At 43.5% G+C, this 115,343-nt stretch carries 106 protein-coding genes, 2 other RNA genes and 1 pseudogene (1 of these 109 running past the window's edge); 30 read left to right on the forward strand and 79 right to left on the reverse strand.

The window, feature by feature from the left end:
- Window positions 1-381 precede the first annotated feature (381 nt).
- Window positions 382-513 (forward strand): hypothetical protein, encoded by a 132-nt coding sequence (locus AB6D93_RS13975; protein WP_017059878.1) that lies wholly within the window; start codon window positions 382-384, stop codon window positions 511-513.
- A 61-nt stretch (window positions 514-574) separates the two neighbouring features.
- On the opposite strand, the gene tadA is transcribed toward AB6D93_RS13975, so the two are convergent.
- From tadA to AB6D93_RS14010, 7 genes are all read right to left on the reverse strand, one after another.
- On the reverse strand, window positions 575-1,180 hold the full coding sequence (gene tadA / locus AB6D93_RS13980; RefSeq protein ID WP_032545688.1) for a tRNA adenosine(34) deaminase TadA: 606 nt from the start codon (window positions 1,178-1,180) through the stop codon (window positions 575-577).
- 85 nt (window positions 1,181-1,265) lie between these two features.
- Complete coding sequence (locus AB6D93_RS13985) at window positions 1,266-2,546, reverse strand: hemolysin family protein (RefSeq protein WP_102333758.1); 1,281 nt, start codon at window positions 2,544-2,546, stop codon at window positions 1,266-1,268.
- 214 nt (window positions 2,547-2,760) lie between these two features.
- Window positions 2,761-4,323 carry an AbgT family transporter gene (locus tag AB6D93_RS13990; RefSeq protein ID WP_017059875.1) on the reverse strand — a complete coding sequence of 521 codons (1,563 nt, stop codon included), beginning with the start codon at window positions 4,321-4,323 and terminating at the stop codon, window positions 2,761-2,763.
- A gap of 298 nt (window positions 4,324-4,621) precedes the next feature.
- Window positions 4,622-5,071 carry a prepilin-type N-terminal cleavage/methylation domain-containing protein gene (locus AB6D93_RS13995; protein WP_017062783.1) on the reverse strand — a complete coding sequence of 150 codons (450 nt, stop codon included), beginning with the start codon at window positions 5,069-5,071 and terminating at the stop codon, window positions 4,622-4,624.
- Window positions 5,061-6,365 carry a hypothetical protein gene (locus tag AB6D93_RS14000; RefSeq protein ID WP_017062784.1) on the reverse strand — a complete coding sequence of 435 codons (1,305 nt, stop codon included), beginning with the start codon at window positions 6,363-6,365 and terminating at the stop codon, window positions 5,061-5,063. The genes AB6D93_RS13995 and AB6D93_RS14000 overlap by 11 nt, the downstream gene beginning before the upstream one ends.
- On the reverse strand, window positions 6,362-6,994 hold the full coding sequence (locus tag AB6D93_RS14005; protein WP_102333757.1) for a PilW family protein: 633 nt from the start codon (window positions 6,992-6,994) through the stop codon (window positions 6,362-6,364). Before AB6D93_RS14005 ends, AB6D93_RS14000 begins: the two co-directional genes overlap by 4 nt.
- Window positions 6,975-7,481: a GspH/FimT family pseudopilin gene (locus AB6D93_RS14010; RefSeq protein WP_102333756.1), complete on the reverse strand. Its 507-nt coding sequence runs from the start codon at window positions 7,479-7,481 to the stop codon at window positions 6,975-6,977. The genes AB6D93_RS14005 and AB6D93_RS14010 overlap by 20 nt, the downstream gene beginning before the upstream one ends.
- 102 nt (window positions 7,482-7,583) lie before the next feature.
- On the opposite strand from AB6D93_RS14010, the gene AB6D93_RS14015 reads away from it, so the two are divergent.
- Entirely contained in the window at window positions 7,584-8,015 is a 432-nt protein-coding gene (locus AB6D93_RS14015; RefSeq protein WP_102320238.1) for a type IV pilin protein, read from the forward strand.
- Window positions 8,016-8,201: 186 nt separating this feature from the next.
- Here AB6D93_RS14015 and dnaJ read toward each other — a convergent pair whose 3' ends face one another.
- The 5 genes from dnaJ to grpE form a co-directional block, all read right to left on the reverse strand.
- Complete coding sequence (gene dnaJ / locus AB6D93_RS14020; protein ID WP_102333755.1) at window positions 8,202-9,350, reverse strand: molecular chaperone DnaJ; 1,149 nt, start codon at window positions 9,348-9,350, stop codon at window positions 8,202-8,204.
- A gap of 284 nt (window positions 9,351-9,634) precedes the next feature.
- Window positions 9,635-11,548, reverse strand: a complete 1,914-nt coding sequence (gene dnaK, locus AB6D93_RS14025) for a molecular chaperone DnaK (protein ID WP_017067645.1) — start codon at window positions 11,546-11,548, stop codon at window positions 9,635-9,637.
- A gap of 386 nt (window positions 11,549-11,934) precedes the next feature.
- Window positions 11,935-12,972, reverse strand: coding sequence for a polysaccharide lyase family 7 protein (locus AB6D93_RS14030; protein WP_017059866.1), 1,038 nt, complete (start codon window positions 12,970-12,972; stop codon window positions 11,935-11,937).
- A gap of 256 nt (window positions 12,973-13,228) precedes the next feature.
- On the reverse strand, window positions 13,229-14,503 hold the full coding sequence (locus AB6D93_RS14035; RefSeq protein WP_102333754.1) for a dicarboxylate/amino acid:cation symporter: 1,275 nt from the start codon (window positions 14,501-14,503) through the stop codon (window positions 13,229-13,231).
- 388 nt (window positions 14,504-14,891) lie between these two features.
- Window positions 14,892-15,473: a nucleotide exchange factor GrpE gene (grpE, locus tag AB6D93_RS14040; RefSeq protein ID WP_017069543.1), complete on the reverse strand. Its 582-nt coding sequence runs from the start codon at window positions 15,471-15,473 to the stop codon at window positions 14,892-14,894.
- 143 nt (window positions 15,474-15,616) lie between these two features.
- Between grpE and nadK the strand changes: the two genes are divergently transcribed.
- From nadK to bamE, 3 genes are all read left to right on the forward strand, one after another.
- A complete protein-coding gene (gene nadK, locus AB6D93_RS14045; protein ID WP_017066747.1) occupies window positions 15,617-16,501 on the forward strand; it encodes an NAD(+) kinase in 885 nt (294 codons plus the stop codon).
- 292 nt (window positions 16,502-16,793) lie between these two features.
- Window positions 16,794-18,458, forward strand: coding sequence for a DNA repair protein RecN (gene recN / locus AB6D93_RS14050; RefSeq protein WP_102333753.1), 1,665 nt, complete (start codon window positions 16,794-16,796; stop codon window positions 18,456-18,458).
- Between the two features lie 167 nt (window positions 18,459-18,625).
- Entirely contained in the window at window positions 18,626-18,985 is a 360-nt protein-coding gene (gene bamE / locus AB6D93_RS14055; protein WP_010438918.1) for an outer membrane protein assembly factor BamE, read from the forward strand.
- Between the two features lie 200 nt (window positions 18,986-19,185).
- On the opposite strand, the gene AB6D93_RS14060 is transcribed toward bamE, so the two are convergent.
- Both AB6D93_RS14060 and AB6D93_RS14065 read right to left on the reverse strand, forming a co-directional pair.
- The gene (locus AB6D93_RS14060; RefSeq protein ID WP_010438916.1) at window positions 19,186-19,497 is read right to left on the reverse strand and encodes an RnfH family protein; all 312 of its coding nucleotides are present in this window, start codon (window positions 19,495-19,497) and stop codon (window positions 19,186-19,188) included.
- Window positions 19,498-19,500: 3 nt separating this feature from the next.
- Window positions 19,501-19,929, reverse strand: a complete 429-nt coding sequence (locus tag AB6D93_RS14065; protein WP_010438915.1) for an SRPBCC family protein — start codon at window positions 19,927-19,929, stop codon at window positions 19,501-19,503.
- Between the two features lie 119 nt (window positions 19,930-20,048).
- Between AB6D93_RS14065 and smpB the strand changes: the two genes are divergently transcribed.
- The 3 genes from smpB to ssrA (AB6D93_RS14080) all read left to right on the forward strand — a co-directional run bounded on the left by smpB (window position 20,049) and on the right by ssrA (AB6D93_RS14080) (window position 21,535).
- Entirely contained in the window at window positions 20,049-20,534 is a 486-nt protein-coding gene (gene smpB, locus AB6D93_RS14070) for an SsrA-binding protein SmpB (protein WP_004735156.1), read from the forward strand.
- Window positions 20,535-20,600: 66 nt separating this feature from the next.
- Window positions 20,601-20,957, forward strand: a transfer-messenger RNA (tmRNA) gene (gene ssrA, locus AB6D93_RS14075).
- A 211-nt stretch (window positions 20,958-21,168) separates the two neighbouring features.
- Window positions 21,169-21,535: a transfer-messenger RNA gene (gene ssrA, locus AB6D93_RS14080) on the forward strand.
- A 537-nt stretch (window positions 21,536-22,072) separates the two neighbouring features.
- Here the strand turns inward: ssrA (AB6D93_RS14080) and AB6D93_RS14085 are convergent.
- A complete protein-coding gene (locus AB6D93_RS14085; protein ID WP_004735155.1) occupies window positions 22,073-23,893 on the reverse strand; it encodes an ATP-binding protein in 1,821 nt (606 codons plus the stop codon).
- 633 nt (window positions 23,894-24,526) lie between these two features.
- Window positions 24,527-24,850, reverse strand: coding sequence for a hypothetical protein (locus AB6D93_RS14090; RefSeq protein WP_004735154.1), 324 nt, complete (start codon window positions 24,848-24,850; stop codon window positions 24,527-24,529).
- A gap of 1,366 nt (window positions 24,851-26,216) precedes the next feature.
- Here AB6D93_RS14090 and AB6D93_RS14095 point away from each other — a divergent pair.
- The gene (locus AB6D93_RS14095; protein WP_004735151.1) at window positions 26,217-27,347 is read left to right on the forward strand and encodes a hypothetical protein; all 1,131 of its coding nucleotides are present in this window, start codon (window positions 26,217-26,219) and stop codon (window positions 27,345-27,347) included.
- The gene (locus AB6D93_RS14100; RefSeq protein ID WP_102333752.1) at window positions 27,344-27,661 is read left to right on the forward strand and encodes a hypothetical protein; all 318 of its coding nucleotides are present in this window, start codon (window positions 27,344-27,346) and stop codon (window positions 27,659-27,661) included. The genes AB6D93_RS14095 and AB6D93_RS14100 overlap by 4 nt, the downstream gene beginning before the upstream one ends.
- Window positions 27,662-27,969: 308 nt before the next feature.
- Here AB6D93_RS14100 and AB6D93_RS14105 read toward each other — a convergent pair whose 3' ends face one another.
- The 7 genes from AB6D93_RS14105 to AB6D93_RS14135 form a co-directional block, all read right to left on the reverse strand.
- Window positions 27,970-28,875 (reverse strand): hypothetical protein, encoded by a 906-nt coding sequence (locus tag AB6D93_RS14105; RefSeq protein ID WP_102333751.1) that lies wholly within the window; start codon window positions 28,873-28,875, stop codon window positions 27,970-27,972.
- Between the two features lie 131 nt (window positions 28,876-29,006).
- On the reverse strand, window positions 29,007-29,807 hold the full coding sequence (locus AB6D93_RS14110; protein ID WP_102333750.1) for a hypothetical protein: 801 nt from the start codon (window positions 29,805-29,807) through the stop codon (window positions 29,007-29,009).
- Window positions 29,808-30,227: 420 nt separating this feature from the next.
- Window positions 30,228-31,415: an HNH endonuclease gene (locus tag AB6D93_RS14115; RefSeq protein ID WP_102333749.1), complete on the reverse strand. Its 1,188-nt coding sequence runs from the start codon at window positions 31,413-31,415 to the stop codon at window positions 30,228-30,230.
- Between the two features lie 484 nt (window positions 31,416-31,899).
- Window positions 31,900-32,343, reverse strand: a complete 444-nt coding sequence (locus tag AB6D93_RS14120; RefSeq protein WP_102333748.1) for a hypothetical protein — start codon at window positions 32,341-32,343, stop codon at window positions 31,900-31,902.
- The gene (locus tag AB6D93_RS14125; RefSeq protein WP_102333747.1) at window positions 32,340-34,334 is read right to left on the reverse strand and encodes an ABC transporter ATP-binding protein; all 1,995 of its coding nucleotides are present in this window, start codon (window positions 34,332-34,334) and stop codon (window positions 32,340-32,342) included. Before AB6D93_RS14125 ends, AB6D93_RS14120 begins: the two co-directional genes overlap by 4 nt.
- The gene (locus AB6D93_RS14130) at window positions 34,331-36,046 is read right to left on the reverse strand and encodes a hypothetical protein (protein WP_102333746.1); all 1,716 of its coding nucleotides are present in this window, start codon (window positions 36,044-36,046) and stop codon (window positions 34,331-34,333) included. The genes AB6D93_RS14125 and AB6D93_RS14130 overlap by 4 nt, the downstream gene beginning before the upstream one ends.
- On the reverse strand, window positions 36,046-37,308 hold the full coding sequence (locus AB6D93_RS14135; protein WP_102333745.1) for a tyrosine-type recombinase/integrase: 1,263 nt from the start codon (window positions 37,306-37,308) through the stop codon (window positions 36,046-36,048). Before AB6D93_RS14135 ends, AB6D93_RS14130 begins: the two co-directional genes overlap by 1 nt.
- Window positions 37,309-37,559: 251 nt before the next feature.
- Between AB6D93_RS14135 and AB6D93_RS14140 the strand changes: the two genes are divergently transcribed.
- The 3 genes from AB6D93_RS14140 to AB6D93_RS14150 all read left to right on the forward strand — a co-directional run bounded on the left by AB6D93_RS14140 (window position 37,560) and on the right by AB6D93_RS14150 (window position 41,415).
- On the forward strand, window positions 37,560-38,840 hold the full coding sequence (locus AB6D93_RS14140) for a site-specific integrase (RefSeq protein WP_102333744.1): 1,281 nt from the start codon (window positions 37,560-37,562) through the stop codon (window positions 38,838-38,840).
- A 177-nt stretch (window positions 38,841-39,017) separates the two neighbouring features.
- Window positions 39,018-40,256, forward strand: a complete 1,239-nt coding sequence (locus AB6D93_RS14145) for a site-specific integrase (RefSeq protein WP_102333743.1) — start codon at window positions 39,018-39,020, stop codon at window positions 40,254-40,256.
- A 106-nt stretch (window positions 40,257-40,362) separates the two neighbouring features.
- Window positions 40,363-41,415 (forward strand): helicase RepA family protein, encoded by a 1,053-nt coding sequence (locus tag AB6D93_RS14150; RefSeq protein WP_102333742.1) that lies wholly within the window; start codon window positions 40,363-40,365, stop codon window positions 41,413-41,415.
- Between the two features lie 250 nt (window positions 41,416-41,665).
- Here AB6D93_RS14150 and AB6D93_RS14155 read toward each other — a convergent pair whose 3' ends face one another.
- The 4 genes from AB6D93_RS14155 to AB6D93_RS14170 form a co-directional block, all read right to left on the reverse strand.
- A complete protein-coding gene (locus tag AB6D93_RS14155) occupies window positions 41,666-42,523 on the reverse strand; it encodes an HNH endonuclease (protein ID WP_102333784.1) in 858 nt (285 codons plus the stop codon).
- Between the two features lie 127 nt (window positions 42,524-42,650).
- Window positions 42,651-43,076: a hypothetical protein gene (locus tag AB6D93_RS14160; RefSeq protein ID WP_102333741.1), complete on the reverse strand. Its 426-nt coding sequence runs from the start codon at window positions 43,074-43,076 to the stop codon at window positions 42,651-42,653.
- A gap of 5 nt (window positions 43,077-43,081) precedes the next feature.
- Entirely contained in the window at window positions 43,082-44,044 is a 963-nt protein-coding gene (locus AB6D93_RS14165) for a PIN domain-containing protein (protein ID WP_102333740.1), read from the reverse strand.
- Between the two features lie 363 nt (window positions 44,045-44,407).
- Entirely contained in the window at window positions 44,408-44,752 is a 345-nt protein-coding gene (locus tag AB6D93_RS14170; protein ID WP_102333739.1) for a hypothetical protein, read from the reverse strand.
- A 213-nt stretch (window positions 44,753-44,965) separates the two neighbouring features.
- Between AB6D93_RS14170 and AB6D93_RS14175 the strand changes: the two genes are divergently transcribed.
- The gene (locus tag AB6D93_RS14175) at window positions 44,966-45,799 is read left to right on the forward strand and encodes a hypothetical protein (protein ID WP_102333738.1); all 834 of its coding nucleotides are present in this window, start codon (window positions 44,966-44,968) and stop codon (window positions 45,797-45,799) included.
- Between the two features lie 103 nt (window positions 45,800-45,902).
- Window positions 45,903-46,097, forward strand: coding sequence for a hypothetical protein (locus AB6D93_RS14180; RefSeq protein WP_102333737.1), 195 nt, complete (start codon window positions 45,903-45,905; stop codon window positions 46,095-46,097).
- Between the two features lie 264 nt (window positions 46,098-46,361).
- Here the strand turns inward: AB6D93_RS14180 and AB6D93_RS14185 are convergent, their stop codons facing one another.
- Window positions 46,362-46,625 (reverse strand): M48 family metallopeptidase, encoded by a 264-nt coding sequence (locus tag AB6D93_RS14185; RefSeq protein ID WP_229649987.1) that lies wholly within the window; start codon window positions 46,623-46,625, stop codon window positions 46,362-46,364.
- Between the two features lie 555 nt (window positions 46,626-47,180).
- On the opposite strand from AB6D93_RS14185, the gene AB6D93_RS14190 reads away from it, so the two are divergent.
- The 5 genes from AB6D93_RS14190 to AB6D93_RS14210 all read left to right on the forward strand — a co-directional run bounded on the left by AB6D93_RS14190 (window position 47,181) and on the right by AB6D93_RS14210 (window position 49,276).
- A complete protein-coding gene (locus AB6D93_RS14190; protein ID WP_102333736.1) occupies window positions 47,181-47,642 on the forward strand; it encodes a hypothetical protein in 462 nt (153 codons plus the stop codon).
- On the forward strand, window positions 47,632-47,964 hold the full coding sequence (locus AB6D93_RS14195; RefSeq protein ID WP_054542203.1) for a hypothetical protein: 333 nt from the start codon (window positions 47,632-47,634) through the stop codon (window positions 47,962-47,964). The genes AB6D93_RS14190 and AB6D93_RS14195 overlap by 11 nt, the downstream gene beginning before the upstream one ends.
- Window positions 47,965-48,046: 82 nt before the next feature.
- Window positions 48,047-48,637, forward strand: coding sequence for a hypothetical protein (locus tag AB6D93_RS14200; RefSeq protein WP_240799484.1), 591 nt, complete (start codon window positions 48,047-48,049; stop codon window positions 48,635-48,637).
- Between the two features lie 356 nt (window positions 48,638-48,993).
- Window positions 48,994-49,137 (forward strand): hypothetical protein, encoded by a 144-nt coding sequence (locus AB6D93_RS14205; protein ID WP_170964600.1) that lies wholly within the window; start codon window positions 48,994-48,996, stop codon window positions 49,135-49,137.
- Window position 49,138: 1 nt separating this feature from the next.
- Window positions 49,139-49,276, forward strand: coding sequence for a hypothetical protein (locus AB6D93_RS14210; protein WP_170967427.1), 138 nt, complete (start codon window positions 49,139-49,141; stop codon window positions 49,274-49,276).
- Between the two features lie 156 nt (window positions 49,277-49,432).
- Here the strand turns inward: AB6D93_RS14210 and AB6D93_RS14215 are convergent, their stop codons facing one another.
- The 4 genes from AB6D93_RS14215 to AB6D93_RS14230 all read right to left on the reverse strand — a co-directional run bounded on the left by AB6D93_RS14215 (window position 49,433) and on the right by AB6D93_RS14230 (window position 55,010).
- The gene (locus AB6D93_RS14215) at window positions 49,433-51,313 is read right to left on the reverse strand and encodes a RimK/LysX family protein (RefSeq protein WP_102333734.1); all 1,881 of its coding nucleotides are present in this window, start codon (window positions 51,311-51,313) and stop codon (window positions 49,433-49,435) included.
- A gap of 306 nt (window positions 51,314-51,619) precedes the next feature.
- Window positions 51,620-52,429, reverse strand: a complete 810-nt coding sequence (locus AB6D93_RS14220) for a M15 family metallopeptidase (RefSeq protein ID WP_102333733.1) — start codon at window positions 52,427-52,429, stop codon at window positions 51,620-51,622.
- An 81-nt stretch (window positions 52,430-52,510) separates the two neighbouring features.
- Window positions 52,511-53,239, reverse strand: coding sequence for a DUF429 domain-containing protein (locus AB6D93_RS14225; RefSeq protein ID WP_102333732.1), 729 nt, complete (start codon window positions 53,237-53,239; stop codon window positions 52,511-52,513).
- Between the two features lie 58 nt (window positions 53,240-53,297).
- Window positions 53,298-55,010, reverse strand: coding sequence for a bifunctional 2-polyprenyl-6-hydroxyphenol methylase/3-demethylubiquinol 3-O-methyltransferase UbiG (locus AB6D93_RS14230; protein ID WP_102333731.1), 1,713 nt, complete (start codon window positions 55,008-55,010; stop codon window positions 53,298-53,300).
- 270 nt (window positions 55,011-55,280) lie between these two features.
- Between AB6D93_RS14230 and AB6D93_RS14235 the strand changes: the two genes are divergently transcribed.
- The 4 genes from AB6D93_RS14235 (at window position 55,281) to AB6D93_RS14250 (ending at window position 60,720) form a co-directional block, all read left to right on the forward strand.
- Window positions 55,281-56,219 (forward strand): hypothetical protein, encoded by a 939-nt coding sequence (locus tag AB6D93_RS14235; protein WP_102333730.1) that lies wholly within the window; start codon window positions 55,281-55,283, stop codon window positions 56,217-56,219.
- 197 nt (window positions 56,220-56,416) lie between these two features.
- Window positions 56,417-57,184, forward strand: a complete 768-nt coding sequence (locus AB6D93_RS14240) for a 1-acylglycerol-3-phosphate O-acyltransferase (RefSeq protein ID WP_102333729.1) — start codon at window positions 56,417-56,419, stop codon at window positions 57,182-57,184.
- 147 nt (window positions 57,185-57,331) lie between these two features.
- Window positions 57,332-58,702, forward strand: coding sequence for an MBL fold metallo-hydrolase (locus AB6D93_RS14245; RefSeq protein WP_102333728.1), 1,371 nt, complete (start codon window positions 57,332-57,334; stop codon window positions 58,700-58,702).
- A gap of 470 nt (window positions 58,703-59,172) precedes the next feature.
- Window positions 59,173-60,720, forward strand: a complete 1,548-nt coding sequence (locus tag AB6D93_RS14250) for a sodium:alanine symporter family protein (RefSeq protein WP_102333727.1) — start codon at window positions 59,173-59,175, stop codon at window positions 60,718-60,720.
- 146 nt (window positions 60,721-60,866) lie between these two features.
- Here AB6D93_RS14250 and AB6D93_RS14255 read toward each other — a convergent pair whose 3' ends face one another.
- The 5 genes from AB6D93_RS14255 to guaB all read right to left on the reverse strand — a co-directional run bounded on the left by AB6D93_RS14255 (window position 60,867) and on the right by guaB (window position 69,204).
- A complete protein-coding gene (locus AB6D93_RS14255) occupies window positions 60,867-61,460 on the reverse strand; it encodes an acetate uptake transporter (protein ID WP_010440610.1) in 594 nt (197 codons plus the stop codon).
- A 499-nt stretch (window positions 61,461-61,959) separates the two neighbouring features.
- Window positions 61,960-63,510, reverse strand: a complete 1,551-nt coding sequence (locus tag AB6D93_RS14260; protein ID WP_102333726.1) for a Na+/H+ antiporter NhaC family protein — start codon at window positions 63,508-63,510, stop codon at window positions 61,960-61,962.
- A gap of 274 nt (window positions 63,511-63,784) precedes the next feature.
- Window positions 63,785-65,497, reverse strand: a complete 1,713-nt coding sequence (locus AB6D93_RS14265) for a chitinase (RefSeq protein ID WP_102333725.1) — start codon at window positions 65,495-65,497, stop codon at window positions 63,785-63,787.
- A 324-nt stretch (window positions 65,498-65,821) separates the two neighbouring features.
- Window positions 65,822-67,375 carry a glutamine-hydrolyzing GMP synthase gene (gene guaA, locus AB6D93_RS14270; protein WP_017066418.1) on the reverse strand — a complete coding sequence of 518 codons (1,554 nt, stop codon included), beginning with the start codon at window positions 67,373-67,375 and terminating at the stop codon, window positions 65,822-65,824.
- A gap of 365 nt (window positions 67,376-67,740) precedes the next feature.
- Window positions 67,741-69,204, reverse strand: coding sequence for an IMP dehydrogenase (guaB, locus tag AB6D93_RS14275; protein WP_102333724.1), 1,464 nt, complete (start codon window positions 69,202-69,204; stop codon window positions 67,741-67,743).
- A gap of 244 nt (window positions 69,205-69,448) precedes the next feature.
- On the opposite strand from guaB, the gene xseA reads away from it, so the two are divergent.
- A complete protein-coding gene (xseA, locus tag AB6D93_RS14280; RefSeq protein ID WP_065584650.1) occupies window positions 69,449-70,795 on the forward strand; it encodes an exodeoxyribonuclease VII large subunit in 1,347 nt (448 codons plus the stop codon).
- 93 nt (window positions 70,796-70,888) lie between these two features.
- Here the strand turns inward: xseA and ureG are convergent, their stop codons facing one another.
- The 34 genes from ureG to trmJ form a co-directional block, all read right to left on the reverse strand.
- Window positions 70,889-71,527 carry an urease accessory protein UreG gene (ureG, locus tag AB6D93_RS14285; RefSeq protein WP_017062498.1) on the reverse strand — a complete coding sequence of 213 codons (639 nt, stop codon included), beginning with the start codon at window positions 71,525-71,527 and terminating at the stop codon, window positions 70,889-70,891.
- Between the two features lie 46 nt (window positions 71,528-71,573).
- Window positions 71,574-72,254 carry an urease accessory protein UreF gene (locus AB6D93_RS14290; RefSeq protein WP_065584651.1) on the reverse strand — a complete coding sequence of 227 codons (681 nt, stop codon included), beginning with the start codon at window positions 72,252-72,254 and terminating at the stop codon, window positions 71,574-71,576.
- Window positions 72,255-72,296: 42 nt separating this feature from the next.
- Complete coding sequence (locus tag AB6D93_RS14295; RefSeq protein WP_017079882.1) at window positions 72,297-72,893, reverse strand: HupE/UreJ family protein; 597 nt, start codon at window positions 72,891-72,893, stop codon at window positions 72,297-72,299.
- 74 nt (window positions 72,894-72,967) lie between these two features.
- On the reverse strand, window positions 72,968-73,420 hold the full coding sequence (gene ureE, locus AB6D93_RS14300) for an urease accessory protein UreE (RefSeq protein ID WP_017062501.1): 453 nt from the start codon (window positions 73,418-73,420) through the stop codon (window positions 72,968-72,970).
- A gap of 130 nt (window positions 73,421-73,550) precedes the next feature.
- A complete protein-coding gene (ureC, locus tag AB6D93_RS14305; RefSeq protein ID WP_017084416.1) occupies window positions 73,551-75,254 on the reverse strand; it encodes an urease subunit alpha in 1,704 nt (567 codons plus the stop codon).
- Between the two features lie 39 nt (window positions 75,255-75,293).
- Window positions 75,294-75,629 (reverse strand): urease subunit beta, encoded by a 336-nt coding sequence (locus AB6D93_RS14310; RefSeq protein ID WP_102333723.1) that lies wholly within the window; start codon window positions 75,627-75,629, stop codon window positions 75,294-75,296.
- An 11-nt stretch (window positions 75,630-75,640) separates the two neighbouring features.
- Window positions 75,641-75,943 (reverse strand): urease subunit gamma, encoded by a 303-nt coding sequence (gene ureA / locus AB6D93_RS14315; RefSeq protein WP_004735119.1) that lies wholly within the window; start codon window positions 75,941-75,943, stop codon window positions 75,641-75,643.
- A gap of 133 nt (window positions 75,944-76,076) precedes the next feature.
- Window positions 76,077-77,024 carry an urease accessory protein UreD gene (locus AB6D93_RS14320; protein ID WP_017062825.1) on the reverse strand — a complete coding sequence of 316 codons (948 nt, stop codon included), beginning with the start codon at window positions 77,022-77,024 and terminating at the stop codon, window positions 76,077-76,079.
- A complete protein-coding gene (urtE, locus tag AB6D93_RS14325; RefSeq protein WP_017062505.1) occupies window positions 77,021-77,716 on the reverse strand; it encodes an urea ABC transporter ATP-binding subunit UrtE in 696 nt (231 codons plus the stop codon). The genes AB6D93_RS14320 and urtE overlap by 4 nt, the downstream gene beginning before the upstream one ends.
- A gap of 1 nt (window position 77,717) precedes the next feature.
- Window positions 77,718-78,560, reverse strand: coding sequence for an urea ABC transporter ATP-binding protein UrtD (gene urtD / locus AB6D93_RS14330; RefSeq protein ID WP_102333722.1), 843 nt, complete (start codon window positions 78,558-78,560; stop codon window positions 77,718-77,720).
- Window positions 78,557-79,738, reverse strand: coding sequence for an urea ABC transporter permease subunit UrtC (gene urtC / locus AB6D93_RS14335; RefSeq protein WP_102333721.1), 1,182 nt, complete (start codon window positions 79,736-79,738; stop codon window positions 78,557-78,559). The genes urtD and urtC overlap by 4 nt, the downstream gene beginning before the upstream one ends.
- Window positions 79,739-79,748: 10 nt before the next feature.
- Window positions 79,749-81,377, reverse strand: coding sequence for an urea ABC transporter permease subunit UrtB (urtB, locus tag AB6D93_RS14340; protein WP_017065607.1), 1,629 nt, complete (start codon window positions 81,375-81,377; stop codon window positions 79,749-79,751).
- A gap of 235 nt (window positions 81,378-81,612) precedes the next feature.
- A complete protein-coding gene (urtA, locus tag AB6D93_RS14345; protein ID WP_102333720.1) occupies window positions 81,613-82,899 on the reverse strand; it encodes an urea ABC transporter substrate-binding protein in 1,287 nt (428 codons plus the stop codon).
- 295 nt (window positions 82,900-83,194) lie between these two features.
- Entirely contained in the window at window positions 83,195-83,422 is a 228-nt protein-coding gene (locus AB6D93_RS14350) for a zinc ribbon domain-containing protein (RefSeq protein WP_010440564.1), read from the reverse strand.
- Between the two features lie 40 nt (window positions 83,423-83,462).
- On the reverse strand, window positions 83,463-84,467 hold the full coding sequence (locus AB6D93_RS14355; protein WP_065584656.1) for a sensor domain-containing diguanylate cyclase: 1,005 nt from the start codon (window positions 84,465-84,467) through the stop codon (window positions 83,463-83,465).
- 289 nt (window positions 84,468-84,756) lie between these two features.
- Window positions 84,757-85,659, reverse strand: coding sequence for a metal-dependent hydrolase (locus tag AB6D93_RS14360; RefSeq protein WP_102333719.1), 903 nt, complete (start codon window positions 85,657-85,659; stop codon window positions 84,757-84,759).
- 131 nt (window positions 85,660-85,790) lie between these two features.
- Entirely contained in the window at window positions 85,791-87,272 is a 1,482-nt protein-coding gene (der, locus tag AB6D93_RS14365) for a ribosome biogenesis GTPase Der (protein ID WP_017062511.1), read from the reverse strand.
- A 158-nt stretch (window positions 87,273-87,430) separates the two neighbouring features.
- Window positions 87,431-88,591, reverse strand: a complete 1,161-nt coding sequence (gene bamB / locus AB6D93_RS14370; protein WP_017062512.1) for an outer membrane protein assembly factor BamB — start codon at window positions 88,589-88,591, stop codon at window positions 87,431-87,433.
- Between the two features lie 10 nt (window positions 88,592-88,601).
- On the reverse strand, window positions 88,602-89,216 hold the full coding sequence (locus AB6D93_RS14375) for a YfgM family protein (RefSeq protein ID WP_017062513.1): 615 nt from the start codon (window positions 89,214-89,216) through the stop codon (window positions 88,602-88,604).
- Window positions 89,217-89,295: 79 nt separating this feature from the next.
- Window positions 89,296-90,564 carry a histidine--tRNA ligase gene (gene hisS, locus AB6D93_RS14380; RefSeq protein WP_004735105.1) on the reverse strand — a complete coding sequence of 423 codons (1,269 nt, stop codon included), beginning with the start codon at window positions 90,562-90,564 and terminating at the stop codon, window positions 89,296-89,298.
- 70 nt (window positions 90,565-90,634) lie between these two features.
- Window positions 90,635-91,756 carry a flavodoxin-dependent (E)-4-hydroxy-3-methylbut-2-enyl-diphosphate synthase gene (ispG, locus tag AB6D93_RS14385; protein WP_009848294.1) on the reverse strand — a complete coding sequence of 374 codons (1,122 nt, stop codon included), beginning with the start codon at window positions 91,754-91,756 and terminating at the stop codon, window positions 90,635-90,637.
- A gap of 7 nt (window positions 91,757-91,763) precedes the next feature.
- Entirely contained in the window at window positions 91,764-92,720 is a 957-nt protein-coding gene (rodZ, locus tag AB6D93_RS14390; protein WP_102333718.1) for a cytoskeleton protein RodZ, read from the reverse strand.
- 440 nt (window positions 92,721-93,160) lie between these two features.
- Entirely contained in the window at window positions 93,161-94,303 is a 1,143-nt protein-coding gene (locus AB6D93_RS14395) for a bifunctional tRNA (adenosine(37)-C2)-methyltransferase TrmG/ribosomal RNA large subunit methyltransferase RlmN (RefSeq protein ID WP_019822113.1), read from the reverse strand.
- 441 nt (window positions 94,304-94,744) lie between these two features.
- The gene (ndk, locus tag AB6D93_RS14400) at window positions 94,745-95,179 is read right to left on the reverse strand and encodes a nucleoside-diphosphate kinase (protein WP_016797173.1); all 435 of its coding nucleotides are present in this window, start codon (window positions 95,177-95,179) and stop codon (window positions 94,745-94,747) included.
- A gap of 106 nt (window positions 95,180-95,285) precedes the next feature.
- Complete coding sequence (gene pepB, locus AB6D93_RS14405; protein WP_102333717.1) at window positions 95,286-96,581, reverse strand: aminopeptidase PepB; 1,296 nt, start codon at window positions 96,579-96,581, stop codon at window positions 95,286-95,288.
- Window positions 96,582-96,787: 206 nt separating this feature from the next.
- Complete coding sequence (gene iscX / locus AB6D93_RS14410; protein WP_102333716.1) at window positions 96,788-96,988, reverse strand: Fe-S cluster assembly protein IscX; 201 nt, start codon at window positions 96,986-96,988, stop codon at window positions 96,788-96,790.
- A 117-nt stretch (window positions 96,989-97,105) separates the two neighbouring features.
- Complete coding sequence (gene fdx / locus AB6D93_RS14415) at window positions 97,106-97,444, reverse strand: ISC system 2Fe-2S type ferredoxin (RefSeq protein WP_010440525.1); 339 nt, start codon at window positions 97,442-97,444, stop codon at window positions 97,106-97,108.
- Between the two features lie 20 nt (window positions 97,445-97,464).
- Window positions 97,465-99,315 (reverse strand): Fe-S protein assembly chaperone HscA, encoded by a 1,851-nt coding sequence (hscA, locus tag AB6D93_RS14420; RefSeq protein WP_017062518.1) that lies wholly within the window; start codon window positions 99,313-99,315, stop codon window positions 97,465-97,467.
- A gap of 22 nt (window positions 99,316-99,337) precedes the next feature.
- Window positions 99,338-99,853, reverse strand: coding sequence for a co-chaperone HscB (hscB, locus tag AB6D93_RS14425; protein ID WP_010440522.1), 516 nt, complete (start codon window positions 99,851-99,853; stop codon window positions 99,338-99,340).
- 84 nt (window positions 99,854-99,937) lie between these two features.
- On the reverse strand, window positions 99,938-100,261 hold the full coding sequence (gene iscA / locus AB6D93_RS14430; RefSeq protein ID WP_010440519.1) for an iron-sulfur cluster assembly protein IscA: 324 nt from the start codon (window positions 100,259-100,261) through the stop codon (window positions 99,938-99,940).
- A 98-nt stretch (window positions 100,262-100,359) separates the two neighbouring features.
- The gene (gene iscU, locus AB6D93_RS14435) at window positions 100,360-100,737 is read right to left on the reverse strand and encodes a Fe-S cluster assembly scaffold IscU (RefSeq protein ID WP_004735094.1); all 378 of its coding nucleotides are present in this window, start codon (window positions 100,735-100,737) and stop codon (window positions 100,360-100,362) included.
- Between the two features lie 33 nt (window positions 100,738-100,770).
- Window positions 100,771-101,985 carry an IscS subfamily cysteine desulfurase gene (locus AB6D93_RS14440; RefSeq protein ID WP_010440514.1) on the reverse strand — a complete coding sequence of 405 codons (1,215 nt, stop codon included), beginning with the start codon at window positions 101,983-101,985 and terminating at the stop codon, window positions 100,771-100,773.
- A gap of 27 nt (window positions 101,986-102,012) precedes the next feature.
- The gene (gene iscR, locus AB6D93_RS14445; RefSeq protein WP_010440512.1) at window positions 102,013-102,534 is read right to left on the reverse strand and encodes a Fe-S cluster assembly transcriptional regulator IscR; all 522 of its coding nucleotides are present in this window, start codon (window positions 102,532-102,534) and stop codon (window positions 102,013-102,015) included.
- 116 nt (window positions 102,535-102,650) lie between these two features.
- On the reverse strand, window positions 102,651-103,379 hold the full coding sequence (trmJ, locus tag AB6D93_RS14450; RefSeq protein ID WP_102333715.1) for a tRNA (cytosine(32)/uridine(32)-2'-O)-methyltransferase TrmJ: 729 nt from the start codon (window positions 103,377-103,379) through the stop codon (window positions 102,651-102,653).
- Window positions 103,380-103,560: 181 nt separating this feature from the next.
- On the opposite strand from trmJ, the gene suhB reads away from it, so the two are divergent.
- On the forward strand, window positions 103,561-104,364 hold the full coding sequence (suhB, locus tag AB6D93_RS14455) for an inositol-1-monophosphatase (protein ID WP_017062836.1): 804 nt from the start codon (window positions 103,561-103,563) through the stop codon (window positions 104,362-104,364).
- A 274-nt stretch (window positions 104,365-104,638) separates the two neighbouring features.
- Here the strand turns inward: suhB and secF are convergent, their stop codons facing one another.
- From secF to queA, 5 genes are all read right to left on the reverse strand, one after another.
- Window positions 104,639-105,586 (reverse strand): protein translocase subunit SecF, encoded by a 948-nt coding sequence (secF, locus tag AB6D93_RS14460; protein ID WP_102333714.1) that lies wholly within the window; start codon window positions 105,584-105,586, stop codon window positions 104,639-104,641.
- 14 nt (window positions 105,587-105,600) lie between these two features.
- Window positions 105,601-107,457: a protein translocase subunit SecD gene (gene secD, locus AB6D93_RS14465; protein ID WP_004735088.1), complete on the reverse strand. Its 1,857-nt coding sequence runs from the start codon at window positions 107,455-107,457 to the stop codon at window positions 105,601-105,603.
- 20 nt (window positions 107,458-107,477) lie between these two features.
- On the reverse strand, window positions 107,478-107,807 hold the full coding sequence (yajC, locus tag AB6D93_RS14470; RefSeq protein WP_004735087.1) for a preprotein translocase subunit YajC: 330 nt from the start codon (window positions 107,805-107,807) through the stop codon (window positions 107,478-107,480).
- Window positions 107,808-107,918: 111 nt separating this feature from the next.
- Window positions 107,919-109,055, reverse strand: coding sequence for a tRNA guanosine(34) transglycosylase Tgt (tgt, locus tag AB6D93_RS14475; protein ID WP_102333713.1), 1,137 nt, complete (start codon window positions 109,053-109,055; stop codon window positions 107,919-107,921).
- A 195-nt stretch (window positions 109,056-109,250) separates the two neighbouring features.
- Window positions 109,251-110,303, reverse strand: coding sequence for a tRNA preQ1(34) S-adenosylmethionine ribosyltransferase-isomerase QueA (gene queA, locus AB6D93_RS14480; protein WP_017062523.1), 1,053 nt, complete (start codon window positions 110,301-110,303; stop codon window positions 109,251-109,253).
- Between the two features lie 334 nt (window positions 110,304-110,637).
- Here queA and AB6D93_RS14485 point away from each other — a divergent pair, with 334 nt between their 5' ends.
- Window positions 110,638-111,084 carry a CBS domain-containing protein gene (locus tag AB6D93_RS14485; protein ID WP_017062524.1) on the forward strand — a complete coding sequence of 149 codons (447 nt, stop codon included), beginning with the start codon at window positions 110,638-110,640 and terminating at the stop codon, window positions 111,082-111,084.
- A 69-nt stretch (window positions 111,085-111,153) separates the two neighbouring features.
- On the opposite strand, the gene AB6D93_RS14490 is transcribed toward AB6D93_RS14485, so the two are convergent.
- Window positions 111,154-112,059 carry a hydrogen peroxide-inducible genes activator gene (locus AB6D93_RS14490; RefSeq protein WP_017062525.1) on the reverse strand — a complete coding sequence of 302 codons (906 nt, stop codon included), beginning with the start codon at window positions 112,057-112,059 and terminating at the stop codon, window positions 111,154-111,156.
- Between the two features lie 210 nt (window positions 112,060-112,269).
- Between AB6D93_RS14490 and AB6D93_RS14495 the strand changes: the two genes are divergently transcribed.
- The 3 genes and pseudogenes from AB6D93_RS14495 to AB6D93_RS14505 form a co-directional block, all read left to right on the forward strand.
- Window positions 112,270-112,878 (forward strand): peroxiredoxin C, encoded by a 609-nt coding sequence (locus AB6D93_RS14495; protein WP_004740353.1) that lies wholly within the window; start codon window positions 112,270-112,272, stop codon window positions 112,876-112,878.
- Window positions 112,879-113,189: 311 nt separating this feature from the next.
- Window positions 113,190-113,933, forward strand: coding sequence for a copper homeostasis protein CutC (locus AB6D93_RS14500; RefSeq protein ID WP_017062527.1), 744 nt, complete (start codon window positions 113,190-113,192; stop codon window positions 113,931-113,933).
- Between the two features lie 146 nt (window positions 113,934-114,079).
- Window positions 114,080-114,343, forward strand: a pseudogene (locus AB6D93_RS14505) (hypothetical protein); the annotation flags it as partial.
- Window positions 114,344-114,352: 9 nt separating this feature from the next.
- Here AB6D93_RS14505 and phoU read toward each other — a convergent pair.
- Entirely contained in the window at window positions 114,353-115,051 is a 699-nt protein-coding gene (phoU, locus tag AB6D93_RS14510; RefSeq protein WP_009848270.1) for a phosphate signaling complex protein PhoU, read from the reverse strand.
- Between the two features lie 74 nt (window positions 115,052-115,125).
- Window positions 115,126-115,343 carry the 3' end of a phosphate ABC transporter ATP-binding protein PstB gene (gene pstB / locus AB6D93_RS14515; RefSeq protein ID WP_009848269.1) on the reverse strand. It continues 601 nt past the right edge of the window, so the window shows 218 of its 819 coding nt (coding positions 602-819); the start codon falls outside the window, past its right edge; it ends in the stop codon at window positions 115,126-115,128.

Consider the following 115,343-nt stretch of genomic DNA (forward strand, 5'->3'; position numbering starts at 1 on the left):
CAGGTGCTGAATCGAGTATCAGCGCAGCTCAGTCGACAGTAAGCAGTTCTGAGCCTTCACAGTAAAACCCAAAAGAGCAATGCCATCTAGCATTGCTCTTTTTTATTGTCTTTTTTCGACTCTTCTTTCGTCACTACGGGGTAAGGGAAGCAGGCAAGAAAATGATGATGAGATCTAGAGTGTCATATTGCAGTAACAATCGAACCTTATAACGGCACACCACAATCAAGATTATGCTCTGTTGCACTGCAATGCTGGCTTTAGACTAGAACTGCTCTTCTATTTAAGCCAAGCGTGCGACAGGCCAAGCAAACGAATAACACTATAATTAAATCGTTAGTCCAAACTAAAAAGTCAGACGACAAATAGGAAATCATTGAAATGATGAAGAAACTGAAATCGAAACGCCTTGATAAGACCGTTGCTGCAAACCGTCGTAAGCGTATGCTTTCAAATAATAAGAAGAAGATCATTTGGCGCAATCGCGCTTTCATGCAGATGATTGCTGAGTAAATGTAGTTACTCAGTCAGTTTGCTTGGCACTCTTGCGATAGAGAGTGCCGAAAGTACGCTGCTATTTCTTATTGCCAGCCTTCATCTCTGCTTCTAAACGCTGCTCTTCCAACAGACGTTCTTGCTTTCGCTTCTCTTTTATCTCTTTTCTACGACGCTTGAAAAACGCTTGTAATTGCTCACGGCACTCTTCCTCTAACAAACCATGTTCAACGTCGGCATAGTGGTATGAGGCCTGGCTTTCAAACAAATTCAACACTGTACCTGCAGCGCCTGCTTTTAAGTCTGGAGCACCAAACACAATGCGCTTTACTCGGCTGTGTAGCAAGGCACCTGCGCACATTGGGCAAGGCTCTAGCGTGACATATAAAGTGGTATCGAGTAGCCGATAGTTTTCTAAGGTTTGACCGGCTTTACGCAAGGTTTCAATTTCTGCGTGTGCCGTTGCATCGTGGCTGCCAATCGAACGGTTCCATCCTTCAGAGATAATCTGCCCATCTTTCACTAATACCGCACCCACTGGAACCTCTCCCTCGCTCTCTGCTTGCTTAGCTACCTCAATGGCGCGTCGCATGAAGATTTCATCTTGAGGGGTGAATTGATGGTCTGACAAAGGGAACTCCAGAAAACAAAGGATAAAAACGAAAATAGGTATGCGGTGAAGCATACCTAATCTTCGTGATAATGAACAATAAAGAGGTTAAGACAACAAGAGACAATGAACCATTGCCGCTTGCTGGTTGGTCGAACTGTTAGCTATTAGCGTCTTCTATGTCATCGGCTATTGGCGTCGCTTTGATGCTCACAATACGGTTATTCTCAACAGAGATAATTTCAAACTGCCACTGCTGGTATTGAACAACTTCGCCTGCATCCGGTAAGCGCCCTATTAACCAAGTCACAAGGCCATTCAACGTTTGGAAGCTCTCGCTTTCGCCCTCAAAATCCGATAGCTCTAAACGGTTCTTCAGTTCACTGATAGGAATCAATCCATCCACCAACAAACCGTCTTCCACTTGCTCGGTCCAAAGATCGTTCGGATTATTCGATAGCTCGCCAGCAATCGCCTCAAGAATATCGTAATGAGTCACAAGACCTTGAACATCGCCATACTCGTCGACAATGAATGCCATCTCGGTGCCCGACTCTTTAAAGTAGCCAAGTAGACGCAGAGCTTTCATCGATTCTGGAACATAGATCGGCGAGCGAGACAGCCCCATGATCACTTGAATGCTTAGATTGCCCGCCTGATTCAGCAAGGCTTTGGCTGACACTGTACCCACCACTTTATTGAGGTGATCTTGGCACAATGGAAACACACTGTGTTTTGATGAACGCAGTTTCTTTAATATCTGCTCAACGGGTTGGTCGACATCCAGAAAGTCGATGTCTCGACGCGGAGTCATCAATGAGCTCACAAGACGATCATCAAGCTGCAAGATATTACGAATCATCTCTTGTTCGCCGCGTTCAATCACACCCGATTCTGAGCCCTCTTTCACAAGTGCATGGATATCATCTTCGGTAACGCTATCTTCTTCACCGCCTCGGCCCATCAACTTAAGAATACCTTCCGTTGAAGCCGACAACGCAAACACAAACGGCGTCGCGATTTTAGATAACCAGAAGATTGGCAGCGCGACTAACACAGCAATGTTTTCAGCTTGAGACTGAGCAAAACGCTTTGGTACCAACTCACCGACAACGATAGCGAAATAAGTAATACCTACCACCACAACCGCAGTAGACAAGATGTTCGCTTGTGTTGGGTCTAGTCCCCACAGTTCAAGTTGAACGGCTAGTGGAGCCGATACACCCACAATCCCGCTGAGTAGGCCGATTACCGTGATACCGATTTGGATTGTAGAGAGGAAGCGGGTTGGGTTTTCTTTGAGATCAAGAGCAACCTGAGCGGAGCGGTGTTTTTCGGCTAAGCGTTTCAGCCGACTATTTTTTGCTGCTACCAATGCAATCTCAGACATGGCAAACAGACCATTTAAAACAATTAACCCTACTAAAAGCAGAATTTTCATGTGGCTTGGATTTCCTAAATTTACCGGCCAACAATTAGCCGTAATCCGGAGTATAAGCTGAGTGCCTTTATTTTGAATATAAAAAGCTTTGGATATAGAAAGTTTTGGATATAAAAACCTTGGATATAAAAAACGGAAAAAATAGCGAAAAAAAGCCCGCACATTTCGGTGCGGGCTTAGCAATGAATAAAGCTTAGTTTTGCTTAGTTCAATCTTACATTGTGTAAGTGTAAGGTGCTTGGATACCTAGTGGGATACCAAGAGCCCAGTAAGCTAGCAAGAAGATAGACCAACCGATTAACATCGCAATCGAGAATGGCATCATTAGAGAAGCTAGAGTACCGATACCTGTCGACTTAACGTAGCGCTGACAGTAAACAACAACCAGTGGGAAGAACACCATTAGTGGAGAGATGATGTTAGACACTGAGTCACCTACACGGTAAGCCGCTTGAGATAGCTCAGGAGAGATACCCACAACCATTAGCATTGGAACTAGGATAGGACCAATCAGTGCCCACTTAGCTGAAGCAGAACCAACAAGAAGGTTAACTGCAGCCGTTAGTAGAATCATACCAACAACCGTTGCTTCACCTGGAAGGTCCATCGCTTTCAAGCCTTCAGCACCGTAAAGTGCCAACATAGTACCGATGTTTGATTGAGCGAATGCAGATAGGAACTGAGCACAGAAGAACGACATTACAATGTATGCGCCCATCGTTGCCATCGTCTCAGACATTGCTTTGATAACATCATTACTATTCTTGAATGTACCCGCTACACGGCCGTAGACGATACCCGGAATAATAAACAGGATGAAGATCAGAGGAACAATAGACTTCATCACTGGTGCTGAGAACGCCGTTAATTCGCCTTCAGGTGAACGAAGTGCTGAGTTTTCAGGCATTAGAGCCGCGATAAGCAGACCAATACCGGCAACCATTGCCCAACCAGCGAATTTGAATGCTTTAGATTCAATGGCTGTGAACGTACCTAGATCAGGTGCTTGTTCTGCATCTTCATCTACAGGCGTATTAGCAAGACGAGGCTCGATAATTTTCTCTGTAACGTACCAACCAATTGCCACAATTAGAATTGAAGACAAACCAGTAAAGAAGATGTTCGCTAGAGGGTTGATCACATATGCAGGGTCAAGAACGTTTGCCGCTGTTTGAGTGAAACCAGCTAGTAGCGGATCAATACCTGAAGGGATAAAGTTCGCTGAGAAACCACCTGATACACCAGCAAACGCTGCTGCAATACCCGCTAGAGGGTGACGACCCGCAGCGTGGAAGATGATACCGCCAAGAGGGATTACTAGAACGTAACCTGCATCAGCTGCTGTGTGAGACACGATAGCAACCAAGATTAGCATCGGCGTTAGTAGCTTAGCTGGCGTGAAGTTAAGCATCTTCTTAAGGCCAGTCGTAATGAAGCCTGAAGAGTCTGCAACGCCAACACCTAGCATAGCAACAAGTACGATGCCTAGAGGTGCGAAGCCTGTGAACGTGGTAACCATATTCGCTAGGAAGCTAGCAAGCGCTTCACCAGTTAGTAGGTTGTTTACTTCAAGAGCAGCACCCGTTTGAGGGTTGATTAAGTCGAATGAAAGATTCGATAAAAGTGCAGATGCTACCCATACAATAACTAGAGCCCAGAAGAACAGGATTGCTGGATCTGGAATTTTGTTGCCGGCGCGTTCAATGAAGTTTAGAAAGCGGTCCATACCACTGATCTTCTCAGTCGATGGTGCTTTTTTTACGGCTTGGTTACTCATTGTAACTCCATATGTGATGTTGTTTTGTTTAGGCCTAATATAAGTTTTGACCACGGCCTATTGGTACAGCACATATTCTATTAAAGTCGCTGTTAAAAAGCACAAGGTTCCACATCATTTTCCATAAATGGAGACATATTTTGCAAAAATACTGTACAACAGCAACAATATAAAAACACAAAAAACACCATTCCATATACAGAGTTTTAACTGGCACGTAAACAATGTCCGAGGAGTGAAAACTATCAGTAAAGGGGATGCGTAGGCCTTGGCATGCAGTAAACGTTTGCTTAATAGATCAATCAAATTCACTGTATTTGGAGAGCATAGTTTCGAGGTAAATACTTTGTGCGTGGTTCATACGATCTTGCCATGCAATTGTGACAGTAATGCTTTTTAATGCGCTAGACAGAGCACCGTTTGCATTAGTCACTTCACAAGTCATGGCATAGGCAGACCCCGACAAACCGGATAAAGGATCTGAACTTGCTGTGTTGAGACAATGACTCGCCTGATTTAGTTCTGAAAAAGGAATTAAACCTACCGCCCCACTCGCATTAGACGCCCGAGTTCGATAATACTCCATCTGCCTTTCAGCAAAATGCAGCGCCTCTACGCTGTGGAGCGCAAAATCCGATTTTTGTTCAGCGTAGACCTGTAATTTAACCAGCCCTAGTGAGGCAACGCCAATCAACAGAAAAGAGATAAGAACCTCTATCAAGCTAAAACCTGAGTTCTTAGAAATCATTCCATGATCCTCGCTTCCACTTCGCTTTTAAAGGAGTGCTATGAGGGTTGTATTCACCGGTATAATCCAAATTGATTGAACCCTGAATTGTCGATAACCCACCAACGGAATCAAAGAACATCCCTCCTTTAGGGAAAAAAGAAGCAAATCCAATATAAACCGAATTACTCTGTACTAAATCAGTAATAGGAATTGTATCTGGAACTTTAGCCCACAAACCACTCAGTAGGTCGGTATCAGTATCGGGAGAGTTAGTGTTATCGAATACGGTCATATCATTTAGATGATAAAAAGCCCCGTCAAATACGCTCGCGTTACCATTCGCAACGATGCCGTCCTGAATCACTAAAGAGCGAGGCGTAATAACCCCTGGGATAGGTTCAACTACATTAATCGCAGGTGAATAAACGACGCAATCACCTATAACCCATACCTTATTCTCCCCACTTGAAAAGGCATCATTAATGGCTTTGCTACACTTATTTCCTTCATATTCACCATCAACCAAGTCAATATGCTTAGGGGGGACAACTGTCCGATCAATAAGGTCTATAACATGATAATCAAGCTTAATTTGGTCAATGTTCTCTGACGTCTTTGGCACGCCAAAATAATTAGAGAACGTATCGATATCCGGATCGAATTTGAAATCTGATTGAAAAGAGTTTGAAGGCAGCGCCCCAACGGAGTCGATGGTTGCATCATTGCTAATATTGGTGGTTTGTTGGCAAGACTCAAACGTAGAAAAAGGAGGTGACTCTGGAGTAATGGTCTTCAAACGTCCTCCTCCCTTTTGCTTATAGATAACACTATCTAAAAATCGAACCGATACACACTCGTTAATACCATCAACAGCAGTAAGAGCAATATCAGGATTAATATCGATATTGTGATCAGAAATAAATTCTAAACTCGAATTGGTTTGCATTACTCCTAATCCCGAAGCGTCTACAAAACTAATCTCTTTGTTCAGCGATAAAGACTCAGAACTCGACACCAATATATTTGGCGTGAGTGCTTCTGATCCCAACGTAACGACTTTCGACTGCTGACAATAATCCATTAAATCATTGGGAATAGCTGTCAGATCATTTTCAGCGATGTAAGTGAAGCCACACTCCAAGCCTCCTTCCGATCGCCAGTGTTCTTGTCTGCCCTGCACTTCATTCTGTGCGACTTTAATTTGATGGAATACACTGCGATACGTGCCTAATGTCACCACTAAAGCACCAATTAAAAGCACTGACGTAATCAATAACGTCACCACACCACGCTGCTTTTTAAATATCATCATTGCCAGTTCCTCTGCTTAACGGAAACCGAAACAGATTTGGAAACACCTGCGGTTGGGATTGACGCTGTAATACTGATATCAGTGAGCGTGCTCTTGATAGAATTCTGCTCCAATACTTGGGAATTAATGCTGAACTCATCAACATCAATGAGGTTGTCATCGAACAGTGAGTAACATCCAGTAACCTCATGAAATGTAGGAATTGCCTCCGATACAGTGGTGCCCTTCTCACATATTTGCAGTTTGGTTCCATTTTTTCTGTAAACGATATTTCGATGTTCTTTACTTGCGCTTGAGCCCTCTCGGAAGTAAACAAAACCCACCGCCACACCGCCACTCACTTGGATGGTGTTACTCGCGCCAGACAACTTGATTGAGTAACCGTTTGAACCATCGTAACCCGCTCGTTGGATATCCTCTTTCATGACCTGCATGGTGCTGGTTAGATTTTGTAGCAGCAATAATTCAATGCCTTTGTCTTTGGCAATTCTCTGCCCTGTTATAAAGACACTGCCAATAATCGAAATCGCAAACACACCAATCACAGACGCCACCATTAACTCAATTAATGATGTGCCTTGCTGTTTAGTAGGCGCTACCACAATCGGTCTAACACGCATCATAGCCATATTGCGCACTCGACTCACCGCACACCTTAATTCGCCCAGGAGGGCTGGATAATTTAACCAACAATCTGTCTGTGGACGCTGTGTTTGGAGAAAGATAAATCGTCCCTCTGGCTGGCCTTCCCCTTACACTCTCAAAACTGATTCTTGCACCTGTGTAATTATGGGAAAACGAGACATCTCGAAACGGTTCGCCTGACAACATCAGTAACGTTTCACCAGAAAGGTCTTCAGTAGGCTTTAACCTTACAGTCCACTCTCCGGTTGATTGCACCTCATTTTTATCCATAGAGAAATGTACCCACAGATCTTGATTCCTTTTGACCGATTCAGACTTGGCCTGAATGAGAAAACCATTCAACTCTCCGGCGAGTCGCTGCATCTTGACGGTTTCAGTAACCGAACTAAAACTCGGGGCAGCCGTCGCTATCAGTATCGACAGTACCGATACCGTTACTAACAGCTCTAATAAAGTAAACCCGCGAGTCATTTCCCAAATTCCTATGTAACTCAATGCGCAACTGCATTTAATCTTGCACCGATGCTACCACCAGAGAAAAATGGGCAGAGATATGAAAGGAAACTACTCGCGATGATTCGAAGAAATATATGCAACAACAACAACTTAAGCATTAGAGGAATGACATTGATCGAATTATTGATCGCTGTCGCCATCGTGGGGATACTCGGCGCCATTGCGTATCCAAGTTATACCAACCATGTTATCAAGGCACATCGAGTTACAGCGATGGCCGACTTAACCAAGATGCAACTGGAGATAGAAACTCTATACACAGGGAACTATGCGTCGGCAGCGGAGAATATTATTTCAGGAGGGACATGCTTGTTTTGCGATACCGATACTAGCCGATACACGCTAGCGATCTCTGCGAGTAGCACCACCTATTCAATTCAAGCGGAACCGCTTTCGCAGCAAGTAAATGATGAATGTTTTGACTCGAATACCGATAAGTTGGAATTGCACCACTCGGGCATTTCGGAGCCAGAAACGTGTTGGAAGTAACAAGAGCAACCACCAAAGGGCTCTAGAATTTATCTGATAAATCTCGACTCTTTCTTCTCGAGCTTCTTTTCCCCTGATCTACAGATACAAAAAAGCCTGCTAAACGAGCAGGCTTTTCCAACTTTATCAATAACTTAAATCATTAAAAACTCAAGGCATCAATAACCTAAGACATCAATAAATTGATTACTTAGTTAGGTCATCGAAGAAGTTTTTAACACCGCTGAAGAAACCTTCAGATTTTGGCTTATGTTTGCTTGCTGCTTCGCCACAGCATGTTTCTTCGAACTCACGCAGTAGTTCTTTTTGACGAGAGCTTAGCTTAACCGGTGTTTCAACCACTAGCTTAACGATTAGATCACCCACACCGCCGCCACGAACGCCTTTAACGCCTTTGCCACGCATACGGAACATACGGCCCGTTTGTGTCTCTTCTGGCACCTTAAGGTTTACACGGCCATCCAATGTCGGAACTTCAACTTCACCACCTAATGCTGCCATGGTGAAACTAACTGGTACTTCGCAGTAAAGGTTGTTGCCGTCACGCTCAAAGATGTTGTGCTCTTTTACGTGAACTTGTACGTACAAGTCGCCAGCTGGAGCGCCCTGCTCTCCCGCTTCACCTTCGCCAGATAGACGAATACGGTCGCCAGTATCAACACCAGCAGGGATCTTAACGTTAAGCGTTTTAGTCTTCTGTTTGCGACCTTGACCATGACATGAGTTACATGGGTCTTTGATGATCTTGCCTTTACCGTTACAAGTAGGACAAGTCTGTTGAACCGCAAAGAAACCTTGGCGCATTTGTACCTGGCCGTGGCCATGACAAGTGCCACACGTTTGTGCAGAAGAACCCGCTTTCGCGCCGCTGCCGTCACACGTATCACACTCTACAAGTGTTGGTACTTCGATTTCTTTAGAAACACCACGAACCGCTTCTTCTAGAGAAAGTTCCATGTTGTAACGTAGATCTGAACCACGTTGTGCACGCTGTTGACCGCCACCACGACGACCGCCGCCGAAGATGTCGCCAAATACGTCACCGAAGATATCGCCGAAGTCACCTTGGCCACCGCCGCCGAAACCACCGCCGCCGCCCATGCCACCTTGTTCAAAGGCTGCATGACCGTATTGGTCGTAAGCTGCTTTCTTTTGAGAATCGGTTAGGATCTCGTACGCTACTTTTACTTCTTTAAACTTATCTGCTGCGGTCTCATCACCCTGGTTACGGTCCGGGTGGAATTTCATCGCTAAGCGTTTGTACGCTTTTTTAATATCGCGCTCTGATGCATCGCGGCTTACGCCTAATACTTCGTAAAAATCACGTTTTGACATGTTCTAGGTCACCAAAATAATTGCTACTACCGAATGATCACTTCAGTAGTCTGTGTATCAATCTAGATAAAAGTTCTGCCGGCTGAAATGCCGAATAAAGCTATTATCTAGATCGACAAGTCTAAATACAAATTTACGGGCGTGAGAGTTACCTCTGACGCCCGCAATAATAAGTCTTTGAGACAAATTTCTAAGCAGATAGCTTGAGTCCTAAGTGGAAGCGCGGAGCCTACGTTAGTAGGTGGACACTTCCGATAACGAAATCAGGCTACTCTGCGACGAAATTATTTTTTGTCTTCTTTAACTTCTTCAAACTCAGCGTCTACAACATCGTCGTCTTGCTTAGGTTGTTCACCAGCGTCAGCACCAGCTTGTTCAGCTTGAGCTTTCTGTTGAGCAATTTCCATTAGCTTTTGAGCTGCTTGCATAAGTTCTTGAACTTTAGCGTCGATAGCTTCTTTATCGTTACCAGACTTAACTTCTTCTAGTGCAGTGATAGCCGCTTCGATTTTAGCTTTCTCGTCTGCAGGTAAAGCTTCACCAGCTTCTTCTACTTGCTTCTTAGTGCCGTGAATCATTTGGTCAGCTTGGTTACGTGCAGTTACTAGCTCTTCGAACTTTTTGTCCGCTTCTTTGTTAGCTTCTGCTTCTTGTACCATTGCTTCGATCTCTTCCTCAGACAGGCCGCCTGATGCTTGGATAGTGATCTTCTGCTCTTTACCTGTTGCTTTATCTTTAGCAGATACGTTCAGGATACCATCAGCATCTAGGTCGAATGTTACTTCGATTTGTGGCATGCCACGTGGTGCTGGTTGGATACCTTCTAGGTTGAACTGACCAAGAGACTTGTTGTAAGTCGCTTGCTTACGCTCACCTTGAAGAACGTGGATAGTTACTGCGTTTTGGTTGTCTTCAGCTGTAGAGAACACTTGATCCGCTTTAGTAGGGATAGTTGTGTTTTTCTCGATAAGCTTAGTCATCACGCCGCCCATCGTTTCGATACCGAAAGATAGAGGAGTAACGTCTAGTAGTAGAACGTCTTTAACGTCACCCGCTAGTACACCACCTTGAACAGCAGCACCCATTGCAACAGCTTCGTCAGGGTTCACGTCTTTACGTGGCTCTTTACCGAAGAATTCAGTTACTTTAGCTTGAACCATAGGCATACGAGTTTGACCACCAACTAGGATAACGTCAGTGATTTCGCCTACAGATAGGTCAGCATCCGCTAGAGCAACTTTTAGTGGCTCAAGAGAACGTTGAACTAGGTCTTCAACTAGAGACTCAAGCTTCGCACGAGTCACTTTGATGTTCATGTGCTTAGGACCAGTCGCATCAGCAGTAACGTAAGGTAGGTTTACGTCAGTTTGAGTAGTAGAAGAAAGCTCGATTTTCGCTTTTTCTGCTGCTTCTTTAACACGCTGCATTGCTAGTGGATCAGCTTTAAGGTCGATACCTTGCTCTTTCTTGAACTCATCTACTAGGTAGTTGATCATGCGGTTATCGAAATCTTCACCACCAAGGTGAGTGTCACCGTTAGTTGAAAGAACTTCGAAAGTCTTCTCGCCTTCTACTTCATCGATTTCGATGATAGAGATATCGAATGTACCACCACCAAGGTCGTATACAGCGATAGTGCGATCACCACCTTGCTTGTCTAGGCCGTAAGCTAGAGCAGCAGCAGTTGGTTCGTTGATGATACGTTTAACATCTAGACCAGCGATACGGCCAGCATCTTTCGTTGCTTGACGTTGAGCATCGTTGAAGTAAGCAGGAACAGTTACTACTGCGCCAGTTACTTCTTCGCCTAGGAAGTCTTCAGCTGTTTTCTTCATTTTCTTAAGAACTTCAGCAGATACTTGAGGAGCAGCCATTTTTTGGCCTTGCGCTTCAACCCATGCATCACCGTTGTCAGCCTTAACAATGTTGAAAGGCATGATTTCGATATCGCGTTGAACTTCTTCATCTTCAAAACGACGACCGATTAGACGCTTGATAGCGAACAGTGTGTTTTGAGGGTTAGTAACAGCTTGACGTTTTGCAGGTTGACCAACTAGCGTTTCGCCTTCTGTGTATGCGATTACTGATGCTGTTGTGCGTTCGCCTTCAGCATTTTCAATTACGCGTGGTTTGTCGCCGTCAAGAACAGCAACACAAGAGTTAGTAGTACCTAAATCAATACCAATGATTTTACCCATCAGGCCATCTCCGAAATATTTTCTATTAAGTTTTTGCTATACCCACATATGTGGGGGTGGTAATCAGGGAATCAACCCTAATACACAAAATTAAAGTGCAAATGTAATTTGCTTTCGTATGCACCATAGATAAGGGCTGCAAACTGGTTTTCAAGGGAATAAGTAAAAAAAATCTATTTTTTCCCGTATCTTTTTACATAAAGGTAAAAAGTGACCGATCCCTTGCCAATTAAGGCTCCAATGTTGAGAAACTCTCGCATTTGTCGCCACATTGAAACCTCAACCCTATTCCAGATGCCATAAAAAAAGACCTTCATGTGGAAGGTCTTTTTCAAATAGATATTAATCAGTTAAATATTGTTCAAATGGTGACTGATTCAGCCATATTATTGGTTGAGCACTAACTGGTAGAAGCTCGCTTGAGTGTAATCACCCGCTTCCATACCACGCCATTCACAGGCTGAGCTCGACTTCTTAGTGTTGCATTGATTGTATGCGCCCGCCTTGAAGTACATCCAGTCCTGTCCATAACCAAGGTCGATATCATGCCCCTGATACTTACCCTTAGCCAAATCAACATCATACGTCTTCACAATAGGATCGGCTGAGTTTGGATTCTTAGTAAAGGTTAAGTGCATGATGTTATCTTTGATATTCACATCGTATGAGAACACTTCACCTAGCTTGATGCCATCAGCAGGGTCCGAGCTGCCTTTTTTCAGATTGTATTGACCAAATACATCATGGCGAATGTCTTTACGAAGTTTCTTTCCGTTTTCATCCTTCGCGTTTTTCATCTCTGTCGGCGGGTTTAACTCATAGTTCCACGTTAACGAACCATGCTCATGTTCTGGCAACTTGCGGTAAACAATTTTCAGAGGTTCATTATCCGACCCATGGATTTGACCAATAACCACAGAGAATGCACCGGTTTTCTTATAGTTACCGCTGGTGCTCACCTGATCAACAGAAAGTGTTGCCGTCATCTGGCCACCGATAGAGCCAAACTCTTCCGCGTTCTTATGGCTTGAAATCGCGAAGTTGTTGCTCGGCGCAGAGTAGCTATCCGCTAGCATCGCTCTTAGCTCACTACGCGTGTTTTTACTGTTTGGCGTCGTTGGAGCTGTATTCGGAGCCACAAACACCATCGCACCAGACTCGGCATCCGTGTAGAACCATTTAGGGTGAACGTAAGGCGTGTCTACATTCGACAGTTCCTTTTTACCAATCTCCAGCGTTTTACCTTTTCTAGACCCTTCAGTCGTCAGCTCCGGTAAGTTAATTTTCCATTTAGATAAATCGAAGTTTTGTGCTGGTGCTTTTGCAGGGTCAAGATTGAACTGTTGACCAATATCGTGATTAGAAGCAAGAGCGGGAGCGGCTAAAAGGCTGGCAGTCAGTAGGCTAAGGTAAGACAGCTTCATTATTGGGTTTCCTTTATGTCGTCATAATGTAGGTTGTCAGAACAATAAAATAATATTGTATTATTATATGTGATCTATATTAAAGATTGAAAACTGATGGCCAATTCGGCACGAGTAAAAAGAAAAAATGAGACTTAACACCAATCAAAGATCTTTTTAGCTAAGTTATCAGATAGCCCAAAGCACTTATCATCAGAAACAAAAAAGCCCCGCTCTCATTGAGCGGGGCTTCTAATTATCGAATCTTAATTAAGAATTATGCTTCTGCTTTCTTTAGCTCAGCTTCTTCGTTAGCTTCAACGCCGATTTCGTTTTCAGATTTCGCTACGATAGTGTTAACCGCAGTATCACCAACAACGTTAGAAGAAGTACAGAACATGTCACAGATACGGTCAACAGCAGCAACAATCGCTAGACCTTCTGGTGGCAAACCTAGTTGGTGCAATAGAACACCGACCATAACCACACCACCACCAGGAACACCACCAGCACCGATAGAAAGTAGCAAGATAGTTAGACCTAGAGTAAAGATATCAGCAGTGTTGATTGGCTGACCGAATGCGTTTGCTACGAACATAGTTGCTAGTGCGATGTAGATAGATACACCAGACATGTTCATTGTTGCACCTAGTGGTACACCGAAACCTGCCACTGACTTAGATACGTTTAGTTTGTCCGTCAGAGTACGCATTGTTACTGGAATCGTCGCGTTCGAGCTTGCAGTCGATAGTGAGAAAAGGATTTGCTCACGAGTTGCACGTAGGAACTGCTTTGGAGAAATACCAGTGAATGAACCAACCATCATTGGGTAGAAGAAGAAGATCCAGAACACAAGCATCGCTACAACAAGCGCTACATAGCCAGCAACTGACATTAACGTGTTTGCATCAAGTGTTGCACCTAGTTGAATCATCAGAGCAAATACACCGTATGGCGCAAGGCTCATTACTAGGCCGATAAGCTTCATCATGATCTCGTTAGCCATCTTGAATGTCTTGATAGCTGGGCCACCACGAGAATCAAGCGCTTGAATAGCAAGACCTGTCAAAATTGCCATGAAGATGATTTGTAGCATGTCTCCACTTGCAAATGCTTCTACAGGGTTGCTAGGAACGATATTAACAACAAGAGAGAAGATATCTGGCGTTTCAGTTGTTGTAAGCGCAATTGTCTCAGAAACTGTACCCGCTAGATTCGCACCAGCACCCGGTTGGAAAATAAGACCAATCGTTAGCGCTGCAGAAATCGCGATGATGGTGTTAATAATGTAAAGACCAAAGGTTTTACCACCAAGACGACCAAATGAACGAATATCTTTTAGCTCAACGATACCGCAAACAATAGATACGTAAACAAGAGGAACTACAAGCAATTTGATAAGTGATACGAACATACCACCAGCACCTTCGGCAGCGCCAAGTAGATACGTATCAAAAATAGCAATACCGCTGAATAGGTACTGAATAGCAGTACCAATAAGTAGACCGGCGAACAAGCCTACAAAAATTTTACTTGAGAGCGATTTATCCATCGTTCTTCTCCAGTTTGTTGTGTTTGAAATTTGTACTTTTATAGTTATATATGCGACCAAAATCGCCATATGGCAGTGGATTTTACATACAAAGATAACAATTAAAAGTATTTATTTACAAAAACATCACAAATGTGACATCAAAACATTTACTCAATCACAACAAGTTTCATAACACAAAACTCTAAATCGCTGATCTGAATGAAATAAAAAGAACGACATTCTTAATGCGGTTTTGATGCTTATTTACGTGGACTCTCAAGTTATAGGCACAAAAAAAGAGAGGCCTATACCTCTCTTTTTATTTTACGCAAACCAGTGATTTATTTTGTCGCTGCGACTAACTCAGTCAATGCACCAGTCAATCACTTGGCAACGTAATTCGTCATTACTTAGCAACCATAACCATCGCTGGGCGAACCACACGACCGTTTAGTTCGTAGCCTTTTTGCATCACAAACATAACCGTGTTCGATTCGTGATCTGGGCTTTCTTGAATAGACATCGCTTGGTGGAATTCAGGGTTGAACGCTTCACCTTCAGGGTTGATCTCTTTAAGACCAAACTTAGCAACTGTGTCTACGAACGTTTTGTGCGTTAGCTCAACACCTTCATACAGTGGCTTAACCACTTCGTTTTCAGCGTCTGCTGCTTGCATTGCACGCTCTAGGTTGTCGATTACAGGAAGCAGACCTTCAGCAAACTTGTTCAAAGCGAATTTACGCGCTTTATCAATTTCTTGTTCGCTACGGCGACGCATGTTTTCAACTTCAGCTTTCGCGCGAAGAACAGAATCTTGCTGCTCTTTCACTTTAGATTCACTAGAAAGCAGTGCAGCTTCCAGTTGAGCGATTTTTGCTTCCTGCTCATCAGCAGCGTCTTCATTCAGTTCAGCTTCTTCAACTTTCTCAGCTTCAGCGATGATCTGATCTAGCTCTGCTTCGGTTACTTTGTTTTCTTCGTTGCTCATGATATCTCCAGAATTCGTTTTCAATGCAAGTGACAGGCGTGTTTGCGCCCCAAATTGATATAAAACACTCGCATAGACGTTCAACTTGCCTTTATTATGGGGATGAAGAATTTTGATTCAAGCCTAATTCGTTTGGAAACGTTATGAAAAAGCCATTTGAAGTCATCGCCATTATCGGAAAACCTCGAGATCAGCAAGCAATTCAGACTCATAGAGAGCTCTATCAGTGGTTAAGTGCTGAGGGTTATCAAGTGTTTGTTGATGACAGACTCGCCACTATTTTGGACGACATCCCAAAAGAACATTTTTCTAGCCTGATTGAATTAGGTAAACGCGCCGATCTCGCTATTGTGGTCGGTGGTGACGGAAATATGCTCGGTGCCGCTAGAATCTTGTCACGTTTCGACATTTCAGTGATTGGTGTTAACCGAGGCAATCTTGGTTTCCTAACCGATCTCAACCCTGAAAACTTCCAGAGCGCGTTGACTGATGTACTCAAAGGCGAGTTCATGGAAGAAGAGCGCTTCTTACTTGAAACGGAAATTCATCGTCACGGCCAGATAAAAAGCCACAATGCAGCCCTTAATGAGGCTGTACTGCACCCCGGCCAAGTTGCTCACATGATCGAGTTCGAAGTATATATCGATGACAGCTTCGCCTTCTCACAGCGCTCTGATGGCTTAATCGTCTCAACACCGACAGGTTCTACCGCCTACTCGCTTTCTGGCGGCGGCCCTATCCTGTCATCAAGCCTAAATGCTATCTCACTCGTGCCAATGTTCCCGCACACCCTTTCAAGCCGCCCACTTGTGGTGGATGGCAAGCGTCGTATTAAGCTTATCGTATCGCCTGATAACCGTGGAACTCAGGAAGTGAGCTGCGATGGTCAAATCTCGCTACCGGTTTCTCCTGGCGATGAGATCCACATTTACCAAAGCCCGAATGTACTTAAGTTGATCCATCCTAAAGACTACAACTACTACCATGTTCTACGTAACAAACTAGGTTGGTCGAGTAAGCTGTTCTAAAAGAATAAACGCTCCAGTGGTAACCGAAAATTTGAAAGGCTGACGACATTCGTCAGCCTTTTTATTGCCAGTAAAAGCCCGTCGGCTCTAGCTTCTCTGCAGTTCCTTATACCTCCACTCCCAAGAGGGAGGAACGACTGAGTTGGGAATCTATAGCGGTTTCAGTGATCTACGAACAACCTCAATTCTGATAACGGTCGCAAAAAATTTTCACCTGTCGACTTTACTGTATAAAGAAACAGTATATACTGAACTTATATACAGTATTGTTCAGTTATACAGGTAAATAAAAATGCTGGCTCATTTAAGTGTTAATAATTTCGCTATTGTTAAGTCTTTACAGCTAGAACTATCTAAAGGCATGACAACAATCACCGGGGAAACTGGTGCGGGTAAATCTATCGCTATCGATGCTTTAGGCTTATGTCTTGGGGGAAGATCCGATGCAGGAATGGTTCGACAAGGTGAAGAAAAAACCGAAGTCAGTGCCGCTTTTTTACTTGAGAACAATCTGCATGCAACCCGCTGGTTAGAAGACAACGAATTGCTTGATGGCAGTGAGTGCATCCTGCGCAGAACCATCTCAAAAGAAGGTCGTTCTCGTGCATTCATCAACGGTAGCCCTGTCCCTCTTTCGCAATTGAAATCACTTGGACAACTGTTGATCAACATCCATGGTCAACACGCGCATCACCAGTTGATGAAAAGCGATTATCAAATGGCCATGCTTGATCAATACGCAGGCCACTTGAACCTATTGAAATCGACACGTAATGCTTACCAAGCATGGCGACAAGCGGATAACCACTTAAAAGAGTTACGTGAGAATAGCCAGCAAAACCAAGCTCAAAAACAACTTCTTGAATACCAAATCAAAGAGTTAAATGAACTGTCTATTGGGGAGGAAGAATATGAAGACCTCGAACAAGAGCATAAGCGCCTCTCCAATAGCGGAGAACTGGCCGCAACCTGTCAGCAAGCTATCGAGCTTATTTATGAAGGTGAAGAAGTTAATGCGCTTGGTATTCTGCAATCGGCCAATAACTCCTTAATTCAGTTAGCTGAGCTAGATGAAAGATTGGCCGAGTTACCGAACTTGCTTTCTGAAGCCATTATTCAGATCGAAGAGACCAACAACGAGTTAAGAACCTACCTAGACAGCATTGATGTTGATCCCGGTCGTATGGCTTACGTTGAGGAGCGTTTCTCTAAAGTGATGTCGATGTCTCGTAAACACCACGTGTTACCTGAAGAGCTGTATAAGCACCATCAAGACTTACTACAACAAGTTGAAGCGCTTGATTGCTCTGATGAAAAATTGGAAGAACTGGCCAACGAGGTAGAAAACCAATACCAATCGTTCGTTGCTAAATCAGAGAAGCTTCATAAATCTCGAACTCGTTACGCAAAAGAGCTCAACAAGCTGATCACGCAAAGCATGCACGAACTGAGCATGGAAAAAGCGCAGTTTGCCATTGAAGTGAACAACACCAACACACACCCTTCTCCATTGGGTATGGATAACGTGACCTTCATTGTTTCGACCAACCCAGGCCAACCAATGCAGCCGATTGCGAAAGTGGCCTCTGGTGGTGAGTTATCACGAATCTCACTGGCGATTCAGGTGATCACAGCGCAAAAAGTGGATACACCAAGCCTGATTTTCGATGAAGTCGATGTGGGTATCAGTGGACCAACCGCTGCGGTTGTCGGAAAAATGCTACGTAAGCTGGGCGAATCGACACAAGTTATGTGCGTGACTCACTTACCTCAAGTTGCCGGTTGCGGTCACCAACAACTTTTTGTAGCGAAGAACACGAAATCAGGTAAAACCGAGACTCAAATGCACACGCTTGATGAGCAACAACGCGTTTCAGAGCTTGCTCGACTGCTTGGTGGCAGCCAGATTACCGAATCGACGCTTGCCAATGCAAAAGAGTTATTAATCGCAGCATAGGTTACATATTCAGCAACTTTCTGATAATTTACCGAAAATTCTTGGCAATTTTGCAACTTAATTCAAAATTGCCAGTCATAACAAGCTCAAAGCGCAAGGAGCTTTTTACTTCTTGCTGGAGCTTGTTTATTATCAGGCAGTATTTTAGCGAAGAAAGATCTCAAACTATGCGAATTAAAAAGTGGTTAGTTGCAGTTCCACTTGCACTAACAATGTTGACCGGTTGCTCTCTATTAGAGAAGTTGGTTTATCGAATTGACATCAATCAGGGTAACTATGTTGAACAGGAAGCTGTCGATCAGCTCAAGTTTGGCATGACAAAAACACAAGTTCGTTACGTTATGGGCTCACCTATGCTTATCGAAAATGGCTACCCAGATACGTGGTACTACATTTACCACCACACAAAAGGCCATGAAGACTCGATTCAAAAAAATCTTGTTGTTAACTTTGATGCAACGGGCACCTTAGTGACGATCAATGGTGATTTTGAAGCCAGTGATGAATTCTTCGAAAGCCTTCGCTAGCTTTCCAGTCAACAAAGCTCTCGGCCGATAAAGCTATCAGTCGACAAAACTATCCGTCGACAAAGCAAGAATCGCAAAAGCCTGCTCACATGAGCAGGCTTTTTAATATCTGCTAACAAATTAGCTGCGTTGTCTAACCAACAGGCACAAAAAAGCTCGCCAATATAGCGAGCTCTCTTCTTAGTCAAACTTGTTTAGCATTACGATTTAGCTGCGGCCGCTTTTGCTTGTTCAGCACGCTTACGGCGAATTTCTTTTGGATCGGCTAACAGTGCTCGATAAATTTCGATACGATCTTTATCTCGAACGGTTGCATCTAACTTAACGTTGCGGCTGTATACGCCAACTTTATTTTTCGCCAAGTCGATTTCTGGATACAACTCTAAAACACCAGACTGCGCAATAATCTCTTCAACGGTCGCGTTCTTATTTACCACTAAGGTAAATACACGCTGCTCATGTGGAAGCGCAAACACAACTTCTACGTGGATCATATCTGATTCAATAGTCATGGCTTAGTAAACCTGTTTCGCTCGTTGAGTAAAAGCACTGACCATATTGCTTGTCAGTTCATTGAAAATCTTGCCAAATGCCATTTCAATCATTCGACTAGAAAATTCAAACTCTAGTTTAAGTTCAACCTTACATGCTTGGTCGTCTAGAGGAGTGAAATACCAGCCCCCCTCCAGCTTCTTAAACGGGCCATCTACCAGCTCCATTAAAATTTCAGCACCATCCGCCATTCGATTCGACGTAGTGAATGTTTTACTGATACCAGCTTTAGAGACATCAACCGAAGCCACCATCGCGGAATCTGAAGATTCGATCACACGAGAACCAGAACATCCTGGCAAAAACTCAGGATAACGAGCAACATCATTGACCAAGCTGAACATCTGGTCGGCACTAAAAGACACTAATGCTGAACGAGTAACCTTTGGCATATAGACTCCTGTTAAAGACAGCGTTACATTAACACAAACTGCAATTTTAATTGTATTGGGCCAGAGCGCAAATAAAAAGGATTCCCCATCTAGGGCGCATTCCGTATAATGAGGCCATTATGGCAAAGAATAAATCAAAATCAAAAGCCGGTAGTAATACCATTGCGCTTAATAAGAAAGCTCGCCACGAATATTTCATCGATGATGAGATAGAAGCGGGGCTTGAGCTACAAGGCTGGGAAGTAAAATCCCTACGTGAAGGCAAAACCAATATCGCAGAAAGCTACGTATACATCCGAGATGGCGAAGCATTCATCAGTGGTATGACGATTACTCCGCTAACTCAAGCGAGTACTCATATCGTGGCGAACCCAACACGTATCCGTAAACTATTAATGTCGAGAAAAGAACTCGACAACCTTATCGGTCGTATTAACCGTGAAGGCATGACGCTTGTCGCAACCGCACTTTACTGGTCTCGCTCTTGGGCGAAGATTAAAGTTGGCGTAGCGAAAGGTAAAAAGCTGCACGATAAACGTACTGATATGAAAGAAAAAGATTGGGCGAGAGATAAAGCACGAATTATGAAGAGTAATTTGCGTTAATTTTAAGCACTTAAACGCACAGTGCTAGACAGGGTAAGCTTTTCTGGTACTATGCAAATAACACTTGGGGCTGATTTAGGATTCGACAGGAATTTTGAAGTCTGAGGTGCATGCCGTGGGGCGGTTGGCCACGTTAAAAGCCGCAAAAAAATAGTCGCAAACGACGAAAACTACGCACTAGCAGCTTAATAACCTGCTCAGAGCTCTCTTACCCTAGCTTCCGCTCGTAAGACGGGGACCAATAAGAGATCAAACCCAAACTAGCTAGCGTGGCTTCTCCCACCTGAGAGGAAAAGCGCGAATTATAATTCAGGTTAGCCTTTAACTAGCGTGTCGGTTCGCAGGTTGCTGGTGAAATTAAAGATCGACTAAGCATGTAGTACCAATGATGAATGATTTTTGGACGCGGGTTCAACTCTACCATCAAGTCTTAATTTTAGTGTCTTTTTATGAAAAGCCTTACTGAGTAAGGGGTCAACGACAGTTTATCTGGTAATCGTATTTTTCATAAAACATTGCATAAATTCTTGGTTATGATTATATTATTCATAACTTTAGTAAGCGAATAAGTCGTTTTATGAACCTCAGATTCATAAAATGCACCGTATAAATTGCGAATCGATTTATACACAACGGGGGTGATTTAGGATTCGACAGGAATTTTGAAGTCTGAGGTGCATGCCGTGGGGCGGTTGGCCACGTTAAAAGCCGCAAAAAAATAGTCGCAAACGACGAAAACTACGCACTAGCAGCTTAATAACCTGCTGAGAGCCTCTTTGCCCTAGCTTCCGCTTGTAAGACGGGGAACAACAAAGAGTCAAACCCAAACGAGCTAGATCGGATTCTCCCGCCTGAGAGATGAAGTTCGAAATATAATTCAGGATAGTCATTTACTAGCGTGTCGGTTCGCAGGTACTTGGTGAATTTAAAGATCGACTAAGCATGTAGTACCAATGATGAATGATTTTTGGACGGGGGTTCAACTCCCCCCACCTCCACATTCGAGAAGCCGTATATTCAGTGAATATACGGCTTTTCTTTTATCTAGAACTTTAGTTTTCTAAACCTTTAGTCGCTTATTGAATCGACCAAGATTTCTTACACACTTTTTCAGTTCTCTTCCAATACTTGCATTAAAAATGTATGAAGAATCGATGACGATAACTATCGGCTGAAAATCTAGCTACAACACAATGGCGCACTTCTATGTTAGAAAGTGCCACGGTAAAAAATTCAATCTGAGAAGCCTCTGGACAGAAATCATTTAGGGTCGATGGTCTAAATAACCCTCAATTCATTACTTTATGTATTCTGAACCAGCCAAGCCCACACTACATGTGAAAATCAGTAATGAATAAATACTAATAGGCAAGGTTCTATGTTTTGCCTTATTCTATTTAAGCTGCATCCCCCCTTCAGACAACAGTTCCGATATTTCCCCTCTACAGACGACGTAAAAAATAGCGCATTCTAGAATTGAGGCTATCTCTTTTACTCAAAGAATCAACTCCTTGATTCAATATGAGTCGGACTGACATCTATTCCAACACGACATGATGATCACGACTCGCATTACAAGCCAGCGTTACGCTGCGTGCTATTAACTCCCCTAAAGAGTCTAATTGTAAGGGCTTTGTTATTACTCCATTGGCACCAGCGTCCACGAATGCTATGGCTGTATCTTTGGTAACATCAGCGGTACATCCAAGAATAATACCCTGAAAAGCATGCTCATTTCGTATTAATTTTGTCGCTTCTATGCCCCCCATTTGTGGCATTTGATGATCCATCAAGATTACGTCAAAAGAACATTCGCGCACCCTTTTAACAGCTTCTATACCATTAGATGCAATATAGGTAGTAAACCCTAACTTTTGACACAATCGTTGAGCAACAAGCTGATTAACACGGTTATCCTCAACGATAAGGACTGACTTACCGGAAAAGTCTTTTTCGCCTGAGAGCGTTCTTTGATCTCGGAGGGTGGTTACTCTTGGGCTTATCACCTTTGCCACAAAGCAGCTTCCTGAACCTAACTCACTTGTAACAGTAATATCCCCCCCCATTGATAAGCATATTTTTTTCACGATGGATAAACCTAACCCTGTACCTCCAAAATCGTGCATCGTTCTAACATCTGCTTGTTCGAACGCATTAAAAATGCCTTTTAAACGATGGGATGGTATGCCAATTCCGGTATCAGATACCTGAATACAAAGCTCATTTTTATCACTTTCATATTTTAAAACAACCTTAACCTGTCCATCAGAGGTGAACTTGATGGCATTACCCACTAAATTGTAAATAACTTGACGTATACGAGTTTTATCACCGACTAAAATTAGATCTTCAGGCAAGCTATTGGTGTCGAATATAAGCTGAAGTTTTTTTTCAGAAGCCTGTGGTTGAAAAGAATTTTTTATAGGGACCAATAGTTTGCTTAGCTCAAATTCTTCCTGAACAAAAACTAAACTTCCTTGTTCTAGATTTGAAAAATCAAGAATTTCGTTTATCACCACCATTAGGTGTTCACCTGACTCCAATAGCGTATCTAAGTGCGTCTGAATACTTGGATCTTTATTATCCGATATGAGTAACTGTGTCATTCCTATAACACCATTCATTGGAGTTCTTATCTCATGACTCATTGTTGCTAAAAACATAGACTTAGCTAAGTTGGCTTCCTCTGCCTTATTTACAGCTACCTGTAATGCTAGCTTGGTCTTCTTCAACTCTATAATGTAATGATTGAGATAAAGAAAAACGGCAGAGAATATTAAAATAATGAATAGTATTAAAGTATAGACGGCTGCTTTACTGGTTAAGAAGATGTTATCCATCAAACGTTCATGAACATGTTCCGCTGCTTCATCCATCTCTTCTGAAAACACCTGCCTCTCTAATTCGATTAATGAAACCTCTGGTACTATCTGTTGTTTTGCTTTAAGCATTTTATCAAGCAATACCAACTGTTTATCCGCAGTTTTTACGTACTCCTCAACTACAGAAGGGAGGGGATTTCCTACCCAAATCATTTGAGGAAATCTAACGTTAATGTCGTTGCTAGCTTCTTTTAAAGTGTTTAACTCAGAGGTTAGCTTTTGTATTTCAGAAAGTAGTTTATTTATCTTGTGGTCACCATCTTCTCTCTGAGTTAAATGTATATAGCTTCTCATGTGGACAAGGCTTGCAGAATGAGCAACGATTGAGCTTTCAGTGGCCTCTAGAAGGGAGTTTTGAGTTTTAAATGAAAAGAAAAAACTGAGAGTTATGCCTATTGCTAGCGCAATTAAAGCTTCCATAACATTGAACTTTTGTGAGTATTTATAATTCACTTGAGTCCTCCAGATGAAATTCATGGATAACAGGTATAAAGCTTTCTTTTTCAATATAATAAAAAAAGCAAGCAACCATCAATAACCAAACAATTAATGTTACCCATACCAATACGTTTGTTTTATTCACCTTCCAGCACCTCTTTTTCTCATATGCATAAAGTTTAGAAGAGGATAGCTTTAGTGGCTACTCAAGTTTCGTGACATAAGTCACCGGAGATAAAATGCTATATATGAGATACTTAGTTTTAAAAAGGGTAAAAAACCTAAAAGAGGTACAGCGAAAAGTTGAAGTTTAAAAATTGCTCCAACTACGTAGTAACACATCTCGGAGCACAAATGTTTAAAATAGTTGGAGTAATTCGCTTTTTCCCGAAGCGACCTTACCGATATAGAAAATCATTTTTGCTGCATGAGTCTTGTTGTCGGTACATGAGCATGATTTGGGTAAATTCCGGTTGTCTACGAACGTGAATGTCATAACCGAAAGTGATAATGGGGCAGATCTGCGTTACGTTGATCTACACATTACGTTGATCTACACCGCCAGCACGAAGCTGGACAAAAGCACGTTAGAGTATTGGTCCTAACATGCGAGATTGGGATTAGACAAAGTATCTTGAACCCTTAAACGTTTGTTTGCTGCAAACTCTACAGTTAAAGGTCAAACTCTATATTGTAGAGTTTGAACACATTAACCAATGGCTCTTCCCACCCAAGACTCTCTTTCAAAGACTCTACAATTGGCCTCACTTGTTCTGTTGAGACGTTGATTTCAATTTTAAGTAACTTGTAGTTTTCGACCTTACCTTTAGAACCAAATACTGGATTTGAGCCCTCTAATGCTCGATGAGATCCTGTGACCGAACCAATCGCCCAGCAATGGTCGTAATTGCCAATTTTATCGACTCCAGATTCATGTAGTACATTTTGTACTAACATCTGCTGATCTGGATTACAGAATATTTCTAGTTTATACATTTTCGATAATACTCGTTATATACTGATTGCAGCTAACGCTTTCTATACGGCGATTGTCCGTATTCCATGGCGAAATAATGCCTTCTTTCTTTTTAATCTTCAACGATAAATCAATAAGATAGCAACCATTAAAAGGGTTGGGGCACACAGCACCGTTTAGTTTTGACAATTACTAGTTTCAGATAACTTTTAGTAGGGGAAACGCATATCTCTAGATTCTGTAAAGCACTTGAGCTAAGTTGTTTCGGGGCAAAGGTGAGACAGTATGGAACTGGTAGAAGTGCCTTACTCAACTTTCAGTATAAAGCTCGACAGTGTTTTCTAAAATTTCTTTATTGGTATGCTCAACATGCACAAACTCAATACGATCAAATGGTGTTGAGTACAGACCGGATTCTCCTGTTGTCGCAAGGATTAACATCATGGGTATCTGCGAGATTACATGCCAACGTGATAGAGCGTCTTCGAATGATATATAGCACTGTTGGTCTTTACGGAGTGATAAAGTGATCTACTAAATGGCACCTGAAGGTGTTTGAGAGCCCAAAAACACAATCAAATCAAACTGAATATTCACGAGATAAGGACTCCTAGCCAATATCTGTTCAACATTGTCAGTTTGAAAAATCGAGCAGATCTCATCTTTCGTGTAAATAAATTGTCCTGTGCGGCGGTAACGCATTTCAAGGAGCATTCTCATGCACCCCCCCCCTATCGCTAATGATCTATCATATTTTACATGTGAATTTCGGTATTAAAGAACACCTAAACCTGTACTTTTTTTCTTCCAATAGTGCAACTCAGTGAAAATGTATTGAATCAGTCCAAACAAAAGAAGAGGTAGGAACAACTGAGTGCAGCTGTGAGGTGAGGTTGCAAAATAGATAAGTTGTAATCAGCCTAATCCAACTAATATCCATTCCAAGATTAGTCAAAGGATGGAACATTCTTGGGGAGGAGTTTAGGAAGCCTAGATTTGTCAATTAGGCTAGCTTTGTGAGCCATATAGAAGGCCTCCCTTCGTGACTATAAAAATAGTTTATATACAGAACTACTCATTGCCAAAGGTACCACTGATTTCGAGAAACACCTTCAGTGAGCTGATGCTTGGTTGCTCATCTAGCTTTGTCACAACATAAAAATTTTCATTTTATACTTATAAAGACAGAATATGCTTTTTCGGCTGCACAACTTTGCTTTTTCCCGTTTAGTGTCTAACATTGATTTTGGATGACATACACGGGACTGCTGGCGGTTCCACCTAGGTCGTAAAATTCACAATCTAATACTTGATAATTCATTAGTTGAAATGACCAATGCGCTTTAGTTCGCCAGCCGAAAGCGTTAAGTCTTCAGGAAATGAGTTATGTATTTAAATAGAACTTCTTTTAAAATTATCCTCGATTCATTCTCTAAAGCATTAGAGAATGAAGTTAAGACATCTTATCTTGAACTACCTCCATGTAAAAAAGGTCCTCAAGAACTCAGGTTTGGCAATCGAAAAAATTTAGCTTGCTGTGTTTTTTTTGGTCAAACAAGATCTGAGATAGAACAGTTTTTTCAAAAAAATCCCAATGGTTTCATTGGTGTGAATTTTGATGTACTTGAAGATGGCAGTCTATGCATCTTAAATAGAGCTTTTCAACAGCTCCGTCATGTACAGCTAGATAGTCACTCATACCTTGGAAAGGAAGTACTAGTTCCTTTAGATCCTTGTCAGATTCAAAGCATAATTTATCAGACACTATGCCCGATAATTACTAAACTAGACCCTTTTTTTGCTTTGGTTGAGTTCGAGTCTAGATTAGGTTCCAAGATAAAGGTTTATGGATTCGGAAAGTGGTTTGCCGATGGGGATAGAATAAAAAACAAAAATGCACGTTCTTCTGGGCTCAGAATTGAAAACAAAAATTTAGCTTACACAGGTCACTACACACCCGTTTCATCCCATCATTGCTTATACCAGCTCTCATTTTTCACACCAGCAACTCACAATCTATTACGTGAAATTTTACATATGCTGATCTCAGAAGCACAGTCCAATCCCATTCCACTGGAACGCAAACTTAATCAAGCAGAACTCGCTGAGATGTCATGTAGGTTTGTTGTATCCAAGCTAGGGTTCCTAAAAGACGAGTTTATTGACCAGATCAAAGACCGTTTCTCAGAGTGTATAGATCCCCCTTATTATTCAGTAGAAGCAGAAGCTCTTAGTTATTTCGAAAGCATCAGTATTCCGATGGGAATAACGCTACTCGACGAGTGTTCGCTTAGCTCAACAGCTGAGTGGATCCTAAGCAATTTGGCACAGACACGCATGCCTGAATATACCTTTCCAGCGTGCAGCACCTTTGGACACAACTTTTGCACTAACATAAAACAATATTTAGATGATAGTTATGACGACGACGCTAGATGTAGTCTCGATTCCATCATGAACTACTTTGAAATTTCTTTCGATCACGAAATTTTAAAAACTGAAGAGGAATTCTCATGAGATACCATAAGCCCGATATCGGTTGGATTACATTGCGTGTTAGTTCGGATGAACATGGCACACACTATAGAATATTCGGGTTGTGGAGCAATGGGGAGTGGCGTTTGAGTAGTGGCGCAGACAGCGTTGAAACCATTGAGCAGATAACTGAAAGGTCTATCTATTGGCCACAAAGCTCTTCAATCTACGAACTAGATTTAAACCTAGAAGGGAATATTCCAGTTAGTGATAAGGTGTTCCTAGATAAGATCATCTCTTCTGCTCCTCCACACTTCTGTGTGGAAGTGGTTACGCTGCAAGAGCTTGAGATGTAGAGCCTCCAGTCAAAACTAGAAGAAAAAACGGGGGACATAATCATCGGGTAACCCGTTTGGTTAAGAAGTGGTAAATGATTTACCACTTCTTGCCCAAAATCATTCTGAGCTTTCAAGAAACATTAAAATAGTTAGTAGTTTAGTCACTAACATCACTAACATCAAATCAGAATAGCCGAGAGTGGCGAATCTGTCTTTTTGTGAAGGTGTTGGACATAAATGTTTCAATGACTTTGCTAAATTAGTAAATCATGAATTAGTTCACGTATCGAAAATGCAGAGCGTTAGCTGGCAGCTTCATCGATTTGTTAGCAACAACTTTCACCACAGCTACAACACTCACCTGTTTCTATGCTAATTACGTTACCTTTGCATTCTTGACTGACGCAGTCTTTTCGTTCAATTGGGTGAAGATCATCACAGACAAAACAATATAGATGTTCTGATTCAGGAGTGTTTGGGCTTAATACCGCATAGACAGGCTCAATAGTTGTATATTTTTGGCATTCGTAATAACACTCTGGGCATACATATACACGTTGTTTTTTATCGACACCAAAAAATTTCTTAACTTCAGCCCGTTTGAGAATGGAAAAAACAATAAAAAACTCCCATGCTATCCGCCCATTTACATCGTCAGATGAAAAGATATGTGCTCCTGGTGATTCGTGCAGGAAGTCTCTACGCGTAGTCACCCATTTTTCATCTGGAATTAAATGTCTGTGCATTTCCAAAAGCGTAGTAACAACTTCAATAACTGTTACTTTTAAACGATGATCAACGGTGTGCATTACACGGTTTCTCAACTTTCTTAACTCATTATATTGCTTAATAAATTCATCGCTTAAAGGAGCGTCAGAGAACGTATTGAATACTTTAACTAAATCTTGAGCGTCTATTGTTCGTAGCTCTGAAAAACTAATTTGAGGTTTTTTAGGCCAATCAGATGGAGAACCTGCTATCAAAAGGTACGGACTAATACTAGCAATTTTCCCTTTGATAATCAGCTCAACTCCTTGCTGAACTATAGCCAAAGCTGTCAGTATTCTTTGTTTTGCAGCCTCCCAGTACTCTTCCTCAACTTCATCATCTTCCACATATGTAGCGAACTCATCAAATTGAGTTAGAAATGACATTACTATGTCCCATGCAAAGTCAAACTGCGCCTTACCTGCATTTGCAAAGTCGATTTCTTCTGGTATATCAACTACCATGTATTACCTTTTGTTGTTACTAATGCGACGTTAAGGTAGACAACGCCACCACCTGACCTAACCCATTGTGCCGTAAATACTAAACCAGACGCAAAAATTCCGCTCGCTGTATAATAATGTTGAATTGAATGTTATGGCCGATTTAAACCCTTACCTTTTAGCTCATTCCCTCTAGCTAACACGCCAGCACTAAGAAGCAGGTCATTTTTATCTATGTTTTGGATCGAGCAAACAAGTACGCCACTTGGACTTATTACCTTGTTTTCATTAATAAAGAAATCATTACATTTGTGTAGCCAAAATCGCCACTCAAACCCACCAAAGAAGAAAGTAATATATTCAATGCCCAGAGGCTTGCTCGCTGTCTTTTTCGGGTTAAATATCGTTGATTTGCTCAGTTTTAATTCAGAAAATGACGCATTCTCATTAGGAGTATCAATAAAAATACGATCCATGAAGCAAGGGAGTATATGTGGCTCAAGAGGAGATAGCTCATTCAAGTTTTTTCTTAACAACTCGACTATTATCGGATCTAATTCGACGTACTTGTAAAAATCGAGCGAACTAATCGCCGCACGCCATAGCAACGACATCTGAAACAGCTTTAGTTTCCGATAATCGATATTGCTAAAAGTAATCTGCTTAACACCTCTTGAGCTTGAAGCACCAACTTTCTTGGGATTTCTCAACACTAATTCAATAACATAAGACTCAAATTCATTGGAGAATTTTTGTTCACATGCGCGACATAGTAATGGTTCGGCGTAACTTTCTTGGGCAAATTTGTTTCCAGACTGTGACACCTCAATATACTTACCAATCTCACTCTTATCGCCATTATTCTCTTTGCCTTTAACAAAGCGAAAAAACGCGTCAGGAATGATATGTGACTCTTGGATATCTTCTTTTTCTAGACACAATTTACACTTCATTGAACTGAATCCTTTCTGTTAAAGGTTTTAACGGCACTTAAGTACGTAAAGCTTCACTAATGCCGACAATAGAGTATTGATAGATACGATGATGGTTAACATTCTAACACTACTATATGCAACCTGTAATACACTTTGCATTACTCTCTATTTCAATAAGAATTTCTTATGCTAGAGGGGAGCGTTGTAACGCGTTTTGGGGCACTTTCGAGCTAGAAAGTGCCACGGGTAAAAATTCAACCTGAGAAATTCTTGAACAGGAGCGATTTAGAGTCCGAAACCTATATTTTGAACTCTAGATAAGCCAAGTTTGGGGGGGAGACTGTCAGAGCTGTTCTGGATCAGCACACTTTAAAACATAGCCTTGCGAATTGTACAATAAATGTTTCTAGCCAATATCGGATAGGGCAGAGGTGCATTTCAATTATTGCATTCGTTAGTTAAGCCTCTCTGGCGAAGCTTTTCACCGATAAGTCTCTTGACTTCAGCTTCAACACCTGTTTTGGATAAATCTCCTGAAACGAGCTTTTCAGCTACCTCTTTTTGAACTTCACCAAGAATGATGTCCTTATATTTTTTTTTCTTTTCTATTTTTTCTGACCGCTCCATTAAACACACCTTATTTAGATGTTCATTCCGTTTCTTATTCCAAGATTCACTGTAGCTAGGCATTTTAGTATTGATCCAGTCCATCATTTTTTTGTTCGAAGCAATAGACATATTTAGATAATGACTTAAATCCAACTCAAGGAGGCTAAAGTCTAGAGTGAGATCTATTTCACTTCCGTTTACTGGATCAATGCTGTAAGTCTTGGTGAAACAGTCTCCATCATGTTTACCTGATATATCAAAGATGTACTTAAAGAGACCGTATAATTCGACGTAACCAGTTATTCTTCCCTTTCTTCCACATACTGAGACAACATGTATGGGAGTGGTTTCAGGCCGGTTGGTAACTAAATCTGTATCATAGTATGGAACAAAAGGCAGAGCCTCAACCTGACTCGAAAGGTACTCAAACACATTCTTTAAATCGGCCTGTTTAACACCAACATCTAGAGCGTGCAAGTAAATCATCTTTGAAACCGCACGACCGACCTCTGGTCCAGCAAGGTCTATACTGTTGCTTATATTCAATGAATCTTCATCATCAACAATGATTTCTCTATGTTCAAATGTTGCGTAGTCTGCTACTAGATTCCTTTTCTTACAGTAGCTTTTTATAATATCCCTTGCGGTTTTTTCGTTGCTAGAACGGATGGATATAACAGACTTCTGACTGTCTATGTCTATTTCTTGGAAGGTCGGCTTGCGGGGCTGTATTTTTCCATCAGTAGAAAGGACGCTTTGTTCGCCATTTTCTCTATCGGTGATATTGACAAACCTATCATCGCCTCTCTCTTTGGTAATTCCAAACAGAACATTTAGAAGTTTGAACTGATTACAAAGTAAGGCGTCCCACCTGCGACCAGATTCATTATTACAATGATTACAAATTAAATTGTCGTTAGTCTTTCTTCCACCAATACCATTGGGAATTATATGTTCCTTGCTACCAACCCCGCCAGTACAACCCTCGAAGATTCCATTTAATGCACAAGTGCTCATGGCAAGTTTCCTTGGTAATCGTTACTACAGTTTTTATAAATTGGAATGCTAAAAGACCTTTCAAGCAGGAATTTTAAATCACACTCTAAAAATAGGAGCACATTCATCTCAGCGCTTTGTTTAAAGGATGAACAGGCTTTGCTGCTATGTTATTGTATATGAAACTATTTTTACAAACTTCAGGTAAAACACATACCCCACCACGCTAACATTTAGTTATTAATAATCACTAGCAAGAAAGCCTTGCCATTCACCTATGTATTAGCTTTAGTATGGCTGTCACTGATAATGGGATATTAAACGTAGACTCATACTAACTCGTTTTGGGGCAGATTTGAGCTAGCTGGCACGTGCCATGAGTAAAGCTTCAATGAATGAGTAAAAAATCTAGCTTACAATTGAACAGAAGTGAGCTAGAGATTTTTCCCTCAAAAAAATCCATCTTTTAAAAATAAGTAAAAGATGGATTAGTTAAAGGCCACAATCACTTCAATAAAGACCTTATGTTATCCGAAATGTTAACCTTTGTTACTGAACCAACTACACTTTCCAAATCGATATCTCGTCTGTTCTTATGTGCTACCGCATTCAACAAGGTAAATAACTCGGCATTTGTTCTAATTAACGCACTATTGGCTTTACGTAGCTTGGATAGTTCCGCCTTCTTTTCAACTAACTCTTTCTTTATCTTATCAATATCTTCTGCTTTTTCTGGTCTGGTATTTGAACTTAAAGGCTCCCGCTTTTGAGCTTTTATTACATCTAGAGCTTCTTTATGTAAATCAGGGTAATGTCTTATTAAACTGCGACCAACTCCTGCCTCATCTTCTATAGAAGAAAGCGATATTCTCTTACCTGGGCTTACATGAACCGGCTTCCCCTCTTTCAACCTTGCTAAAGCTGCTCTTAACTTTTGTTCGCCACTCATGCTTGTACCTCAGGTTCTAAGTTAAATGCCTTCATGATTCGTAACGCTACAACATTCTGACTTTTCATCATACCTTCATTCCCTGCAAAACCTTCCAAACTCTCAAGACTGAGTAACTTGATATTTCTGTCGTATAGTTTTTTCCAGTTAATAGCATTCTTTAGTGTGATTATCGTTGTATCACAAGTTTCTCCACAAACTGACGGATCGATGGTATCCGTTTTTTCACACTTATGCGCTTTTGTGCAATAGCCAAAAGGAGTTTTAGTTATATCCCACTCTCCAGTCTCTATCAAAACCCTAATTTCATCATCAGTTAACTGAATGGCGGATTCTCTCATTGCCTCGATCTCTTTACCCTTAACACCTTCTAAGTGGCAATCTGAGTAGTATAAATCTCTGTATATGTTAGTTTTAACCAAGATGTGCTCATTAGCGATATCTTCCATGATAGACCAATCTCTTAGCAACCTTTGAGTAAATGCTAACTCTGACCCTTTCCCGTAATACTCCGTCATATACTGGTACATATGCTTTACCTGCTGTTTTACCGCTGGAGCAGAAGCAAGATCATGAGTAAGAAAGTTAACTATTAGAGTTCTTCTGAATTGATGTGTATTCAACTTCCACAAGCTTCCAACCATTATGTGTTCACGCCCTCGATTCATCGCTTTGCTTTGTTCTAAAGCAGGCTCAGTGACTATGAGTCCGATGTGTTTAGCTAAGTCTTGCAACGACTTTGTCACTGGGTTTAGGGCTGCGAATGTTGGGAGAATGCTGACATTTGCACTGATCAACAGAAAGTCATTCCCCTTCAAGGATGGTACTAATTTTTTGGCAGGTCTATGTATCAACTTTATGAGATCAATAGCTTTTTTAACTTCAGGAATGGTAATGTAATCTACATCAGCCCCTCCTGATATTTTCGTCTCATATGCCCGGACATAATAATACTTATCTTCATCATCAGGAGTGCACCGAAAACAATCATCTTTTAATGATGTAATTTCATCAAACCGCATTCCTGTATAAGATGAAATGATTACATAGCAAGCAGCAAACACACGGCTTATATATCCATGGTAAACCCTAGTATTCTTGTCTTTTGAGGCAAGATGACCTAAGCCTTCATCTATCAAGAGCTGCTTTAAGCTTTTGAACTTTCCTTTCTTTTCTTGAGATACTCGATGCCTTTCGGCTTGGTATGTAACATCTATAGGATACTTTGATTGTGCAACTATTCTGGATTTTCTAACTTGCTTGAACTTTTTCTCTAAAACTCGATTAATTTTCGTTATCACATCTGGTGCATCATTAATGATCTCTAACGATTCAGATAATAGCTTTGAGTGAAGCTCTAGTGGTATGTACAAGGTTTGCCTAACATGAGAACTCTCTGCCACGTAAGGAGCAGTTAGCTGCTTTAGCGAAGCCCAACTGTCGTTTAGTACATTTCTGCTTAGTGGAAGGCTAATATTCAAGCCATTTAAATTTAGACGGGAAGCAGAGTTAAGCCTCCCAAACCTGCCTTCTAGTGTTGAATGAGAGTACTTTCCTTTGACAGATTCTAAGTATTTAATCATGCCTATACTACTGTTTAGCTTAGTCACTGACATTAGATTGCATTCCTGTAGCTCATTAAAGAGCGGTCGTAATCTTCTCATGGTTTCCGTGGCAACCGCTGCACGGCCACTGGATTTGTACTCTGATTTGAAGATAGCTAAAACAATGACTCTCAGCTCTAAAAGTAAGCTTGCCGACATCTTATCGGTTGGAAAATAGACTTTATACGTTGATTTCGAACTGTTCTTCCTAAGGTCTCGATATGCACTGAAATCCCATACCGGATCATTAAACCTAGAAACAACTTCGCCTTTTAAATCATAAGCAACAGCAGGGTTTTGAGTTATTAACTCAAAAGTACTCATATCTGATAGATTATTACAAGGCTCTTTAACAGAGGCTGCTGATGTAACTGAATAATTACTCATAGATCATACATCCATAATGGTGAAATGCCTTGTTCTCTCATCATATCTTTAGCTATCTTAACTAGCTTTTTATCTAGATTATGTTCAGCTAGGTATTTTATATTATTGATAGTGTTCTCTATTACTTTTCTACTTCCAAAAAGACCTCCAGCTTCGCATTCGTATCGACTGTTGATTAATACTTGTCGTAGCGACAACAGTTGATAAACGTGGCTTTCGGATTTTACAAACAGATGATTTGGGCAGGTAATACATGATAAAAAACTTGTACAATAAATAACCTCCCCCTCTTTACGTAAGCCAGACTTCTTGATTTTTCGTGTGTTTCGGTCAGCCTCTTTAGATGAAACTGCATTGATACACACCCCACCTGAAGGCGTTTTGGTTGAGTTTTCATTATCATAAAGTACAGCTTTCGAGGCTGCTTCATCGATCACTTTTACTTGAAACAGGTCTTGATATGCAGCCATACCTTTTTTCAGAGCTTTATTATTTTCTTCGACAGAGCCTTGGTTATAGTACTTCTCAGAAACAACTACCGAGTTGTTAAGCACTTCTGCTCTTTGTTGAATGTCATTGAAGAATAGCCCATAGGAATGTCGTAACTTTCGAGTATCTAGTTTTAAACTCTCGGCTCCCAGTGATAGATTTAAAGGGCTTAGAGTGTTACGTAGTAGACCTCTGTACGCATGGGACTGTATAGAGCTAACGCTACCATCGAGGTTAACAAAAGGAAAAAGGAATCCTCCTTCTGGATCGACTCTTTTTGAATGATCAATAATTTTCTCAAGCAACGTTTTAAAATGCTTCTTTACTAATAGTATTTTTTCCGCATCTTTTTTCTTCTTTCTTTTGTCTGTTATCGAGATCTTTATCATGCCATCTATGATTTCTGATTCTGATATAGAACTTCTCTTCAGTCTGAAAGCAGGAGACTGATTGATACCAGTTATAGCAACAAACACCGAAGAGTAAAACATCGAAGCTAGGTTCGAGATATACCCCTTAGTATTGATAACACCTGCTACTCTGTGCTTGATGATATAGGTTATACCTCCAATATCATGCTTGAATTGAGTGTCGTTTAGGCTCTCAATTGGAGCGTTTTGAACACTCAAAGTATGATAAAAATCAGCGGCATTAATTAAGAATTTAAGGAGGGCTTTGTACCCTTCTTTACTGTAGCCTTTTGAGTTATCTTTCCCATTAATAGTCGCGCCAAATAGTACTCCTGTTCGCTTACCTAAAGATGGAAAATACTTATCAAAGTCAAGTTTACCGATACCAAAGCAGTCATACATAACTTGCTTGAGAATTTTTCTTTTTTTTTCAAAAGTAGCTTTTGATATCTCCTCAAGGTTATATTTTCTGTGCAGTACTCCTTGATAACTTTCAATACTTTCTTTGGCTGCAATTGACCGAACAGTGTCATACGATCTTAAGTGCCGTACATACAGTCTAAAATCTCGAATTTTTGTCAGTTTCGTTTCTGAAGCGAATGAACTATTTACAATATACTTAACAAATAAAGATAACTCCTGCCTAATATCCTTTGTATCTAGCTCGGTCTCTTGTATCCAACTCAACACACTTTCCGAATATTCGTTTCCAAACTCTTTATCGAATTTAATGCAGTATCCGATATCGTTAGCCCTAGTTTCCCTCGAATAAGAACTCTTCGATACTTCAATCTTTCTTGATTTCTTTACCATTAAGCCGTCTCACTAAAGATTAAGCTTAATAACTCTTCATTTAGCTTTGATTGTTCTACCAAAGCTTTAGACTTCTGAAAGTAAGAGAGATACTGCAACGTATCTGTAATATTCTTATGCCTCATTTGACTCTTTGTGAATCTCAGAGCTTCACTATCGCTAAGAGTCTCTACGTTTAGAGCTGCATTCATTACATCAACTCCAAACGTGACTCTTAAATCATGAAAGTCATGTGAGAAGTCTGGATATTCAGGGTATATATGTTTATGTACAAACTGATTAAAAAGTGTCGATATTGTGTGTTGGGAATAAGCTCCGCCTCTTTGTGTAATAAAGACGTTAGCTCTTTCACCACCATTATTTATGAACTTATTTAGTCGATTTACATAGCGACTGCTGATGTGATAACGCTTTAACAGCTTAACGGCAGAGCCAGCAATCGTAACTGGAAGCTCACTGTTCTGCTTCGTTTTGTGTTGTACTTTTGCGCCGAGTTCTAACTCAAAATGTGGGTCATCATCTTTGTAGATCGCAAACATGTCTGTCCGAAGGTCTGCAATTTCGCTTGCTCTAAGCCCTGATAAGATAGCAAGCACACAAATCAGCAAAAACTCTTCCGAACCATGCTCTTTCAGCTTCGTAAAAAACATCTCTTGCTCTTGTATAGTAAACGGCTTTAAAGACCCTTCCTGACTTCGAGCTGATACATCCAATTTTTCTGTAGATACTCGCCTAACTATGCTTCTTCCTGCTATATGTGCAAATGGGTCATTATCAAACTGTCTTATTTCTATTTCCTCATATTCCATAGGAATAGAGGTAAATGGAGTATTAATATCCAAATGAAATATATAGAAATTAGCGACAACGCTAAAGTATGACCGAGCGGTGCTACCAGCAATGTTGCCCTCTTCGTACTGTTCTTTTAACCACCACTTAAATCCAGTAAAAGGTCTATCCACAGGCTCTAGTGCCCCTACATTCCAAGAGAGGTTGTGCTGATGCAGAAAGTCAAAATATAGCCGTAACGCTTTAGCTTGTGTTGCTGATGAAGTTTTTGAATGATTTCTATAGTGGGATACTATAAATGATAATACAGGCGGTACTACTACACCTGTTTCACTCTCTATAACAACGTATAAATTATCACAAGTTTTCTTATCTGACTCAGCATAGAGTACTCCCTCTTTCAAGGATAAATTTTTCTGTTCATAAAAATCGGATAGAAGATTTAGACTTTTGATCTTGTGAGTCATATACATACGAAGGCAACTTAGTAGCTAGCAATAGAATCAGATTCGTTCATAAAAAAAGCCAAGTCAAGACTTTAGGGTTGTTCATATTACAAAGAATGAAAGAGTTGAGGGTTGGTTCATAATTTAAGACTTGACGATACAACTCCCGCCAGCTCCACCAAACGTTTGGAAAGGGTGACAAGTCTTTGATTTGTCACCCTTTTTGTATATTTAACACTTGGATTTAGGCTGTTTGTACTAACATTTGGTACTAAAACATGCGCTATCTAAACATCTCAAAGTCAGGAACTTGGCAATTTCGTTACCAAGTTCCTCCGCACCATCGTCACCTATTTGGTGAACGTCGTGAGATTAAACGCTCACTCAAAACATCAGACAAAGCGGAAGCAACGATAAAAGCCCTAGAGCTTGAAGTTGAACTCCGTAAAACGATGATGACACCAACATCAGCAGTTTCAATTGAGAAACAGCTAATCTCACCTATCTCGACTGCAAAAGCAGCACCAATCAAAGCAATATCACCTTATAAGGCACTAGAACGCTTTTGTAAGTACAAGACTGAGCATATCTCCTCCAAAGCTGTAAAGATGCTAGAAGCTAAGTGCAAGATTGTTCTCGACCTCGTTGGAAAACCATACTTAAAAGCCATTCGGCGTTCTGACGCTGAAGAGGTCGCCTCTCTCCTACGCAACTATCCAACCAATCTAAAAAAACATAAACAATTTAACGGACTATCGGGGCATGACGCGATCAAGCTAAATAAAGATCTGGGGCTACCGACATTAAGTGATGAATCCGTCAAAGACTACTGCCAAAAAATGTCAGGCTTCTTTGAGTGGTGCCACTTGAACGAATTCACTGACATCAACCCATTTAAAGCGATTCGCTTTCGTAAACAACGTAAAGATAGCGAAGCCAAGTGTGCTTACACTGACACGGATCTTGAGAAAATTTTCAGTGCCATCGTTAGCACTAAACACCAGCACAAACACCCTTATTATTTTTGGTTACCACTGCTGGCATACTTCACTGGAGCAAGACTTAACGAACTTTGCCAGCTTTATAGAGCCGACATTTTTCAAGTTGAGGGCATCTGGGTCATTCAAATCGATGACAAGTTTGAGGGACAAAAACTAAAGAACTTAACAAGCCGCCGTATAGTACCAATCCACGCTCAACTGCTTACCCTTGGCTTTATTGAATTTGTGCAATCAGTGCAGCATGAGCGAGTATTTCCGGAACTAAAAGAGTCTAGAGATGGCTTTGGCTCCGCTGCATCAAAGTGGTTCGGACGCTTCAAAACCAAGTTAGGATTCGACAAAGGACACGATTTCCATTCATTCAGGCACACTGTTGCTACCCAATTCAAGCGCCATCAGGTATCACATATCGTCGCTGGCGAGTTGCTTGGACACGCCCAGAATAACATCACATATGCACGATATGGAAAGGGGTTAGATGTGAATCAACTTCAAGAGATCATCAACATGATTGATACCACTCCTGTGTCAAAAGCACTAAAAAGTCAGCGTGAATAGACTAGTTCGTGCATTTTTCGAAAAAAAACCAAAAAAAATAAATCATTTAAAAACATAGCATTACCATCAAATTTAGCAAGAAATGACAGAAAAAACGGGCGTGAGAAACTATACAACAAATCGGTGTTCACCTTACATTAGTTCTATCGAAACACGTTAGAAACAAACGAGGTATTAATGTCTCTTAAAACTATGAATCCTGTTAGTAACACTGCTAATCAAATTATTAATGCACATAATTTGATTACAAATTCGGGTTCAACTCCACTTTCATTTGAGCGCCCAACGCCAAAGAGCCACAAGACTGTCAAGCCTAAAACATGCTTTGAACTTCTTGCTGAATACACGAAATGCAGCATCAAACTGTGTAAAAAACCAAGTCAGCTAAAAAATGTTCATCAAACATGTCAGATCCTTACTCGGATTCTCCACTTTATGGGCTTCCTTGACCTCTCTGAACTCGATCGGGAAGGTGCTGAGCAAATCGCCAATGCATATTGCTACCGACCAAAGAACCCAGATAAATACCCTGAGCTGAAAGGATTTCAAGGATTTGAATTAATCGCAAAAAATGAATCCTTAAAACACCCGAAGCAGTACATCACATTGGCGACTGCATTAGGGCATTTAGAGAAAATGTCTACTTTTCTTAATTGGGCTAAGTCGCGTGGGTACGTGGCTGATAACGTGTTCTATAGGCTATCTCTAAAGAACGGTACCAAAGGTAAGTCGGTATTTCCTTTTAATAGCAAGCAACTGTTTGCCATTTTTTCAATGCCTGATTATATGAGCCATAAATACCTACATCCTTATTATTATTGGTTGCCAATTCTATTGCGTTACACAGGGGCAAGAATGAACGAACTATGCCAACTCAGAAAAGCAGATGTTGTTCTTGCTGATGGCATTTATTGCATTTGGATTCGCGAAGGGGCTGATGACCAAACAGTTAAGACAGGGAAGATGAGATTGATACCTCTGCATGATGAAATACTAGCAAAGGGCTTTATTGAATTTGTAAATTCAAGGACTGATGTTCGCCTTTTTCCAGAGCTACCGCTGGTGAATGGCTACTATTCTCATAATGCATCAAAATGGTTTGCTCGCCGCCGAGAAAAGCTTGGGGTGGACTTCGATCGTGGCGTCAATGGGCATTCTTTTCGACGTAGTTTTATCAATGAACTAAAGCAGAAACTGGTCACCAAGAGCCTTGTTGAAAATATAGTCGGGCATGAACATGCCGAAAAGATTACCAAGCACCCCAATGAGCTTGTGAGTAGCATCATTGGACAAAAGCACAACTCTGAATCATTTGATACGTATGGTGAGCAATACAGCCCACGTATTTTGGCACCTATCATCAACATGATCGATGCAAGCCATACCTCACATATTCGCCCCTATAATTTAGCGTGACAGCTATTTAAGCGGCACCACCACAGTCCTAGACACGATTTTATTAACCCAAATGTTTGGGTGAACGATTTCGCTCACCCTAAATTTACCCATTGATATATATAAAATGACATATACAAAAATTAAAGAAAATGTCTCTACATATGGCAGCTTAGAATTCACACGCGGTTCAATTGGCTTCGATAATATTCAACCATGGCTACTAACTGACTTCATTCCAAAAGAGTCAGTTGGGGTTATCTACGGAAAACCTGGCTCTCGTAAATCATTTATCGCTATTGATATCAGTTGTGCCATCGCAACTGGTTCATCGTGGCATAATCACCGCACACTCAAAAGTGCCGTTGTTTATGTTGCTGCGGAAGGTCAAATTGGCATATCAAAACGTATTAAAGCATGGGAAATTGCAACTGGTCAGCAAGTGGAACAGCTATATACCTTAGGGCAAGCAGTTGTGATGTCAGACACAACGGCACAGAGTAATCTAATTCAAGCTATTCACGAGCTTGAAAAATATAATGATATAAAAGTGGGACTAATCGTCCTTGATACTCTCGCTCGAAACTTCGGTGGCGATGAAAATAGTGGAGATGCGATGGGAAAATTTATTCGTGGCTGTGATTTGGTTAAAATGTCGACGGGTGCTTCTGTAGTTGCTATACACCACAGTGGCAAAGATGTATCGAAAGGTGGTCGTGGGCACTCCTCTCTCAATGCTGCAATTGATTGTGAGTTTCAAGTAAGCCACGACTCAAAGACCGGATTGACAACACTCAGCAACACAAAAATGAAAGATGCTGAGGAAGCACCTGACTTAGTCTTTGATTTTAAGCCGATCGATTTAGGTATTACGTGCGAAGAAGGCGAGCCAATCTCTTCACTCGCATTGTTGACGCCAGCAACGATCAAAAACAACAAAAGCGATACCAACGACGATAATAACCCTATTCTGAAAGCACTTCGTGACGTTTTTGGAGGGAGCTGTACACGAGATGATTTGCGTAAGCACTGCTTCCCGCCCAAAGAAGGTGTAGCTGCAAACACGACAAATCAAAAATTCAAACGTGTTCTTACAGCACTGCTAGATAAGAATCTTGTTTTTGTTCACCAACAGGGAGAAACAGCTAACAGAAGCGACATCATCACCGCCGTGGAGTAGTTAGTGTTTTTCTGACCTGCGTTTGATTAGATAGTAAGAGAGGGTGACAGGTGACGTACATGTACATGTACATGTACATGTACGTCACCTGTCACCTGTCACCTGTCACCCTCTCTTATTGCATCAAACCCGTTTCGTTAGAAAGTGCTCGTTGTGAAGGTTCTGGACAAAAGTAAGTTAGGCTAATAACCCTATCGGTCTCTATTTAGATAAGAAAAAGTATCGCTAAGCTTAAGGTATTTGTAGAGATTTACTTTCCGAATGTCACTTTAATAACGTTCTCTTCTTGAACGTCATACCTTTGCTCTAGCCTCCATTTAGGATTTTGTTGCCATTGAATACCTGTTTGAATACAGAAACCAACACCACAGCGCACCATGACACTAGATGAGACATTCGTCCCCAAAACGTGTGAGCCAGAGTTAGAGAAATCGATATTGGTACCACCGATACTAAAATTGATTTCTACGACAGTTATAGGAAAACAAAAGTCGCTTGTATCAGAAATCGCATATCTAGACTGTAATTGCTCATCAGTTAACACTTCTAAAAAACGAAGATACAGAAAGTCACCGTTATGATAGTTAACTTCAAGTTCTTTACCTTGAGGAGGAGACCTCAGATCTACTGGATGACCGATATTTTCCCATGAATTTTCATCTATAATAAGCCTTTCTTCAGGTAGAAGACTAAGCATGTTTACACTTAACCTTTGAAAACCATCGGAGTCTCGGTGAAATGCGACGAGGTTATGACCATCAATTTGTACAGGAATTGGCGTTTCATAGTAAAGATTACCTCCAACAACCGACAACATATCACGTCGTAACCACTCTAAATCTCCTTTTACACTCTTTGAACGAACTCGGTTCTTTTTAAACTCATGTAATTGTTCATTTGTGTAAGCATGTCCATCAGCTTTTTTATGATGTTGAGCACAAAGGGCAATCATACCTCTTGGGTCATTATGTGGCTTTATATGAACAGGTGGATCAAAGTGATGATATTCCAAGTATGGATTACCACAATCCCGAACTGGACAACCAAAGCCGACTTCCTTTCTTAGGGCTTCTTTTACTTTTGGAGGAATCGATGTTCTCTTAGCCACAATCTCACCTAATTTAATGTTCTCTCTATCCTGCATCGACAATGAAGTAGATAATCTTGTTGTGCGATAGCATTAATTGATCACCAGCGCAGCTCAATAAAACTCTGTGTTATTGATATGAAGATAGCTAGACTTCAAGTTTAGCAAGCCCCTCAGGCACTGGTCCTCCCATAAAGAACCCTTCTTCAGAAACACCTAAACCGACACCAAAACCTGACACTGTAGAACCAGAGATAGTACTGGTTCCAATTCGAGTGCCATTTCTACCTAGTTCACATTCAGGCAAATTTCCTTTTAGATCCCTGAGAAGTTTCCTTGATGGAGAGTAAAAATAACTCTTTTCCCCTTTATCAAAAATCACCATACCATCCTCTTTTTCTGAGAACTCGATTCCAACCCATGCTTCATCAGCCATCACTTCGAGCCTTGCTGCCGAGCCACTTAGATCGATAATTGATAGTTTGCCATCACTGTGAGATAGAACTGCCCTTTTACCCCAGAGTAAAGGAATATATACATTATAAAAATCAACCGTACCAATTTTGAACTTCATGTAATTCAACCTCCTATAGCTCTGCGTAGCTCCATTAAACTTCTTTCCTTGGTGTTTGCTCTTTCAAGTTGTTCCATGCCATTTAATTCAGAAACGATACCATTATACTCAACGACAATAGACTCTAGATCGCTAACTAAGGTTAGAGTTTTTGGTTTGTCTGACTGATAAATAAGTCTGCCGTCCCAACTCACTTCTTTGTCATGTTTCAATGAAAGAGTGAATTTATTTTCCTTTTGGTTTAAATCGAGATTAGTCATGCGGATATCACTAACCATATCTATATCTTCCCTCGTTAGCGGTACACCACGCTCGGCCAGTTGAGGTGAGAACAGAAGGATATTCTCTATCAAATTTTTGATATGAGGAGGAATGCTTTCTAAATGTTGGTTTAGCTCATCTTCCCCTTGAAGAATGAATAAACTAGCATCTCGCCCCTCCTCACTCTTAGTACCATTCTCAAAAATTTTATCATCTGAAACTATATATATGGGGAGTTCAATGTTCTTTGAGAGGCTCAACAATTGACACCAAATAACTCGATCTCTCATCTCTTCGCTTTCAGGCTTATTCTTAGGGTAAGGGGGATTCCGATATGAGGCTCTTGTCTCTGCTTCTAAGTAGTCATTCTCTGTAGGTTCTAATAAATGAACCTGATCAAATTTACTTTTGATTACATTCCATACGTCGACATACTTTACTTCACTCGGTAGTTCATCAAGTACTTTAAATCCATTATTGACTAGCAATTCATAAGCTTGCTTTAACGCTTGATGCTTATTGTCAGCAATCTTCTTCAAATGAGCGTTAAACTCTATCTGAACAGTCCTTGGTATGGCTACCATGTCACCACGGCCAATAGCTTTTTCTATCTGGCCATATAACTTTTCGGGTATGCGATTATTGAAGTAATCATCCGTTTTGATTCCTCGGAGATAGTTTGTGTCAAATACGATGTAGGATGGCATTCTGTAATTAACTCCCTCGAACCTTACCTCTAGTCTGAGCTATGAGTATTAAAAAGTCTTAATAGGCTGCATCTATATTAATTAGATAGCATATCATGAATAAACACCATATGAGTATATTGTGTGGATGAGAAAAAATAAGTTGAATTTCTGGTCAGTGAAACTAGTAATGAAGAAACCTAAACACACAATGGGGCATAAGCGTGATAGAGCAATCTGTAAGATCGGTTACATCATTATGTCAGCTCTGACAGATTCAGTTCAGACTAACCCACTTGTACATTAATCCGGTTAAACACTGAACTAAATTTTGAGGAATATAAAAGAGCACCAATTTAGGTGCTCTAAAGGAACGCAATCACATCAATTCTTGTATGCTGGCGAAGCATCCAAAATATACTTAGCAAGCAGCTCTAGAACATCGCTCACTCGCTTATCTCTACGCTCAACAAGTTGTTTAAAGTTATCAATCGAAACCCCAAGCGGCTCTCCTTCTGCCACATCTTCCAACTTGAAAGCATCTTCAGCATGTTTAGTCATTTTCTTTATCCATGCAAGCTTAGAGAGATTGTCAGCAGATTCAGCATTAGTAATAAAGCCAGCTTGCTTTGCTTTTTTTATCACCTGTTGCTCAAGTGTCGTCTTTTCATATTTCTCAAGTTCGTAGCAATACCAAAAAAGTTTTTTGGTTGGAATATGTTCAGCCATAACGTTTATTTAAAGAGTAATAATTATAATTGTTAGCTGCAAATATACTCGAAACCTATTAGGGGGAGTTGAGAGGGGCGCTCCCATCTCACCAGTGGATAACGAGCAGCGCAGCGGTTGTCCTATCTGGAACCACCTATCGACATCAACGGATAATTCGAGGTTGTTTGAATCTGCAAAAATAATTTTCTATGTTTATAGAAAACATATCTCATGATTAAAAACTGGACTGTTACCACTCAACCTGTGCGACATGCATCAGACGGTGTCATGATGCGCGAGCGCTATCTACTAAATAAAACACACGCAAACCACAAGCACAGTGAAACTCTCATCTCTATTTTTGGTTGCGCAGAAACCTCCAACCGCATTGCACTTGCTGGTGAGCAATTCAGACTCAACCAGCACCTCTATAACCGCAAAGGCGGTCGCCCACTATCAAGCTATGCGATGGAGTATTGTCTTACGTTACCAAAGGGCTACAGACCTACCACTGCCCAATGGCAGTCCATCGTAAAAGATTGCTGTTTCGCGCTGACGAAGCTCTGCAAACTAAATAAATCTGAGTTCGCTCAATACAGACAACAAATTCGAGCCGTACTGCATCAACAAGCTCAGACGGACACCAAAGGCAGTGGCGATCATGTGCATTTAATTATTGGTAAGGTTGTGGGTAATCGAGTGTTGAAAGAACTTCAACAAAAGAAAGCGACCAAAATTATCAAACTGGCTTTTAATCAATCCGTTCTTAAACATGTTGGTATTGATTGCCGAAGCTATGATCCAATTGAAAGAGAGAAAGGACGTCGGCTATCAACTTGGCAATATCAACATCAAAAAGCGACCGAAGCATTAGAGATTGAAAAACTAATTGAGAAGATGCAAACACAGTTTGATAAGTGGTTAAAAGCAAAAGAAGCGCGTGATGAAAGGCAATTGAAGCGACAGGAAAATAGGTTACTGAAAGCATATGAGGAACTAAAAACCAAAAGTACCTCACCCGCACAAAAAGAAAATATAAATAAAATTAAAACCGAAATTATTTAAATATGCCTTACTACAACGGAAAGTGGCACTTACATTCAGAAGCGGAAAGACGCGAATACGGTCGCCAACAGCGTGAACACCTTAGCCAAATGTGGCACAAAACATGGATTTCGAAAACTGGATTAAAGCAACTGACTCAATGATAAAGCTCTTCCTTGATGGTAAAGCCGAAAACTCAGGGAAAATACCCGCTTATCGACGCACCTTGATTGAAAGGATCGAGAAAACGGAAAAGTTTCAACTTATGATGGCAGCACGTGTTGCCAAGCAACAAAAGAAAAAGATGGCTCTAATGTAAAACTCAAACCTCGGTTCAACTCCCAAATGAGGAACTGAACCGAGGTAGCTTGAAGCCATGCAAAAATGGTACTAAGATAAGGTACTAATTGAATTTCATTGATAAACACAAGCAACCTAAATCAATTAAATCAACGACTTGCAAGGCGAGAGGGTTAGACTCCCGCCAGCTCCACCAAACGTTTGGAAAGGGCCAACTCGAAAGAGTTGGCCCTTTTTTTATGTCTCATTTGAGGATGTCTTTTTACATTAGTGAACGTACGCACTATATGATTAGATTTTGTGCATTTCCTCTAAGCCACTCTTTATGCTCTTTATAGTCGGGCATGACTCGTTCAACTTCTTTCCAGAACTGTGGCGAATGGTCATGGTGGATTAGATGACAAAGCTCATGCACCACTACGTAATCAACAACCCTGTTGGGAGCCATGACAATCACCCAGTTAAATTCTAAATCACCGTAAGGGGTACAACTGCCCCATCTACTCTTAAACTCTTTAGTACGAACAACTCCCGTTTCAACGCCCACCAACGATTCGTAACGCCTTACCTTCTCTCGAATCTTCTTATCAGCATGGCTGCTTATACCAATTCGTTAAAGCTCGGAGAATATAGTGCGTTTGTGTGGATGGGTCGGAAACGGTGACCGTAATACGTCCATTAAGTAGTTTTGTAGGCTTTAAGTCGCCTTTAAGCACTTTTAAGCACTTTTAAGCACTTTTAAGCACTTTTAAGCGATAATTCCGCCCTAAGTATGGCAATGACTCACCTGACACATACTCTCGCATTGTCGTAGGGCTGGTGGGGCAATGAAAGAGTGCAAACACAACAAATCATCGATGCAATCCATGATTTGCATAACATTTCATATTAATATCTATTTTTTATGCAATTAAACACCCGTGATGTATGTAAAATATCTATTACGTAAACAAATCATGAGCAGAGCACTATCAACAACGATACCCCGAAGCCCAAATTGGCTACGCCCTCTTTAAAACACTATTTACAGCAGGTTGATTGGACATTAAGTCGCTTGCTAGGATTTATTTTAAAAGCGTTAATTTACATTTTCCTCGTCAGTATGAGTATTGCAGTCATCAGTTTTGAATTACTCAATATTTTTGAATATCAAGATGGGTTCTCTGATGTATCAACCATCGAGATTATCTTTTTTATCTCATTTCTTGTGTTGTTAAAACGCTATTGGGTATATACAAAACAAACCTCACTTCGCTGGTGGCATATCATTAGCACCCCGTTTTTATGGCACGGAAAATTCATTACGGCTGCGTTACTTTGTGCCAGTACGATTGTTTTTATTGACCTATTCGAAGGTACCGAGCACTTTAAAAACCTGTTATTGCTAGAGCAAAGTTACGACCAAATCTTTTCTTTCAGCATTATATTACTGTGCTTGTATATTGCAGTTCCAAGCCAGGATCTGATTCTAAACCCAGGCTCAGACACCCCATTAGAAACCCCAAATAACGACAACGATACTAAACAAGCACAAACGGACGCTGAGGTAACAAATGCTCAATAAAAAACACGCCATGCTTGCTATTGCACTAGCGATCTTACCAATGGTTTCCAATGCTAAAAAACTCTCTCTGGTCGATAGCTGTGTTGAACTTATCAATATTTATGACTCCAAAAGTTCGAAACGATTGTTAGCGGCACAAACCACATCGCTATCAGAAAGTTTACGTGCAGGATACTGCTTGGGAGTGATTGACCAATATGAAAAGTCCGAATATGGCTGCCGTTCAGATTGGTATGAGCGAGCACAGTTTATTGCACGCGAGTCATTAAAAGATAAGCCGTTGCCAGAGCGAAAACTATTGGAGCTATCGTGTGAAATCTAACGATAGCTACATCTCAACGCCTGATGCAATTAAGAAGCTATTTAACATAAAGTTAGCCGAACATAAATCATTCAAAGATTTGGTGTACCCACTAGTAAGAAGCAAAGGTTTCTTTGAGGTTAAAAAAGAGCCTATGGCGCTGGGCTCAACAAAGAACAACTTGCTCATTGCAAGTAATAGCCTAACCAAACTCCATAATGCCGTTTTGCTACAAGGGTTCTTTGCTGATAGTAAACGAGTCAAAGAGATCTTTTCTCATTCTAAAAAACGCATAGAAGCGGCGGACTTTTTAGAAACAGTCGTCATGGGTAGACAATCTATTCTCGCAGTTGGCATTCAAACGACTACGCTGTCAGAGCTGATCGTAAAATTAAAATCAGAACACATCGACCTGAGTAAGGAAAAGTTACCAAAACCTTTTCAAGAGTTACCGCAACTTTCTCTTAATGGCGTAACCAGTGTAATGCAGGCTCTATTGGCTCAAAGCGCCTTGCTGACACAAGGTGAATCAATGATCATGCACTTTTTCAATCAGGATATAGAAAAAGCCTACCTTGCAGCATGCTCTCTAGGAAATACAACTCCTGCGCTGGCTCAATACCAAACCCTTATCAAGCAGAAATACCTCGAAGCCGTCGAGTTCGATGACCTATTAAATAATTTATTAAATTAGTTGTTGCGAGTGCAGTGCACTCAATCATTCTTGCTATCAGTTCATCAGGGAGAGCAAGAATGACTTCAACTAAACAGCTTATTGATACATTCCAATCTCAACTCCCTCCATGCTATGCAGAGCGAGCTTTCAGTATTGAAGCCCAACTCCGAGCTGGAGCTTTATACCCAAATTTAGGGGGTAAGAAGATCCGCTCTTGTCCGACCTATATTAGGTTTAAGTTGGGTAGAGGGTTCCGGTTTGTTTGGCGTGTTGCTCCTGATGGGCTTTATCCCAAAGCAATCACAACTAGGCAAGGATTTGAGCGAATCATTAAACAAATCCGCAAGGCTAGTTATTAAACAAGGAAATTGACAATGGCTAAGAAAATCACACCAGCAGACAATGCAGCAAACATCCCTAATGCCAACAAGGGAACAAGCGGCACTAACCGTCAGCATGATCAGAACAAAGGCAACCGCGGTAAACAACTAAACCCTAATCAACAAGGGAAGAAATAATATGCCAAATTCAAGTGATATGTCTCAAGACGAGCTCGATGTATGGTCAGATATCAACAACCCAAACAACGATACTGATATGGATGATTGGTCTGATGCACATAACCCAAATAATGATGATTATTTAGGTGATGACTAAGTAATAAGCGGCTCTCTAAGGAGCCGTTTTTTTTAACTTGTTCACAAGGCATTGATGGTTAGCCGTTTAGGCTCTCAATAAAAAGCCACACATCCCATTAATGAAATGTGTGGCTGTTTAGATCTGTTCTGCTACGAACTTAGATAAGTTTAGGGGTTACTCCATATCACCTAACAAGTAATCTTCATCGCTGCTCACTACTGCGCCGTGCTTCAAGAAGTTCTTACCTAGGATCATGCTGTATTCGAAGCGAGAACGGTCTTGAAGGTTTACCCTCACCTCTTTCTCTAGGTCTCCGAGCTTAACCTTCATTTCTACCACAGGGCGAATGTTCACCTTCTCGCCTTTCTTGGCTTTAATGCGCATTACATCAATCACTGGCTTGGTGAAATCTTGCTTATCGCCTTGGTTGTTTTGATAGGTAAAGCTCACCATGTCTTGGCCATCTTTCTTAAATCGTTTGATGTTGACTGCGTTCATTGAGCTTACATCGGCACCTGTGTCGAGCTTGGCCGGGAACTTCATGCCGTTCACTTCTACTACTTCAATATGCCCAACTTTAAACAGTGGTTCGGCTTTCAGAAGGTAATCAGAACGCGTATTAACGTAAACGCCTTCTTTTGCCATCTTCTTACCTAAAATAAAGTACGCTTCTTTCTCATTTGTATTAAGCACATCGATGGCAAACTCTTGCGTACGCACTTTTCCAGACACCGCAAACTCACCACTTACAACCGGACGAGTATCATCACCGACTTTAAGCTTCTTAATAATTGGCTTGGTCACCTTCTGCTTCTCACCATTTACATCCGTAAGATAAAATTCAACGGAAGCATCTTTGCCTTTACCTGTCATTTCAAAACTGTCGACCTTCAGCAAAGGTGTATTGACAGTGAAAGAAGCCACGGCCTTAAGCGGGAAGTTATCAATCGTAATGTCCTCTTCCGGAGAGATAATCATAGGCTCACCAGACTCAGCCACATCACTAAAGTTCTCTGAACCTTCGGATAAAATATTCTCAGCACTGGTATCAATCATGAAGAGTTCGCTGGCTGTGTTGGTTCCAAATCTCAACTGCGATTCACTACTCGAGCGCTCACGTAGGTACACCAGAACGTCTTTAGTCGTGTTTTCATCGAGTTGAACAGGCACATACACCAAAGGTCTCTTCTTACCGCTCACGCTTAACATACGAACCAACGGCAATGTCATCTCTTTTTGCTTGCCGTCGTTATCGAACATATCAAACGTCACTTCACTGTTCTTCTTATCTATATCGATGTCTTTTGCATGAAGGATGCTGTAGCGATTTTTTAATGAGAAGGTCGCGTTCATCGCCATTCCAGAGATAGACACCACCTCTTTTCGGCCAACAACGGTCGCGTTCTCTTGCTCTTGTAAATAGTCATAACCTGCAAACACCAGCGCGTTATCCGCAAGGAAGGTTTTACCAATCAGCACTGGCGCAGAGAAGTGGCTTCTGTCGGTCAGGTTAACGTCGGTTTTTAGCTCTTGGTCTGCAATGGTGAGCGACATTTTTACGGTAGGGCGATGCAAAGGCGTGCTGCTGGTGCGGCTGCGTATCATGCTGACACGCTCTAAAGGCGCTTCGATTAATACCATGTCTCCCGTCCGCGGGTTTTGAACCTTAAAAGACACCACAGCCTCATATTTCGCAAAGGTAGTGCCATCCCAATCATTGTAATCAACATCGGAATTGTTCAACAGGTCTTCGGTTAACGCCGCCATCAACTCTTGGTCTTTGAGATTTTGGTAATCGGGATTAGAGCTCTTCACATGAATGTCTTCAGCATGCATAGAAGTGGTTTCCGCACCGGTATCAATTTTACCAATGAAAGGAACGTCTTTTAGCCCTTGAACGCTAGATAGGTACACGTTCTCAGTGCGGCCTAATACTGCTTTACCATCGAGTTCGTAAGTGGGATTTTGAGTGGTAGGTGAAGTGTCAGTAGCCAAAGTGTATTGTGAAAAAAGTAGAGTGCTTAAAAGAGTTAGAGCCAAAGGTATCTTTTTCATTAGTTGGTCCGTTGTGATCAGTTCACTAATAATACTGGCGTTTCCGCGAAGAGTTCCCCCACCAGCAATGGTTCTCACATAACGTTAACGCTATGAGTTTTTCAATGACAAACCGATGACTTTGCGCTGCATTCGCTTATCGATTATTGACTAATGGATACCCAATAACCTTTTTCAATACTCGGTGTTCTATTGAAGAAATGAATACAAAAAAGGCCAACGACGAGCGCTGACCTTAGCGATTCAAAACACACCTGAAGCGAGTTTAACTTGCTAAAACACAAACGGTTCTAGATAAACATAGCACTAAAAAGTCCCGACTGTTTTCTTTGCACAGATAGCTCGAGCTTTTTCTGCGTCCTCACCTTTATTTTTGAGATAGCACTGTCGATAAGATTCGACGTAGCGCTCAAATAACACCTCGGCTTCAGGTTGTGGTTTAGAGAGCAGTTGGTTAACAAACTTTCTTGAGCCGACCTCAAAATGCTGAGTATCAATTGGGGAATTCCAATCCCCTCCCCAGATCATAAATCCGTGATGGGCAAACAGCTCCACAACATCTTCTGCCATGCCGCTGCGTTCTATTTCATTACGCGCACGAAAACGAGTACGGTTCACATAACTTGTCGCAGATTGTGAAGGCTTTACCGTGATTCTTCCGTTGCTATCAAACTCTAAGAAAGGGTTTTGAACTGGGTTGATGTCGATTGCCACACCATAGGCATGTTTCGACCAACCTCCTCCGCCTGTAATAGGACGAGCGTTAAAGGCGCTGCTGTTGTTCGCATCCATTGAGGCGCTATCATCACCTCTGAATTCACGCATTAGGCGAGCGGAATGAAGAGGAAAATTGCGCTGTTTGAGCTCTGAAAAGATTTGTTCAACAGCAGGCGCAATAACATCAAGCACGATCATATTGCCCTGTTGCGTTTCCCCTTTGAAACTAATGAAATCGAAATCCACTTTGGATAGTCGCTCACAACCAACGGGCGCACCACTACTCAAGACATTGTTCTTTTTCATCATGTCGCATTGCCATTGAGATATAGGAGCGACTTGGGCATAACTCACTGCACTGAGCACAGTGGCCAGCAAGCCGACAATAAAACGTTTCATATCAAAGACTCAAAAATAGTAAGAGTGAAAAGTAGCAGAGTTGGAAAATAACATATTAAGCCAAGTTGAGCGCCCGCTTTGTTAGCGCGTTTTATCCCAATAGACAATCTCTCGAATTCGTCCATTCTGGTCGACATCCGCTTCTCCACCAACATCAGAAGGCTCAGGTAAGGTCGATAATTGCGGAGCGTAATAGGCAACCAACATAAGTACGAACGCATCGTAAATATCGTCTATCGCGGCGTCTTTACGTTTGGTATTTGAAATGGCCAACGACAAGCGGTCACACCATTGAGGGGATAGCTGCTGAATAATAGAAAGCCGTTCCTCTTTGCCTTCTTGCGTTCGTTTTGAAAACGTCAGCGGTTCGTCTTTCAATGCTGCAAACACCACTTCAGGATGTGATTCCCTGATAGAAAGATTGGGATGAGTTTCAATGAGCTCATCAAGCTCGCGAATCTTGGGCACAATTCCCCAAGTCTGTTTAGAAAACTTCTTATCAAGCTGCTCCACATTGGCACTGCACGCCGCAATGTAATCGGTTTGGTAAACCGCCTCACGACACGGAACCGGAAACACCGAAGAACCACGTTTGCTGGTTAGAAAACGCCTTGCTGCTTTGTCACACAAGCGATCTGGAGTTTGTGCATCACTAAAACCAATAGGCATATCGATAAGCGCCGTTGAACCGATAAGATCACTCGCTAGCTCATCGAGGGTGTTTACCACTTTAAACGCAGGTATCTCATTGTCAGAGACAATCCAAGCGATCCAACCCGACTTGCAGCCATCAATTCCGATGTATTTCATTATGTTCTCGATGATTAGTTTGTTGAGGGTTATTTGGGATAACTAGCCCACTTAATGATCAGTGCCACTCACTAATCAGCAGTCTGCTTTTTACACCACGTACCTGCAAGCCCATTGCATCGAACACCTCTTCAAAGTCTCGACACTGCGCAGGGATGTTAGGTAACGAAAGCGCGGCTTCTGAAAAGAATTGTTGTTCAAAATGAGCCGAATCGTTCCAAGCGAGTTGCCACCACTCTAGAATCCTCGACTTAGACGAGCGCAGCTTTTCAGCCGTAGGAACTTTATCACTTTTACTTAAGTTCTCTTTGCTTGTAGTAGGAAAGAGGTTCCACTTATCGTTGTTTGGCCAGTAAGCGAAAGGCAAACAGTGATCAACGTGATACTCATTTTTTAATGATTTTCCACTCCACACGCTGACAATGTCGGCACGATCAGATCTAAGTTGCTCGACACGTTTACGCACATCGCGAGTATCATGGTTTTGATCGATCCATACCAAGCAGTCGTGATAAGTCTGTAGTGAAATGCTTCGCTGTCGGTTCAACTCGAAACGCTGCATCTCCATGACCCATTGATTCACCACCAGCGGTTCAATCCACGAGTGGTAGATTCTAAAGCACTCCCACAGGCTTTCATCGAGAGTAAAATAACCAAAACTTTCTAAGAACTCACTATCAATGACCAGTGATTCTCGGCTCTTCCGTCGTTTGTGAGGTGGGTATATATCGAATAGTCGGTTGTCTTTCGAGCCTTGATAAATGAAAGTCACAGGTCCTGATTTAATGGTACTGATCGTTTGTGAAAATAGCTTTTGTAGAGCCTTGGCTTCATCGCCGAGAAACATAGCGCCTATCGCTAGATCATCAGCTCTTAAGTGTTTGAGTTTATTCCAACCATCCTCTTTTACAAACCCAAGTCCCTTCGTTGTGTTGCTATTTTGCTGAATCCCAGCGCCTTCTATGTCGATATCAATCAGTCGCTTAAACTGCCTAACCCAATACAGAGCAACCAAGCCCACTGGTAGAGAAATTTTCCCATCAGTTCGATCAATCACAGCGCCTGAATGCGCATCAGCAATTCTCAGTAGAGTTCTCAACAAAGCCAACTTGTATGTGGCCGACTTGTTGTCATTCACAATAATGTGGCGCACCTTGTTCAAGTCACCGGAGCCATCGTCTGGTAGTGTCATCACCACGGTTTGCCACCACACCTCACTGCGGTTCAATGTATCTTGGCTATCATCAACATGACGAACCAACAAGGCGCTGTTTTTTGATAAACGCTCGAGCTCTTCAACCGAGACTTCATAGCCTTGTCGACTGTCTTGAAACTCCCCATGACGCAGAGTGATCACCAACTTGCCATTTGGAGCTAGCAAGTTAGACAACTTTCTAAATGCGCGCTCTCGATGAGACGGAGCGAGATGCATCCAAACCGCACTGACCAATATCAAGTCAAAACGCATTCCGAGGTTTTCAGTGCGGCTAAGCGAGGGAAGTGAATCATCAATCCAGGTAACACTTGGACCTGTATATTTCGAGCCTTGTTCGCGTAATGAAGCACTTGGTTCTATCGCAATAACATCAGATCCGGCCTTGTGCATCCATAGCGCATCACGACCGCATCCAGCACCGACATCGAGTACTTTATCGCCCACTAAAGGCCAATAAGCTTGCCAGCTTTTATGCACCGTCTCGAAGGTCACTGAGTTGTACTGCTGGCAAAGTGTGTGAGCATTTTTATCGTAAAAAGGAATCGATGAGGACATATGCGCTATTGGAGTAAGGAGTCTATCTCAATAGTAATGGGGAGCTTAGGCGATTGCTAGCAGCTCATGTAAGTTCAGCCACACCAATCAGCATTTATCGTTAGTGACTGTTTTATATCAATATCCACCTAATGAGTTCATCAGGCGAGTCACACCTCGAATTGATCTCGTCAGAAAAACAAAAACAAACAAGGTGCAAGCTGACGTGCGAACAGAGATAATTGTTTGAAGATGATTAACTCGCCTCAAGCACCTAGCCGATAAAGACTAATGAACACATACTCACACATAGACACCCCGTTCAACCTGCGCCACACCTGTTGGTTTTGTGGTGAGCCTTCCAGTAACCTTGTTGAATTTCCTAAGACAGCGCAGGCAGTTGCCAAGATTGGCCATTCACCGATAGCACTGCCGGCTTGTAATGAGTGTGCGAGAATTAACTATTCAAAGAATCTGACCTCAATTTGGTCTGTGCGCGATCAGATAAAACACACTCTGATAGACAAGTACGCTAAGCACCTTGGCATCGGTGAGAACTGGACGGAGCAAGAGCTTATTGATTCTGATTTCTCGGGTTCGACGCTCGGTGGGTTTGGGCGCAGCGCTTGGAAGATGTATCAAATCGCCAAGCAACGCGTCGATTATAAAGGCTGGCCTTTGTCGGTTGATGACATCCCACTTGAGGTATACGACGAAACCAGTGGCTTTGAGTTTGACGGTACTCGTTATGCCTCAATCAATTCATGTATCGACTATTTCACCAAGGCAGCAGGCGTAGACAAAGAGCTGTTGTCGCAGCTTGTCGACATCGTTTCATCAGAAAGGTTTAGCTACGCACTGCGAATCGCCAAGCTGAACAAGAATGTCTCTAATACCAAGCGCTCGGAGATCGTCGAAGAGGTGCTGCAACAGGAGTCTGAACAAGAAGAGATACTGCTTGAGCAAGCTAATTCAATGTTTAACCCAAACGTCGAAGAGGTGAATATTTCAGGCTCAATAGCGCCTGTGTTTGCTATTCAGTGGGCCCTGGCTAACAAGGTTAAAGATTTAGCCCACCTTTGTGCTCTCGAAGATGAGTATTTTGACTATTTCGAGCACCTCGGCGGCCCTGCCGCTTTCATGTCTTATAACGGCCTACAACTCTACTTAGAATCGCGTCAAGATCCGGAATGGGTAGAAAAATCGGATCCAAATAAACAGTATTGGTGATCATGAGCCATTACTGGTGAACACGTGTAAACTCGATAACTGTGTCAAACATCCATTGTTAGTCCTTGTTTTATATAAAGATCTAAAAATAGCCCCCTATCACAGTTAATTGTTGCAATTCGGTTAAATAGAGTGAAGACTTCAAGCATCTAAAACTATTTAATCACTGCCATCTTGCGGTGAGTAAGGAGTGAATTGTGCTTGCTGTTCTTCGTATTATTTTGGCTACGGTGTTTATTATTTTCACCACTCTATGTGCTTTTGTTTACTGCTTGTTTAGCCCCAAGAACCCCAAGCATGTGTACGTTTTCTGTCGTTGGTTCAACCAACTCCAAAAGATCATCGGTGTAAAACTGGTGCAGCGCGGCCTAGACAATGCCCCAACACCAGAAAACAGCGTCTACATCTCTAACCACCAAAGCATATTGGACTTTGTGACCGATCCAGGAATGCTAAGACCGCGCACCGTTTCATTGGGCAAGCGCGATTTGTTGTACGTGCCTTTCTTTGGCCTGCTGTATTGGATCACCGGTAACATCATGATTAACCGCGAAGATAAGTCCAAAGCACGCGATACCATCAAACAAGTGGCGGAAGCGATTCATCAGAGAGATCTGTCTGTTTGGGTTTACCCGGAAGGAACCCGTAGTAAAGGACGTGGACTATTGCCATTCAAAACGGGCGCTTTCCGAATGGCAATCGAAGCTGGTGTGCCTATCACCCCGATGTGTACCAGCACCACGCACAATAAGATCGACTTGAATCGAGCCAATAATGGCATTGTGATCACCGAGATGCTGGAACCTATCGATGTATCCGGATACAAGCTTAGCGACGCAAGAGAGCTGGCCAATCGCTGTCACGCACTCATGGCAGAGAAAATAGCAGAGCTTGATGCCGAAGTGGCTCGTTTAGAGGCGCAGCAAAAAACAGAGTTGGATTCAGATCGTTCTTCTACGAACTAACTCGCAACGAAACCACTGAGTCATCGCTCAGTTACTTAAAAAGACACTCAACGATCGCAACTCTCATTGTTCTTGTTTTACTTGCTGGCGCTTATCCGCAAAATAAAAACAGGCGTTATCTGCCTTATAGAGCAATGGGAGTAAACGATGGAAGTGATTCACCATGGTGGCAAACATACTGTCACAGGATCTTGTCACGAATTAAGAGATTCAGGCCAAGCGGTGCTCATCGATTGTGGCCTTTTTCAAGGTTTAGATCTTCAAGGTAAAAAGCTTCAAGGTGCGGACACTCGCCCTCTTGATATTGAATTTGAAACATCCCACCTCAACGCTCTGCTGCTGACCCATACTCACATTGATCATATTGGCCGATTACCTTGGTTACTCGCCAGTGGGTTTAACCAACCGATTTATTGCACGCAAGCCACCGCTGAACTTGCCCCTTTAATGATTGAGGATGGCTTAAAGCTGCAAGGACTCAGCAATAAACAGTCGAAGCTGATACTCAAAAAGATTCATTCGTTAATTGCTCCCAAGCCTTACGGGGAATGGTTTCCAATCACGTCTAAACAGCAAAACAACGGAAAGGATCATGATAGGCCAAATACTCTGTATGCTCGCTTTCAACCTGCGGGGCACATCTTAGGTTCTGCCTATATCGAGATTAAGTTACCCAACCAAGAGGTGGTAGTCTTCTCTGGCGATTTGGGCCCAAGTAACACACCACTACTGCCCGATCCTAAGCCACCACGACAAGCCGACTATCTGTTTATCGAATCCACTTATGGCACCAGTACTCATGATGATATCGCTACGCGAGCTGAGCGCCTCAAAGCAATCATTGATCGTTCACTGCTCGACGGTGGCGTTATTCTAATTCCGGCCTTCAGTATCGGCAGAACTCAGGAACTGCTGTTTGATATCGAGCACCTGATCTTTGAGCATCAACTCAGTAGCGATATTCCTATTATTCTCGATTCTCCGATGGCTCAGAAAGTGACACGTTCATACCGACGCTTTAAAGAGTTGTGGGGACAAGAAGCAAAGCAGCGTCTTGAACTGGAACGCCACCCACTCGCTTTTGAGCAGTGCATTACCGTCGATGGACATAGAATGCACAAGAAAATCGTGAATCGCCTCAAGTCGACAGGTGAACCTGCGATTGTGGTCGCAGCTTCTGGGATGTGTCAGGGTGGCAGGATAATGAACTACTTATCTGCCTTGCTTCCCGATAAACGAACCGATGTAATTTTAGCGAGCTATCAAGCGCACGGGACGCTCGGACGAGAGCTGCAACAAGGCGAAATGCAGGTTTCTATTGATAACAAAGACGTTGAGGTTAATGCTCAAATTCATGGCATGTCTGGCTATTCTGCCCATGCTGATAAAGAGGATCTTTACCAATTTATAGACGGCATCGCGACTCCACCGAAAGAGGTGCATTTGATTCACGGCGAGCCAAATACTCAGTCTGAGTTCGCTCAAGCTTTGGTTGGAAAAGGATTTACAGTCGTTTAAAACAGGCGATTAATTCACGATTTCTGATTGCGGTAATCCTTACGGAAAGTTCTAAAAATCACTACTGATATTTTAAATAATACCTCCCCTTAAACCTGCCTAATTTCACTATATCGGTGATATATTCTTGCATCTTTACCGTCGTAATGTGTTAACAGTCATTAGTACTGAACAACGTTTCCTCTCATTTTTCTTCTATTTTCCCTTCTGACACATATTGTGAGTTTCGAAAATTTGTATTAATCACTATTTATTCACTTTACAAACCGACACTAAAAACAACTAATTGCATATCAATTTTAATGGAACGATTATCAAATTAGCACTAATCGTTAACAAACACCCCCTGTAACATGCTTTATGTCACAGTAATCCTAATAGGCAGTTAAATAATTTAACACTCGGGTTACAAGTGAAGTATTGTGTTGTTCGAAAAACAATCATAAGCAAAACTAACAGGGAAAATACTCATGCAGTCATTCGTTGATTTTTTGAATGGAATAATCTGGAGTCCAGTACTTATCTACCTATGTTTAGGTGCAGGTTTGTTCTACTCCATCATGACTCGATTTGTTCAAATCCGTCACTTCTTTGAAATGTGGCGCTTGCTACTATCGGGTAAAAGCTCATCAAAAGGCATCTCGTCTTTCCAAGCTCTAGCCGTTTCGCTATCTGGCCGTGTCGGTACAGGTAACATTGCTGGTGTTGCTGCCGCTATCGGTTTCGGTGGCCCAGGTGCCGTATTCTGGATGTGGGTTGTAGCCTTCTTTGGCGCCGCAACTGCTTACGCAGAATCTACGCTAGCTCAAATCTACAAAGAAGAAGACGAAGGCCAGTTCCGTGGTGGTCCGGCTTACTACATTGAAAAAGCAATGGGTCAGAAGTGGTACGCATGGATCTTCGCTATCGCGACTATTTTTGCATGTGGTATTTTGCTTCCAGGTGTTCAGTCAAACAGTATCGGTAATGCTGTAGAAGCTGCATTTGGCTCAGGTGACATGATTGAAACAGCTGTCGGTACATTCAGTTTCGCTAAAATTTTCACCGGTACTGTTGTTGCTATCATTCTTGCTTTCATCATCTTTGGTGGTGTTAAACGTATTGCGAACTTCACACAGATCGTTGTTCCTTTCATGGCATTGGCTTACATCATCATCGCGTTCGTTATCATCCTGCTAAACATCAGCCAAGTGCCAACTGTTTTCGCAATGATTGTTGGTGATGCATTCACACCTATGGCAGGCTTCGGTGCTGCAATTGGTTGGGGTGTTAAGCGTGGTGTTTACTCAAACGAAGCGGGTCAAGGTACTGGTCCTCACGCGGCAGCGGCTGCAAGTGTTGATCACCCAGCTCAGCAAGGTTTGGTACAAGCGTTCTCTATCTACATCGATACTCTTCTAGTATGTTCTGCTACAGCGTTCATGATCATCATCACTGGTGCTTACAACGTTCATGGCGGCGCTGAGGGTGTGTTCCTTGTTCAGAACCTAGCAGCAAACATTGGCGCGAATGGTCCTGTATTTACACAGCTTGCTATTGAAAGTGCACTACCAGGCATTGGTAAGCCATTCATCGCATTTGCTCTGTTCTTCTTTGCATTTACAACGATTCTTGCTTACTACTACATCGCAGAAACGAATATTGCTTACCTACGTCGTACCATCAAGGTCCCTGGCATGATGTTCGTACTTAAGCTTGTTCTTATCACTGCAGTTTTCTATGGCACAGTTAAAACAGCGAACCTTGCATGGGCAATGGGTGATGTTGGTGTTGGCTTGATGGCATGGTTAAACATCGTTGGTATTCTGATCATCTTCTTCATGTCTAAGCCTGCGCTTAAAGCTCTAGCTGACTACGAAGAACAGCAGAAACAAGGCGTAACTGAGTACACGTTCAACCCTGTAAAACTAGGCATTAAAGGTGCTACTTACTGGGAAGAGAAGTACAAGCGTAAGACAGGCAAGTCTCCTGAAGCAGAAGCTGCAGACACTAAACCTGTAGAGCAACCTTCAGCTTAAGCTTTCCTTAGCAAATAGGTCGCTTTAAAAAAATAGCGCTATTATTAACGCATAAAAAAGGGGTTAGCCATTTCGGCTAACCCCTTTTGTTTTATTCATAACCAATAAATGGCTTATAACAAACTAACTGTTCCCGAGTTAGAGTATTAAGCAGCGATTTCTTGTGTTGCCATTTGAGGTGCTTTCTTCTCACCGATAGGCAGTACTGTGCGGCCGTATTCGTTGTTGATTACTTGTGCCATTGCAAAGTAAATAGCTGAAGCGCCACAGAAGATACCTTCAAAACCAGCGATAGTGCCGATTAGTTCGCTGCCAGTGAAATCACGAGCTGCAAGTAGGAAGAACAAGATAGTTAATGAACCGAATACTACTTGTTTCGCCACTGGGTAGCATAGAGAACCGATGAACATGAAGCCTGTGAAGATGCCCCATAGTAGTAGGTACCAACCCATGAATGCTGCAGGGCTTGCAGGTAGGCCCATGTAAGGCATCACGATTAAACCAACCAAAGACAACCAGAATAGGCCGTAAGAAGTAAACGCAGTTGTACCGAACGTGTCACCACGTTTGAAACACATTGTGCCCACGATAACTTGGCTCAAACCACCGTAAAAAATACCCATAGCAAGAATCATTGAATCGATTGGAAAGAAACCTGCGTTGTGGATATTAAGAAGAATAGTGGTCATACCGAAACCCATTAAGCCTAGTGGCGCTGGGTTAGCTAGTTTGGTCGACATTGCGAATTTACCTTATTAAAGTGGTTGATTAAAAAAAAACGATAAAAGTTGTCAGAAAATTTTAATCTATAAACCGTACAACTAGGTAATCCAGTTATCGAAAACTAAGATTGTGTAAATGATCTTATGGAAAATTAGTTTCATAACAACGCTAATTAATTCATAGAACCTATAAATGAACAAATTCCCTGTCGCGCTATGAAAAAGATGCGAGTAACGAGATGCGAAAAGAGTCTTTAGATTCGAGTAAGCGGGATAAGAGGAGCAGGTCTCGATTGAAGCGTCATTCCAGAATCGAGGGACGAGATATCTGGAATCTCCTCTTCGATATAAGCACGTTTGGCGCACTAAAGAGATTCCCTATCACGTTCGTTCCTCACTGTAGGGAATGACGGAAGTTTGCTTAGATGCGAGTAAGTGAAATGAAGAACAAGAGAGCGAGCTTTTCGTTACTCGTTTACTCGCATCCCGTATCTAGTCTCTCATTTGTAATCTTAAATTACGCTTGTTGTGGTTTAGATTCAGGCACTTGAGATTGAACTTCTGAAGAAGCGTTTTTACTCGCATCGCGCTTGGCTAACAACGTCACGACAATCAACTGAGCAACAAGAGCACCTAATACAACCAATGCACTTCCCGTAAAGCCTGCGACTACAAAACTAATCAGAGCAATAGAGCCGTTCATCAATGCGTAAGGTAGCTGCGTCTTAAAGTGTTCAAACTGATCACACCCTGCCCCGGTTGAAGAAAGAATCGTGGTTTCAGAGATCGGTGAGCAGTGATCACCAAACAAGCCACCAGACAACACAGCACCAATTGCGACGAGTAGTGGAGCATCTATCGCAATCGCAGTTGGAATAACCAATGGCATCATTATCGCGAAGGTTCCCCACGATGAGCCCGTTGCGAATGAGATAATAGCCGACAGTAAAAAGGCTACAGCAGGAACTAACCAGTAAGGGAAACCGCTCTGCGCTTGCTCAGCAATATAAGCCGCTGCACCCAACTCTTTACCAACGGTGCTTAATGCCCAAGCCAGTACCAAGATGATCGCGACTGGCATCATGTTTCCCATACCTTTTAAGTACACAGAAACACCATCTGAAAGCTTTCTTACACCGTAGTAAGCCATTAGCGAGATTAAGGTAATCGCCGCAAAGAAATAAGCCGATGATAACGCCGCTCTAAATGATGAACCTGCGACCTTTTGGAACGGGAAGCCTTGTGGAACCAACATGGCACACAACACCACCAGCATCACTAACAATGGTGCCCAGACAAAAGATGCCTTTGCATTTTTATGCGAGAACGGATTTAGTGATTCGTTATTCACGCCAGAGTTAATTCCCGCCTGGCAATCACGCTCGGCTTTTGCCATTGGCCCAAAGTCTAAACCTTTAACGGACACAAGCGGAACGATGAAAATCGCAAGAAATGCGTAGAACTGAAAAGGAATCGCACCGATGAAGGCATCCCAATCGGACATGTTGACATTCAACGCCGTGAACTCTTTCTGAATAAGGCTCATGATGTAAACACCCCATCCAATGAAAGGGATAAGAATAGCAACGGGCGACGAGGTTGAATCAATGATGAATGCTAGCTTCTGTCTAGAAAGTTTCAGTTTATCGAAAAGGGGACGAAAAACAGGGCCAACAATTAAAGGGGTGCCTAAGTCTGAGAAAAATATAACGATTCCACCCAACCATGCTGACAATTGAGCTTGGCATTTATTGCTTACCCACTGAGTCACTCGCTTTGCAAACGCGACGCCACCACCGGACTTTTCCATCAATGCGACAAAGCCACCGATGAATACCAACAGCATGATCACACCAGCGTTATAGCTGTCGGTAAGTTGAGGGACTAGGTAACCTTTCACCATGGTACCAAACGTATCAAGCGGGTTAAGTTCGCTAAACATGCCAGTCAGCATTGCAACACCACTCAGCACACCAGCAAAAAGGCCTATCACCACATTCCTTGTCGCCAATGACAACACCAAAGTAATCACAATGGGGATGAGTGACGTGATATCTGTCTGTTCCATAGGTACACCTTAACCCTAAAATAAAAGAATAAATATAAATTAAATTTGAATATAAATTCACAAGCATCATTTGTACAGAACTTTATCCTCTAACTGGATAATTAGTCTTTAAATGCGCTTCAACATAGCCAAATAGACCAATCACCCTGCTTAAATAGCCAAGTTCGAAACGGAAAAAAGCCGAAAGTAGAAACTTTCGGCTTTTGATTATTTATATCGCTATGGTCGTACTACTGAGCTCGTAACTTAGGCCACCTCTTCAGTATTCAGACTATCAATTACAGCTGATTTCATCCCAGAACCAATTCGATTGAACTGGGCTTTCCCATACACCCGGGCCGTTTTTAGCCACGAAGCACTTGCCGTTATGCGTCACTTTGTCGCCATTACTCACTTGGCTAACGCCCGCTTGCCACGTAATAAATTCAGATGGATCGACAACCACTGGCGGTTCTGTCACAGGTGGTTCAACGGGTGCAGGGTCTACTGGTTCTGGATCGACAGGGGCAGGATCAACAGGCGTTGGATCTGTCACAACTGGTGGTGTTGGCTCGCCCGCTACTAGTTTCCAAGGGCCACCATTGGCAGGGTCATCCCCTTGTGTCCACCATTTCGCTTCATAGGTTGCGCCGTTATGCGTCACTTGGTCACCCGCGTTGTAAACCTTGGTCGCACTCCAACCATTACCACCCGGATCAGTACCAGGATCTACCGGATCCAGCTTATCGACCACTTTCACTTCAGGCCAACTCGCATGAGAACCATAGAAGTTGGTCACACACTTCTCGTAATCACCAGCCACCAGTGCGGAATAAGCCGTTTGAAAGCCCACTAGCTCACACTCAAATGAATACCCTTCTGGGCGGTCTGCGTAGTATTTCCAGTTACCATCCCAGTTGGTGTACAACACATCCGTTGCTCCGTTGAGATTCAAGCTTCCGTAAGGCGTTTGCTGCCAACATGTATTGGCTTCATCGGCTTCTACAGGAATTTCATAGTGCGCGGCTAACCCTTCCCAGTAACGAATACGGTTAACGGGTTGGCCTTTGTCTTTGTTCTGCTCGCCACATTCAATACCACCATTGATCACGTTGATTGTGGTACCAAAGCCATAGCCAATACCCGCATCCAATTCACGTTGAGATGGTGTCCATGTTCGGTCAATTACATGCAGCATTGCCGGTTTAGGCGCTTGTGGTGTTAAAAAGAACCAGATAGCAGACGCTAAGTTCAACCAAGAATCCGCCACTAAGCCCGGATTGTTGAGAAGCACCGTCGCATCGCCATCGAACATCACTTCAGAGAACGCGCCGTAATTAAAATGGTAAGAAAGCTGTTTAGCACCACGTCCGAAGTAACCCTGCCCCGCAGCACATGGCCAACGGGCATTCTGCCAATCATTCTGACCACAACCTGTGGTGTAACCTTCTTGGCCTTCAGACCAACCCATTTCGCGAACATGCACCAGCGCTTGCTGCCACTCTTCTAGAGCTAATGGATTATCAGAGGTGTTGCCTATCGCGATGTGCCCACCCGTCTCTTGTGAAAAGTGAGCAAAGGCCGTGATGATGGATTTCTTACAGATGGCGTCTGAGTCACGGCCATCTGTGTACTCTCCACAGAACGCTGGGAATTTACCGATCGCACGTAAGAAGCGAGTGTAGGTGTATTCTGGCGCTGCCATTTGAGTGAGGAAGTCCCATTCAGATTGAGGGAACACGCGCTCTACACGCTTTACGTTTTCAGGATTCGAAGGTGAACCGGGTTCAATCGCTTCAACGATGGTGTTCGGGCGAGTTTGAAGGGCCTGTGACCAGATCGCATACATAGGATCGGATGTTTTCGCTTGTTCAGCAGCTTGTAGAGCCGACTTTTCAACAAGGTAACCATTCGGGTTTTGCGGATCAGGTTGAATGTTCAAAGACGCATGACTTTGCGCTGCTAAAGTGCAGCCCAGTACTGTCGCCAAATATTTGATTTTTAACATGATGGATTCTCTTATCTGTCCTTAATAAGTCCATCAAAGAGTATGCTTCACATGTGAAATGGCCTAGCTGTAGCTGTGTGAATTTATAAAAAGTGCGAGTGATCTTTTTGATATATGGCTCAACACAACAAAGCGTCTCATGGTTTCTTGAGCTGATATCTAGTTTCCAACTCATTTGGTTTCTAGTTATTGTTCATTTGATTTCGAGGTATTGCTCATAAGCCTTTAATGTAATGAATCAATATAATCAATCGAAAAGAAAAAAGCCCCGAACTGAGTTCGAGGCTTAAGATCTTAATCAAAGCTGGTTAAATCTCTAAGAGATTATTCCCACTCGATAGTTGCTGGTGGCTTACCAGAAATATCGTAAACAACACGTGAAATGCCGTTAACTTCGTTGATAATACGGTTAGAAACCTTACCTAGGAAGTCGTATGGTAGGTGTGCCCAGTGAGCAGTCATGAAGTCGATAGTTTCTACAGCACGTAGAGATACAACCCAATCGTACTTACGGCCATCGCCCATTACGCCAACTGAACGTACTGGTAGGAATACCGTGAATGCTTGAGATACTTTGTGGTAAAGGTCAGCAGCGTGAAGCTCTTCAATGAAGATCGCATCTGCGCGACGCAGTAGATCACAGTACTCTTTCTTCACTTCGCCAAGTACACGAACACCTAGACCTGGACCCGGGAATGGGTGGCGGTAAAGCATGTTGTATGGAAGACCAAGCTCTAGACCGATCTTACGTACTTCATCTTTAAACAGCTCACGTAGAGGCTCAACAAGGCCCATTTCCATATCATCAGGAAGACCACCAACGTTGTGGTGAGATTTGATTACGTGTGCTTTACCTGTCTTAGATGCAGCAGACTCGATTACGTCTGGGTAGATAGTACCCTGAGCAAGCCATTTAGCATTCTTCAGTTTCTTAGACTCTTCATCGAAGATATCTACGAATACGTGACCAATGATCTTACGCTTAGCTTCTGGTTCAGCTTCGCCTTCAAGAGCATCAAGGAAACGTTGCTCAGCATCTACTTTGATGATGTTTAGGCCAAACTTGTTGCCGAACATCTCCATAACCTGCTCACCTTCGTTTAAACGAAGAAGGCCGTTATCAACAAATACACATGTTAGTTTGTCGCCGATAGCGCGGTGAGCAAGCATCGCAACTACAGATGAATCAACACCACCAGAAAGACCAAGGATAACTTCGTCGTCACCTACTTGTTCTTTAATACGTGCAACTGCATCTTCAATGATTGAAGCTGAAGTCCACAGACCTTCACAACCACATACGTTAAGAACGAAGTTCTCAAGCATTTTCAGGCCGTTTTTAGTGTGTGTTACTTCTGGGTGGAATTGAACACCGAAGTACTTCTTCTCTTCGTTTGCCATTGCAGCGTATGGGCAAGTGTCTGTTTCAGCGATCTTTGTGAAATCAGCTGGAATCTCAACTACTTTGTCGCCGTGGCTCATCCAAACATCTTGAGTAGACTCAAGGTCAGCGAAAAGTGCAGATTCACCAGTTACTTGTACAGCAGCGTAGCCGAACTCGCGTTCAGTAGACGTTGCTACTTTACCGCCAAGTTGCTCAGCCATAGTTTGCATGCCGTAGCAGATACCGAATACAGGAACACCTGAATCAAATACGTACTGAGGTGCACGTGGAGAGTTCTCTTCCGTTACACTTTCAGGGCCACCAGATAGGATGATACCGTCTGGATTGAATTCACGAATATCCGCTTCTTCTACGTCCCAGCTCCAAAGTTCACAGTAAACACCGATCTCACGAATACGACGAGCTACTAGCTGTGTGTATTGAGAACCGAAGTCCAGAATTAGAATACGTTGGTCATGAATATTTTTAGTCATTGTAAGCAGTCTTATTGGCTATGTGATAAAACGGAGGCGAGTTTACTCACCTCTGATTAACTCTTCAAGAAATAAAGCAAACGTTTTCGTTAGATATCTTTAACCACGTGTTTTGAGAAAATCGGACTTTTAACAAAACAGGCGGTAGATATAATACCAATCACAGTAAGTAAGTGTTCAGGAATAGCGTAGGAAAAAAGCCTGAGAACGAGGCAGGATTTTCTGATAAGTAGTTATTCTACAATCAAAAATTCTAACGAAGTTATCGAGGTTTTTAACAAGCTAGGATGACCAGTTATTTACTACGATTGGTATATTAATGTGCCGACTAAATCAGCACATTATTCAAACGTTTGGACGTATTATTAACCTAAACGGTAGTTAGGTGCTTCTTTCGTGATTTGAACATCGTGTACGTGAGATTCTTTCATGCCCGCACCAGAGATACGAACAAACTCAGCTTTAGTACGCATGTCTTCAACAGTTGCAGAACCCGTTAGGCCCATGCTTGAGCGTAGACCGCCCATCTGTTGGTGAACGATCTCTTTTAGACGACCTTTGTATGCGATACGACCTTCAATACCTTCTGGAACAAGCTTGTCTGCAGCGTTGTCAGATTGGAAGTAACGGTCAGAAGAGCCTTGAGACATAGCGCCAAGAGAACCCATACCACGGTAAGACTTGTAAGAACGACCGTTGTAAAGGATAACTTCACCCGGTGCTTCTTCAGTACCAGCGAACATTGAACCAACCATCACACAAGATGCGCCAGCAACGATAGCTTTACAGATATCGCCAGAGAAGCGGATACCGCCATCTGCGATTACTGGAATACCGTATTCGTTTGCAACTTCCGCTGCGTCTGCGATTGCTGTTACTTGAGGAACACCAACACCAGTAACGATACGAGTCGTACAGATTGAACCTGGGCCGATACCAACTTTAACTGCACTAACACCCGCTTCGATAAGAGCACGTGCGCCAGCACCAGTTGCTACGTTACCACCGATGATTTGTAGATCAGGGTATGCAGCGCGAGTTTCGCGGATACGGTTAAGTACGCCTTCAGAGTGACCGTGTGAAGAGTCGATAAGTAGAACGTCTACGCCAGCTTCAACTAGAGCAGCAACACGCTCTTCGTTACCAGCACCAGCACCAACAGCTGCACCTACACGTAGGCTGCCGCGCTCATCTTTACATGCGTTTGGTTTACGTTCTGCTTTGTGGAAATCTTTTGCAGTGATCATTCCAGTCAGTTGGAAGTCATCATTTACAACAAGAACTTTTTCAACACGCGCTTCGTGCATTTTCTCTTGAACTTCTTCACGAGTTGCACCTTCTTTAACAGAAGCAAGGCGAGCTTTAGGCGTCATTACTACATCAACTTTCTTAGAAAGGTCAGTAACAAAGCGAACGTCACGGCCAGTAATGATACCAACCAATTCGTTTGTTTCAGTAACAACAGGGAAACCGGCGAAGCCGTGTTTTTTAGTAAGGGCTACAACATCAGCGATTGTCGCGTCAGGGCTTACAGTTACTGGGTGAGAAACCACACCAGCTTCGTAAATTTTAACCTGGCGAACCATTTCAGCTTGCTGCTCGATTGACATATTCTTATGAATAAAGCCAATACCACCTTCTTGCGCAAGGGCAATTGCTAGGCGTGCTTCCGTAACAGTATCCATCGATGCAGAGATCATTGGGATGTTTAAAGAAATGTTTTTCGTTAACTGAGTGCGAAGATCAGCTGTGTTCGGAAGAACGGTTGAGTGTGCTGGGACGAGTAAAACGTCATCAAAAGTTAAAGCTTCTTTTGCGATTCGTAGCATTTGCAATATCTCACAACAAAGGTGTTAAAAGGAGTAAACCCAACTTTATCGTTTCGCATAATAAAGTGATTTGGATTTGATATTGCAGACGGATTATACGCACGGCGAAATCGCTTGGCTACACATTTTTGTATTTTTAATTTGCATTTACCCCCTTGCTATGTATTATATTGCCGCTATCTTCCATACTCACGCCCTGTGAGATTCCAAGAAAGACCTTCCTTCAAGGAAAGATAGTGCTTCTATGACTAATCCAAACATCTTTACTGTTTCTCGCCTCAACTCAGAGGTTCGTCTCCTATTAGAAAACGAAATGGGAATAGTCTGGCTCGTTGGTGAAATCTCAAACTTCTCTGCACCTGTCTCTGGTCACTGGTACCTCACGCTAAAAGACTCTCGCGCTCAAGTTAAATGCGCCATGTTTCGTGGCAATAACCGCCGTGTGACCTTTAAGCCTCAGAACGGCAATCAAGTTTTAGTCAAAGCTCGCCTATCTCTTTACGAGCCACGCGGTGACTACCAACTGATCATCGAAAGCATGCAGCCAGAGGGTGACGGTAAACTTCAGCAAGAATTTGAAAAGCTGAAGATGAACCTTGCCGCAGAAGGACTGTTTGCTCAATCAAGTAAGCAAGCTCTTCCTGAACACCCAAAACGTGTTGGCGTTATCACATCTAAAACCGGTGCAGCGCTGTTTGATATTCTTGATGTACTAAAAAGGCGCGATCCTTCGCTACCGGTTGTGGTTTACCCGACCATGGTTCAAGGCGAAGAGGCGGCGATTCAGATTGCCCAAGCGATTGGACGCGCTAACGAACGCAATGAATGTGATGTGTTAATCGTCGGCCGTGGTGGCGGCTCACTGGAAGACCTATGGTGCTTCAATAACGAGATCGTAGCTCGCACAATCGCAGCAAGCCAAATCCCGATTATCAGCGCCGTTGGCCACGAAGTGGATGTCACTATCGCTGATTTCGTTGCCGATATGCGTGCCCCAACGCCATCAGCTGCCGCAGAATTGGTTAGCCGTGATAACAGTCATAAAGAACAAGCTTTCGCGTCTAAACGTGCTCGCTTAGTCAGTGCGATTCGTCATGTGTTAATCAAACAGGCGCAATCAACTCAAACGTTGAAATACCGCTTAGAGAAGCAACACCCTAGCTACCAACTTCAAAAGCAGAGTCAGCAGCTTGATGACCTAGATATGCGTTTGCGTCGTGGTATGACTCAATACCTAAAACAGCATGCACAGCGTGTTGAACGTAAACAGCACCAGCTTCAATTGAACTCGCCAGTGAAACGCCTTGGCGAACAGAAACTGCATCTGCAACGTTCAGAGCAAAAGCTATTGGATGCAATGGACAAGACATTACTAACCACTCGCCACCAGCTCGCTATGGCTGCAGAGAAGTTAGAGACCGTTAGTCCACTGGCAACCCTAAAGCGTGGCTACAGCATTACTCATTCAGAATCGAGCAAGACGGTATCATCGATTAACGATGTCGAAGTCGGTGAAGTGATCACCACTCAAGTTGAAGACGGTGTGATTGAGTCGCAAGTGACCACAAGAGTGACTAAGAGCGAGCTTTAAGTTCGACCTAACGTTTCAAACCAGAAAGCCCTATCGATAATCGACAGGGCTTTTTAGTATCTAACGCTTTCAAAAAACTAACCTATTCCAACCCTACTCAGTAGTAGAAGGCTCCTTCATGGTTAGCATCCCTTCAGTCACAATAAAGTTGATGATGAAGTCTAGCCCTTGGCTCTCTTTGAGGTTGGTGAACACGTATGGCTTGGTTGGACGCATGCGTTGTGTGTCTTGCTCCATCACCTCAAGTGACGCACCCACATATGGTGCTAAATCGATCTTATTGATAACCAGCAGATCAGAACGCGTAATACCCGGTCCGCCTTTACGTGGGATCTTCTCCCCTTCCGCTACATCAATCACGTAGATGGTAAGATCGGCTAATTCAGGGCTGAACGTCGCACTCAAGTTATCACCGCCACTTTCGACGAATACCACATCGAGGTTCTTATGCAGCTTGGCAAGCTCTTCTACCGCAGCTAAGTTCATCGACGCATCTTCACGGATCGCCGTGTGCGGACAGCCACCCGTTTCAACACCAATAATACGATCTGGTTCTAGAGCCTCTGCTCGCGTAAGTATCTTGGCATCTTCTTGAGTGTAGATGTCGTTGGTTACCACTGCGATATTGAGCTTGTCGCGAATCGCTTTACAAAGCACTTCTAATAGCGCTGTTTTACCAGACCCTACCGGGCCGCCAATACCAATTCGAAGTGGTTGCTTATAACTTTCCATTGTCTACTTCCTTATATTCTTTTTGCTACATCGTTCGCGCTAACCGCTACGAACGAAATAGTCGTGTGTATTGTGTTTCGTGCAATGAACTCGCTAATGCCATCGAAGGCGAAAAGCTGCCTATCATCCAATCTTCTATCGTGCGGGCCTTTTCGATCACCTCAGGAAAGGTGTTGGTGATATTAATCAATGCCAACTGACCATCGGTTTGACCTAAAGGCACTAACTTGACCCCTGCGGTAACGATGTTTTCAAGCCAACTCCATAAATAACCCTGCTTGAGGCTCTCTAAATCAATACCCCAATGCTGAGCCGCCATACACATGCCCAACAATTGGTTTGGATGACTATCAACAGAATCCACCAGCGAAATATCGATATCCAAGCGCTTCAACAAGGTGTTCAATGCATGCCCACGCTGCTTTTCTTCCGCTCGCAATTCACTGGTTTCACGGCTTGAGTATAAGTAGTTACACCAATGCTCAATCTCATCGATTTCACCCTTTTCTAGCGCGTGATAAAGACGCTCTAAGATAGGTAATTCCAAAGTTGCGACACTGGAACTGACGATGGTATTAAGCCACTGTTCCATGCTGTTGCGATCGGTCACCCACCCCGCTTCAACCGCTAACTCTAAGCCTTGCGAATAAGTGAACCCACCAATCGGCAACGATGGACTGATCAATTGAAACAGACGATAGACGGCTACATTTTCTGTTGTGGTCATAATCGTGCCCTCAGTCTTCCAGAATCAAATAAGTTCGAGAGCCTACGCGCCTAACAGCAATAGTGCGCTTGCTGAAGCCACGCCGACTGACAACCATTTAGAGTAAACCGCGCGACCAACAAAAGTACCGATAACCATCAGAGCCAAAGCACTGATACTCATGCCTGTTGCGAACTGAGTCAGGTTGCTCGCGGCTTCAACGCCGTGTGCGTAACCATGGAAAAACAACATAGCAATCGAAGCAACTAATACGCTGTTTACACGCTTGGTTGATGGTGAGAATACATGCCATAAACATAAGCTGACGACAAACAGAGAAGCGATAATGGCAGGCTCAACAATCACAGAGAAACCTAGGGCTTGGCCTGCGATAAGCCCTACCACTAAAGACACCAATCCACCGCCAATCAGAGCTGCTTTTGTCTTGGTGGAAAATGACAGTGCGCCAATTAATAAACCGAAAGCGATCAGCATGATCAGATGATCCATGCCAGTCACAGGGTGAGTTAAGCCAGACATAAACGAGTGAGACTCATGAACTGAATGCGCCCCATGTCCTGGGTGAGCGAAAGCCATCGTTGATGTTGTTAGAGAAGCTATTGTGAAAGTGCATAAGCCTGCAGCTGTTTTAAAGTTCATCGCGAGTTCCTTGCGTTTATAGTTATTAATATTTGTTGTTATATAAATCGTTTAGTGAGTCATCAATGACTCGATTAATGATGGTGATGATGTCCACCAGAGCGACCGCCATAAGCACCGCCTTCTGGTTCAAACGGTTGTTTCTCAGTGGTCACTTTCGCGCCTAAGCCTTCAACCATTTCATCTAAAACATGGTCGTGTTGATAACGAACCCAACCCGCTTCCACTTGCAGCGGAACATGACGGTTACCAAGGTGATACGCCACTCGCGTTAACAGGAGCAAGTCTTCACAGTAAACAGTCGAAACGGTTTCTGGTGCCGCTTTCACTTCTACGACTAAACCGCATTTACTTGAGAGTTGTTCGCCACCACGCAAGATATGACCTCGTGGTAGAAACAGTCCGGCATTGCGCCCGTCATCGAGCATCACCTTAAGACGGCTCTTAATGCGGCTATCGATCGGCAGGCTTAAGTAGCCGTCCGGTGCATTTTGTATTTGAGTATTCAGTTGAGTCAGTTCAATCATGCTATTACCTCAATCTCCTTGTGAGATTTATAACGTTTAAATTAGGAGCCTTCAGCCTAAAAGCCCTTAGCTAAGAGCTAGAACAAGAGCCTTCAGCTCAGCGCTAAAATAAAAGCCTTCAGCCGAGCTCTTAAAATAGAAAATACCGTTGTGCCATTGGTAGTTCTTCAGCAGGCTCACAAGTTAGCAATTCACCATCGGCGCGTACTTGATACGTCTGAGAGTCGACCTCAATTTTTGGCATCCAATCGTTGAGCTTCATGTCGGCTTTGCTGATATTTCGGCAGTTGCTCACAACACCAATCAAGCTCTGCAAACCCAATTGCTTATCAATGTTCTGCGCCTTGGCTTCCTTAGAAACAAACAACATTGATGTGTTTTGACATGCCTTGCCGTAGCTACCAAACATTGAACGGTAATGGACTGGCTGAGGTGTTGGGATTGAAGCATTTGGGTCACCCATCGGCGCCATGGCGATCATGCCGCCTTTCAAAATCACACTAGGTTTCACACCAAAGAAAGCGGGCTTCCACAACACTAAGTCTGCTAATTTCCCTGCTTCGATAGAACCGATTTCATGAGACATACCATGAGTGATCGCTGGGTTGATGGTGTACTTAGCGACATAGCGTCTTAATCGGAAGTTATCGCTGTAGTCTGAATCTTCTTTTAGGCTGCCGCGCTGAACTTTCATCTTGTGCGCAGTTTGCCAAGTTCGAGTGATCACCTCGCCTACACGTCCCATTGCTTGTGAGTCCGAAGCGATCATCGAAAAGGCACCTAAGTCATGAAGAATGTCTTCTGCGGCAATGGTTTCACGGCGGATACGTGACTCTGCGAACGCGACATCTTCAGCAATCGATGGTGACAAGTGATGACAGACCATCAACATGTCTAAGTGCTCATCGACGGTATTGATGGTGTAAGGGCGTGTTGGATTGGTTGAGGAAGGCAAAACGTTCGGCTCACCTGCAGCACGAATAATATCGGGAGCATGACCACCGCCCGCACCTTCGGTGTGATAGGTATGAATCACGCGGTCGCCGATTGCGCCAAGTGTCGATTCAACAAAACCAGATTCATTCAGAGTGTCGGTATGAATCGCAACTTGTACGTCCATCTCGTCAGCCACACTCAAACAGGTATCGATTGAAGCGGGAGTGGTTCCCCAGTCTTCGTGTAACTTCAAACCCACCGCGCCTGCCGCTACTTGCTCACGTAGTGCTTCTGGCTGACTGGCATTGCCTTTGCCTAACAAACCAAAGTTCATCGGGAATTGATCGAGTGACTCTAGCATGCGGTGCATGTTCCAAGGCCCCGGTGTGCATGTGGTCGCGTTAGTACCTGTGTTTGGCCCAGTGCCACCGCCGATCATGGTTGTCACACCTGACGCCAGTGCTTCTTCAATCTGTTGTGGGCAAATAAAATGAATGTGTGAATCAATACCACCAGCAGTCAAGATTGAACCTTCGCCTGCTAAAATTTCCGTGCCCGGGCCAATCACAATATCAACGCCCGGTTGAACATCTGGGTTGCCCGCTTTGCCCAATGCCTGAACTCGACCATCTTTGACTGCGACATCGGCTTTTACGATGCCCCAGTAATCCAACACAATCGCGTTAGTGATCACCAAATCTGGAGTTTCGGCACTTGGACGTTGGCTTTGCCCTTGTCCATCACGGATAACTTTGCCGCCGCCGAATTTCACTTCGTCGCCGTATACGGTGTAATCTTTTTCAACTTCTAGCCATAAATCAGTGTCAGCAAGACGCACTCGGTCACCGACTGTTGGCCCAAACATTTCGGCATAAGCCTGTCTGGATATCGTCGCCATGTTCAATCCTTTGTTATTTTCATTATTCCGTGGGAGCGCTTAGAGCTTGCCCATCACCTTTCCTTGGAAGCCATAGATCTCTAACTTACCGGCGTAACGCACTAACTCGACGCTACGCGACTGACCCGGCTCAAAGCGGGTTGCAGTACCCGCAGGAATATTGAGTCGAAAGCCTTTAGTGACTTCTCGGTTAAAGATCAGCGAAGGGTTTGCTTCATAGAAGTGGTAATGAGAGCCAATTTGGACAGGACGATCGCCAATGTTTTGCACCTTAACGGACGTTGTGTGTCGGCCTTCATTGAGAGTGATGTCACCCGGTGCGGTTTCTACTTTTCCGGGAACGAATCCTGAGTATTGTTTTGTGGAACCAGCCATATTACTTCTCCCTACACGATAGGTTCATGAACGGTCACCAGCTTGGTGCCATCAGGAAAAGTGGCTTCGACTTGTACATCAGGGATCATGGAAGGGATCCCCTCCATAACGTCATCGACAGTAAGAAGTGTGCGTCCAAAATCCATTAATTCTGAAACGGTTTTACCCTCGCGGGCACCTTCGAGAATGGCACTGCTGATCAGTGCGATAGATTCTGGGTAGTTGAGCTTTAAGCCTTTTTGTTTGCGCTGCTGTGCCAGCATTCCTGCGCAGAAGATAAGTAGCTTATCTTTTTCTCTTGGTGTTAATTCCATTTAGCCGCCCGCTGTTAGTGTTGTTTTCTTATTGCTCAAAAACGCATGAGCAGTAAGTGGGATTCAATCACAGCAAGCTTGAAAAAATGTACCTAGGGTCGGAAGTCACCCTAGGTACAAAAAGGGCTAATCGCTAAGTCGCCCAAATCCTTGGTAAATCAGGAGTCGTACCACATAAATGAGAGCGAGTTGCTTGCCAAATCTGACCAAAGGCTTGGAGGATATCTTCACTCCAATTACCCAAGGCTCGCACCACAATCAATCCTTCTATCTGAGTAGCACCCAATATTAATGTGGGTTCACTCGACGTTTTTGATGTAACTGATTGCTGTGAAGCTTGCTGTGTAATAGATATGAGCAAGCTCTGTACCAACTCTAGATCTTGCTTCTCATTTGAGGTGATATAAAAGGTTCCCATCATTGAATAATCAAGTAACCCCATATTTATCATTAACTTATCGCCACCATGAAAATTAAAGCCTTCAGTCAGAAGCCTTTGATTATCAAGATAGATTTCTGTTTTCCCAACGAGATGACCATGCTCGAATCCCTCATTCTGTGCAGGGCGTCCAAAACAGTGCATCTCCCAACCCCAAAACTGTGCACCCTTTTCTAGGCGAATTTCAGTATCTAAACGAACGTGTGCATTGGGGAAAAAGATGTTCTCTTGCGGCATCCATTCCAAGCGTGCATCTTTCTTCACTCGTAGGGTCTGCTTCTGCTTGGCGTACTTGTTGTTTGAGCGATAAAACTTGGTCGCACCGGGTGTGGTGATCAACGCATGCGCACCGCTTTCGATGGTCGCTTCAATATTGAGAGTGTCACCACCTACCACTCCGCCGGGGGGATGGAGTAAATAGGTGTGACACGTTTCCCCATCAGGATACAGGGGGCGTTGCACCGCAAGCGGACCAGACTGCTGACGATTCTTTAATACGGTTTTATCACTGCGGTCGACAAAAGTGAGGTTTAAACTCGCTTGCCAACCATCACGAATATCTTGTTCGATGGTCTCATTCAAAGATAAAGCTTCTACTAAAGAAGCCTTGCTTACTTCATTCGGAGAAAAGAGAGAATTCATACGGTTAGGTACTCCTTTATCAAGGACTCATCGAGCCCTGTCATTTCACCTTCTGCCACTTGGCGTCCACGGTCGATAATGCAAAAACGGTCACCGACCTTTCTTGCAAACGGCAGCTTCTGTTCAACCAACAGAACCGTGAGCCCCATTTTCTCGTTGAGCATGCGAATGATGTCGCCAATCTCTTGCACAATATTGGGTTGAATACCCTCCGTCGGCTCATCCAAGATCAATAGCTTTGGATTAACCACCAGCGCACGCCCAATCGCTAGCTGTTGCTGCTGGCCACCCGATAAATCACCACCGCGACGATGTAGCATCTCTTTTAACACTGGGAAAATATCGAAGATGAATTCAGGGATCTTGCGGTCACCCTTTTTACGAATCGGTAAACCGACCTCTAGATTTTCTTGAACAGTGAGCATTGGGAAGATCTGGCGACCTTGCGGTACATAGCCGATCCCTTGGCGTGGACGGTCCTCGGCATCGGTTTTCAAAAGTGACTCACCCGATAAGGAGATGTCACCGCTTTCAACCTTCACCAACCCCATAATGCATTGCAGTAAGGTGGTTTTACCGACACCATTTCGCCCCATTAGCACCGTGCATTTACCTTCTGGGATCTGCATATCCAAATCCCAGAGCGTGTGGCTCTCACCGTAATATTGATTAACTGATTTAACCTCTAGCATCCTATTCTCCGAGATAAACTTGTTTAACTTCAGGGTGAGCCTGCACTTGATCCATGGTGCCTTCAGCCAACACATGACCTTGATGAAGCACGGTGACATGGCTGGCGATAGAACGAACGAAATCCATATCGTGTTCAACGACCACAACCGAGTGCTTACCTGCCAGTGAGTTAAGTAACTCAGAGGTGCGATCCATTTCTTGGTGAGTCATACCTGCCACGGGTTCATCCACCAGCAACAGCTTAGGGTTTTGCATCAATAGCATGCCGATCTCTAACCACTGCTTTTGTCCGTGAGACAGGTTACCTGCCAAATTCGCCGCTTCGTCTTTTAAATGAATCAGCTCAAGTACCGAGGTCAATTTGTCTTTCTGTTCACCAGACATCACAGCGGTGAACGTCGCCCACACTGAGCGGTCACCGGCCATGGCTAATTCAAGGTTCTGCCACACAGTTAAACACTCAATCACGGTCGGTTTTTGGAATTTACGCCCAACGCCTGCATTGGCGATTTCGGCTTCGTTCATCTTCAATAAGTTGATGTTCGAACCCAACCACACCTCGCCGGTGTCTGGCTTAGTTTTACCTGTGATAATGTCCATCATGGTGGTTTTACCTGCGCCATTAGGACCTATGATACAGCGTAGCTCTCCCTCTTTGATGTAGAGGTTGAGGTCGTTTATCGCTTGGAAACCATCGAAGCTTTTGTTGACGCCTTCGACATACAACAGCACGTTATGTCGAGTATCGATGGCAGGATGAATATCGGGTTTGAGGTAATCAAAGACTTCGTCTCGACGAGTGAACGCCTGAACCGATTCCTTAACGTTACTAAATGTGGTCATACGATCACCTCCTTGTTTTCTGACTGATCATCCTTATCTGATTTTCCTTTTCCCTTGCCTCGTGAACCTGACGCCTTACGCAGTTGTTGCCATTTCTCGCTAACAAAGCCAATCACACCTTGTGGGAAGTACATGGTTGAAAGTACAAATAGACCACCTAGGGCGAATAACCACACCTCTGGGAATTCAACCGTAAACCAACTCTTGGCGTAGTTGATGATCAGGGCACCAACGATGGCACCAAACAGAGTGGCACGACCGCCCAAGGCAACCCAAACCACTATCTCAATCGAGTTAAGCGGAGCAAACTCTCCCGGGTTGATGATACCGACTTGAGGCACATATAAAGCACCAGCAATACCCGCGATAACCGCAGACAGAACGAAGACCCACAGCTTGATACCATCGACGTCGTAACCCATGAATCGAGTGCGAGATTCAGTATCACGAATCGCTAAAGCCACTCGCCCTAATCGACTGGTCACCACCATGCGACACGCGATGTAGCTGAGGATTAGCGCAATACCAGTCGCAACAAACAGACCTATCTTGACTGCATCACTTTGCAAGCTCAGACCGATGATGTCTTTAAAGTCCGTCAATCCATTGTTACCACCAAAGCCCATTTCGTTGCGGAAAAACGCCAGCATCAATGCGTAAGTTAACGCTTGAGTCATGATAGAAAGATACACCCCTGACACTCGAGAACGGAAAGCCAGATAACCGAACAAATAAGCCAATGCGCCCGGTACCAACACCACCATTAGGCAGGCGAACCAGAACTGATCAAAGCCCTGCCAGAACCATGGCAACGCCGACCAATCAAGAAACACCATGAAGTCAGGTAGGATTGGGTCACCATATACCCCACGGTCACCAATCTGGCGCATTAAGTACATGCCCATCGCATAGCCACCAAGCGCAAAGAAAGCACCGTGGCCAAGGCTCAAGATTCCGAGATAGCCCCACACCAGATCGAGCGCCAACGCCAACATTGCGTAGCTCAGATATTTGCCCATCAGCGAGATAGTAAAAGTCTCGACATGGAGCGGGTGCCCACTTGGTAATATGGTGTTAGCCAGTGGGATAAGAATAACGGCCGCTAGAATGGCAAGGATGGTCAGTTGGCCACCTTTGTCACCACGCATTGCCGAAAGTACAAATGATTTTGACTGCATGATGTTGTCCTTAACCTTCAGCCGCACGACCACGTTGCGGGAAGAGTCCGCGTGGGCGTTTTTGAATAAATAGAATGATGAAAACCAGTACCAGAATCTTGGCGAGAACCGCACCAGCCCATGGTTCTAAAATTTTATTGAACAGACCAAGGCTTAAGCCTGCGACTAGCGTGCCCCATAGGTTGCCAACACCGCCGAATACCACCACCATGAATGAGTCGATGATGTACGCCTGTCCCATATTAGGGCCAACGTTGGTCAGTTGAGACAGTGCCACGCCTGCAACACCCGCAACGCCAGAGCCTAAACCGAAGGTCATCGCATCAACTCGCTCTGAACGAATACCCATCGCACGAGCCATGCCACGGTTTTGAGAAACCGCACGAACCTGCAAACCTAGTGGTGTCTTTTTCAGAACCATTAATAAGCCCATAAATACCAAACCACAGAAGAGAATGATATAAAGTCGGTTGTAAGTCAGGGACAACATTGGGTTCAATTGAAGTGCGCCAGACATCCATTCAGGCGTGCTCACTGAGCGGTTCAAAGGAGAGAAAATCGAGCGAACAGCCTGCTGCAAGATTAAGCTAATACCAAAGGTCGCGAGTAAGGTTTCCAATGGGCGACCATAAAGGTGACGAATCACGCTTCGCTCAATCGCAATACCCACTAAGCCCGAAACGATGAATGCTGCAGGAATAGAAAGTATTAGCGCTAAACCAATATGATTCGGCATCAGAAGTTGCAATACATAGGTGGTGTAAGCGCCAATCATGATCAGCTCACCATGAGCCATGTTGATAACGCCCATCACACCAAAGGTGATCGCTAAGCCAATGCCCGCTAGTACCAATACCGAACCTAAACTCAAGCCAAAGAATACGGTTTCAACACCTGAGTACAGAGCTTGGCTTTGTTGATAATCGTCCATCGCACGCTCTGTTGCAGCCAAAATGCTTGGTTCTTGCTCACCGTTAAGTAGTTGGTTCAGTGTTTTTAGAACGACTGAATGCTTAAAGTCGCCCACTCGTTCAATCGATGTTACTCGAGCTTCAGTTGTTGCACTGTTATCAAGCGAGGTAAAAATAGCTAATGACAAATCCATTAGTTCAGCGACTTTACCATCGGTCTCATTTTCTCTAAGTTCGGATAAACGATCGATGATAGTGGCATCCTTAGTTCCCAGTAGATCGAGAACCGCTTGATAACGCACATCTGGGTTACTGCTATTTAATCCAATAGAGGCAATTTCACCCCGTAAGATCCCGCGAAGTTTGTTGTTTACGCGCACCTTTTTAAACAGCTTAGCATTGTCGATATTGAGAGTTGATTCATCCCATACAGACTGAGCTGAAGTGGCTGTTTTGGTGTTTTGAATGAGATAGAGCTGTTTATAATGTTCGTTTTTTTTATCATTGAAGTAATAGAGATTGCCGTTTAACCATCCATATAAAATAGCCTTCGACACGTCTTCCGTTTGTGTCTCAATGATCCAATCGATGGCTAGCTCTTTATCCGATGTTTTTTTACCAACTAGCGCCTTGGTAAAGCTAGCTTCATCCGTTATTCCAGCAAAAGCCAACTGAGCACTGATAGCCATGAGCAACAGCGCCTTAAATACGTTTAATACGTTCTTCATCCCTGCTTCCTTAACCAACAAGTTAGATATTGTTATTTTTTACTTGGTGGATGTTTGGATAGTTGTTGTGACTTGAAACTAATTTGAGCCTTCTCTTTCGTTGCGCCTCCATGCAGAAGCACTCTTCCCTAAAGAGAAGGCTCAATATTCATAGCTAGTAGTTACCGGTAATAGCTAACACCCAGTAACGAAAGCTGATAACCAGTAACTAGTTATCAGCTAAGAGCGAATAACTCTAGTTACCACCAGAACACTTTTTAGTTTCAACGTTGAACGCACCACATGAGAATGGCTTAGACCAACTAGAGAATAGTTTTGCTGATTCAGGTAAGTAGTTAGACCAAGCATCACCTGCAACAAGGCCTGTGGTTTCCCAAACGATGTCAAACTGGCCATCATCTTGAATCTCACCAATCAATACAGGTTTAGTTATGTGGTGGTTTGGTAGCATGGTTGAGTAGCCACCAGATAGGTTTGGAACAGACACACCAATCAATGCATCTTGCACCGCTTCAGCATCGGTTGTGCCCGCATTAGTCACAGCTTGAGCCCACATATTGAAACCAATATAGTGTGCTTCCATCGGGTCATTCGTTACACGTTTGTCACTCTTAATGAATGACTGCCATGTTTCAACGAACTCTTCATTGACTTCGGTATCGACGCTCATGAAATAGTTCCATGCCGCTAAGTGACCCACTAGAGGTTCAGTATCCATGCCCGATAGCTCTTCTTCGCCAACCGAGAATGCAATCACTGGAATGTCTTCAGATGAAACACCTTGAGCACCAAGCTCTTTATAGAAAGGTACGTTTGCATCGCCATTCACAGTAGATACAACGGCGGTTTTCTTACCAGCTTCACCAAACTTCTTGATATCTGAAACAATAGATTGCCAATCAGAATGACCAAACGGTGTGTAGTTGATCATGATGTCTTCTTCTGCGACACCTTTACTTTTTAGGTAGGCCTCTAAGATCTTATTAGTGGTACGTGGATAAACGTAATCGGTACCTGCAAGCACCCAACGTTCCACTTCAAGTTCATCCATTAAGTAATCAACGGCAGGAATCGCTTGTTGGTTTGGCGCAGCACCGGTGTAGAAAACGTTTTTAGAGGACTCTTCGCCTTCATACTGTACTGGGTAGAAAAGGATGCTGTTTAGCTCTTCAAAAACTGGCAGCATGGATTTACGTGATACCGATGTCCAACCACCGAACACCACATCCACTTTCTCTTTTTCGATAAGCTCACGTGCTTTTTCTGCAAATAGCGGCCAGTTTGACGCAGGGTCAACCACGACAGGCTCTAGCTTCTTGCCAAGCAAACCGCCCTTTTTATTCTGCTCTTCGATAAGCATTAGCACGGTATCTTTTAGCGTTGTCTCACTGATCGCCATAGTGCCAGAAAGTGAGTGTAGAACACCGACCTTGATGGTCTCATCAGCAGCAAGCACTGTTGCAGAAGAAAATGAAAGTGTTGTACACAGTGCAGCTAGCGATAAATTGAACACCTTGTTCATGATTGTTACTCCATAATTGTATTTTTGTTATTCAATTACAGAGTTACAAGAAGAGTGCCAAACTTAAAACATAACCAACAAAGTTTTAAGCCTTTGTATTTAATAGTACTTTAACTAAGTTAACACCAATGCAGTGCATAGCGACAAGGTTACTATGTTTCATGCTGGTGCAGTGACGATAAGATTGAACCAAGATGACACACGCATATTCGCTAAATACAAAAAAGGCCCAATATTTTCATACTAGACCTACAAAAAACATCTCAGATTATCGTCTTGCCATTGAGAGGTAAGACTATTCGGCTTGTTGAAACTCGAATTTCACTCTCGACTTAGATTTAAGCTCGTTACAATCACCATTGCAGAAATAGCTCGCAGCCCCACAAGCTTGAAGCTTCTCTAATTGGCTGCTGCACTCAGGACAAAAGCCCACTTTTGTAAAGTGATCTTGGCAGCTTTCACAGTGGTATTTACCATCCCAGCTAAGTTCTGACTGGCATTTAGGGCAGATATTTTCACTCATAGGAAATCCTAACTTTTTACTTTCAGTACTAATAAGCAATCTACTCTTTCTTCGCCTTGGCTTGCTTGATTTGATACATGCTTTTGTCAGCTGACGCAATCAACTGATCGAGCCCTTTAGGCGACTTTTCACAAGCAATCCCAACACTGACTGAAAACTGAACGCCATTAATATAGAGAGCTTTATCCAACGCTTTTTCTAAGCTGTGATAAAAGTCTGACACTTTTTGTTCGGTATCAAAGCAAGAAAACACTACAAACTCGTCACCGCCGTAACGACCTACCTTGGCACATGCCGTAGTCGCTTCATCGAGAACTTTTGCAACGGCTAACAGAACATCATCGCCAAAGCTATGGCCATACGTATCGTTGATTGACTTGAATTTATCAACATCAACAAACAGGCAGGCCATCACTTTGTCCGCAAAACATCGTTTAACTAAAACCTTCTTAGCTTCACTTAACAATGCTCGGCGGTTCAAGCAATGCGTCAGCGAATCATGACTGGCAAAAAAGTTGAGTTGATTCTCTAGCTCGTATTTCTCTAGCGCTACTGAATACAAAGAAGCAAGCAGCTCCAAGATCTCGAGTTCAAATTCATGAGGTTCTGAAATGCATCGGCTGTAAATCGCAAATGTACCTAGCACGTGGCCATGCGAAGAGATGATGGGCACCGACCAACAAGCGTGTAAGTTGGCTTGATTGGTCAAGGTTAAGAAAGGCGCCCAATTTGAGTGAGTATTAATATCAGAGACCATAACAGCTTTCTTAAGCGCAGCTGCCTCGCCACAAGAGCCTATCCCCGCACCAATTCCTACCCCTTCAATCTGTTGATTGTAAAAATCAGGCAGGTTTGGGGCATATTCAAGGTGTAACGTTTTAGACTCTGAGTTGAGCAGTAGAATTGAAGCCATGCGCTGCCCAAAAAGCTGCTCGGTAAGCTGAATAATCTTGTGATTTAAATCTTTGCGATCCATCCCAAGCGCAAGCTTCCGCAGCAAACTATTGACGGCTCGATGACCTTCTAATAAAAATTGTTGTTCCATTCACTAAGGCTTTCAATTGTGTAATCGGGTACAGCTTGTTCTTATGCAAGCTTGTTATTGGTTAATAATAGCACACTAAATTAGTACGACACACAATCGAAGATCATAGGTTGATCTTTCGCTTTATCTACTTTGATCAGCGATCTACCCCAAAAAGAATATTTATATCACCACACACCGAAAGCATAAGTTACATGTGCTGCATTTCAATTTAAAATAGTCATTTATATCAAAAGTGACATGTAAAAATAAAATAAACAGCACAAGCCATTTCGATCTGTAGTCTAAATCATCGAATTACATGCGTCAGCATTTCAATGTTTTGGCCATCTAGCTGGGTCAGCTTAACGGACAGCGCACCAAGTTCTGAGGTATTTCCAATGTGTGTGCCACCACAAGGAATAGTGACCTGAGTATCTGCGTCAAGCTGCCACTCCCAGTAACGAGAGTCTGTTAACGCCTCGCCTTCTAGTCTCATCGCAACTGGCGTCGGCTCTGCAAGCCAGCCCGCAAGCATTTGGTTGATACCAGCTTCGATGTCATCAAGATTTGCTAGCATGTCTGCAACGTTCAAACCGCGCTTCTTCAGGGTTTTGCCTAAGCGATACTTATCGGTACACAGCTCTGGAGTCACAAAGCTCGTCACTTGTGCGTAGCTATTGAAGTCGTAACTGCCAAGCGGATCTTTTCTATCCGCATCTTTACGCCAGTAGCGCTCAGCCAATACTTTATTCAAAGCTAGGAAAGCGATGTGGCCAGCACTGTGACCACGGCTCAAACTGGCTTGGTACTCTTTATCAACCGACAACACGACTTCGTCGTTAACCTTAATCATAGAAGCAGATGTAGGTAGCTGGTGGACAACAACAAACGCCCACCCTTCCGTATCACGCTTAACAGGGATATCTGCTGCGATATGAAGCTTGCCAGTAGATTGTTCTATAGCACCAACAAGGCAGTCTTCAACTGGATATAGCACGTCACCAACACTCACAAAGCCTTGGTCTGCAGGGTGATCTGGCCAAATGTGACTCACTGGGTGGAAGGGTGTCACGTCGGTGATCAGGTAAGTTTTGCTGTCATCGCTTTCAACGTACTGCGCTTTAGCATTGAGCTGCCAAGCCTGATGACAAAATTGAGTGATGGTTGGTGTGATTGCTGACACAGGTGTAATCAAATCGCTAGTAGTCATATCGTTCTTCTTCTGGAATCTAGTCTGATTCGTTGAGCCATGATGATAAAAACGTATTGTTATGGCTTAACGTGAATTTTGCTTAAAAAAATACCCGAGACAGGCTCGGGTATCAAATCTATTGGAAAGGTTTACTTACGACCTTTAACCATGCTCATCATACGTTTACGTTTACGTTCTTGAGAAATTGTCAGCTTGTTAGTCTTAGCTTCAAATGGGTTCTCGCTGTTCTGGAATTGAATGCGAATAGGTGTACCCATGATTTCTAGTGAACGACGGTAGTAGTTCATCAAGAATCGTTTGTATGAATCTGGCAAGTTACGAACTTGGTTGCCGTGGATAACGATAATCGGTGGGTTGTAGCCACCAGCGTGCGCGTATTTCAGTTTCACACGACGGCCACGAACCATAGGCGGTTGGTGATCATCTGTCGCCATCTTCATGATACGAGTTAGCACAGAAGTACCAACACGAGTAGTCGCTGATTTGTAAGCTTCTTGTACAGACTCAAACAAGTGACCAACACCTGTACCGTGAAGTGCAGAGATAAAGTGAATACGTGCGAAATCAACGAAGCCTAAGCGACGGTCTAGCTCTTTCTTAACGCGTTCTTTAACGTCGTTATCTAGGCCATCCCACTTGTTTACGGCAATAACAATTGAACGACCAGCGTTCAACGCAAAGCCTAGCAAGCTTAGATCTTGATCAGAGATGTTTTCGCGAGCATCGATAAGCAGCAATACAACGTTAGCATCTTCAATCGCTTTCAGTGTTTTAACCACTGAGAACTTCTCTACCGTTTCGTTGATGTTTTTACGACGACGAACACCCGCAGTATCGATTAGAACGTATTCACGCTCGTCACGCTGCATTGGGATGTAGATAGAGTCACGAGTCGTACCTGGCATATCGTAAACAACCACACGCTCTTCACCAAGAATACGGTTCGTTAGCGTTGATTTACCTACGTTAGGACGGCCAATGATCGCTAGTTTGATCGGTTGATCTTGAAGACGCTTGAATTCTGCTTCAGCTTCTTCTTCTGTAAATTCAACCTGCTCTTCTTCTTCGTCTTCAAACTCAGTTAAGTCGCTTACTTCGCCATTCTCAGCTTTTAGCGCTTCTGCGAATGGGTTAAGAGCAAGGTCAATAAGTGCAGTAACACCACGACCATGCGCCGCAGCGATTTGGTACATGTCTTCTACACCTAGTTGCCAGAAGTCAGCACTTGCAGCATCAGGGTCGATACCATCAACCTTGTTTACTACTAGCATTGAAGGCTTTTCTAGTTGACGTAGGTGCTTAGCAATCGCCACGTCTGAAGGTGTTAGACCCGCACGGCCATCTACCATAAATAGAACGACATCAGCTTCATCAATCGCCGCTAGCGACTGTTCAGCCATTTTAGTTTCAACACCTTCTTCAGTACCGTCGATACCGCCAGTGTCAATAACAATAAAGTCATGCTCGCTAAAATGAGCATGACCGTATTTACGGTCACGCGTTAAGCCAGGGAAATCCGCAACCAATGCATCACGAGTTCGAGTCAATCGGTTAAATAACGTAGATTTACCTACGTTCGGACGCCCTACTAGAGCAACAACAGGTACCATAACAACCTCTACAATTTCTTCTCTAAATGTAGTTATAGGTAAGCACTTGTTCGCAAGTTTAAACTCTTACCTATAACCACACGGTTTATTAATTTTTAACAACAAAACGGCTCCTGGCTGTTACCAACCAGGAGCCGACTGTGAATTATATCACGCTTTTATTGGCTAATCGTTAGTTTCTTTACATCGCCATTGCGAGTCGTCACTAAGTAGCCTTCAGGCAGTTCAATTGGTGCAACCGCAAAGCCGCTATCATCGACAAGCTGTTGAGCAACAAACTCACCCGATGAACGATCCAACCAGTGCAGATAACCTTCAGTATCACCCACGACTACATAACCATTAATAATAGCAGGTGCTGTCAGTAAGCGGTTTTCTAACAATGGAGTGCTCCACAGTTCAGTACCACTACGCGCATCAACCGCAACCACATGGTCTTTGTCGGTAACAACGAACAAACGGCTACCATCACTTGCTAAATCAATCGCTGATGAGTAGTTACGTTTCCAAATTGGCTTACCAGAACGAAGGTCGATAGCAATCAGCTGACCATTGATACCTACGGTATACAGGGTGCCACCAAGAACAATTGGAGATGCATCAACATCAACCAAACGATCAATTTCCGTTGCACCTTTTGGTGTGCCTACTGGCTGTTGCCAAATAAGCTGACCACGATCAACGATAGCCGCAGCTAGACGACCATTTGCTGTACCCCAGAATACACCACCAGAAACTGCAACAGGCGAGCTATCGCCACGCAGTGTTAGGCTTGGTACTTCCGTACTGATGGTCCATTTTTGTTCACCGCTTGCTTGATCTAACGCGATCAACATACCGCGACTGGTATGAACAATGACCATGTTGCTATCAGTTGCTGGGGATGCAAGCACCTCGCCATTGACTGATACACGCCACAGCTCTTCACCGGTCGATTCTTCCAGTGCGATCACTTCGCCATTTTCAGAACCAACAAAAACTTTACCGTAAGCCGCCGTTAAGCCACCCGATAAACGAGCCAATACGTCTTTCTCAAGATCGACTTTCCACAGCGCTTTACCTGTATCAGGATCAAGCGCTTTAACCATACCTTCACGGCTTGCAACAAACACTTTGTCGTAAGCCAATTCTGGCGTTAGTTTTGAAAAGTAGTGACCAACACCATCACCAACCGACGTAGACCATTCCTGACTAGGAGTGAACTCGCTGTTTACCGTTGGGACTGGAGCCATGATTACGGTGTCTTCTTCACCCGCACAGCCAGCTAGTAGGCCAAGAGCAATCGCACACAACGCCGCTTTTGGAAACATCTTCTTCATTCAAAGCGCCTTATTTAGCTAGGTCGTCAAGTTTGATTTGAAGCGTTTGGCTAGCGTCAACAGCTTGCTGTGCTTCTGTGTAAGCACTGTATGCTGCGTCTGTGTCGCCTTTACGAAGTGAGATATCACCACGCAGTTCAGCAACACGGCCTTTCCAAGATTCGTCTGTCATAGCAGCAAGATCAGTCAGTGCTGCGTCAAATTCACCTTGCTCAGCTTTAATACGTGCAACACGGTAAGTAAGTAGTGGCGCAAGTGCCGCGTCCTTAGTTGCCGATTTTGCCCACTCGAGCTGTTCAAGTGCCGCCGCTAGATCGCCTGCTTGTACTTGTACTTTTGCTAGTTGCATAGCAGCAAGTACTGAGTACTCAGCATCTTTGTTTGCGTCGATGAAAGCTTGAATATCAGATTGAGCATCAACACCCTTAACATCAAGAGCTGAAATTACAGAGGTGTAGCTTTCTGAAGCTGCTTCACGCGCTTCAACTACTGAATCTTGGTAATAGCGCCAGCCAAATAGACCACCTAAACCAATAACCGCACCAAAGATTACGGCTTTACCGTTCTCTTTCCACCAATCTTTAATGGCTTCAACTTGTTGCTCTTCGCTATCGTAAAGTTCCACTTCCTGTCCTCTTTAATTCTTTAAACGCCAGCATAGTGCTGACGTTAGTATTCATTATGAGCGTTTGCTCAATGGCTAATTAGATTAGCGCAGCAACTTTCTCTGCAACTTCCGTTTGAGACACGGTTTCTTGCTCGCCGCCAACCAGATCTTTTAGCACAACTGTATTGTCAGCAACTTCGTTCTCACCAAGTACCAGCGCCACAACAGCACCTACTTTGTCAGCACGTTTGAATTGCTTCTTGAAGTTACCACCACCGAAGTGGTTCATTACACGCACGCCTTCAACGGTGTCGCGTAATTGATTCGCTAACTGCATGCCCGCGATCATAGTACCTTCGCCAGCAGCAACTACGTATACATCAACGCTACGACGAACTTCTGTTAGCTCTAGCGTTTCCATCATCAGAACCAGACGCTCTAGACCCATTGCGAAGCCAACTGCATTGGTTGCTTTGCCGCCTAGTTGCTCAACAAGACCATCGTAACGACCGCCGCCACATACTGTACCTTGAGCACCAAGGCTGTCTGTGATCCACTCAAATACAGTGCGGTTGTAGTAATCTAGGCCACGTACTAGACGCTCATTAACTTGGTATTCGATACCAACAGCGTCAAGAAGTTCACACAAACCAGCAAAATGTTGCTTCGATTCTTCACCTAGATATTCAGATAGTCGAGGTGCGTCACCTAAGATAGCTTGAACATCAGGGTTCTTAGTATCAAGTACACGTAGAGGGTTAGTGTGCATGCGACGTTTGCAGTCTTCGTCAAGCACATCAATGTGTTGCTCAAGGAAAGCCACTAACGCAGTGCGGTAGCTAACGCGATCTTCTTGAGAACCGATTGAGTTCAGCTCTAGGCGAACGTGCTTGTCGATGCCTAGCTCACGCCATAGACGTGCTGTCATCATGATAAGTTCTGCGTCAACGTCTGGACCGTCTAGGCCAAACACTTCAACACCACATTGGTGGAATTGACGGTAACGACCTTTTTGAGGACGCTCGTGACGGAACATAGGGCCCATGTACCATAGGCGCTGTTCATCACGGTTGATAAGGCTGTTTTGAATACATGAACGAACACAACCTGCTGTGCCTTCTGGACGCAGCGTTAGGCTATCGCCATTGCGGTCGTCAAAGGTGTACATCTCTTTAGAAACAACGTCTGTCTCTTCACCAACTGCACGGCTAAATAGGTTTGTTTCTTCAACGATAGGCATACGTACTTCGTTGTAACCGTATGCGCTCACCACGCTTTTAACTGCGCTTTCTACTTTCTGCCACAGTGGTGATTGAGTTGGAAGGCAGTCGTTCATGCCTCGAATTGCTTGGATATTTTTAGCCACAGTATTTATTCCGTAATTTCTCACGACCAGGTGTTAGTGCGAATAGACAATCACACCCCATCGCGTTGTATTAATCTTCTAAGTTTTCTACATCTATGCGATTTGCTTTATCAAGCACTGACGCTTTTGCACGAATCTTAGCTTCAAGTTTGTCGACAAGGTCATCGTTGTCGAAGCGCTCTTTCTGACGCTTACCGTCTTCGTAGAAGGCACTCTTACGTGCACTACCAGCTAAACCTAAGTGAGACACTTCAGCTTCACCAGGGCCGTTAACCACACAACCGATGATAGATACGTCCATTGGAGTGATCACGTCTTCTAGGCGCTCTTCAAGGGCATTAACGGTGTTAATAACATCGAACTCTTGACGAGAACAGCTCGGACACGCAATGAAGTTGATGCCACGCGAACGAATGCGCAAAGATTTAAGAATATCAAAGCCAACTTTGATCTCTTCAACCGGATCAGCCGCTAGCGATATACGCAGCGTATCGCCGATACCTTCAGAAAGAAGCATACCTAAACCTACCGCTGACTTCACAGAGCCTGCACGCGCACCACCCGCTTCGGTAATACCAAGGTGGAGAGGTTGATCAATCTGCTTAGCCAGCAAACGGTAAGAACCGACAGCAAGGAATACATCAGAAGCCTTCACGCTGACTTTGAATTGATCAAAGTTCAGACGGTCTAGGATATCTACATGACGCATTGCTGATTCAACAAGCGCTTCTGCTGTAGGTTCTGTGTATTTCTCTTGGATCTCTTTCTCAAGAGAACCGCCGTTAACACCAATACGAATCGGAATATTCATATCACGTGCACAATCAACAACTGAGCGGATACGGCTTTCGTTACCGATGTTACCTGGGTTGATACGCAGACAGTCAACGCCGTATTCCGCCACTTTAAGTGCGATACGGTAGTCGAAGTGAATATCAGCAACCAAAGGAACAGAGACCTGCTGCTTGATTAGCTTAAAGGCTTCAGCGGCATCCATAGTCGGTACAGATACGCGAACGATATCAGCGCCAACTTTTTCCAGAGCTCTAATTTGAGCAACGGTCGCGGCTACATCTGTTGTTCTTGTGTTGGTCATGGATTGCACAGCAATTGGTGCACCATCACCGATCGGCACATCACCCACATAAATACGGGTTGATTTGCGACGAATAATAGGAGATTCGTGTTGCATATTAACTCTAAGGTAAGGTTATTCTAGCTACTTTGCCTGAAGTATACCCAGAAAGGTCGACAGGTTCACTTGCAAATGTCATCGATACGCCTTCAGGCGCACCCAGAATCACTTTATATGGTGCAGTTCCAGAAAGATTTAATGTCTGGCCTGCTTTTTTAATGCCAGTAGATAATGTTTTGCCCGAAGCATCTTTCACTTGGATCCAACAATCAGCAGAGAACTGCATGACTAGTTCGTTAGCCACAGCTTCAGGAGCCGTGCTAGCTTCAACCGTTTCTACATTCGCAGCAGCTTCAGCAGTTGGCTCTGTCTCTGTTGCTTGTTGTGCAGGAGTTTCGTCAGCTGGAGTAACAGCACCTGAAGTATCTTCCGCATCGCTTATTGCAGCAAGGCCTTCAGTACCTTCAACAACAGAAGCACCCGCTTCGTTTTGTTCAGCTTCAATCACTTCTAAAGAGGTGAATTCAGGGGCAAGTGATTCTTCTACCGCTAGCTCTTCTGAGCTTTCAGTATTCGCTAAAGATTGAGATAGGGTGTCTTGTTGTTGGTTCTGCCACCACCAAAGTGAGGAGATACCCGCAATGACCGCAAAAATACTCCAAGTCAGGATCATAATACGGCTGTTGTGCTTCTCGGTTTTGGTCTTACGAGAAAAGCTCAACATTTCTTGCTCTTGATGCTGAGCATCACCGGCATGATGCAGCGCACTCAATACGACTTTTTCGTCAAGATTGACGTATTTCGCGTATGAACGAATATAGCCACGCATAAACGTCGCCACTTGATCTGACTCGAATTGGTTTTCTTCAATTTGTTGGATCAGCGTAACGCGAAGTTTCAAGCGATCAGAAATCTGCTTTTGCGTTAAACCAAGAGATTCTCGTTTGTTCTTAAGCAGCGTTCCCGCTTCCAAAGCTGGAGCTACGGTTTCTTGCGTTTGTGTATCTTGTTCTGTGTTCATAGAGAGTGAACTTCTAAAGTATTATCGCAGGTTGAGGAGAGCGTTTTCTTATTGTCGTTTAAGCTCAATCTAACAACCCACGTTATGTGGAATTTTTCCTGCTATCTAAATCATCAACCCTTAAAGGCGAACATCATTCATTTGTTATGGATGACCTTCTCAGGAAGCTAGTTTATCAAGTAGCCAACCTAAATAGACATATTGATGATCAGTAGCAAGCGAGCACTTAAATTAATTTAAGATTAGTTAATCATAAGCTAATGCCATTACAAGGCAAAAACACTTTAAACAAAATTTACCGTCAGCTCATGGTTTTGTCCAAAATTTGACGAAAAATGTAAGAAAGCGTGGGCAAGAAGTCCAAAAAATCAAAAACTGTACCCCAGAAAAGCAACAAGCCAGAAGTAGGACTTCTGGCTTGTTTAGGTTCTAATCGCGTTTTATACCGCTTTTACTTCAATCACACCACCGGCAATCAAGTTCGCTTCAGAGGCTGCTTTGATCATTTTGGTACGTTTGGTTCTATCAATCACATCACCGACTAACTGACCACACGCGGCATCAATATCATCACCACGAGTCTTACGAACGGTTACTGTGTAGTTGTATTCCATCAGCGTTTTTTGGAAGCGATCAATACGAGAGTTGCTTGGCTTCTTATAAGGCGACCCCGGGTAAGGGTTGAATGGAATCAAGTTGATCTTACAAGGCGTCTCTTTCATTAGCTCAGCAAGTTCACGTGCGTGGTCCATATCATCATTCACATGATCCAATAACACGTACTCAACCGTTACTTTACCGCGGTTAGCATTTGAAGATGCAATGTAACGACGAACAGATGCTAGGAAGTCTTGGATATCCCAACGGTCGTTGATCGGCATGATTTGGCTACGTAGTGCATCGTTTGGCGCATGTAGAGAAATAGCCAATGCGACATCGATGTTGTCTGTCATTTGGTCAAGGCCAGAAACAACACCAGAAGTTGATACGGTTACACGACGCTTAGACAGTGCGAAACCTAGATCATCAAGCATGATTTCTAATGATGGCATTAGGTTCTTCATGTTCAATAGAGGCTCGCCCATACCCATCATTACAACGTTAGTAATTGGACGACGACCGGTTTCTTTTTCTAGGCCGATTTCGCGAGATGCACGCCAGATTTGGCCAACAATCTCTGAAACTTTTAGGTTACGGTTGAAGCCTTGTTGAGCTGTAGAACAGAACTTACATTCAAGTGCACAACCAACCTGTGAAGATACACATAGCGTCGCACGGTCACCATCTGGGATGTATACCGTTTCAACGTCTTGGTCGCCAACGCTCATCGCCCATTTAATTGTGCCATCTGAAGAGTGTTGAGCTTCAGAAACAACAGGTGCAACAATCTCACAGCGACGTTGAAGTTTCTCACGTAACTTTTTGTTGATGTTATTCATTTGTTCGAAGTCATCGACACCGAAGTGATAAATCCACTTCATCACTTGCTCTGCTCGAAACGCTTTCTCATTCAGTTCTTCTGTGAAAAATTTACGAAGACCTTTACGATCAAAATCGAGTAGATTGACTTTAGCTGTGGTCATGATGCCTCTCAATGACGGAACAATAATTAAGGGCGCGAATTGTACAGGCTTTACGCAACTTCAACAAGCATTGTAAAACCCTGTGTTTATTAAGACATTCAAACTTAAGCGATTAAAATTTGAACAATTGTGTTTATCGGCCTGATATTAGCCAATTTAAACAAAGATTCCCGATTACACCCCTTCGTCGCTTTCGGGAATGACGTAAATAATCACCAATTGCTCGATAATATTTACCACGAGATGGTTGCTCCAAAGTTCCCCGTCATTCCAGAACTGAGGAACGAAGTATCTGGAATCTCCAATAACAAAAACAGATTCCCGATTACGCTCCTTCGTCGCTTTCGAGAATGACGACTAAATTGATTATCGAGAGCGTAAAATCCACTTACAAAAAAGGCCTCACCGAAGTGAAGCCTTTAGAATAATTTGCAGTGCCGATTATTGAGCTGGGCGTGGGCAAATTTCAGATTCTGGGAAGAAGAATTCGATTTCGCGAGCTGCAGACTCAGGGCTGTCGCTGCCGTGAACTGAGTTGTAACGCATGCTGATTGCGTAGTCAGCACGGATAGTACCGCATGCCGCTTCTTCTGGGTTTGTTTTACCCATAAGTTCACGGTAACGAGCGATAGCGTTTTCGCCTTCAAGCACTTGAACCATGATAGGACCAGAAGTCATAAACTCTTTAAGAGCTGGGAAGAACTCTTTGCCTTCATGTTCAGCGTAGAAGCCACTCGCTTGCTCTTCAGTAAGACGAACCATTTTAGCAGCAATAATTTCTAGGCCTGCTTTTTCGATACGGTGGTAGATTTCACCAACAAGGTTACGCTTAACTGCATCCGGCTTAACAATTGAGAACGTTCTTTCTAGAGCCATAGGGATTCCTTCACTTCATTTTTTTGTTATTAAATACTGAAATTACTGAGATCTTTCGATCTGAGCTTTATGAATGAGCGGCACAAAATACCGCTCACCCTTATTATTATTTTGCTTGGTCGATAAGAAGACGAGCCAGTGTGCGAACGCCCATACCCGTTGCGCCTGCCGCCCACTTGTCACTTGCTGACTTACGGTAAGTACCCGCGCAATCCATATGAATCCAACCTTTTTTGTAGTCATCTACAAAGTAAGAAAGGAATGCCGCAGCTGTACTTGCACCCGGTGTGTAATCGCCCGTGCTGATGTTTGAAAGATCAGCAAAGTTTGAAGGCAACATACCACGGTGGAAATCAGCAAGAGGCAGTGGCCATAAGCCTTCTTTCTCTTGATTTGCCGCCGTTAGCGCTTGGTGAGACAACTCATCATCGAAGCTTAATAGTGCGTGGTAGTCGTTACCTAATGCGTTTTTAGCCGCGCCTGTTAGCGTTGCACAGTCGATGATCAGCTCAGGGCTTTGTGCACTTGCGTACATAAGGCCATCAGCTAGCACTAAGCGACCTTCCGCATCAGTGTTCATGATCTCAACTGTTTTACCGTTTTTGTAGGTAATGATATCGCCAAGCTTCAATGCGCGACCAGAGATCATGTTCTCTGCGCAACATAGAATAAGCTTGATGCGCTTGTTAAGACCGCGTTCAATCGCAAGACCTAAACCACCAGTAATCGTTGCTGCGCCACCCATGTCAGCTTTCATCGCTGTCATGAATTGGCCTGGCTTGATACTGTAACCGCCCGAATCGAACGTAATACCTTTACCGACTAAACAGGCAAATACAGGTGCGTTTTCATCGCCTGTTGGGTTGAAGTCCAGTTGCAGCATTGCTGATGTACGCTCAGAGCCACGGCCGACCGCGTAGATGCCTTCCCAACCTTCGGTTAGTAGATCCTTGTCTTTAACGATCTTCGCTTTAACAGTGCCCGCTGGCGCCACTGACTTGATGTATTCTGCAGCCATTGTCGCAAGTTGACGAGGTGCCACTTCTTCAGCGGTTTTATTGATAATGTCACGCGTCCAGTCAGTAGCACGGATGCGAGCTTCTAGCTCAGCTTGGTCGGCTTCTGAAAGTGCATCCCATTCCAATGCATTCTTTTTCTTTGGTCCACGGTAGCCTTGGTAAAAAGCCCAAACGCTTTCTAGATCCCAACCTTCACCACGAAGTGAAACGAATGCGATACCTTGTCCGTCAAGCGTACGACCCGCACGTTGAACTGCGCCTAGATCGTGGCCTTCACCAATGTGAATTGTCGCTCCCGCTTCTGAGAACGATAAAATAGCTCTTGCTCCCCACTGAGGCTGGGCAGCTTCTTGACTTAAAAATACTGACATCTGTGTAGACATGATTTCTCCTTGTCATGAACCACTTCGAGAGTGTGATTCTGATTATTTTTTATTAGCGCACTGATGTTAGCATTATGTAGGAGGAAAATGTCATTTTGATAAAAAAACGGACCATAAGGTCCGCTTTTTTTAGTAAGAATTGTTAACTTGGCTGCGTTTTATATTGGACTGATGCCAACCCGCGACCAAATCATCAGATAAGAGGATTAATCCATCTCATCCATCCAGCACAAAATAATAGCCTCTAAGATTTTTTCATTCGAGTGGTTAGGCTCGTCATCAAACTCTTCAAGGTCTAGCACCCATTGATGCAGATCGGTAAAACGTACCGTTTTAGGATCAGTATCAGGGTACAAATCACATAGCTCAATTGCGATGTCTCGCGAATCAACCCACTTCAAGCTCATAACACTTCCTTATATTTATTAGCGACGCTTGGTCACCTTTATGCTCTATATTCTAGGCCAGTTTTTTTAAACCGTTATCTCAGTCATGGCGAAACCACCATGACTGTAGAGAAGTTCTTAGTGATCTTCAGACGCTAGGTTCAATGTGTACTTTGGAATCTCTACAACAAGATCCGTATCAGCCACTTTTGCTTGGCAGCCAAGGCGAGATTCCATCTCTAAGCCCCATGCCTTATCTAGCATGTCGTCTTCTAGATCATCACTCTCTTCTAAAGAATCGAAGCCTTCACGAATCACGACGTGACATGTTGTACATGCACACGATTTTTCACATGCGTGTTCAATACCAATACCGGCCTTCAATGCAACATCAAGAACCGTCTCACCAGTTTTTGCTTCTAAAACAGCGCCTTCTGGACATAGATCTTCGTGAGGTAAAACAATAATCTTTGGCATGTTTATCTATTCTCTAACTATTAAATATTATCGACTGACTGACCTGACAGTGCAGCACGAATTGATTTATCCATACGACGAGAAGCAAAGTCTTGGCTCGCTTTGTCGGTATTCTTAATTTCTAGTTCAATAGCATCAGCGTTGTCGCCATTACGCACTTCAATCAGTGCTTCAATCGCTTGAACAAGTTGTTGTTTGCCTTGCTCATCAAGTAGCTCGTCACCGTCGGCTTGCATTGCAGCGATAAGGCCTTCGATAACGCGATCCGCTTCTACGCGTTGCTCAGCAAGAGCACGCGCTTGCATGTCTTCTTTTGCAAACGTCATCGAATCTTTCAGCATGCTAGCCACTTCGTTGTCGCTTAGACCGTAAGAAGGCTTAACTTGGATTTCAGCTTGAACGCCAGTGCTCTTCTCCATTGCGGTAACCGATAGCAGGCCATCAGCATCCACTTGGTAAGTAACACGAATATGAGCAGCACCTGCAGTCATCGGCGGGATGCCTTTCAGAGCAAATCGAGCCAGTGAACGACAGTCATCAACCATCTCACGCTCGCCTTGCACGGTGTGTACTGTCATTGCAGTTTGACCGTCTTTGAACGTGGTAAACTCTTGTGCACGAGCAACTGGGATCGTGGTATTACGAGGGATGATCTTTTCGACTAAGCCACCCATGGTTTCGATACCCAGTGACAGAGGGATAACATCCAATAGCAGCATCTCAGAGTCAGGCTTGTTGCCAACTAAGATATCCGCTTGAATCGATGCGCCAATCGCAACCACTTCATCAGGGTTAATACTGGTTAATGGAGTACGACCAAAGAAGCCACCGACCATTTCACGAACAAGTAAGGTACGAGTTGAACCACCTACCATCACGACTTCTAGTACTTCATCCGCGTCAACTTCCGCATCTTTCAGTGCTCGGCGGCACGAAAGCAGCGTTTTCTTAACTAGTGGCTTGATGATCTCTTCGAACTCTTCACGAGTTAAAGAGCCAGACCAACCTAGTGCTTCAACATTAACGCTTTCAGCTTCAGATAAGCCAATCTTCGCTTCTGTTGCTGCGTCTAGAAGAATACGGTTCTGTTCTGCTGTCAGCTCTAACAAGCCCATTTGCTCTTGGAAATGATCCGCAATTAAATGGTCAAAGTCATCGCCGCCTAATGCAGAGTCACCACCGGTTGCTAAAACTTCGAAGACACCTTTAGACAGGCGTAGGATAGAGATATCAAACGTACCACCGCCTAAGTCATAAACAGCGATTACCCCTTCTTTACCTGAATCCAAGCCATAAGCAATCGCAGCTGCAGTGGGTTCATTAAGAAGACGTAACACATGAAGACCAGCAAGTTGCGCTGCGTCTTTGGTACCTGCACGTTGTGCATCATCAAAGTACGCAGGGACGGTAATCACGGCACCAGCCAATTCACCACCTAACGTCGACTCAGCACGTTGACCGAGTGCACGAAGAATATCTGCAGATACTTGAATTGGGTTCTTATTTCCTTGCGCTGTGTTAATCACAGGCAGGCCATTATCACTTTCTTCAAACTGATATGGCAGAGATGGGTATCGCTGTTGAATATCTGACAGTGAACGACCGATTAATCGCTTAACTGAGATAATGGTATTTTTAGGATCAGTTTGTGCATTTACACGCGCTTCATCACCAGTGGTGTACGACTCTGACTGATAGTGAACAACGGAAGGGAGAATACTGCGACCTTGTTGATCAACAAGCGTGCTTGCCTCACCACTGCGCACTGACGCAACCAATGAGTTTGTTGTACCTAAATCAATACCCACTGCAAGCTTGTGCTGGTGAGGAGCGGCGCTTTGCCCTGGTTCTGCAATCTGAAGTAGTGCCATGGATGTGTCCTTGTTATACGAACTAGCCGATCAAACGATCTTCAACTAACTCGATTTCATTCTTTAATTTTGCAATAAACTTAAGCTTTCTTACTCGGTCTGCAGCTTCTAACCAAGCTTCGCTGTCGAGTTCTTGTTGGATAGCGCTTAATTGTTGTTTATACATTTTGCTAACCTTTCCTTCAAATGCAAACAAAGCATCTTCAGGATCAGAACTGTCGGCGATATCTTCCAGCTCTTCACGCAATTCCATTTGCTCCATCAGGAACATAGGATCTTGCATAGTCTGCTGCTCACCACGAATATCCTCACCATGTTGAACTAACAGGTATTCAGCGCGGCTGACTGGATTTTTCAACACCTGGTACGCATCATTGATTTGCGCAGCTTTTTGCACAGCCAGCAAGCGATCTCGCTCAGAAGCCGTGGCAAATTTATCAGGGTGGAATTGGCGTTGCAGATCTCTAAACTGAGAAGAAAGAAGGCTACCATCCAGTTGAAACTGAAGTGGTAGCCCAAATAATTCGAAATGATTCATGTAACGGTGGTCCTAAGTTTAGGCTCTTTACTTAGAGCCTAATTTTATTCTTCGCTCATTATAAACGCTCAACGATTGAGGCGTTTATACATTGAAGCTCTCACCACAACCACATTCGCCTTTCGCGTTAGGGTTGTTGAATTCAAAACCTTCGTTTAGGCCTTCTTTTACGTAATCAAGCTCAGTACCGTCTAGGTAAACTAGGCTCTTTGGATCAATGATGACCTTAACACCTGAATGCTCGAACACTTCGTCTTCTTCGTTGAGCTCGTCAACGAATTCCAGTACATACGCCATACCCGAACAGCCAGTAGTTTTTACCGCTAAGCGCAACCCGATACCTTTACCTCGGTTATCTAGGAAAGCTTGAACTCGGCTTGCTGCCGTATCTGTCATGGTGATGGCCATACTACAACCTTGTGTTTTATATAAATTGAGAACTCAGGGGGAGCACAAAGGGTGCTCCCAAATATTACTTTTTTGAAGTGATTACGTTGTAGAAACGATTAGTGCTTCTTTTTGTAATCCGCAACCGCTGCTTTGATTGCATCTTCAGCAAGAATTGAACAGTGAACTTTCACTGGTGGCAACTCTAGCTCTTCTGCGATTTCAGAGTTTTTAATAGCAGCTGCTTCATCAATACTTTTACCTTTAACCCACTCAGTGACTAGTGAGCTAGAAGCGATTGCGCTACCGCAACCGTAAGTCTTGAATTTTGCGTCTTCAATAATACCTTCTGCAGATACTTTGATTTGCAGTTTCATTACGTCACCACAAGCTGGTGCGCCAACCATGCCGCTACCTACACTTGGATCTTCTTTATCAAACGAACCTACGTTACGTGGGTTTTCGTAGTGATCAATTACTTTTTCGCTATATGCCATGATAGTTACCTCGAATCCTCTATTTCCGTGAGATTAGTGATGAGCCCACTCAACAGTGTTCAAATCAATCCCTTCTTTATACATATCCCATAGAGGAGACATGTCGCGTAATTTGTTTACCGCTACACGAATTTGTGCAATCGCGTAGTCGATTTCTTCTTCCGTAGTGAAACGGCCGAATGAAAAACGTACTGAGCTGTGTGCCAGTTCATCGTTTAAGCCAAGAGCGCGTAAAACGTATGAAGGCTCAAGACTCGCTGATGTACATGCAGAACCTGATGATACCGCTAAGTCTTTTAAAGACATAAGCAGAGATTCACCTTCAACGAAAGCAAAGCTCACGTTTAGGTTATGTGGTACACGTTGATCTAAGTCGCCATTTACCGTTACTGCTTCTAGATCTTGAACCCCTTTCAATAGACGCTCGCGAAGTGCTAGTGCGTGGTCATAATCTTTCTGCATGTCTTGTTTAGCGACAGCAAAAGCTTCACCCATACCCACGATTTGGTGAGTAGCAAGCGTACCAGAACGGAAACCACGTTCGTGACCTCCACCGTGCATCTGTGCTTCAAGACGAATACGTGGCTTACGACGAACGTACAAAGCACCAATGCCTTTAGGGCCGTATGCTTTGTGTGCAGAAAGAGAGATAAGGTCAACTTTCATCTCTTTTACATCTAGTGGGATTTTACCCGCAGACTGAGCCGCATCAACGTGGAAGATGATCTTTCGTGAACGACATAATTCGCCGATTGCAGAGATATCTTGGATTACACCAATCTCGTTGTTTACGTGCATGATAGAAACAAGAACCGTATCTTCACGCATTGCTGCTTGTAGCTTGTCTAAATCAATGATGCCGTTTGCTTCAGGCTCAAGGTAAGTCACCTCAAAACCTTCACGCTCTAGTTGGCGACATGGATCAAGAACCGCTTTATGTTCTGTTTTACACGTGATTACGTGCTTACCTTTCTTCTCGTAAAAGTGCGCTGCACCTTTGATAGCAAGGTTGTCTGACTCTGTAGCACCTGACGTGAAAACAATCTCACGTGGGTCTGCATTTAGTAGATCGGCAATTTGCTCACGAGCATTATCTACTGATTCTTCTGCCTGCCAGCCGTAACGGTGTGAACGAGATGCAGGGTTACCGAAGTTACCGTCCATCGTCATGCACTGAACCATTTTTTCAGCAACACGTGGATCGACTGGGCATGTAGCTGAATAGTCAAAGTAAATAGGCAGTTTCATTTTCTACTCCAATGTAAAAACTGACCGCTAAGAGCGGGCATTAACACCGTGAGGTGCTGCACTAATCGTTGTAGTGCTCGTATTTTTATGTGCAAAACCATTATTAACCGCAAGATCGATATCTTGACGATCAGAAATCTCTAAAACTTCGTTATCTTTCATTAGCTCACCGAGCGTAATGTCATTTAAGAAGCTGCTGATTCGGGAGCTTAAATCACGCCAAAGAGTGTGAGTTAAACAACGACTACCACCTTGGCAATCTGCTCGACCGTGACACTTAGTTGCATCAACTGATTCGTCTACTGCAGCAATTACAGTTCCGACAGCGATGTCGCTCGCTTCAGCACCTAAACGGTAACCACCGCCAGGACCACGAACACTAGCAACTAAGCCAGCTTTACGTAACTTAGAAAATAGCTGTTCTAAGTAAGATAATGAGATGCCCTGTCGCTCTGAAATATCAGCCAGAGGAACTGGGCTTTTTTGCGAATGCAGTGCTACATCTAGCATAGCTGTTACCGCATATCTTCCTTTAGATGTAAGTTTCATATCACACCGAATCCACATTGTTTATGTGGTTGGAATCTTCCCATACCTGACTAAATTGGTCAAGTATTTAGTTGACTATTTTAGTCAAGTATTCACCCTTAGGGTTTGTGTGGTTTTTATTTGTCGTTTTTGCTCTTCTCAATTGAAGTCAAAATGCCGCGTAGAGTGTTGATCTCTTGCAACTCTGGACGAGCTCGACTGAACAGACGACGTAGTTTATTCATCACCTGACCTGGCTTATCCTTAGAGATAAATTGGGTATCAATGATCACTTTTTCAAGGTGCTCATAGAACATTTCTAGTTCTTCGTGACGAGGGTACTCATCTTGTTTCTGTGGCTGATATTGGCTAGCGACCATATCAAGGTGAGCTACACGCACTTCGTAGCTCAGAGTCTGCACTGCCATTGCTAGGTTTAGCGAGCTGTATTCAGGGTTAGCTGGGATACATACATGGAAGTGGCACTTCTGAAGCTCATCGTTAGTCAAGCCAGTACGTTCACGGCCGAACACTAATGCGACTGGGTGCTTTTGACCTTCAATCGCAAACTTTTGTCCACACTCACGAGGCTCAAGCATTGGCCATTCAAGCGTACGTGAACGTGCACTCGAACCAACCACCAAACCACAGTCTTTTACGGCTTCGTCTAATGTAGAAACGATGGTTGCGTTTTCTGCGATGTCACCTGCACCCGCAGCCAGTGCTAAGGTCTGCTCGTCAACTTCACATTGAGGGTCTACAAGAACTAATTGACTCAAACCCATCACTTTCATTGCGCGAGCTGCTGATCCGATATTTCCCGAATGAGACGTACCAACCAGAACGACTTTTACATTGTCTAACATGCTATATGACACCACTTTAAAAATAATCGCGAGATATTAACACATAGCAAAGTAAAATGGTCAGACCCTTCGCGTAATGTGAAACCAAGAGTTCAAAAAATAACCACTTCCCTTTTGGTAAAACTTTGGTATACTCGCCGCCGCTTTAAATTGTTCTTTAACATCTTGTGGGAAAAACCATATGCATCCAATGCTAAACATTGCGATACGCGCTGCGCGTAAAGCTGGCAACCATATTGCTAAATCTCTAGAAACAACTGATAAGATCGAATCGTCTCTAAAAGGTAACAACGATTACGTTACTAACATTGCTCAAGAAGCTGAGTACATGATCATTGAGACAATCAAAGCATCTTACCCAGAGCACAGCATTATTTCTGAAGAGAAAGGCCTGACTGAAGGTAAAGACTCTGATGTACAATGGATCGTTGACCCACTGGATGGCACCAACAACTTTGTAAAAGGTTTCCCTCACTTCTCTGTATCTATCGCTGTTCGCATGAACGGTCGTACAGAAGTTGCTTGTGTTTATGACCCAATGCTAAACGAGCTATTCACAGCTCAACGTGGCGCTGGCGCTCAACTTAACAACGCTCGTATGCGTGTTACTCAACTAAAAGACCTTCAAGGTACTGTTCTAGCGACTGGTTTCCCATTCAAGCAAAAACAACACTCTGAATCTTTCATGAAGATCATCTCTGGTCTATTCATCGACTGTGCTGATTTCCGTCGTACAGGTTCTCCTGCTCTTGACCTATGTTACCTAGCAGCTGGCCGTGTTGATGGTTACCTAGAACTTGGCCTTAAGCCATGGGATCTAGCAGCTGGCGATCTAATCGCTCGTGAAGCTGGTGCTATCATGACTGACTTTGCTGGCGGTACTGATTACATGACTTCTGGTAATGTTGTTGCTTCAAGCGCACGTGGTGTTAAGTCTATTCTTAAGCACGTTCGTGAGAACGCTAACGAAGGTATGCTGAAGTAATTCAGACCTTACGTTAACGCTCCCTATTTTAAGGGCGCATAAAAATTCCAAAGCCTCGCTATATAGCTATAGCGGGGCTTTTTTGTATCTGCGATACGAGCTACGAGCTACGAGCTACGAGCTACGAGCTACGAGCAAGATGGCGGTTAGTTGCGACGAGCACAATGCACTTCGCCGATAAATTACGTTGAGTTTATCGACAGAATACAGTCGTAAAAAAACCGCTAGTTGCCTAGCGGTTTTTTTGGTTCAGCGAAAATTGTTAAGCCAAGGCCTAAGGCATTTCGTCAAACTCTTCACCTTCTTTATCCACTTGTGGTGGCATTAGGTGTTCACGCGTAATACCCAACTTCATAGCGAGTGCAGATGCAACGTAGATAGAAGAATAAGTACCAACAGTAATACCCAATAGAAGTGCAGTCGCGAAGCCGTGAATCATAGCACCGCCCTGAGCGAACAGCGCGATAACTACGAATAACGTTGTACCAGAAGTAATCAATGTACGGCTCAATGTTTGTGTGATTGAGCTGTTCAGTACTTCAGGTGCTTCACCCTTACGCATCTTGCGGAAGTTCTCACGAATACGGTCAAATACGACTATGGTATCGTTGAGGGAGTAACCGACGACCGTTAGCAAGGCTGCTACGATGGTAAGATCCACCTCAATTTGCATTAGAGAGAACACACCCAGAGTGATGATAACGTCGTGCGCCAGTGCTAGTACCGCACCTGCTGCCAAACGCCATTCGAATCGCACTGACACATAGATCAAGATACAGATCAGAGAAACAAGGATAGCAAGGCCACCCGCTTCTGTTAGCTCGTCACCCACATTAGGGCCAACGAACTCGATACGACGCATCTCAACTTGCTCACCAGTACCATCTTTAATTGCAGACAGGATCTGGTTACCAAGCGTTTCGCCAGCAACACCTTCACGTGGACGTAAACGAACCATGACCTCACGTGCAGAACCAAAGTTCTGTACCGTTGCATCACCGAAACCTTCCGCTTCTAGTGCACTACGGATATCAGGTAGGTTTGCTGGTTGCTCAAAACCCACTTCAATCAGCGTACCACCGGTAAAATCTAGACCCCAATTCAACGATTTCGTTGTTAAGGTAAAGATGGCAGTACCAATCATCAAGATTGAGAATAAAAAGGCAACCTTTGACCAACGCATAAAGTCGATCATTTTTTCTGCTTTTAGAATCTGAAACATATTAATTCCTAGCCTTAGATCGACAGTTTCTTAACGCGTTTGCCGCCATACATCAGGTTCACGATACAACGTGTTCCGACAATAGCTGTAAACATTGAAGTTAAGATACCGATAGACAGCGTTACCGCGAAGCCTTTAATTGCACCTGTACCTACAGCAAATAGAATAATTGCTGTCAGTAGTGTGGTGATATTGGCATCGGCGATGGTGCTAAATGCGTTTGCATAACCTTGGTGAATCGCTTGTTGTGGACTGCGTCCATCTCGAAGTTCTTCACGTATACGCTCAAAGATAAGTACGTTGGCATCGACCGCCATACCAACCGTCAATACGATACCGGCAATACCTGGCAGAGTCATAGTAGCCCCCGGGATCATCGACATCACACCGATAATCAACACCAAGTTAGCCATCAGAGCAACGTTCGCAATCAAACCGAAAGTACGGTAGTAAAGCAGAGTAAACAACATTACTGCAGCCATACCCCAAACCATCGCCATGATACCCATATCGATGTTTTGTTGACCCATAGATGGACCAATCGTACGTTCTTCTACAATCGAGATAGGCGCAATCAATGCACCAGCACGTAGTAAAAGTGCCAAGTTATGAGCTTCAGCCGTTGAGTCGATACCCGTAATACGGAAGTTACGACCTAGCGCAGATTGAATCGTCGCTTGGTTGATCACTTCTTCGTGCTTACTTAAGATCACTCGACCTTCTGGTGTTTTACGACCGCTGTCTTTGTACTCTGCAAATACCGTAGCCATAAGCTTACCGATATTCTGACGAGAGAATGTAGACATCTTGCTACCACCTTCGCTATCTAGCGAGATGTTAACTTGTGGACGACCATATTCATCAACACTTGAGCTTGCATCAGTAATACTTGAACCGCCTAGAATAACGCGCTTCTTAAGTACCACAGGGCGACCATCACGGTCTTGCTTGATTTCGCTACCCGCAGGGGCACGACCAGAAGCGGCAGCGGCTAAGTCAGCACTACTATCAACTTCACGGAACTCAAGTGTCGCCGTTGCACCAAGAATTTCTTTAGCGCGCGCCGTGTCTTGAACACCAGGCAATTCCACTACGATACGGCTAGCACCTTGACGTTGAACCAAAGGCTCAGCAACACCAAGTTCGTTAACACGGTTACGTAGAATGGTAATGTTTTGCTCTACTGCGTAGTTACGGATTTCTTGAAGACGAGCGTCTGTAAAACGAGCAACCAAAGAGAAACGACCATTAGATTCTGAATCTACGAACGTCATATCTTGGTGCTTAGATTGCAGTAGCGATTTCGCTTCAGCAAGCTGCTCTTCGTTACGTAGAATCACTTCTACTGCATCTTTACCCGATGGGCGAATAGCACGGTAACGAATTTTTTCTTCACGAAGTTCACTACGGAAGGCTTCTTCTTGTTGGCCAACTAGCTTTTGCATCGCAGCATCCATATCCACTTCCATTAAGAAGTGAACACCACCACGTAGATCAAGACCCAGTTTCATTGGTGCAGCACCAATAGATTCAAGCCAATCAGGAGTTGAAGCCGCAAGGTTTAAAGCAACGATAACATCATCACCTAGTGCTTCTGTGATGATATCACGGGCACTAATTTGCGTATCTGTATCGTTAAAGCGAACAAGAATGGAACCGTTTTCTAGAGCAACGGATTTAGTAGAAAGGTTCTCTGCTTCCAGAGCATTGGTGACAGCATCCAGCGTAGACAGATCTACAGAGGCGCCACGCGCCCCTGTAACTTGAACTGCCGGATCTTCACCGTATATATTCGGAAGTGCGTACAACGCGGCGATAGCGATGGCAAACACCACCATCAAATACTTCCATAACGGATAACGGTTTAGCACAGCGAGGATCCTCTAGCTGTTTATAGTGATTTCAGAGTACCTTTTGGTAGCACTGCTGTAACGAAGTCTTTCTTGATAACAACTTCGTTGTTTGCGTTCAGTTCGATAGCAACGTAGTCGCTGTCTTCTGCAATCTTAGTAATCTTACCGATTAGACCGCCGCTTGTTAGAACTTCATCGCCTTTGCCCATAGAAGACATAAGGCTCTTATGCTCTTTTACGCGCTTAGCTTGTGGGCGGTAGATCATGAAGTAGAAGATCACAGCGAACATACCTAGCATGATAAGCATTTCGAAACCGCCGCCTGCTGGTGCACCTTCTACTGCTGCGTGAGCTTGAGAAATAAACATTAAAAACATCCTCTATTATATTTTGGTAATTGTTTGTCTAATTGGGTTGTATCCCTTTATTTTCAAGCCCCAACTCTCGGAAGAGAGATGGGGCTCGCAAAAAAAGAAATACTAAGATTCTTTACCTAACGGTGGCACTTCACGCCCCATTCTTGCGTAGAACTCAGCAACGAACTCTTCAAAACGGTCTTCATCAATAGATTGACGAATATCTGACATAATTCGTTGGTAGAAACGCAGGTTATGAATCGTGTTCAGTCGAGCACCTAGGATTTCGTTACAACGATCCAAATGGTGCAAGTACGACTTGCTGTAGTTCTTACAAGTGTAACAGTCACAATCTGAATCTAGTGGTGTTGTATCCGTTTTATGCTTCGCATTACGGATCTTGATCACACCTTCAGTCACAAACAAGTGGCCGTTACGTGCATTTCGCGTTGGCATAACACAGTCAAACATGTCGATACCACGACGAACACCTTCAACTAAGTCTTCAGGTTTGCCTACACCCATTAGGTAACGTGGCTTATCTTCTGGCAGTTGAGGACATGTGTGCTCAAGAATGCGGTGCATATCTTCTTTTGGTTCGCCTACTGCTAGGCCGCCTACTGCGTAACCGTCAAAACCAATTTCTGTTAAGCCTTTAACGGATACGTCACGAAGGTCTTCGTATACGCCACCTTGAACGATACCGAACAGTGAGTTCGGGTTTTCAAGTTTGTCGAAGTGGTTACGTGAACGCTCAGCCCAACGAAGAGACATCTCCATTGAGTCTTTAGCTTCTTTGTGTGTCGCAGGGTAAGGCGTACACTCATCGAAGATCATTACGATGTCTGAACCTAAATCTTTTTGGATTTCCATAGACTTCTCAGCGTCCATGAAGATCTTGTCACCGTTTACAGGGTTACGGAAATGAACACCCTCTTCAGTGATTTTACGCATTGCACCTAGGCTGAATACTTGAAAGCCGCCTGAATCAGTCAGGATAGGACCGTGCCAGTTCATGAAATCGTGCAGGTCACCGTGCATTTTCATGATTTCTTGACCAGGACGTAGCCATAGGTGGAATGTGTTACCTAATAGGATTTCAGCACCTGTGTCTTTTACTTCTTCAGGTGTCATACCTTTAACAGTACCGTAAGTACCTACAGGCATGAATGCTGGGGTTTCAACGGTACCGCGTTCAAACTGAAGTTGACCACGACGTGCGCCGCTATTAGTTTTTTTAAGTTCGTATTTTAATTTCACGAAGCCTCCAATATGCCAGAGAAACAATCTGACTGTTAATTCAGAACCTTAGGCCAAACAAAAGTTCAGTCTAGTGGGTTCTATGAGGAGCGGTCGCGTATTCCTTGCGAGAGATTAGACAGACACCCTGCCCGACTCCTAGCTTACTGCTAGCACCCGTAAATTCTAATGTATATCGTTTATAACTAGCTTAAATTAGCTTGTTTTCTTATTGATGAACATGGCATCACCGTAGCTGAAGAAACGATATTCGCTCTTCACTGCGTGATCGTATGCGCCCATCACGTTGTCGTAACCTGCAAATGCACTCACCAACATAATCAGTGTTGATTCTGGCAAGTGGAAGTTGGTAATCAAGCAATCCACCAACTGGTATTCATAGCCAGGGAAGATGAAGATTTCTGTATCACCAAAGAAAGGAACGAGCTCAGTGCCTTTCTTCAATGCATCTTGAGCTGCACTTTCTAGTGAGCGTACTGATGTTGTACCAACAGCAATAATACGGCCGCCACGGGCTTTTGCTGCAGCTACGGCGTCAACCACTTCTTGCGGCACTTCAACGTACTCAGCATGCATGTGGTGATCGTTAATATTATCAACTTTTACTGGCTGGAACGTACCAGCACCAACATGAAGCGTCACGTAAGCAAACTCAACACCTTTTTCTTTCATGTCAGCCATTAGCTTGTCATCAAAGTGAAGGCCTGCTGTTGGCGCTGCAACCGCACCCGGCTTTTCATTATAGACAGTCTGGTAGCGCTCTTTATCTGCATCTTCATCAGGACGATCGATGTAAGGAGGCAGTGGCATGTGACCAACACTGTTAAGAATCTCTAAAACGCTTTGATCAGATGTGAAATGGATTTCGAATAACGCATCGTGACGCGCCACCATTTCAGCTTCATATTCATCGTTCTCACCAAGGAACAACTTGGTACCCGGCTTCGGTGATTTAGAACAACGAACATGCGCAAGAATGCTTTTCTCATCAAGCATACGTTCAACCAGCACTTCAAGCTTACCGCCTGATGCCTTGCGACCAAATACACGAGCTGGAATCACTCGAGTGTTATTGAAAACAACAAGATCGCCTGGCTCAACCAAGTCTAAAACGTCTTTAAACGAACCATCAGCTAGGTTACCGCTGTTGCCATCTAATTTAAGCAGGCGGCTTGCTGTACGCTCCTCTTGAGGGTAGCGAGCAATGAGTTCATCTGGTAGGTCAAAGTGAAAATCTGAAACTTGCATGTGTCTAGTCTTGTCTTAGTTGATGAGATTTGTGCCGTTGACGAATCATAAATCGTAGTTGCTGGATAATCGTTACGGTAAGTCAATCGTTACCAGAAACACATCGCAAACACGACTAAAAATTTCGCAGTGGGCTAGTATAGGCACACGAGCCGCAATAGCAAGGTTTACAGCACTGGATTATTGTAAAGAGGCGTAAAATAATGCGACTGATTCACCTCCTCAAGCTAAAGAATTAGTTGCATAAAACTCACCCAAGAATGCGTCAGATCTCAGTTATTTTTTGGATAAAAAACTATAGTAATAGCAACAAATAAAAAAGAAGGAGGTTCGTATGATCAAGGTTGAAGATATGATGACTCGCAACCCTCATACCCTATTGCGCTCACACTCACTGGCCGATGCTAAGCACATGATGGAAGCACTTGATATCCGCCATATTCCGGTCGTCGATTCCGACAGGCAACTACTAGGTGTCGTCACACAACGAGACGTTCTCGCCGCTCAAGAATCCAGCCTACAAAACATCCCACAAGCTCAATCTTTTACTCTTGCTACTCCCCTCAACGACATCATGCACAAAAGTGTTATGTCGGTAGAGCCGCGTGCAGGATTAAAAGAATCGGCTATCTACATGCAGAAACATAAAGTGGGCTGTTTACCTGTCGTAGAAAACCACGAACTAGTAGGCATTATTACAGACAGCGATTTTGTCACGATAGCGATCAATTTACTGGAGCTGCAAGAAGAAGTAGAGCCAGAAGAAGCAGAAGTAGAGTAACGCTCGGAATTGATATAAAGAAGAGCGGCCAATTCAGCCGCTCAGAGGGATTGTTGTCGCAGCGGATTATTATAGAAGCTCAGATACCACATCCGCTAATTGATGGAATGTCTCACGACGCGAAGAGCTTGGTCGCCAGACAAGGCCAATATCTCGGTAGGCCTGCTGACCAGGAGGATCGATCACAACGAGATTCTGGTTTTCCAATAAACCGTGGTCGATCGCCATTTGCGGAATAAAGGTGGTTCCTAAACCATTGGCCACCATTTGCACCAATGTGTGAAGGCTCGTCGCAGTGAACGGGTTGATCTTCTCTTTATCCGTTAACTTACAAGCCGACACAGCATGCTCGGTTAAGCAATGCTCGTTCTCCAACAAAAATACAGATTCGTCTGGCAGGTCATCGTATTTAATCGGAACGCGAATACCATCAGCTTGATTGCGACTGATCACCATCCGGAAAGGGTCTTGCCCAACAACTTGGCTTTCCATATTGTCGATATCGACAGGCAAAGCCAGAATCAGCACATCTAAGTCTCCATGACGCAGCGCAGCCAATAGGTTGGTCGTTGTGTCTTCACGTAACAGCAAATTTAATTGTGGAAAGCGCTGGTTGGCTTCCTGTACCAAATCGCACAAAAGGAACGGCGCTATAGTAGGAATACACCCGACTCGCAGCTGCCCTTGCATCGCATCCCCGTTACATAGATTTCCAAGCTCTACGAGATCTTGTCCTTTCGCTAGTAGCTCTCGACCGTGCTTGACCACCAGCTCACCTGCTTGCGTGAAAACTAGCGGGCTCTTTTTATCTTTCTTCTCATAAAGCGGGCAACCAATCAGCTCTTCTAGGTTTTGAATGCCTTTACTTAGCGTAGATTGACTGACGAAACAGCGATCTGCGGCATCACTGAAATGACGAGTTTCGTGAAGAGTAACAAGATAGTGAAGTTGCTTAAGACTTGGCCATTTATTCATGAAATTACTTTGTAATATGAGTAGGATAAGTTAGGTAAAGGTCATTCGACCTAAGGACAGGACAAAGAATAAGCTTATCGCTTTTTTCGATTAACTTAATCTATTTAATTCGCTTTTTTCTATAGTACCGATTGTACTATAGTTTGTCCCGTAGAAACGGAGCCCAAACAAAGATGTGTTGGGCCAACTAATTTTTTAGGAGATTCCAAAATGGTACTAGTAGGTCGTCAAGCCCCTGACTTTACTGCAGCAGCTGTTCTAGGTAACGGTGAGATCGTTGATAACTTCAACTTCGCAGAATTCACTAAAGGTAAGAAAGCTGTAGTTTTCTTCTACCCACTAGACTTCACTTTCGTTTGTCCTTCAGAGCTAATCGCTTTCGACAACCGTCTTGAAGATTTCCAAGCTAAAGGCGTTGAAGTAATCGGTGTTTCTATCGATTCTCAATTCTCTCACAACGCATGGCGTAACACTGCTATCGCTGATGGCGGTATCGGTCAAGTTAAATACCCTCTAGTTGCTGACGTTAAGCACGAGATCTGCAAAGCATACGATGTTGAGCACCCAGAAGCAGGCGTTGCTTTCCGTGGTTCTTTCCTAATCGACGCTGACGGCCTTGTACGTCACCAAGTAGTTAACGATCTTCCACTAGGTCGTAACATCGACGAAATGCTACGCATGGTAGACGCACTAAACTTCCACGAGAAGAACGGTGAAGTTTGTCCTGCACAATGGGAAGAAGGCAAATCAGGTATGGACGCATCTCCAAAAGGTGTTGCAGCATTCCTATCTGAGCACGCTGACGACCTAAGCAAGTAATTACCTCTTAAGCCCGAACTCAACGCGGGTTAATGGTTGGAAGATTCTCTTTAAAGAGACATAAAGCATAAGCTAATAGCGCAAAGCGCACCGCCAATCAGTTAAGAAGTAAAGTCCTATTAAAAGCCCGAAGTTAACGCTTCGGGCTTTTTGTTTTCCCCCTCCTCGCTCCCCTAGACTGACTCTTGTAATAGATAATTGAGGTAGCGATAAACCTAAACTTTACCTCTATTTTCCCTTATCCCCATCTATTCAGAATCACACCTAGATTGCTATTATTTCATCAGTATCTTTTTGAACGGATAAACACGATGAACACCGAAATTGAAGTCTGTATCGATAACTTAGAATCTCTTCATACCGCACTATCTGGTGGCGCGAATCGAATTGAGCTTTGCTCTTCATTAGCACTTGGCGGATTAACTCCAAGCTTCGGAATGATGAAACAAGCGGCAATAGTTTCGTCGGTTCCGGTCTACGCTATGATACGCCCAAGACAAGGCGACTTCATTTTCGATAACGACGATATGCTCTGTATGCTTGAAGATATTGAAGCTTGCGCAAATGCAGGATTGGATGGGGTCGTACTTGGTGTGTTAGCGCCGAACGGAAGTATTGATATGCCAAAGATGCAACAACTGGCTGACAAAGCGCACTCGTTAAAGCTTGGGATTACCTTCCACAGAGCCATCGATCAAAGCTCTGATTTCCAAGCAGCATTAGAACAAATCATTACACTTGGATGCGAAAGAGTCCTGACATCAGGGCTTGCTGCTAATGCTGAGCAAGGTATCGATGTATTGGCTGCAATGGTCAAACAAGCCGATGGACGAATTGATATCATGGCGGGGGCTGGCGTTAACGCTGCGAATGCCAAAATGATTCAAAGCGCTACCCAAGTACCTGCTCTTCACCTTTCAGGTAAATCGACAAGGCCGAGTCTAATGGAAAACAACTCAAGTGCTCAAATGGGCAGTGATAATATTGATGATTATCAGATCCCAGTGACAGATGCGAGTAAGATATCTGATGTGAGAGCCGCCCTCACCGCTTAGGGCAATAGTCGCCAGCATAAATCCAGAGAACCTCGCTGACTAATCTAACTGACTGACGTATATTAGATTTAATAGCGCAGAAAATTTTCATGGATAGATATGGCTAAAGACTTATTCAGCTCTCTTGATTTAAACCTGTTACGAAGCAAAACATGTTTGGAAGAAACCAAATCCACGGCTTTCAGGCTGAAATTGGCGTGGCAAGTTATGACGGTACGAAAACGCGCTCAGGCGAAGTAGAAGAGAAAACAACACATGGTATAAGCCTAGGCGGGGCCTACGTTTACCAAGCGACACCAATGCTTGGATTACGTGCTGGTGTTGATATGAATATTTTTGATCACAACAAAACCTTTGTGCCTTACGACACAACGGTCAATTTCAATCTTGGTGCCATTATTAGCTTCTAAAGATAAGCTCTATTTGAGTGCGTCATCAAGGCTTTGATCGCCTAGGTGACGTACATCTTTACCCTTCACAAAGTAAATAATGTATTCGCAGATATTTTGGCAGCGGTCTCCCACTCGCTCAATCGCACGCGCTGACCACATCACCTGCAAAATATTAGGAATGTTCTTAGGGTCTTCCATCATATAGGTCATTAACTGACGAATAACGGCCTCGTACTCCGCATCCAACTTATCATCAAGCTTGTGAACTTCAGCTGCCGCATCAACATCCATACGAGCAAAAGCATCTAATACTTGGTGAAGCATGGTGATAGCCTGACGGCAAAGAGGCTCTAAAGATACGTGGAATTTCTGCTCTTTGGTTGAAGGGATCTCAATAGCACCTTGCGCAATTTTAGAAGCAACATCGCCAATACGTTCCAGATCGGTAATCGTTTTGATGATCGCCATAATCAAACGCAGATCCTTCGCTGTCGGCTGACGCTTTGCAATGATTCGAGTACAAGCCTCATCAATCGACACTTCCATCGCATTCACTTTGTGGTCATCACGAATCACTTTTTTGGCCAATTCAACATCGTCTTTATGAAGCGCCTGCATTGCAAACGAGAGTTGCTGCTCCACTAACCCGCCCATGGTCAATACATGAGTACGGATCGATTCTAACTCGACATTGAATTGCCCTGAAATGTGGCGACCGAAATGCATACTTGCTCCTTGAAAGAAATGAAGAAAGCCATTTTTGTAGAGTGACTTAGCTCTAGATGACACCTTTGGAGAGGTTAGCCATATCTACCAGTAATGTAGTCTTCCGTCTGGTTTTTCAATGGAGACGTAAAAATTGAGTCCGTATCTGAGTACTCGATCAATTTTCCCATATGAATAAAGGCAGTATGGTCACTTACACGCGCGGCTTGTTGCATGTTGTGGGTAACAATCACCACTGTGTATTGCGTTTTGAGATCGTTGATCAACTCTTCAATCGTCAAAGTAGAAATCG

It is taken from the genome of Vibrio sp. 10N.247.310.23, assembly GCF_041467155.1.
Classification (GTDB): domain Bacteria; phylum Pseudomonadota; class Gammaproteobacteria; order Enterobacterales; family Vibrionaceae; genus Vibrio; species Vibrio crassostreae_C.

What these genes read in the sequence shown, in the direction of transcription:
- AB6D93_RS14495 (WP_004740353.1), top strand. Translation starts at nt 112,270, where the DNA reads ATGGTACTAGTAGGTCGTCAAGCCCCTGACTTTACTGCAGCAGCTGTT.
- AB6D93_RS14195 (WP_054542203.1), top strand. Translation starts at nt 47,632, where the DNA reads ATGCTCAATAAAAAACACGCCATGCTTGCTATTGCACTAGCGATCTTA.
- AB6D93_RS14150 (WP_102333742.1), top strand. Translation starts at nt 40,363, where the DNA reads ATGACATATACAAAAATTAAAGAAAATGTCTCTACATATGGCAGCTTA.
- urtD (WP_102333722.1), bottom strand. Translation starts at nt 78,560, where the DNA reads ATGACCACATTTAGTAACGTTAAGGAATCGGTTCAGGCGTTCACTCGT.
- grpE (WP_017069543.1), bottom strand. Translation starts at nt 15,473, where the DNA reads ATGAGCAACGAAGAAAACAAAGTAACCGAAGCAGAGCTAGATCAGATC.
- AB6D93_RS14035 (WP_102333754.1), bottom strand. Translation starts at nt 14,503, where the DNA reads ATGGATAAATCGCTCTCAAGTAAAATTTTTGTAGGCTTGTTCGCCGGT.
- AB6D93_RS14355 (WP_065584656.1), bottom strand. Translation starts at nt 84,467, where the DNA reads ATGGAACAACAATTTTTATTAGAAGGTCATCGAGCCGTCAATAGTTTG.
- iscU (WP_004735094.1), bottom strand. Translation starts at nt 100,737, where the DNA reads ATGGCATATAGCGAAAAAGTAATTGATCACTACGAAAACCCACGTAAC.
- AB6D93_RS14100 (WP_102333752.1), top strand. Translation starts at nt 27,344, where the DNA reads ATGAGATACCATAAGCCCGATATCGGTTGGATTACATTGCGTGTTAGT.
- AB6D93_RS14320 (WP_017062825.1), bottom strand. Translation starts at nt 77,024, where the DNA reads ATGAATTCTCTCTTTTCTCCGAATGAAGTAAGCAAGGCTTCTTTAGTA.
- ureG (WP_017062498.1), bottom strand. Translation starts at nt 71,527, where the DNA reads ATGGAAAGTTATAAGCAACCACTTCGAATTGGTATTGGCGGCCCGGTA.
- AB6D93_RS14180 (WP_102333737.1), top strand. Translation starts at nt 45,903, where the DNA reads ATGGATTTCGAAAACTGGATTAAAGCAACTGACTCAATGATAAAGCTC.
- ureA (WP_004735119.1), bottom strand. Translation starts at nt 75,943, where the DNA reads ATGGAATTAACACCAAGAGAAAAAGATAAGCTACTTATCTTCTGCGCA.
- iscX (WP_102333716.1), bottom strand. Translation starts at nt 96,988, where the DNA reads ATGAGCTTGAAGTGGGTTGATTCGCGAGACATCGCAATTGAGCTATGT.
- phoU (WP_009848270.1), bottom strand. Translation starts at nt 115,051, where the DNA reads ATGCATTTCGGTCGCCACATTTCAGGGCAATTCAATGTCGAGTTAGAA.
- dnaJ (WP_102333755.1), bottom strand. Translation starts at nt 9,350, where the DNA reads ATGTCAAAACGTGATTTTTACGAAGTATTAGGCGTAAGCCGCGATGCA.
- AB6D93_RS14170 (WP_102333739.1), bottom strand. Translation starts at nt 44,752, where the DNA reads ATGGCTGAACATATTCCAACCAAAAAACTTTTTTGGTATTGCTACGAA.
- AB6D93_RS14160 (WP_102333741.1), bottom strand. Translation starts at nt 43,076, where the DNA reads ATGAAGTTCAAAATTGGTACGGTTGATTTTTATAATGTATATATTCCT.
- AB6D93_RS14190 (WP_102333736.1), top strand. Translation starts at nt 47,181, where the DNA reads ATGAGTATTGCAGTCATCAGTTTTGAATTACTCAATATTTTTGAATAT.
- AB6D93_RS14105 (WP_102333751.1), bottom strand. Translation starts at nt 28,875, where the DNA reads ATGGTAGTTGATATACCAGAAGAAATCGACTTTGCAAATGCAGGTAAG.
- AB6D93_RS14135 (WP_102333745.1), bottom strand. Translation starts at nt 37,308, where the DNA reads ATGTATATGACTCACAAGATCAAAAGTCTAAATCTTCTATCCGATTTT.
- AB6D93_RS14090 (WP_004735154.1), bottom strand. Translation starts at nt 24,850, where the DNA reads ATGTATAAACTAGAAATATTCTGTAATCCAGATCAGCAGATGTTAGTA.
- pepB (WP_102333717.1), bottom strand. Translation starts at nt 96,581, where the DNA reads ATGTCTACACAGATGTCAGTATTTTTAAGTCAAGAAGCTGCCCAGCCT.
- AB6D93_RS14125 (WP_102333747.1), bottom strand. Translation starts at nt 34,334, where the DNA reads ATGAGTAATTATTCAGTTACATCAGCAGCCTCTGTTAAAGAGCCTTGT.
- AB6D93_RS14225 (WP_102333732.1), bottom strand. Translation starts at nt 53,239, where the DNA reads ATGAAATACATCGGAATTGATGGCTGCAAGTCGGGTTGGATCGCTTGG.
- urtC (WP_102333721.1), bottom strand. Translation starts at nt 79,738, where the DNA reads ATGCAGTCAAAATCATTTGTACTTTCGGCAATGCGTGGTGACAAAGGT.
- yajC (WP_004735087.1), bottom strand. Translation starts at nt 107,807, where the DNA reads ATGTTTATTTCTCAAGCTCACGCAGCAGTAGAAGGTGCACCAGCAGGC.
- trmJ (WP_102333715.1), bottom strand. Translation starts at nt 103,379, where the DNA reads ATGTTAGACAATGTAAAAGTCGTTCTGGTTGGTACGTCTCATTCGGGA.
- ispG (WP_009848294.1), bottom strand. Translation starts at nt 91,756, where the DNA reads ATGCAACACGAATCTCCTATTATTCGTCGCAAATCAACCCGTATTTAT.
- iscA (WP_010440519.1), bottom strand. Translation starts at nt 100,261, where the DNA reads ATGGCCATCACCATGACAGATACGGCAGCAAGCCGAGTTCAAGCTTTC.
- smpB (WP_004735156.1), top strand. Translation starts at nt 20,049, where the DNA reads ATGGCAAAGAATAAATCAAAATCAAAAGCCGGTAGTAATACCATTGCG.
- AB6D93_RS13985 (WP_102333758.1), bottom strand. Translation starts at nt 2,546, where the DNA reads ATGAAAATTCTGCTTTTAGTAGGGTTAATTGTTTTAAATGGTCTGTTT.
- AB6D93_RS14000 (WP_017062784.1), bottom strand. Translation starts at nt 6,365, where the DNA reads ATGATGATATTTAAAAAGCAGCGTGGTGTGGTGACGTTATTGATTACG.
- AB6D93_RS14060 (WP_010438916.1), bottom strand. Translation starts at nt 19,497, where the DNA reads ATGACTATTGAATCAGATATGATCCACGTAGAAGTTGTGTTTGCGCTT.
- AB6D93_RS14500 (WP_017062527.1), top strand. Translation starts at nt 113,190, where the DNA reads ATGAACACCGAAATTGAAGTCTGTATCGATAACTTAGAATCTCTTCAT.
- ureC (WP_017084416.1), bottom strand. Translation starts at nt 75,254, where the DNA reads ATGGCGACGATATCCAGACAGGCTTATGCCGAAATGTTTGGGCCAACA.
- rodZ (WP_102333718.1), bottom strand. Translation starts at nt 92,720, where the DNA reads ATGAACACAGAACAAGATACACAAACGCAAGAAACCGTAGCTCCAGCT.
- secF (WP_102333714.1), bottom strand. Translation starts at nt 105,586, where the DNA reads ATGTTTCAGATTCTAAAAGCAGAAAAAATGATCGACTTTATGCGTTGG.
- bamE (WP_010438918.1), top strand. Translation starts at nt 18,626, where the DNA reads ATGCGAATTAAAAAGTGGTTAGTTGCAGTTCCACTTGCACTAACAATG.
- AB6D93_RS14265 (WP_102333725.1), bottom strand. Translation starts at nt 65,497, where the DNA reads ATGTTAAAAATCAAATATTTGGCGACAGTACTGGGCTGCACTTTAGCA.
- AB6D93_RS14255 (WP_010440610.1), bottom strand. Translation starts at nt 61,460, where the DNA reads ATGTCGACCAAACTAGCTAACCCAGCGCCACTAGGCTTAATGGGTTTC.
- AB6D93_RS14095 (WP_004735151.1), top strand. Translation starts at nt 26,217, where the DNA reads ATGTATTTAAATAGAACTTCTTTTAAAATTATCCTCGATTCATTCTCT.
- AB6D93_RS14290 (WP_065584651.1), bottom strand. Translation starts at nt 72,254, where the DNA reads ATGACCACAACAGAAAATGTAGCCGTCTATCGTCTGTTTCAATTGATC.
- xseA (WP_065584650.1), top strand. Translation starts at nt 69,449, where the DNA reads ATGACTAATCCAAACATCTTTACTGTTTCTCGCCTCAACTCAGAGGTT.
- AB6D93_RS13990 (WP_017059875.1), bottom strand. Translation starts at nt 4,323, where the DNA reads ATGAGTAACCAAGCCGTAAAAAAAGCACCATCGACTGAGAAGATCAGT.
- AB6D93_RS14350 (WP_010440564.1), bottom strand. Translation starts at nt 83,422, where the DNA reads ATGAGTGAAAATATCTGCCCTAAATGCCAGTCAGAACTTAGCTGGGAT.
- hscA (WP_017062518.1), bottom strand. Translation starts at nt 99,315, where the DNA reads ATGGCACTACTTCAGATTGCAGAACCAGGGCAAAGCGCCGCTCCTCAC.
- AB6D93_RS14175 (WP_102333738.1), top strand. Translation starts at nt 44,966, where the DNA reads ATGATTAAAAACTGGACTGTTACCACTCAACCTGTGCGACATGCATCA.
- AB6D93_RS14130 (WP_102333746.1), bottom strand. Translation starts at nt 36,046, where the DNA reads ATGGTAAAGAAATCAAGAAAGATTGAAGTATCGAAGAGTTCTTATTCG.
- AB6D93_RS14120 (WP_102333748.1), bottom strand. Translation starts at nt 32,343, where the DNA reads ATGAGTGGCGAACAAAAGTTAAGAGCAGCTTTAGCAAGGTTGAAAGAG.
- suhB (WP_017062836.1), top strand. Translation starts at nt 103,561, where the DNA reads ATGCATCCAATGCTAAACATTGCGATACGCGCTGCGCGTAAAGCTGGC.
- AB6D93_RS14110 (WP_102333750.1), bottom strand. Translation starts at nt 29,807, where the DNA reads ATGAAGTGTAAATTGTGTCTAGAAAAAGAAGATATCCAAGAGTCACAT.
- AB6D93_RS13995 (WP_017062783.1), bottom strand. Translation starts at nt 5,071, where the DNA reads ATGATTTCTAAGAACTCAGGTTTTAGCTTGATAGAGGTTCTTATCTCT.
- ureE (WP_017062501.1), bottom strand. Translation starts at nt 73,420, where the DNA reads ATGATTGAACTGACTCAACTGAATACTCAAATACAAAATGCACCGGAC.
- AB6D93_RS14010 (WP_102333756.1), bottom strand. Translation starts at nt 7,481, where the DNA reads ATGACTCGCGGGTTTACTTTATTAGAGCTGTTAGTAACGGTATCGGTA.
- der (WP_017062511.1), bottom strand. Translation starts at nt 87,272, where the DNA reads ATGGTACCTGTTGTTGCTCTAGTAGGGCGTCCGAACGTAGGTAAATCT.
- AB6D93_RS14015 (WP_102320238.1), top strand. Translation starts at nt 7,584, where the DNA reads ATGATTCGAAGAAATATATGCAACAACAACAACTTAAGCATTAGAGGA.
- fdx (WP_010440525.1), bottom strand. Translation starts at nt 97,444, where the DNA reads ATGCCAAAGATTATTGTTTTACCTCACGAAGATCTATGTCCAGAAGGC.
- AB6D93_RS14485 (WP_017062524.1), top strand. Translation starts at nt 110,638, where the DNA reads ATGATCAAGGTTGAAGATATGATGACTCGCAACCCTCATACCCTATTG.
- AB6D93_RS14250 (WP_102333727.1), top strand. Translation starts at nt 59,173, where the DNA reads ATGCAGTCATTCGTTGATTTTTTGAATGGAATAATCTGGAGTCCAGTA.
- tadA (WP_032545688.1), bottom strand. Translation starts at nt 1,180, where the DNA reads ATGCTTCACCGCATACCTATTTTCGTTTTTATCCTTTGTTTTCTGGAG.
- nadK (WP_017066747.1), top strand. Translation starts at nt 15,617, where the DNA reads ATGAAAAAGCCATTTGAAGTCATCGCCATTATCGGAAAACCTCGAGAT.
- AB6D93_RS14440 (WP_010440514.1), bottom strand. Translation starts at nt 101,985, where the DNA reads ATGAAACTGCCTATTTACTTTGACTATTCAGCTACATGCCCAGTCGAT.
- queA (WP_017062523.1), bottom strand. Translation starts at nt 110,303, where the DNA reads ATGCAAGTTTCAGATTTTCACTTTGACCTACCAGATGAACTCATTGCT.
- AB6D93_RS14215 (WP_102333734.1), bottom strand. Translation starts at nt 51,313, where the DNA reads ATGAAAAAGATACCTTTGGCTCTAACTCTTTTAAGCACTCTACTTTTT.
- urtB (WP_017065607.1), bottom strand. Translation starts at nt 81,377, where the DNA reads ATGAAGAACGTATTAAACGTATTTAAGGCGCTGTTGCTCATGGCTATC.
- AB6D93_RS14210 (WP_170967427.1), top strand. Translation starts at nt 49,139, where the DNA reads ATGCCAAATTCAAGTGATATGTCTCAAGACGAGCTCGATGTATGGTCA.
- AB6D93_RS14085 (WP_004735155.1), bottom strand. Translation starts at nt 23,893, where the DNA reads ATGAATTTCATCTGGAGGACTCAAGTGAATTATAAATACTCACAAAAG.
- guaB (WP_102333724.1), bottom strand. Translation starts at nt 69,204, where the DNA reads ATGCTACGAATCGCAAAAGAAGCTTTAACTTTTGATGACGTTTTACTC.
- recN (WP_102333753.1), top strand. Translation starts at nt 16,794, where the DNA reads ATGCTGGCTCATTTAAGTGTTAATAATTTCGCTATTGTTAAGTCTTTA.
- AB6D93_RS14115 (WP_102333749.1), bottom strand. Translation starts at nt 31,415, where the DNA reads ATGAGCACTTGTGCATTAAATGGAATCTTCGAGGGTTGTACTGGCGGG.
- hscB (WP_010440522.1), bottom strand. Translation starts at nt 99,853, where the DNA reads ATGAATCATTTCGAATTATTTGGGCTACCACTTCAGTTTCAACTGGAT.
- AB6D93_RS14490 (WP_017062525.1), bottom strand. Translation starts at nt 112,059, where the DNA reads ATGAATAAATGGCCAAGTCTTAAGCAACTTCACTATCTTGTTACTCTT.
- AB6D93_RS14220 (WP_102333733.1), bottom strand. Translation starts at nt 52,429, where the DNA reads ATGAAACGTTTTATTGTCGGCTTGCTGGCCACTGTGCTCAGTGCAGTG.
- iscR (WP_010440512.1), bottom strand. Translation starts at nt 102,534, where the DNA reads ATGAAACTTACATCTAAAGGAAGATATGCGGTAACAGCTATGCTAGAT.
- bamB (WP_017062512.1), bottom strand. Translation starts at nt 88,591, where the DNA reads ATGAAGAAGATGTTTCCAAAAGCGGCGTTGTGTGCGATTGCTCTTGGC.
- AB6D93_RS14030 (WP_017059866.1), bottom strand. Translation starts at nt 12,972, where the DNA reads ATGAAGCTGTCTTACCTTAGCCTACTGACTGCCAGCCTTTTAGCCGCT.
- AB6D93_RS14005 (WP_102333757.1), bottom strand. Translation starts at nt 6,994, where the DNA reads ATGGCTATGATGCGTGTTAGACCGATTGTGGTAGCGCCTACTAAACAG.
- AB6D93_RS14295 (WP_017079882.1), bottom strand. Translation starts at nt 72,893, where the DNA reads ATGAACTTTAAAACAGCTGCAGGCTTATGCACTTTCACAATAGCTTCT.
- AB6D93_RS14205 (WP_170964600.1), top strand. Translation starts at nt 48,994, where the DNA reads ATGGCTAAGAAAATCACACCAGCAGACAATGCAGCAAACATCCCTAAT.
- AB6D93_RS14140 (WP_102333744.1), top strand. Translation starts at nt 37,560, where the DNA reads ATGCGCTATCTAAACATCTCAAAGTCAGGAACTTGGCAATTTCGTTAC.
- guaA (WP_017066418.1), bottom strand. Translation starts at nt 67,375, where the DNA reads ATGACTAAAAATATTCATGACCAACGTATTCTAATTCTGGACTTCGGT.
- AB6D93_RS14165 (WP_102333740.1), bottom strand. Translation starts at nt 44,044, where the DNA reads ATGCCATCCTACATCGTATTTGACACAAACTATCTCCGAGGAATCAAA.
- AB6D93_RS14310 (WP_102333723.1), bottom strand. Translation starts at nt 75,629, where the DNA reads ATGGCTGGTTCCACAAAACAATACTCAGGATTCGTTCCCGGAAAAGTA.
- AB6D93_RS14145 (WP_102333743.1), top strand. Translation starts at nt 39,018, where the DNA reads ATGTCTCTTAAAACTATGAATCCTGTTAGTAACACTGCTAATCAAATT.
- urtE (WP_017062505.1), bottom strand. Translation starts at nt 77,716, where the DNA reads ATGCTAGAGGTTAAATCAGTTAATCAATATTACGGTGAGAGCCACACG.
- ndk (WP_016797173.1), bottom strand. Translation starts at nt 95,179, where the DNA reads ATGGCTCTAGAAAGAACGTTCTCAATTGTTAAGCCGGATGCAGTTAAG.
- AB6D93_RS14360 (WP_102333719.1), bottom strand. Translation starts at nt 85,659, where the DNA reads ATGACTACTAGCGATTTGATTACACCTGTGTCAGCAATCACACCAACC.
- AB6D93_RS14235 (WP_102333730.1), top strand. Translation starts at nt 55,281, where the DNA reads ATGAACACATACTCACACATAGACACCCCGTTCAACCTGCGCCACACC.
- AB6D93_RS14260 (WP_102333726.1), bottom strand. Translation starts at nt 63,510, where the DNA reads ATGGAACAGACAGATATCACGTCACTCATCCCCATTGTGATTACTTTG.
- AB6D93_RS14395 (WP_019822113.1), bottom strand. Translation starts at nt 94,303, where the DNA reads ATGACCACAGCTAAAGTCAATCTACTCGATTTTGATCGTAAAGGTCTT.
- AB6D93_RS14245 (WP_102333728.1), top strand. Translation starts at nt 57,332, where the DNA reads ATGGAAGTGATTCACCATGGTGGCAAACATACTGTCACAGGATCTTGT.
- AB6D93_RS14065 (WP_010438915.1), bottom strand. Translation starts at nt 19,929, where the DNA reads ATGCCAAAGGTTACTCGTTCAGCATTAGTGTCTTTTAGTGCCGACCAG.
- dnaK (WP_017067645.1), bottom strand. Translation starts at nt 11,548, where the DNA reads ATGGGTAAAATCATTGGTATTGATTTAGGTACTACTAACTCTTGTGTT.
- AB6D93_RS13975 (WP_017059878.1), top strand. Translation starts at nt 382, where the DNA reads ATGATGAAGAAACTGAAATCGAAACGCCTTGATAAGACCGTTGCTGCA.
- AB6D93_RS14230 (WP_102333731.1), bottom strand. Translation starts at nt 55,010, where the DNA reads ATGTCCTCATCGATTCCTTTTTACGATAAAAATGCTCACACACTTTGC.
- urtA (WP_102333720.1), bottom strand. Translation starts at nt 82,899, where the DNA reads ATGAACAAGGTGTTCAATTTATCGCTAGCTGCACTGTGTACAACACTT.